General features: G+C 65.0%; 112 protein-coding genes and 1 riboswitch (2 of these 113 cut by a window edge). Of the genes, 59 read left to right on the forward strand and 53 right to left on the reverse strand.

Annotation, left to right across the window (positions count from 1 at the left end):
* Positions 1-869: the 3' portion of an AarF/ABC1/UbiB kinase family protein gene (locus MTX34_RS09935; RefSeq protein ID WP_243609305.1), read on the forward strand. The gene continues 472 nt to the left of window position 1, outside the view; the window shows 869 of its 1,341 coding nt (coding positions 473-1,341); its start codon lies beyond the left edge, outside the window; its stop codon occupies positions 867-869.
* Between the two features lie 20 nt (positions 870-889).
* Here MTX34_RS09935 and MTX34_RS09940 read toward each other — a convergent pair whose 3' ends face one another.
* Positions 890-1,867, reverse strand: a complete 978-nt coding sequence (locus MTX34_RS09940) for an NADPH:quinone oxidoreductase family protein (protein ID WP_243609306.1) — start codon at positions 1,865-1,867, stop codon at positions 890-892.
* Positions 1,868-2,006: 139 nt separating this feature from the next.
* Between MTX34_RS09940 and MTX34_RS09945 the strand changes: the two genes are divergently transcribed.
* Both MTX34_RS09945 and MTX34_RS09950 read left to right on the forward strand, forming a co-directional pair.
* A complete protein-coding gene (locus MTX34_RS09945; protein WP_243609307.1) occupies positions 2,007-2,693 on the forward strand; it encodes a dienelactone hydrolase family protein in 687 nt (228 codons plus the stop codon).
* Positions 2,680-3,588 (forward strand): amidohydrolase family protein, encoded by a 909-nt coding sequence (locus MTX34_RS09950; RefSeq protein WP_243609308.1) that lies wholly within the window; start codon positions 2,680-2,682, stop codon positions 3,586-3,588. Before MTX34_RS09945 ends, MTX34_RS09950 begins: the two co-directional genes overlap by 14 nt.
* 9 nt (positions 3,589-3,597) lie before the next feature.
* Here MTX34_RS09950 and MTX34_RS09955 read toward each other — a convergent pair whose 3' ends face one another.
* Together MTX34_RS09955 and MTX34_RS09960 are read right to left on the reverse strand one after the other, a co-directional pair.
* A complete protein-coding gene (locus MTX34_RS09955; RefSeq protein WP_243609309.1) occupies positions 3,598-4,443 on the reverse strand; it encodes a patatin-like phospholipase family protein in 846 nt (281 codons plus the stop codon).
* Between the two features lie 28 nt (positions 4,444-4,471).
* The gene (locus MTX34_RS09960) at positions 4,472-5,338 is read right to left on the reverse strand and encodes an alpha/beta hydrolase (RefSeq protein ID WP_243609310.1); all 867 of its coding nucleotides are present in this window, start codon (positions 5,336-5,338) and stop codon (positions 4,472-4,474) included.
* Positions 5,339-5,505: 167 nt separating this feature from the next.
* Between MTX34_RS09960 and MTX34_RS09965 the strand changes: the two genes are divergently transcribed.
* Entirely contained in the window at positions 5,506-6,687 is a 1,182-nt protein-coding gene (locus MTX34_RS09965) for an alkane 1-monooxygenase (RefSeq protein ID WP_243609495.1), read from the forward strand.
* A 10-nt stretch (positions 6,688-6,697) separates the two neighbouring features.
* Here the strand turns inward: MTX34_RS09965 and MTX34_RS09970 are convergent, their stop codons facing one another.
* Positions 6,698-7,900: an ATP-binding protein gene (locus MTX34_RS09970; protein ID WP_243609311.1), complete on the reverse strand. Its 1,203-nt coding sequence runs from the start codon at positions 7,898-7,900 to the stop codon at positions 6,698-6,700.
* A gap of 228 nt (positions 7,901-8,128) precedes the next feature.
* Here MTX34_RS09970 and MTX34_RS09975 point away from each other — a divergent pair, with 228 nt between their 5' ends.
* On the forward strand, positions 8,129-8,596 hold the full coding sequence (locus MTX34_RS09975) for a 2-isopropylmalate synthase (RefSeq protein WP_243609312.1): 468 nt from the start codon (positions 8,129-8,131) through the stop codon (positions 8,594-8,596).
* A 135-nt stretch (positions 8,597-8,731) separates the two neighbouring features.
* Here the strand turns inward: MTX34_RS09975 and MTX34_RS09980 are convergent, their stop codons facing one another.
* Entirely contained in the window at positions 8,732-9,247 is a 516-nt protein-coding gene (locus MTX34_RS09980) for a hypothetical protein (protein ID WP_243609313.1), read from the reverse strand.
* Positions 9,248-9,395: 148 nt separating this feature from the next.
* On the opposite strand from MTX34_RS09980, the gene MTX34_RS09985 reads away from it, so the two are divergent.
* The 3 genes from MTX34_RS09985 to MTX34_RS09995 all read left to right on the forward strand — a co-directional run bounded on the left by MTX34_RS09985 (position 9,396) and on the right by MTX34_RS09995 (position 12,301).
* Positions 9,396-10,295, forward strand: coding sequence for a metal-dependent hydrolase (locus MTX34_RS09985; RefSeq protein ID WP_243609314.1), 900 nt, complete (start codon positions 9,396-9,398; stop codon positions 10,293-10,295).
* Positions 10,296-10,378: 83 nt separating this feature from the next.
* The gene (locus tag MTX34_RS09990; protein WP_243609496.1) at positions 10,379-11,398 is read left to right on the forward strand and encodes a PDR/VanB family oxidoreductase; all 1,020 of its coding nucleotides are present in this window, start codon (positions 10,379-10,381) and stop codon (positions 11,396-11,398) included.
* A 12-nt stretch (positions 11,399-11,410) separates the two neighbouring features.
* Positions 11,411-12,301, forward strand: coding sequence for an alpha/beta fold hydrolase (locus MTX34_RS09995; protein WP_243609315.1), 891 nt, complete (start codon positions 11,411-11,413; stop codon positions 12,299-12,301).
* A gap of 9 nt (positions 12,302-12,310) precedes the next feature.
* Here MTX34_RS09995 and MTX34_RS10000 read toward each other — a convergent pair whose 3' ends face one another.
* The 5 genes from MTX34_RS10000 to MTX34_RS10020 all read right to left on the reverse strand — a co-directional run bounded on the left by MTX34_RS10000 (position 12,311) and on the right by MTX34_RS10020 (position 17,754).
* Positions 12,311-13,579 carry an LLM class flavin-dependent oxidoreductase gene (locus tag MTX34_RS10000; protein WP_243609316.1) on the reverse strand — a complete coding sequence of 423 codons (1,269 nt, stop codon included), beginning with the start codon at positions 13,577-13,579 and terminating at the stop codon, positions 12,311-12,313.
* A gap of 1 nt (position 13,580) precedes the next feature.
* Positions 13,581-14,342 (reverse strand): 3-oxoacyl-ACP reductase, encoded by a 762-nt coding sequence (locus MTX34_RS10005; protein WP_243609317.1) that lies wholly within the window; start codon positions 14,340-14,342, stop codon positions 13,581-13,583.
* A gap of 49 nt (positions 14,343-14,391) precedes the next feature.
* Positions 14,392-14,484, reverse strand: a riboswitch (TPP riboswitch).
* Between the two features lie 73 nt (positions 14,485-14,557).
* On the reverse strand, positions 14,558-15,853 hold the full coding sequence (locus MTX34_RS10010; RefSeq protein ID WP_243609318.1) for an alpha-amylase family glycosyl hydrolase: 1,296 nt from the start codon (positions 15,851-15,853) through the stop codon (positions 14,558-14,560).
* Positions 15,853-17,031 (reverse strand): alpha-hydroxy-acid oxidizing protein, encoded by a 1,179-nt coding sequence (locus MTX34_RS10015; RefSeq protein ID WP_243609319.1) that lies wholly within the window; start codon positions 17,029-17,031, stop codon positions 15,853-15,855. Before MTX34_RS10015 ends, MTX34_RS10010 begins: the two co-directional genes overlap by 1 nt.
* 9 nt (positions 17,032-17,040) lie before the next feature.
* The gene (locus tag MTX34_RS10020; protein WP_243609320.1) at positions 17,041-17,754 is read right to left on the reverse strand and encodes a type 1 glutamine amidotransferase; all 714 of its coding nucleotides are present in this window, start codon (positions 17,752-17,754) and stop codon (positions 17,041-17,043) included.
* Positions 17,755-17,802: 48 nt separating this feature from the next.
* Between MTX34_RS10020 and MTX34_RS10025 the strand changes: the two genes are divergently transcribed.
* The 3 genes from MTX34_RS10025 to MTX34_RS10035 all read left to right on the forward strand — a co-directional run bounded on the left by MTX34_RS10025 (position 17,803) and on the right by MTX34_RS10035 (position 21,187).
* Positions 17,803-19,767: a DEAD/DEAH box helicase gene (locus MTX34_RS10025; RefSeq protein WP_243609321.1), complete on the forward strand. Its 1,965-nt coding sequence runs from the start codon at positions 17,803-17,805 to the stop codon at positions 19,765-19,767.
* 93 nt (positions 19,768-19,860) lie between these two features.
* On the forward strand, positions 19,861-20,016 hold the full coding sequence (locus MTX34_RS10030) for a DUF6131 family protein (protein ID WP_243596606.1): 156 nt from the start codon (positions 19,861-19,863) through the stop codon (positions 20,014-20,016).
* Positions 20,017-20,428: 412 nt separating this feature from the next.
* Positions 20,429-21,187, forward strand: coding sequence for a GTP pyrophosphokinase family protein (locus MTX34_RS10035; protein ID WP_374639272.1), 759 nt, complete (start codon positions 20,429-20,431; stop codon positions 21,185-21,187).
* 67 nt (positions 21,188-21,254) lie between these two features.
* Here the strand turns inward: MTX34_RS10035 and MTX34_RS10040 are convergent, their stop codons facing one another.
* Positions 21,255-22,874: an MFS transporter gene (locus MTX34_RS10040; protein WP_243609322.1), complete on the reverse strand. Its 1,620-nt coding sequence runs from the start codon at positions 22,872-22,874 to the stop codon at positions 21,255-21,257.
* Positions 22,875-22,957: 83 nt separating this feature from the next.
* On the opposite strand from MTX34_RS10040, the gene MTX34_RS10045 reads away from it, so the two are divergent.
* Positions 22,958-23,524, forward strand: a complete 567-nt coding sequence (locus tag MTX34_RS10045) for a TetR family transcriptional regulator (RefSeq protein WP_243609323.1) — start codon at positions 22,958-22,960, stop codon at positions 23,522-23,524.
* A gap of 164 nt (positions 23,525-23,688) precedes the next feature.
* On the opposite strand, the gene MTX34_RS10050 is transcribed toward MTX34_RS10045, so the two are convergent.
* From MTX34_RS10050 to MTX34_RS10070, 5 genes are all read right to left on the reverse strand, one after another.
* Complete coding sequence (locus tag MTX34_RS10050) at positions 23,689-24,660, reverse strand: NAD-dependent epimerase/dehydratase family protein (RefSeq protein WP_243609324.1); 972 nt, start codon at positions 24,658-24,660, stop codon at positions 23,689-23,691.
* Between the two features lie 81 nt (positions 24,661-24,741).
* A complete protein-coding gene (locus MTX34_RS10055; protein ID WP_243609325.1) occupies positions 24,742-26,061 on the reverse strand; it encodes an MFS transporter in 1,320 nt (439 codons plus the stop codon).
* Positions 26,058-26,606, reverse strand: a complete 549-nt coding sequence (locus MTX34_RS10060) for a 3-isopropylmalate dehydratase (protein ID WP_243609326.1) — start codon at positions 26,604-26,606, stop codon at positions 26,058-26,060. Before MTX34_RS10060 ends, MTX34_RS10055 begins: the two co-directional genes overlap by 4 nt.
* Positions 26,603-27,877 (reverse strand): aconitase family protein, encoded by a 1,275-nt coding sequence (locus MTX34_RS10065; RefSeq protein ID WP_374639276.1) that lies wholly within the window; start codon positions 27,875-27,877, stop codon positions 26,603-26,605. The genes MTX34_RS10060 and MTX34_RS10065 overlap by 4 nt, the downstream gene beginning before the upstream one ends.
* Entirely contained in the window at positions 27,874-28,749 is an 876-nt protein-coding gene (locus MTX34_RS10070; RefSeq protein WP_374639278.1) for an oxaloacetate decarboxylase, read from the reverse strand. The genes MTX34_RS10065 and MTX34_RS10070 overlap by 4 nt, the downstream gene beginning before the upstream one ends.
* Positions 28,750-28,858: 109 nt before the next feature.
* Here MTX34_RS10070 and MTX34_RS10075 point away from each other — a divergent pair, with 109 nt between their 5' ends.
* The gene (locus MTX34_RS10075) at positions 28,859-29,695 is read left to right on the forward strand and encodes an IclR family transcriptional regulator (RefSeq protein ID WP_243609328.1); all 837 of its coding nucleotides are present in this window, start codon (positions 28,859-28,861) and stop codon (positions 29,693-29,695) included.
* 41 nt (positions 29,696-29,736) lie between these two features.
* Here MTX34_RS10075 and MTX34_RS10080 read toward each other — a convergent pair whose 3' ends face one another.
* Entirely contained in the window at positions 29,737-30,570 is an 834-nt protein-coding gene (locus MTX34_RS10080) for a DUF72 domain-containing protein (protein ID WP_243609329.1), read from the reverse strand.
* A 94-nt stretch (positions 30,571-30,664) separates the two neighbouring features.
* Between MTX34_RS10080 and MTX34_RS10085 the strand changes: the two genes are divergently transcribed.
* Entirely contained in the window at positions 30,665-31,774 is a 1,110-nt protein-coding gene (locus MTX34_RS10085; protein ID WP_243609330.1) for a S1C family serine protease, read from the forward strand.
* Between the two features lie 6 nt (positions 31,775-31,780).
* Here MTX34_RS10085 and MTX34_RS10090 read toward each other — a convergent pair whose 3' ends face one another.
* Positions 31,781-32,161 (reverse strand): VOC family protein, encoded by a 381-nt coding sequence (locus MTX34_RS10090; protein WP_243609331.1) that lies wholly within the window; start codon positions 32,159-32,161, stop codon positions 31,781-31,783.
* A 59-nt stretch (positions 32,162-32,220) separates the two neighbouring features.
* Here MTX34_RS10090 and MTX34_RS10095 point away from each other — a divergent pair, with 59 nt between their 5' ends.
* The 6 genes from MTX34_RS10095 to MTX34_RS10120 all read left to right on the forward strand — a co-directional run bounded on the left by MTX34_RS10095 (position 32,221) and on the right by MTX34_RS10120 (position 36,222).
* Complete coding sequence (locus MTX34_RS10095) at positions 32,221-33,198, forward strand: LLM class F420-dependent oxidoreductase (protein WP_170945816.1); 978 nt, start codon at positions 32,221-32,223, stop codon at positions 33,196-33,198.
* Positions 33,199-33,265: 67 nt separating this feature from the next.
* On the forward strand, positions 33,266-33,874 hold the full coding sequence (locus tag MTX34_RS10100; RefSeq protein WP_243609499.1) for an AIM24 family protein: 609 nt from the start codon (positions 33,266-33,268) through the stop codon (positions 33,872-33,874).
* A 1-nt stretch (position 33,875) separates the two neighbouring features.
* Positions 33,876-34,553 (forward strand): AIM24 family protein, encoded by a 678-nt coding sequence (locus tag MTX34_RS10105; RefSeq protein ID WP_243609332.1) that lies wholly within the window; start codon positions 33,876-33,878, stop codon positions 34,551-34,553.
* Positions 34,554-34,565: 12 nt separating this feature from the next.
* A complete protein-coding gene (locus MTX34_RS10110; protein ID WP_243609333.1) occupies positions 34,566-35,309 on the forward strand; it encodes an AIM24 family protein in 744 nt (247 codons plus the stop codon).
* A 58-nt stretch (positions 35,310-35,367) separates the two neighbouring features.
* Complete coding sequence (locus MTX34_RS10115; protein WP_243609334.1) at positions 35,368-35,694, forward strand: hypothetical protein; 327 nt, start codon at positions 35,368-35,370, stop codon at positions 35,692-35,694.
* A 69-nt stretch (positions 35,695-35,763) separates the two neighbouring features.
* Complete coding sequence (locus MTX34_RS10120; RefSeq protein ID WP_243609335.1) at positions 35,764-36,222, forward strand: hypothetical protein; 459 nt, start codon at positions 35,764-35,766, stop codon at positions 36,220-36,222.
* A 1-nt stretch (position 36,223) separates the two neighbouring features.
* Here the strand turns inward: MTX34_RS10120 and MTX34_RS10125 are convergent, their stop codons facing one another.
* Together MTX34_RS10125 and MTX34_RS10130 are read right to left on the reverse strand one after the other, a co-directional pair.
* Entirely contained in the window at positions 36,224-37,372 is a 1,149-nt protein-coding gene (locus tag MTX34_RS10125) for a macrolide family glycosyltransferase (protein ID WP_243609336.1), read from the reverse strand.
* 34 nt (positions 37,373-37,406) lie between these two features.
* Positions 37,407-37,721 carry a helix-turn-helix transcriptional regulator gene (locus MTX34_RS10130; protein WP_243609337.1) on the reverse strand — a complete coding sequence of 105 codons (315 nt, stop codon included), beginning with the start codon at positions 37,719-37,721 and terminating at the stop codon, positions 37,407-37,409.
* A gap of 90 nt (positions 37,722-37,811) precedes the next feature.
* Between MTX34_RS10130 and MTX34_RS10135 the strand changes: the two genes are divergently transcribed.
* The 4 genes from MTX34_RS10135 (at position 37,812) to MTX34_RS10150 (ending at position 43,967) form a co-directional block, all read left to right on the forward strand.
* Positions 37,812-39,167 (forward strand): MFS transporter, encoded by a 1,356-nt coding sequence (locus MTX34_RS10135; protein WP_243609338.1) that lies wholly within the window; start codon positions 37,812-37,814, stop codon positions 39,165-39,167.
* Complete coding sequence (locus MTX34_RS10140; RefSeq protein WP_243609339.1) at positions 39,064-39,651, forward strand: GNAT family N-acetyltransferase; 588 nt, start codon at positions 39,064-39,066, stop codon at positions 39,649-39,651. The genes MTX34_RS10135 and MTX34_RS10140 overlap by 104 nt, the downstream gene beginning before the upstream one ends.
* Positions 39,652-39,660: 9 nt before the next feature.
* Positions 39,661-42,030 carry a lysylphosphatidylglycerol synthase transmembrane domain-containing protein gene (locus MTX34_RS10145; protein ID WP_243609340.1) on the forward strand — a complete coding sequence of 790 codons (2,370 nt, stop codon included), beginning with the start codon at positions 39,661-39,663 and terminating at the stop codon, positions 42,028-42,030.
* A gap of 92 nt (positions 42,031-42,122) precedes the next feature.
* Positions 42,123-43,967, forward strand: a complete 1,845-nt coding sequence (locus tag MTX34_RS10150; RefSeq protein ID WP_243609341.1) for a bifunctional diguanylate cyclase/phosphodiesterase — start codon at positions 42,123-42,125, stop codon at positions 43,965-43,967.
* A gap of 27 nt (positions 43,968-43,994) precedes the next feature.
* Here MTX34_RS10150 and MTX34_RS10155 read toward each other — a convergent pair whose 3' ends face one another.
* Together MTX34_RS10155 and MTX34_RS10160 are read right to left on the reverse strand one after the other, a co-directional pair.
* Positions 43,995-44,291, reverse strand: a complete 297-nt coding sequence (locus MTX34_RS10155) for a putative quinol monooxygenase (protein ID WP_243609342.1) — start codon at positions 44,289-44,291, stop codon at positions 43,995-43,997.
* 14 nt (positions 44,292-44,305) lie between these two features.
* Positions 44,306-45,811: a PucR family transcriptional regulator gene (locus tag MTX34_RS10160; protein WP_243609343.1), complete on the reverse strand. Its 1,506-nt coding sequence runs from the start codon at positions 45,809-45,811 to the stop codon at positions 44,306-44,308.
* Positions 45,812-45,960: 149 nt separating this feature from the next.
* Between MTX34_RS10160 and MTX34_RS10165 the strand changes: the two genes are divergently transcribed.
* From MTX34_RS10165 to MTX34_RS10200, 8 genes are all read left to right on the forward strand, one after another.
* Positions 45,961-46,827: a xanthine dehydrogenase family protein subunit M gene (locus tag MTX34_RS10165; RefSeq protein WP_243609344.1), complete on the forward strand. Its 867-nt coding sequence runs from the start codon at positions 45,961-45,963 to the stop codon at positions 46,825-46,827.
* Positions 46,828-46,829: 2 nt separating this feature from the next.
* Entirely contained in the window at positions 46,830-47,303 is a 474-nt protein-coding gene (locus MTX34_RS10170; protein WP_243609345.1) for a (2Fe-2S)-binding protein, read from the forward strand.
* A complete protein-coding gene (locus MTX34_RS10175) occupies positions 47,300-48,652 on the forward strand; it encodes an 8-oxoguanine deaminase (protein ID WP_243609346.1) in 1,353 nt (450 codons plus the stop codon). Before MTX34_RS10170 ends, MTX34_RS10175 begins: the two co-directional genes overlap by 4 nt.
* A complete protein-coding gene (locus tag MTX34_RS10180; RefSeq protein ID WP_243609347.1) occupies positions 48,649-50,973 on the forward strand; it encodes a molybdopterin cofactor-binding domain-containing protein in 2,325 nt (774 codons plus the stop codon). The genes MTX34_RS10175 and MTX34_RS10180 overlap by 4 nt, the downstream gene beginning before the upstream one ends.
* A 109-nt stretch (positions 50,974-51,082) precedes the next feature.
* Positions 51,083-52,525, forward strand: a complete 1,443-nt coding sequence (locus MTX34_RS10185) for an NCS2 family permease (protein ID WP_243609348.1) — start codon at positions 51,083-51,085, stop codon at positions 52,523-52,525.
* Between the two features lies 1 nt (position 52,526).
* Positions 52,527-53,609, forward strand: coding sequence for an XdhC family protein (locus MTX34_RS10190; RefSeq protein ID WP_243609349.1), 1,083 nt, complete (start codon positions 52,527-52,529; stop codon positions 53,607-53,609).
* Between the two features lie 86 nt (positions 53,610-53,695).
* Positions 53,696-54,025 (forward strand): hypothetical protein, encoded by a 330-nt coding sequence (locus MTX34_RS10195; RefSeq protein ID WP_243609350.1) that lies wholly within the window; start codon positions 53,696-53,698, stop codon positions 54,023-54,025.
* A 149-nt stretch (positions 54,026-54,174) separates the two neighbouring features.
* Positions 54,175-56,493 (forward strand): HNH endonuclease signature motif containing protein, encoded by a 2,319-nt coding sequence (locus MTX34_RS10200; protein WP_243609351.1) that lies wholly within the window; start codon positions 54,175-54,177, stop codon positions 56,491-56,493.
* On the opposite strand, the gene allB is transcribed toward MTX34_RS10200, so the two are convergent.
* From allB to MTX34_RS10235, 7 genes are read right to left on the reverse strand one after another with little or no spacing between them, the layout of a single operon-like run.
* A complete protein-coding gene (gene allB, locus MTX34_RS10205; RefSeq protein ID WP_243609352.1) occupies positions 56,490-57,851 on the reverse strand; it encodes an allantoinase AllB in 1,362 nt (453 codons plus the stop codon). The genes MTX34_RS10200 and allB overlap by 4 nt on opposite strands.
* Positions 57,802-58,845: an allantoicase gene (alc, locus tag MTX34_RS10210; RefSeq protein WP_243609353.1), complete on the reverse strand. Its 1,044-nt coding sequence runs from the start codon at positions 58,843-58,845 to the stop codon at positions 57,802-57,804. Before alc ends, allB begins: the two co-directional genes overlap by 50 nt.
* Complete coding sequence (locus tag MTX34_RS10215) at positions 58,842-59,975, reverse strand: glycerate kinase (RefSeq protein WP_243609354.1); 1,134 nt, start codon at positions 59,973-59,975, stop codon at positions 58,842-58,844. The genes alc and MTX34_RS10215 overlap by 4 nt, the downstream gene beginning before the upstream one ends.
* A 2-nt stretch (positions 59,976-59,977) precedes the next feature.
* Positions 59,978-61,777, reverse strand: a complete 1,800-nt coding sequence (gcl, locus tag MTX34_RS10220; protein ID WP_243609355.1) for a glyoxylate carboligase — start codon at positions 61,775-61,777, stop codon at positions 59,978-59,980.
* 1 nt (position 61,778) lies between these two features.
* Complete coding sequence (locus tag MTX34_RS10225; protein ID WP_243609356.1) at positions 61,779-62,675, reverse strand: 2-hydroxy-3-oxopropionate reductase; 897 nt, start codon at positions 62,673-62,675, stop codon at positions 61,779-61,781.
* Positions 62,676-62,683: 8 nt separating this feature from the next.
* Positions 62,684-63,508, reverse strand: a complete 825-nt coding sequence (locus MTX34_RS10230; protein ID WP_243609357.1) for a hydroxypyruvate isomerase family protein — start codon at positions 63,506-63,508, stop codon at positions 62,684-62,686.
* 12 nt (positions 63,509-63,520) lie between these two features.
* Complete coding sequence (locus MTX34_RS10235) at positions 63,521-63,916, reverse strand: gamma-glutamylcyclotransferase (RefSeq protein WP_243609358.1); 396 nt, start codon at positions 63,914-63,916, stop codon at positions 63,521-63,523.
* A gap of 243 nt (positions 63,917-64,159) precedes the next feature.
* Between MTX34_RS10235 and uraD the strand changes: the two genes are divergently transcribed.
* Genes uraD through MTX34_RS10260 form a run of 5 tightly spaced genes read left to right on the forward strand, consistent with a single transcriptional unit; the run spans position 64,160 to position 68,147 of the window.
* Entirely contained in the window at positions 64,160-64,699 is a 540-nt protein-coding gene (gene uraD / locus MTX34_RS10240; protein ID WP_243609359.1) for a 2-oxo-4-hydroxy-4-carboxy-5-ureidoimidazoline decarboxylase, read from the forward strand.
* On the forward strand, positions 64,692-65,030 hold the full coding sequence (gene uraH, locus MTX34_RS10245; RefSeq protein WP_243609360.1) for a hydroxyisourate hydrolase: 339 nt from the start codon (positions 64,692-64,694) through the stop codon (positions 65,028-65,030). Before uraD ends, uraH begins: the two co-directional genes overlap by 8 nt.
* A 5-nt stretch (positions 65,031-65,035) precedes the next feature.
* Positions 65,036-65,926, forward strand: coding sequence for a factor-independent urate hydroxylase (gene pucL, locus MTX34_RS10250; protein WP_243609361.1), 891 nt, complete (start codon positions 65,036-65,038; stop codon positions 65,924-65,926).
* Between the two features lie 12 nt (positions 65,927-65,938).
* Positions 65,939-67,339, forward strand: a complete 1,401-nt coding sequence (locus tag MTX34_RS10255) for a nucleobase:cation symporter-2 family protein (RefSeq protein WP_243596648.1) — start codon at positions 65,939-65,941, stop codon at positions 67,337-67,339.
* 31 nt (positions 67,340-67,370) lie between these two features.
* Positions 67,371-68,147, forward strand: a complete 777-nt coding sequence (locus MTX34_RS10260) for an IclR family transcriptional regulator (protein ID WP_374639294.1) — start codon at positions 67,371-67,373, stop codon at positions 68,145-68,147.
* Here MTX34_RS10260 and MTX34_RS10265 read toward each other — a convergent pair.
* From MTX34_RS10265 to MTX34_RS10280, 4 genes are read right to left on the reverse strand one after another with little or no spacing between them, the layout of a single operon-like run.
* A complete protein-coding gene (locus MTX34_RS10265) occupies positions 68,144-68,968 on the reverse strand; it encodes a spermidine synthase (protein WP_243609362.1) in 825 nt (274 codons plus the stop codon). The two genes, MTX34_RS10260 and MTX34_RS10265, sit on opposite strands and share 4 nt — an antisense overlap.
* Positions 68,961-69,404, reverse strand: coding sequence for a cupin domain-containing protein (locus MTX34_RS10270; RefSeq protein ID WP_243609363.1), 444 nt, complete (start codon positions 69,402-69,404; stop codon positions 68,961-68,963). Before MTX34_RS10270 ends, MTX34_RS10265 begins: the two co-directional genes overlap by 8 nt.
* Before the next feature lie 31 nt (positions 69,405-69,435).
* The gene (locus tag MTX34_RS10275; protein WP_243609364.1) at positions 69,436-70,101 is read right to left on the reverse strand and encodes an SDR family NAD(P)-dependent oxidoreductase; all 666 of its coding nucleotides are present in this window, start codon (positions 70,099-70,101) and stop codon (positions 69,436-69,438) included.
* The gene (locus MTX34_RS10280; RefSeq protein ID WP_243609365.1) at positions 70,098-70,799 is read right to left on the reverse strand and encodes a TetR/AcrR family transcriptional regulator; all 702 of its coding nucleotides are present in this window, start codon (positions 70,797-70,799) and stop codon (positions 70,098-70,100) included. The genes MTX34_RS10275 and MTX34_RS10280 overlap by 4 nt, the downstream gene beginning before the upstream one ends.
* Positions 70,800-70,986: 187 nt before the next feature.
* Between MTX34_RS10280 and MTX34_RS10285 the strand changes: the two genes are divergently transcribed.
* From MTX34_RS10285 to atzF, 5 genes are read left to right on the forward strand one after another with little or no spacing between them, the layout of a single operon-like run.
* Positions 70,987-72,567, forward strand: a complete 1,581-nt coding sequence (locus MTX34_RS10285; protein ID WP_243609366.1) for an amino acid permease — start codon at positions 70,987-70,989, stop codon at positions 72,565-72,567.
* A gap of 6 nt (positions 72,568-72,573) precedes the next feature.
* Positions 72,574-73,356, forward strand: coding sequence for an urea amidolyase associated protein UAAP1 (locus MTX34_RS10290; RefSeq protein WP_243609367.1), 783 nt, complete (start codon positions 72,574-72,576; stop codon positions 73,354-73,356).
* Entirely contained in the window at positions 73,338-74,006 is a 669-nt protein-coding gene (locus MTX34_RS10295; RefSeq protein WP_243609368.1) for an urea amidolyase associated protein UAAP2, read from the forward strand. Before MTX34_RS10290 ends, MTX34_RS10295 begins: the two co-directional genes overlap by 19 nt.
* The gene (locus tag MTX34_RS10300) at positions 74,003-76,027 is read left to right on the forward strand and encodes a 5-oxoprolinase/urea amidolyase family protein (protein ID WP_243609369.1); all 2,025 of its coding nucleotides are present in this window, start codon (positions 74,003-74,005) and stop codon (positions 76,025-76,027) included. Before MTX34_RS10295 ends, MTX34_RS10300 begins: the two co-directional genes overlap by 4 nt.
* Complete coding sequence (atzF, locus tag MTX34_RS10305; protein ID WP_243609370.1) at positions 76,017-77,750, forward strand: allophanate hydrolase; 1,734 nt, start codon at positions 76,017-76,019, stop codon at positions 77,748-77,750. Before MTX34_RS10300 ends, atzF begins: the two co-directional genes overlap by 11 nt.
* On the opposite strand, the gene MTX34_RS10310 is transcribed toward atzF, so the two are convergent.
* Together MTX34_RS10310 and MTX34_RS10315 are read right to left on the reverse strand one after the other, a co-directional pair.
* A complete protein-coding gene (locus tag MTX34_RS10310; protein WP_243609371.1) occupies positions 77,700-78,341 on the reverse strand; it encodes a LysE family translocator in 642 nt (213 codons plus the stop codon). The genes atzF and MTX34_RS10310 overlap by 51 nt on opposite strands.
* A 62-nt stretch (positions 78,342-78,403) precedes the next feature.
* Entirely contained in the window at positions 78,404-79,294 is an 891-nt protein-coding gene (locus tag MTX34_RS10315; protein WP_243609372.1) for an SGNH/GDSL hydrolase family protein, read from the reverse strand.
* A 252-nt stretch (positions 79,295-79,546) separates the two neighbouring features.
* On the opposite strand from MTX34_RS10315, the gene MTX34_RS10320 reads away from it, so the two are divergent.
* Entirely contained in the window at positions 79,547-79,714 is a 168-nt protein-coding gene (locus tag MTX34_RS10320; RefSeq protein ID WP_243609373.1) for a hypothetical protein, read from the forward strand.
* Here MTX34_RS10320 and MTX34_RS10325 read toward each other — a convergent pair.
* Positions 79,711-79,953, reverse strand: coding sequence for a hypothetical protein (locus MTX34_RS10325; RefSeq protein ID WP_243596661.1), 243 nt, complete (start codon positions 79,951-79,953; stop codon positions 79,711-79,713). The genes MTX34_RS10320 and MTX34_RS10325 overlap by 4 nt on opposite strands.
* A gap of 239 nt (positions 79,954-80,192) precedes the next feature.
* On the opposite strand from MTX34_RS10325, the gene MTX34_RS10330 reads away from it, so the two are divergent.
* Positions 80,193-81,167, forward strand: a complete 975-nt coding sequence (locus MTX34_RS10330) for an NAD(P)/FAD-dependent oxidoreductase (protein ID WP_243609374.1) — start codon at positions 80,193-80,195, stop codon at positions 81,165-81,167.
* Here the strand turns inward: MTX34_RS10330 and MTX34_RS10335 are convergent.
* Entirely contained in the window at positions 81,164-81,871 is a 708-nt protein-coding gene (locus MTX34_RS10335; protein ID WP_243609375.1) for a Clp protease N-terminal domain-containing protein, read from the reverse strand. The genes MTX34_RS10330 and MTX34_RS10335 overlap by 4 nt on opposite strands.
* 197 nt (positions 81,872-82,068) lie before the next feature.
* Between MTX34_RS10335 and MTX34_RS10340 the strand changes: the two genes are divergently transcribed.
* Together MTX34_RS10340 and ggt are read left to right on the forward strand one after the other, a co-directional pair.
* A complete protein-coding gene (locus tag MTX34_RS10340; protein WP_243609376.1) occupies positions 82,069-84,291 on the forward strand; it encodes a bifunctional diguanylate cyclase/phosphodiesterase in 2,223 nt (740 codons plus the stop codon).
* Positions 84,292-84,312: 21 nt separating this feature from the next.
* The gene (gene ggt, locus MTX34_RS10345; protein ID WP_243609377.1) at positions 84,313-86,244 is read left to right on the forward strand and encodes a gamma-glutamyltransferase; all 1,932 of its coding nucleotides are present in this window, start codon (positions 84,313-84,315) and stop codon (positions 86,242-86,244) included.
* 3 nt (positions 86,245-86,247) lie between these two features.
* Here the strand turns inward: ggt and MTX34_RS10350 are convergent, their stop codons facing one another.
* Positions 86,248-87,696: an amidase gene (locus MTX34_RS10350; protein WP_243609378.1), complete on the reverse strand. Its 1,449-nt coding sequence runs from the start codon at positions 87,694-87,696 to the stop codon at positions 86,248-86,250.
* A 252-nt stretch (positions 87,697-87,948) separates the two neighbouring features.
* Between MTX34_RS10350 and MTX34_RS10355 the strand changes: the two genes are divergently transcribed.
* The gene (locus MTX34_RS10355; RefSeq protein WP_243609379.1) at positions 87,949-89,523 is read left to right on the forward strand and encodes an AbgT family transporter; all 1,575 of its coding nucleotides are present in this window, start codon (positions 87,949-87,951) and stop codon (positions 89,521-89,523) included.
* Here the strand turns inward: MTX34_RS10355 and MTX34_RS10360 are convergent, their stop codons facing one another.
* Positions 89,524-90,513 (reverse strand): Lrp/AsnC family transcriptional regulator, encoded by a 990-nt coding sequence (locus tag MTX34_RS10360; RefSeq protein WP_243609380.1) that lies wholly within the window; start codon positions 90,511-90,513, stop codon positions 89,524-89,526.
* Between the two features lie 51 nt (positions 90,514-90,564).
* Positions 90,565-91,569 (reverse strand): 1-aminocyclopropane-1-carboxylate deaminase, encoded by a 1,005-nt coding sequence (locus MTX34_RS10365; protein WP_243595557.1) that lies wholly within the window; start codon positions 91,567-91,569, stop codon positions 90,565-90,567.
* 91 nt (positions 91,570-91,660) lie between these two features.
* Here MTX34_RS10365 and MTX34_RS10370 point away from each other — a divergent pair, with 91 nt between their 5' ends.
* Positions 91,661-92,341: a GntR family transcriptional regulator gene (locus MTX34_RS10370; protein WP_243609381.1), complete on the forward strand. Its 681-nt coding sequence runs from the start codon at positions 91,661-91,663 to the stop codon at positions 92,339-92,341.
* On the opposite strand, the gene MTX34_RS10375 is transcribed toward MTX34_RS10370, so the two are convergent.
* The 8 genes from MTX34_RS10375 to MTX34_RS10405 form a co-directional block, all read right to left on the reverse strand.
* Positions 92,338-93,015: a response regulator gene (locus MTX34_RS10375; protein ID WP_243609382.1), complete on the reverse strand. Its 678-nt coding sequence runs from the start codon at positions 93,013-93,015 to the stop codon at positions 92,338-92,340. The genes MTX34_RS10370 and MTX34_RS10375 overlap by 4 nt on opposite strands.
* Positions 93,012-95,465 (reverse strand): sensor histidine kinase KdpD, encoded by a 2,454-nt coding sequence (locus MTX34_RS10380; protein WP_243609383.1) that lies wholly within the window; start codon positions 95,463-95,465, stop codon positions 93,012-93,014. Before MTX34_RS10380 ends, MTX34_RS10375 begins: the two co-directional genes overlap by 4 nt.
* Before the next feature lie 15 nt (positions 95,466-95,480).
* A complete protein-coding gene (locus MTX34_RS10385; protein WP_243609384.1) occupies positions 95,481-96,110 on the reverse strand; it encodes a potassium-transporting ATPase subunit C in 630 nt (209 codons plus the stop codon).
* A 2-nt stretch (positions 96,111-96,112) separates the two neighbouring features.
* Positions 96,113-98,125, reverse strand: coding sequence for a potassium-transporting ATPase subunit KdpB (kdpB, locus tag MTX34_RS10390; RefSeq protein WP_243609385.1), 2,013 nt, complete (start codon positions 98,123-98,125; stop codon positions 96,113-96,115).
* Complete coding sequence (gene kdpA / locus MTX34_RS10395) at positions 98,122-99,786, reverse strand: potassium-transporting ATPase subunit KdpA (RefSeq protein WP_243609386.1); 1,665 nt, start codon at positions 99,784-99,786, stop codon at positions 98,122-98,124. The genes kdpB and kdpA overlap by 4 nt, the downstream gene beginning before the upstream one ends.
* A 7-nt stretch (positions 99,787-99,793) precedes the next feature.
* Positions 99,794-99,877, reverse strand: coding sequence for a potassium-transporting ATPase subunit F (locus MTX34_RS26130; protein WP_121871520.1), 84 nt, complete (start codon positions 99,875-99,877; stop codon positions 99,794-99,796).
* An 89-nt stretch (positions 99,878-99,966) separates the two neighbouring features.
* Positions 99,967-100,425, reverse strand: a complete 459-nt coding sequence (locus MTX34_RS10400) for a hypothetical protein (RefSeq protein ID WP_243609387.1) — start codon at positions 100,423-100,425, stop codon at positions 99,967-99,969.
* Positions 100,410-100,967, reverse strand: coding sequence for an RNA polymerase sigma factor (locus tag MTX34_RS10405; protein WP_243595565.1), 558 nt, complete (start codon positions 100,965-100,967; stop codon positions 100,410-100,412). The genes MTX34_RS10400 and MTX34_RS10405 overlap by 16 nt, the downstream gene beginning before the upstream one ends.
* Positions 100,968-101,139: 172 nt before the next feature.
* Between MTX34_RS10405 and MTX34_RS10410 the strand changes: the two genes are divergently transcribed.
* The 7 genes from MTX34_RS10410 to MTX34_RS10440 are packed head-to-tail and all read left to right on the forward strand — an operon-like array spanning position 101,140 to position 103,874.
* Positions 101,140-101,631, forward strand: coding sequence for an Asp23/Gls24 family envelope stress response protein (locus MTX34_RS10410; RefSeq protein ID WP_243595566.1), 492 nt, complete (start codon positions 101,140-101,142; stop codon positions 101,629-101,631).
* An 11-nt stretch (positions 101,632-101,642) separates the two neighbouring features.
* Positions 101,643-101,918, forward strand: coding sequence for an Asp23/Gls24 family envelope stress response protein (locus MTX34_RS10415; protein ID WP_243609501.1), 276 nt, complete (start codon positions 101,643-101,645; stop codon positions 101,916-101,918).
* A gap of 4 nt (positions 101,919-101,922) precedes the next feature.
* On the forward strand, positions 101,923-102,207 hold the full coding sequence (locus MTX34_RS10420) for a hypothetical protein (RefSeq protein WP_243609388.1): 285 nt from the start codon (positions 101,923-101,925) through the stop codon (positions 102,205-102,207).
* 15 nt (positions 102,208-102,222) lie between these two features.
* On the forward strand, positions 102,223-102,402 hold the full coding sequence (locus tag MTX34_RS10425) for a hypothetical protein (RefSeq protein ID WP_027495126.1): 180 nt from the start codon (positions 102,223-102,225) through the stop codon (positions 102,400-102,402).
* On the forward strand, positions 102,395-102,760 hold the full coding sequence (locus tag MTX34_RS10430) for an Asp23/Gls24 family envelope stress response protein (RefSeq protein WP_243595568.1): 366 nt from the start codon (positions 102,395-102,397) through the stop codon (positions 102,758-102,760). The genes MTX34_RS10425 and MTX34_RS10430 overlap by 8 nt, the downstream gene beginning before the upstream one ends.
* On the forward strand, positions 102,757-103,299 hold the full coding sequence (locus tag MTX34_RS25985) for a DUF6286 domain-containing protein (RefSeq protein ID WP_243595569.1): 543 nt from the start codon (positions 102,757-102,759) through the stop codon (positions 103,297-103,299). Before MTX34_RS10430 ends, MTX34_RS25985 begins: the two co-directional genes overlap by 4 nt.
* Complete coding sequence (locus MTX34_RS10440; RefSeq protein ID WP_243609389.1) at positions 103,296-103,874, forward strand: hypothetical protein; 579 nt, start codon at positions 103,296-103,298, stop codon at positions 103,872-103,874. Before MTX34_RS25985 ends, MTX34_RS10440 begins: the two co-directional genes overlap by 4 nt.
* A 3-nt stretch (positions 103,875-103,877) precedes the next feature.
* Here the strand turns inward: MTX34_RS10440 and MTX34_RS10445 are convergent, their stop codons facing one another.
* From MTX34_RS10445 to MTX34_RS10455, 3 genes are read right to left on the reverse strand one after another with little or no spacing between them, the layout of a single operon-like run.
* Positions 103,878-104,849: an endonuclease/exonuclease/phosphatase family protein gene (locus MTX34_RS10445; RefSeq protein ID WP_243609390.1), complete on the reverse strand. Its 972-nt coding sequence runs from the start codon at positions 104,847-104,849 to the stop codon at positions 103,878-103,880.
* A gap of 14 nt (positions 104,850-104,863) precedes the next feature.
* Positions 104,864-106,162 carry a lipase family protein gene (locus MTX34_RS10450; protein ID WP_243609391.1) on the reverse strand — a complete coding sequence of 433 codons (1,299 nt, stop codon included), beginning with the start codon at positions 106,160-106,162 and terminating at the stop codon, positions 104,864-104,866.
* A gap of 60 nt (positions 106,163-106,222) precedes the next feature.
* Positions 106,223-107,506, reverse strand: a complete 1,284-nt coding sequence (locus MTX34_RS10455) for an HNH endonuclease signature motif containing protein (RefSeq protein ID WP_243609392.1) — start codon at positions 107,504-107,506, stop codon at positions 106,223-106,225.
* Positions 107,507-107,755: 249 nt separating this feature from the next.
* Between MTX34_RS10455 and MTX34_RS10460 the strand changes: the two genes are divergently transcribed.
* Positions 107,756-108,991, forward strand: a complete 1,236-nt coding sequence (locus tag MTX34_RS10460) for a molybdopterin-dependent oxidoreductase (protein ID WP_243609502.1) — start codon at positions 107,756-107,758, stop codon at positions 108,989-108,991.
* 108 nt (positions 108,992-109,099) lie between these two features.
* Positions 109,100-110,353: an Nramp family divalent metal transporter gene (locus MTX34_RS10465; protein WP_243609393.1), complete on the forward strand. Its 1,254-nt coding sequence runs from the start codon at positions 109,100-109,102 to the stop codon at positions 110,351-110,353.
* On the opposite strand, the gene MTX34_RS10470 is transcribed toward MTX34_RS10465, so the two are convergent.
* Both MTX34_RS10470 and MTX34_RS10475 read right to left on the reverse strand, forming a co-directional pair.
* Entirely contained in the window at positions 110,350-110,793 is a 444-nt protein-coding gene (locus MTX34_RS10470; RefSeq protein WP_243595575.1) for an SRPBCC family protein, read from the reverse strand. The two genes, MTX34_RS10465 and MTX34_RS10470, sit on opposite strands and share 4 nt — an antisense overlap.
* Positions 110,794-110,822: 29 nt before the next feature.
* A complete protein-coding gene (locus MTX34_RS10475) occupies positions 110,823-111,797 on the reverse strand; it encodes a D-2-hydroxyacid dehydrogenase (RefSeq protein WP_243609394.1) in 975 nt (324 codons plus the stop codon).
* A gap of 32 nt (positions 111,798-111,829) precedes the next feature.
* On the opposite strand from MTX34_RS10475, the gene MTX34_RS10480 reads away from it, so the two are divergent.
* Positions 111,830-112,336 carry a GNAT family N-acetyltransferase gene (locus MTX34_RS10480; protein ID WP_243609395.1) on the forward strand — a complete coding sequence of 169 codons (507 nt, stop codon included), beginning with the start codon at positions 111,830-111,832 and terminating at the stop codon, positions 112,334-112,336.
* Between the two features lie 10 nt (positions 112,337-112,346).
* Positions 112,347-112,562 carry the 5' portion of a sugar O-acetyltransferase gene (locus tag MTX34_RS10485; protein ID WP_243609396.1) on the forward strand. 345 nt of this gene lie beyond the right edge of the window, so the window shows 216 of its 561 coding nt (coding positions 1-216); its start codon is at positions 112,347-112,349; the stop codon falls past the right edge of the window.

The following is a 112,562-nucleotide window of genomic DNA, read 5'->3' on the forward strand; positions in this document are numbered from 1 at the left end:
GCATGAAGATCGACCTGCGAATTGCTTACCTCATCGCGCGCGGCCTCGAGAAGTTCATTCCGTTCTTCGCCACGGCCAACGCGTCGGCCATCATCGTCGACCTGCATGCGGCCACGTTCGCCGAGCTGGACAGCGCCGTGGAAGCCAAGCGGCAGGACAGCTTTCGTGCGGCCATCGGTGCGTTCGACGACAACGCCCACGTCACGGCGCCCGAAGTGTTTCTCGACTACTGCGGCGGACGGGTCATCTGCATGGAACGCATGCACGGCTCCCCACTAGACCGCTACGAACCAGGAGAGCAGTCCGAGCTCATCGTCCGCCGTGCAGCCAAGGTGTGGATGGAAGCGCTTGTGCTGCACGGCCTCTTCCACGGTGATGTGCATGCGGGCAACGTGTGGGTCCTCGACGACGGCCGGGTGGCGTTCCTCGACTTCGGCGTCATGGGCGAAGTGGACGAGCAGTGGCGCGCTCTGCTGCTCGACCTGTTCCACGCCACCGTGATCGACGGCGACTTCACTCGACTCGCCGGCACCGTCAAGCGGCTGGGAATCGTTGCTCCGCAGATGGGTTCGGATGCCGAGGTCGGCGCGATCCTGCAGTCGGTGTTCGCTCCGATGCTCTCGGCGACCCTCGCGCACTTCAGTCTGGCGGACTTCATTCGGGCGCTGGTGAGTATGGGCAAGCAGTACAAGACGTCGAGTCCCGAGGAATTGATCCTGGTGGCAAAACAACTCGGCTACTTCGAGAGATACGCCATCGAGCTCGCGCCCGACTGGGCGCTCGGCACCGACCCGTTCGTGTTCAAGAACGTCTTCCCCGCCGAGATCGCGGCCCTGGCCGAGGCGCGAGGCGTCGAGCTACCGGAGTGAGGCGGTAGCTCGACGCACTATCAGCGAGTGAAGTCGAGCACCACTTTGCCTGCGGCAGTGCGGTTCTCCAGTGAGGCGATGGCCGTGGCGGCCTCGGCGGCCGGGAACACCGACGGCTCGGGAGCCACGAGCGATCCGTCGGCGAGCAGCGGTTCGATCTCGGCCCACTGGGTAGCGAGGTAGCCCGGACGCGTCATCCACCATGCGCCCCAGCCGACACCGATGACGTCGACGTTGTTGAGCAGCAATCGGTTGACCTTGACGGTCGGGATCTCGCCACCGGTGAAGCCCAGCACCAGGATTCGGCCCGAGGGCGCGAGTGAGCGGATGCTGTCGGTGAACCGGTCACCGCCCACCGGATCGACGACGACGTCGACGCCACGGCCGCCGGTCAGTTCCTTCACCGCGTCCTTCCATCCGTCGACGAGCACCACATCGGTGGCTCCTGCAGAGCGAGCGATATCGGCCTTGGCCTCCGAGCTCACCACTGCGATCACGCGAGATGCCCCGAGCACCGGAGCCATTCGCAGCGCAGAGGTTCCGATGCCTCCGGCTGCTCCGTGCACCAGAACCGTCTCGCCCGGCGCCAACCGGCCACGTTCCCGGAGCGCGAAGTGCACCGTCAGATCGTTGAACAGCAATCCCGCCCCCGCGGACAGGGATACCGACTCGGGCAGCGCGAAGACCGTGTCGGGTGAGACGACGGCGACCTCGGCCATACCGTCGCTCAGTCCCGTCAGCGCGGCGACTCGATCCCCGGCCGAGAAACCGGACTCCGGCGGTGCCGACCGAACGATGCCGGCGATCTCGCTACCGGGGACGAACGGCAGTTCGGGCTTGTACTGGTACAGACCGCGGGTGAGCAGAGCGTCGGGAAACGCGACGCCGGCGGCATGGACCTCGATGACCACCGAACCGTCACGCGGGGCAGGCTCGTCGATGTCCACCACGCTCACCGAGTCGGGTCCGTCGAGGCTGGAGATCTGTACCGCGCGCATGAGTTGTCCTCTCGGTCGGGATCGTTCCCTGCACGCCACCGTACAAAACTGCGGAACTTCCCGTCGCTACCGGCACGCACACCTGCACTACCGGGTCGTTCCGCGGGCTCCACTCCTGGCGGTGTGCTCCAATCGACGGATGAACACCACTCCCCTCACCGTCGTTCGGCCCGACGGCACCGCCCGCGGCGGCGTCATCGTCATCCAGGAGGCCTTCGGCGTCACGGACCACATCGTCGACGTCTGCAATCGAGTCGCCGCTGCCGGTTGGGTCGCCGTCGCTCCACATCTGTTCCATCGGCAGGACGGCGTCGCTGTCCTCGACTACTCGGACATGGATTCGGCGATGGCAGCGATCGGGGCGCTGAAGGCGGACGAAGTCGACTCCGACGTGGACGCGGCGGCGAGTGCTCTCGCCGAACTCGGGTTCGAGCCCTCGTCGATCGCCATCGTCGGCTTCTGCATGGGCGGCACCGTGGCCTTCCATACCGCTGTTCGACGCCCCCTCGGTGCGGCAGCGACATTCTACGGCGGCGGAATCACGAAGGGCCGCTTCGGCTATCCCGCAATGGCCTCGGTGGGCGATGCCCTCCAGACCCCATGGCACGGATTTTTCGGCGACCTGGACGAGGGCATCCCGTTCCAGGACGTCGAGACGCTGCGCGAGGTCACCGCAACGGCCCCGGTAGCCACCGAGATCACCCGTTACGCCCACGGCAAGCACGGTTTCCACTGCGACGACCGCCCCGCTGTGTTCGACGCCGACGCCGCGGCCGATGCCTGGGACAAGACTCTCGAGTGGTTCGACGCCCATGTCGCACGCTGAACAACCGCGCTCCGACGCCGAACTCGCCGAGGAGACCGACCGAATCGTCGCGTTCTGGACCGAGCTGTCGTTGCCCGGTCTGTTCGACGTCCACACGCACTTCATGCCGAAGAACGTGATGGACAAGGTGTGGAGCTATTTCGACAGCGCCGGTCCGCTGACCGGCAGCGTGTGGCCGATCTCCTATCGGTACGCCGAAGACCGACGGCTGCAGGTCATTCGAGGATTCGGGGTACGGAAGTTCACCTCGATGATCTACCCGCACAAGCCGTCGATGGCCGCGTGGCTCAACTCGTGGGGTGCCGACTTCGCGGCCCGAACCCCCGACTGCCTGCAGACCGCCACGTTCTACCCCGAGGACGGGGCCACCGAGTACGTCGAGCAGGCGTTGACGAACGGCGCTCGAATCTTCAAGTCGCACATTCAGGTCGGTAACTACGCACCGAACGATCCCCTGCTCGACGGCGTTTGGGGCGCGCTCTCGGACGCCGAGGTACCCGTGGTGATCCACTGTGGTTCCGGCCCGGCACCCGGCACCCACACCGGACCGGGGCCCATTGCCGAGCTGCTGCAACGGTTCCCGAGGCTGCCGTTGATCATCGCGCACATGGGTATGCCCGAGTACGTCGAGTTCCTCGACCTGGCCGATCGCTACGAGAACGTACGCCTGGACACCACGATGGCGTTCACCGACTTCTCGGAGGCGGGGGCACCGTTTCCGAGACACGAACTCCCACGGCTGGTCGATCTGCAGAATCGGATTCTGTTCGGCAGCGACTTTCCCAACATCCCGTATCCGTACCTGGACGCTCTGCACGCAGTGCGCCGCCTGGACCTCGGCGACGACTGGGTTCGAGCCGTGTGCTGGGGCAACGGCGCTGCACTGTTCGGCTAGAGACGTTCTCTAGACCCAGAACTCGACGATGCGCTCGGCGATGGCATTGCCCTGCGCTCGTCCGGCTACGGCCGCAGCCGCTCGGACGGCGATGTCGGTGGCATCGGGTCCGATTGCTGCCGTCGACTCGGCGTCGGGGGCAATCACTTCCACCTTCGAGCCACCCTTGATCAACCGTTCTCGTTCGATTTCGAAGGGATCGTTCTCGAGGTCGAGCGCGCCGACCTTGAGAACCAGCACCTTCTCGAAACCGACTGCCAGATCGGCATTTTCGCTGGCTCGGATACCGCCGTCGACGTAGCGGTGATCACCGATCGTCACCGGCGGCCACATGCCGGGGATGGCGCAGCTCGCAGCCACCGCGTCGACCAGTTCGACCCCCGAGCCACGGTCGAGAACCCGATGCCGACCGGTCAGCGCGTCGACGGTGACGATCCTCAGATCGCGGTTGGGCCACGAGTGCGTCGGCAACCGTCGTCCGACGATGGCGCGGCGCTCGCGTTCGGTGATCGTCGATGCCGCCAGCGCCTCGGTACCGATGCGCCTGCGGGTGTCGAGAGCACTGCCGTCGGAGTTCTGTGCCGCCCGAGCCAACATGGTGACCAGTTCGTCGATGGTCGTCTCGGCATGCGGTTCGTCGTCCTGCTTCGCCTCGTCCGCTTGGCGCTCGAAGAACTCCGCAAGCGGGAGACCGCTCGAGATCTGCGCGGCCACCGAGGAGCCGGCCGACGTGCCCAGCAGCATCTCGGCGTCGGTGACGTCGGCTCCCGATTCGGCCAATCCCAGCAGGACGCCCGTCTGCCACGCAATACCTGCGACTCCGCCGCCGCCCAACACGAGTGCTCGCCTGGTCATGGTCGTACCCCTTCTTCGAAAAGATCCGTCAGGAACTTACAGCGCCGGTGTGTAGACGGGGACGCAACCAGTCGATGAGGTCGTCGAGTACACGCTCCTGCTCCGGTTCGTTGAACACCTCGTGGAACAGCCCGTCGTACTTCTTCAGGGTGAGGTCGTCGGATCCGGCCAGGTCGGCGATCAGTTCGCTGCCGGAAACGTCGGCCAATCGGTCGGCAGTTCCGTGCTGGAGCAGCACCGGGATCCTCAACGACGGCAGACGGGCCGGAAAGGACTCGCCGGCGCCGAGCATCGCCGCGGCCAGGCCCGCCGAGACACTGCCGTGGTAGCCCAAGGGATCGGCAACGTACGCGTCGACGACGTTCTTGTCCCGCGAGACGAGGTTGGGGTCGAGCTTCAGGACGGGAGCGCCCGGTACGAAGCGTCCGAGAATCTTGCCCACCGCCACGAGGGCTTTCGGTTGCCCGACGCTGGGGACCACTGCCGGGCCGGACAGCATCAGACCGTCGAGGTCGCCCTGATGGTCCAGGGCGTAGGACAGTGCGATGGCACCGCCCATGCTGTGTCCCAGAAGGAAGGTGCGGCTGCCGGGGTGCTCCTCCGCAGCGATGCCGAAGAGCGTGTGCAGGTCGTCGGTGAAGTCGGACCACTTCGCCAGCGTGACCCGCTTGCCGCCGGATCGTCCGTGCCCGCGGTGATCGGGCGCGTAGACGACGAGACCGAGAGAGCCGAGCCGCTCGATCACGTGTCCGTACCGTCCGGCGTGCTCGGCCAGCCCGTGGGCCAGCACCAGGACGCCGGTCGGTGGTTTCTCGGCGGCGACGTCCGGGGTCCAGACGTCGTAGACGATACGAGTTCCGTGTACTCCGACGAACGCCGACTCGACATGCTGCATTCGGTCACCGTACAAGGACCGCGACACCTGCGACGGCCCATCGCTCGAACCCCATAGATTCGTCTAGGTAACTATCCTCAGAGGCGTGGCGATGTACTTGTGACAGACCACCACCGCACCCCCTCGTACCGCGTGGGCAGTCTCGAAGATCAGGAGTGAGTTCACGCATGCTCGACAAGGACGCCCTACGGGCCTCCCCGACGTGGCGCGATCCCAAGCGTTATCTGTGGCCGCTGGGGTTGATCATTCCGTTGAGCCCGTTCCTGGCGTGGGGCTTGGTGACACTCCTCGGCCCCGGCGCATTCTGGACACTCGGTCTGATGATCATGGGCATCGCACTGCCACTGGTCGACAAGTTCGCCGGCGTCGATCGCAGCAACCCGCCCGAGGACGCTCTCGCAGCGCTCGACAAAGACAAGTACTACCGGTGGTGTGTCTATCTCTTCCTGCCGCTGCAGTACGCCGGTCTGGTGGCCGCGTGTTACCTGTGGGCACACGGCCCACTCGGCACACCGGAGAGGATCGGCCTGGCCGTCACCGTGGGCGTCGTCGGCGGCGTCGGTATCAACGCCGCGCACGAGCTGGGCCACAAGCGCGAGAACGTCGAGCGGTGGCTCTCCAAAGTCACCCTGGCGCAGACGCTGTACGGCCACTTCTACGTCGAACACAACCACGGCCACCATTTGCGCGTCGCCACCCCCGAGGATCCGGCATCGGCCAAATTCGGTGAATCGTTCTGGAAATTCCTGCCGCGCACGATGTTCCACGGCCTGCACTCGGCCTGGGATCTCGAATCCCGTCGACTCGCACGGTCGGGCTCGTCGCCGTGGACGCTGCGCAACAACCTCTTCAACGCGGCCGCGATGAGCATCGTTCTGTTCGGAGTACTGATCGCGCTGTTCGGGTGGATCGTGCTGCCGTACCTACTGATTCAGGCCGCCATCGCCATCGTTCTGTACGAGGCGGCGAACTACCTCGAGCACTACGGCCTGATGCGCACCACACGTCCGGACGGTCGCTACGCCAAGCCCTCGCACCGGGACAGCTGGAACAGCGATCACCTGTGGAGCAACCTGTTCCTGTACCACCTGCAACGCCACAGCGACCATCACGCGAATCCGGTGCGCCGCTACCAAGCACTTCGGACCGTCGACGAGTCCCCGCAACTCCCGGCCGGATACGCCGTGATGATCTTCTGCGCGATGGTGCCGCCGTTGTGGCGGAAGGTGATGGATCAGCGCCTCATGGACTTCTACGACGGTGACCCTGATCTCGTCAACGTCGACCGCACCGATCGCGCCGCGGTGCGTCGCCTCGAGAAGCTGAGCGGGGCGCGGGCGCAGACATAGGGGCGACGCCTCAGACCGCGGCGGGCTCGTCGGTTTGCGCTCTCAGGTAGCGCCCGAAATGCGGCACCGTGAAGGCAATCGTGCCGCGCTCGGCCGAGTAGATCAGGCCCTTCTTGATCAGTCCGTCCCGGGCAGGTGACAGCGATGCCGGCTTGCGTTTGAGCTCGGTCGCCACGGCCGACGTGGGCACCGAGCCGTCGTCCACCGACAACTCGGCCATCGCGCGCATGTATTCGCGTTCGGCGGGCGTCGCGCGTTCGTAGCGCGATCCGAAGAATCCGACGGCCAGCTCTTCCTCTGCCGTCGGGGCAGCGACACGCACGTCCTCGGCTGAGATCGGGCTGTCGGCAGCGAGATCCCAGGTCGCCTTCCCGTACGCCTGAACGAAGTACGGGTAGCCGTCGGCGGCCGCGTACAGCGCGTCGAGGGCGTCGGGTGTGAATTCGACATCCTCGCGATCGGCCGGGGCGATCAGGGCCAGGTCGGCCGCGGCTCGTTCGAGTCGGCCGATCCGGTGGTAGCTGAAGAGGCGCTCGGAGTAGCTCTTGGACGCCGACAGCACCGCGGGCAGGTGCGGCAGCCCCGCCCCGACGATGATCAGCGGCGCGGTGTCCTGACTGAGTTCGTGGCAGGCCGCACACAGCGCGGAGATGTCGGCTGGGCCCAGGTCCTGCATCTCGTCGATGAAGATGGCGATGCCCACGCCCACGTCACCGGCCAGCGCGGAGGCGTCGAGCAGCAGTTCGACGAGGTCGATCTCGATGTCGCCGGAGTCGGCGCGGCCGGTTTTCGCCGGGACGTCGATGCCCGGTTGCCACCGCTCCCGCATTCCCTTGTCGGCGGTGGAGCGCAGGGCGAAGGCCTTGAGCACGCCGAGGAACTCGTCGACCCGTTCGGGATCGCGATGCGAGGCCGCGATGCCGCGGACCGCCATGTGCAGCGCGGACGACAGCGGTCGACGCAGTTCCTGGTCCGGCCGAGCCTCGATCTTGCCGGTGCCCCATCCGCGGGCGATGGCCGCGGATCGGAGTTGGTTGAGCAATACCGTCTTCCCGACGCCGCGCAGCCCGGTGAGAACGACGCTGCGTTCCGGTCGGCCGCGGGTGATGCGTTCGAGCACGACGTCGAAGGCGTCGAGCTGCTTCTTTCGACCTGCGAGCTCGGGTGGGCGCTGGCCGGCGCCGGGAGCGTAGGGGTTACGCACGGGGTCCATGGGGCCAAAGTTACAACGAATCGTGCGATATATGCGGACATCTAGTTCGTGTCCTAGAGATCTGTATTCGTTCGATACTTGCGGGACGGCCGAGGCCGGGGCTACTGTCGGCTCCGTGAAGCGCATTCTCGTAGTACGCCGCCGTAGCGGGGTCTGATTCGGACCGACCCCTCGCTGCGGGTCGTCGTGCTCTCTCGGTCCTCCCTTCACATTCGGAAGACCACCTTCATGAATTCACTTGCTTCCACTTTCGCCACGGATCCGTTCCATGCCCGTTTCGGCAGCGCCCTGCCGCGCACGATGCGCGACGAGATCACCGGGCAACACATGTCGTGGACGGCCTTCGTCGACCGCTTCTCGCCCACCACCGGACCTCTCCGGCTGGGCTCCTGGTCCGGAACTCGGGCCACCGGAGGCAAGACGTCGTTCGACGCCACCTTCGGTATCGGTGACACCATCTTCGCTTGTGCCGCAACAACATACGGACCGCTCGAGGCGTTGACGTCCATGCTCCACGACGCCGGGTTCCGCATCGAGATTCTCTCGTTCCACCAGCAGATCATCGGCGACGAGACCGCCACCTTCGTGCTGGCCGAGCACGACGGTCGCCGCGAATGGTCGATGGCCATCGAGCCCGACGCAACCCTGTCGTCCATCAGGGCCATCCTCGCTGGGGCCAACCTTCTGCATCGGTAGCCCCAACCGACGCCGCGAACTCGAAGTTGGGGACGAAAATCCGTCGAAAAGTGTCCATAACTTCGAGTTCGTCGTCGGCGTCGGTAGCACTTTCTACGACCATCTAGCGTATGGACAAGACGGGCGAAGATCGTGCTAGGGCATTTCGATCGTCTCGGCTCGGTGGACTTCGGCCAGTGCGCGGCGCAGGTAGGTCTCGGCGCGGCCGCGGCGCACCGCGAGTAGGTCCGCGACCACCAGCAATGCATGGGCCGGCCTCGGTTTCCTGCGCGATTGCTCTTCTACATCGGCGACGCCAAGGGCTCCGGTGAGCACCTCGACGAACCCGGCGATGTCCAGATTCGGCAGCCAGTCCGCGCCTCGCACGGTTCTACCGAGCACCTCCTGGACGTTCTCACCGGTCAGTCCATCGCTATGTACCTCTTCGAGCAACGTGCGTACCATTTCGGCATGCACGTGACCGGCCTGCGCCGAGTCCGAGCGGCCCAGTAGCTCGACGGCGTCGTCGAACGCGATCGGATCCCGCGCCGCCACCGCGGCGAGGGCATCGTTCGTGGCATCGGCGATCCGTCGCACCTCGGCGGGCCATTCGGCAGGCCAGGCGATGGGGACAGTGCTCGGGGGAACAGCCGCTGGGGAGGGGTCGGTCATCACAGCAGTCTCTCACTGCTCGACTGTCGTTCCGCAGGCTCCACTCCTGGCGCCTCCGACACGGTTCCTTTTACCTGTAACCGGTGTTTATACTAAAGCGCGCACTGTGGCATCGGCCACACATGTGGATGTGGAGGAGGTGGACTCGATGAACGAACGGAACACCGTCGCGTCGGATCCCGGCGAAGTGATGCTGCAGGCCAGGAACGTGAAGTTCGACTGGACCGATCTGCCGATGCACTGGGTGCCGGGAGATCCGTACACCACGCACGTACTAAACGTGCTGCATCTACTTCTCCCTGCCGGCGAGCACTGGTTCGTCGACACGTTCAAAGAGGCCCTCCCGTACATCGACGACGAGAAGCTGCGCGACGACGTCATCGGCTTCATCGGGCAGGAGGCGGTGCATGCCGAGGCGCATACCGGTGTCCTGATGCACCTGCAGAACAACGGACTCGACCCCACTCCGTTCACCGATCAGATGGAATGGGCCTTCGGCAAGGTGCTCGGATCGGATTCGGTGACGAGTCTGCGATCGAAGAACAACCTCGTCGAGCGGCTGGCCCTCATCGCCGCCATCGAACACGTGACGGCATTCCTCGGTGACTGGGTGCTCAACGCCGACGGTCTGGACCGAGCCGGCATCCATCCGACGATGCTCGATCTGCTGCGGTGGCACGGTGCCGAAGAAGTGGAACACCGCTCGGTCGCGTACGACACCCTTCGGTACTTCGACAAGCGCGAGGTACGTCGCCTGCGCACGTTCGTGGTGGTCGTGCCGTTGATGGGGTACATCTGGATGCGCGGCATCATCTTCCTGATGAAGAACGACCCCGAGCTGCAGAGTGCACCGAAGTCGGTGCGCAAGCCCCGTTCTGCCCTGTGGCGCAAGTCGGTTCGCCGTGGCACCCTGCCGGCGCTGACGCACGTCGGCCGCAGCATGTCTCGCTACCTGAAGAAGTCGTATCACCCCAGCCAGGAAGGCTCGACGGCTCAGGCCGTCCGCTACTTGGCGTCGTCACCGGCCGCGCAGGCTGCGGCGCGGTGAAGCTCTCGACACGACGCGTTCCACGACTGTTGCCCAAGGATGCGCCGCCCGATCTGCGTGGACGCCCTCGCGCCGATCGCTCGATGCAGATGCTCGGAACGTTCCTCAACGGCTACATGCACGCGACTGCCGGCAGGGAGTACGACGACGCTGTCGCCGGCCACAATCCCGATTCCGCGTTGCGGTTGGTGGTCGTGGACCGCGAGATCGTCGCCGAGGACGAGAACGTCGCCGCTCTGACCCTCGCCTCGCCGACGGGGGAGCAACTGCCGACCTGGCATCCCGGCTGCCACCTCGATCTGCACCTGCCGTCGGGTCGCCGTCGGCAGTACTCGCTGTGCGGCGATCCGTCCGACCGTAGCTGCTACCGCATCGCCGTGCGCCGAATCCCCACCGGCGCAGGTGGATCCATCGAGATGCATGCACTCGAGCCCGGCACCGAGGTCACCGTTCGCGGCCCACGGAACGGCTTTCCCTTCGTCGCCGAGGGCAGCGCGCTGTTCGTGGCGGGCGGGATCGGCATCACGCCCATCATCGCGATGGTCCGGGCCGCACGAATTCTCGGGATGGACTGGCAGTTCGTCTACTGCGGTCGCTCGCGGGACACGATGCCCTTTCTCGACGAGATCGAGAGCTGGGAATCGGACCGTGTGTTCGTCCGGACCGATGACGTGCACGGGTACCCCACCGAGGGTGAATTGCTCGAGCGCGCACCCGCAGGCGGTGCCGTCTACTGCTGCGGCCCTACCCCCATGCTCGACGCCGTCCGCCGCGACTTCAGCCAGTGCCCTGCCACCGCACTGCATTTCGAACGCTTCGGCCCGCCGCCGATCCTCGATGGCACACCGTTCGAGGTGCAGCTGATCAGCACCGGAGCTGTGCTCGACGTCGCCGCCGACGCCTCTGTATTGACCGCGGTCAAGGAACAGAAACCCAATATCGCGTACTCGTGCCAGCAGGGCTTCTGCGGTACCTGCAAGGTGCGGGTGCTCTCCGGTGAGCCCGAGCACCTCGAAACGCGATTGACCCCCGAAGAGCAGCGCGATCACATGCTCATCTGCGTCTCCCGCGCACGCAGCGGGCGTCTCGTACTCGATCTATAGAACGGAAAACTGTTGAGCAGCAACGCGGTTCGTACGACGGTCGTCAACGAGGGAATCCGATTGGCGGTGTTCGAGAGCGGTAACCCCGACGGGGACCCGATCGTCCTCGTTCATGGGTGGCCCGATACCCATGAGCTGTGGAGCCACATCGTGCCGCAACTCGAAGACCGTTTTCGGGTGATCAGCTACGACTCGCGTGGAGCCGGCGAGAGCACGGTCCCCACTGAGCAATCCGCGTACAAGCTGGCGCGGCTGGCCTCGGATTTCTACGCCGTTGCCGACGCCGTCAGCCCCGACGCCCCGGTGCACGTGCTCGCCCACGACTGGGGTGCCGTGGAGGTATGGGAGGCCGCAGCCCAGCCCCCGGCGAAGGATCGAATCCGCTCGTACACATCGATTTCCGGTCCGAACCTCGATCACCTCGGCAAATGGTCGCAGTCGCGGCTGCGCAAACCCACCCTCACCGGTATCAAGCAGGTTCTCGCCCAGACGCGAGCGTCCTGGTACACCGTCACCTTCCACATCCCCGGGCTCTCCACGCTGCGGATCAAGCGCCAGTTCGCCAAGGGCTGGCCGGCATTCCTCGAAGAGTTCTCGGGAGTCGATCCGAAGCTCGTCACCCAGAACCCCACGCTGTGGTCGGACGCCACCAACGGCACCAAGCTGTACCGCGCCAACATCATTCCGCTGCTGACCAATCCGCGGGATCGATACATCGACATCCCGGTGCATCTCATCGTCAACACCGATGACGTCGCGGTGCGGCCGTACCACTACGACGACACCGGCAAGTGGGTGAAGAACCTGACGCGCAACGACATTCCGGCCGGACACTGGTCGCCGATCTCCCATGCAGACGACATTGCCCGATTGACGACGGAATTCATCGACTCGCTGGACTGAACCTTCAGGTCAACCGGTCAAATGCCCGCGCAGCGTCGACGACGTGTATTCGGATCGAAAGAGGCCGCGTTGCTGCAGGATCGGAACCACATGGTCCACAAAATCCTCCAGTGAGTCCGGGTACCTTGGGCACATCAAGTTGAATCCGTCGGCACCGCGGCCGATCCACGACTGCATCTCGTCGGCGATGGACTCCGGCGTGCCGATCATGGTGGCGTGCCCACCGCCGGCTGCGAGAGTGCCGAGCAGTTCCCGCACGGTGGGGGCATCCTTCTCCACGATGCGCAGGATCGTCTCGTAGCGACCCTGCGGTCCGGTGAACTCTGCTGCGGGTGGCAGGGACGGTACCGGAGCATCGAGTTCCCAAGCAGCGCAGTTCTGTCCGGTGAAGGTGGACAGCATCGCCAGCGACTGTTCGGTGGGCAGCAGCTCGTCCAGTTCGGCCTTCTTGCGGCGGGCCTCGTACATCGTCGAGCCGATGTACGTCACCAGTCCCGGCATGATGCCCACTGTCGCACTGTCGCGACCAGCCCTGTCGATGCGAGACGTCACATCCTCGTAATAGCTCTGCGCGGCAACGAGATCGTAGGCGACGGCGTAGATCGCCTCGGCGTACTTCGCCGCGAGATCACGCCCCGGTCCCGACGCACCGGCCTGGAACAGAACCGGCCTGCCCTGCGGCGAACGCGGTACCGTCAGCGGGCCGTCGACTCGAAAGTGCTTGCCGTCGTGATCGATCGAGTGCACCTTGGCCGGATCGGCGTACATCCCCGTTCGATCGAGCGTCAACGCGTCGGCATCCCACGAATCCCACAGCGCCAGTGCAGTATCGACGAACTCCTCGGCGCGCGCATAGCGCTCCTCGCGACCGGGAATGACGTCCATTCCGTGATTACGCGCCTCGGCGTCGAACATGGAGGTGACGACGTTCCAGCCGGCACGGCCGCCGCTGATGTGATCGAGCGACGCCAACATGCGTGCAGCGTGGAACGGGGTGTAGAACGTCGACGACACCGTGGTGACGAGACCGATGTGCGTGGTCGCTCTGGCCATGGCCGACAGCGCGGTGATCGGCTCGAGAAACCAGGTTCCGGCTCCGGCCGGATCCCGCACCGAATGTCCGTCGGCGAAGAACACCGCGTCGAACTTTCCGCGTTCGGCGAGTTGCGCGAGTTCCTCGTAGTACGAGATATCGCCCAGGTCCTCCACTCGCGAATCGGGATGACGCCACGCCGCACTGTGGTGGCCGCAGCCGTACAGAAACGCGTTGAGGTGCATGTCAGTCCTTGACCAGGCCGCCGTCGACGACGAGATTCTGGCCGGTCACCGAGCGCGCCCACGGCGAGGCGAAGAACAACAAGGCATCGGCGAATTCCTCGGGGGTGGTGACGCGTTGCAACGGGGTCGAGGCGGCAATGAAGTCGAACACCTCGGCCGGGGTGGCGGCACTGGCGTCGGTGGTGCGGAGCAGTCCACCCGAGACCATGTTGACGGTGATGTTGTCCGCTCCCAGATCGGCGGCGAGGGTGCGGGTCAGTGAGAGCAGGGCCGCCTTGGAGGCGGTGTAGTCGTGGTACGGCACCACTGGATTCTGGAACAAGTTGGTGCCCACGTTGATGATTCGCCCGAAGCCCGCCTCACGCATACCCGGCAGTGCGGCCTGAGTGGTGAGCAACGCTGCGCGGACGCTGCCACGCAACTGCGCGTCGAAACGCTCCCAGGTGATGGTGTCGGCCTTGGGTCGGGCATCTCCGTCGAAGGAGAAGTCGGCCAGTGCGTTGTTGACGACCGTGGTGATCGGGGTGCCGAAGTGCGCACGGGCCGAGTCGAACACCGTGGCCACGGCGCTTTCGTCGGTCACGTCGCCCTGAACCGCAAAAGCCTGTCCACCAAGTCGGTCCGCCAGCGCTTCGGCAGCATCTTTGCTGTTCCGGTAATCGATCACCACGCGGGCACCCTGACCGGCGAACGCCGCGGCGATCGATGCTCCCAGCCCGCGTCCACCGCCGGTGACCAACACTGTCTGCTCGTCGAGTCTCATGCGCTCCGCCTCTCGTTCGAGGTCAGGGCCGTCGCGAGGGACAGGGAATACCGAAACGTCACGACATTCCCTTCGCTGGTCCTAACCAGATCAGGTTCGACGGGTGTGATCTCAGCCCTGACGGGCACCCCGTGTCGCGGTCGACTGTACCTGTAGGTCTCTCTACTGCTTTCTTGCGCTCGACGTAGACAGCCGAACACAACCGTATGCAGCGATCAGCCGATGACAGCCCAGCCGTGCGGAGGAACGCTTACTCGTCCGTCGTGCAGGTGCGCCTCACCGGCCAGTACTTCGCTGCCCTGGACCGGGTAGTCGATGGCCTCGTCGCCGAGGTTGAGCGCCACCGTCATCGAACTGCCGTCCGCCTGGACGCGGTAGAGCAGCGCAGTGTTGGTGAGCTCGAGCGTCTCGGTGCGCGCGGAGTACAACCACGGGTTCCGACGCCGCAGACCGATGAGCTCCTGGTGCACTCGAAACACGGGCCAGCCGTACGGGGCGAGATCCTCGGACGTGTCGGGGTATTCGGGACGGACCTCGTCGTCGCCGCCGACCCGATCTTCCTTGATGCCGCGGAAGGCCTGCTCGTCGCCGTAGTAGATCATCGGCATACCGCCCACGGTGAACAGAACCACCAACGCGTGCAGCAGATGTCGCTCGTCCTCGATGACGCTGGCGATGCGATTGACGTCATGGTTGCCGACGAACGTGGCGGGTACGAAGGCGTCGAGCCACCCGTTGTGACGCTCCAGCGCGTGCGAGAGTTCGAAGAAGTTCTTCTCGCTCAGCCCACTCCAGATCGCCTTCCACAGTTCGTACTGGGTGACCGAGTCCAGCGTGGAGGCCGAGACGATTCGGTCGTAGTCGCCGTGAATGACTTCGCCGAGAAAGTATGCGTCCGGGTGCTTTTCGCGAACCTTCGGCAGTACCGCCGACCAGAAACGTGGTGGCACCGCGTAGGCCGCGTCGAGCCGCCACGCGTCGACGCCACGGTCCAGCCAGTGCGAGAGCACGTCCACGACATACTGCTGCACGTGGGGACTTTCGTGGTTGAGTGCCACCAGTTCGTCGTGGCCCTCGAAGTTGCGATGCGTCGGCTCGTCGCCGGACCAGTCGAGGTGGAACCACCCCGCGGTCTCGGAGTCCGGACCCTCGGCCAGAGCCTCACTGAACTTCAGAAAGCTCTGCGCCACATGGTTGAAGACGCCGTCGAACATGACCTTCAGGCCGCGCGAATGCGCAGCGGCGATCAGGGAGTCGATGTCCTCGTCCGTACCCAGCCTGCCGTCGACGTGGTAGTAGTCGACGGTGTCGTAGCCGTGCTTCTCGGATTCGAAGATCGGACCGAGGGCGATGCCCGACGCGCCGAGTTCGAGGGCGTAGTCGAGCCACTTCTCGATTCTGTTCAGCCGATGCAGATCCGCTTGCGACTCACCGTCCCACCCGTGCACCGGAGCGCCGGTGAAGCCGAGCGGGTACAGGTGCCACCAGATGGCGTGCTTCGTCCACTCCATCAGGACGCCTCGATCGAGTCGCGGCCGAGCTCGCCCGCACCGGTATGGCCGGAGAGGCTGGTCACCAAGTCGAATTCGGCCAGCAGGCAACGTAATACGTGTGCAACGCCCTCCTGACCGCCGAGCGCGAGGCCGTAGAGGAACGGTCGGCCGAGGAGAACCGCATCGGCCCCGAGCGCAAGCGCCTTGGCCATGTCGGCACCGGTACGCACACCGGAGTCGAACAGGATGGTCAGTTCGTCGCCCACAGCCTCGACGATGGACGGCAATGCGTCGAGTGATGCTCTGGCCCCGTCGATCTGACGACCGCCGTGGTTCGAGACCACGATGCCGTCGACCCCGTGCGCGGCAGCCTCTCGGGCGTCGCCGACGGTGCAGATGCCCTTGAGCACGATCGGGCCGTCCCAGTGCTCGCGCAGGAACGCCAGATTTTTCCACGACAGCCCCGGATTGGGGAACATCTGCGCCCAATGCATCGCGGCGGCAACGGGATTCTCCTCGACCGGCTGAGCGAGTCCTGCTTGGAACGCCGGATCGGTCAGGTAGTTCTCGATGCCGAGGTTGGCCAGGAACGGAAGGTAACCACGGTCGAGATCGGCCGGCCGCCAGCCCAGCAACGTCGTGTCGAGCGTCAGCACCAGCGCGGTGAATCCGGAATCCTTCGCGCGCTGCAGGAAGCTCAGCAACACCGACTCGTCCGTCGGCCAGTACAGCTGGTACCAGCGGGGAGCGTCGCCACCTGCCTCGGCGATCTGCTCGAACGAATGCGATGCCTGCGTCGAATGTATGTACGGCACACCGAGTTCCGCAGCCGCACGAACCGTCGCGAGCTCGCCCTCGGGATGGGCGAGTGTCTGGATCCCGACGGGCGCGATCAGCAGCGGAGCAGGCATCTCGGTGCCGAGCACGGTGCACGCGTGAGTGCGGGCCGCCGAACTGCGGAGCATCCGCGGCGTGATGGCCCACCTGTCGAAGGCGGCCCGGTTGGCCCGCGCCGTCGAGCCGCTGCCCGCACTGGCGACGATGTAGCCCAGTGCCTCGGGCGAAAGCTTCTCGGCGGCTTGATCCTCCAGCCGCGCCAGGTTTGTGGTGATCGGCGGTGTCTGCTGGGCGAACATCCCGGCGGCGTAGATGCCGAGTTGGTGATCGCTGAAGTTGCTGGGCCTGGCCTCGGTCATCGTTCGACCCTACCGGGGCACCGCCGCGGATCGGGCGAGAAATGCGTCGAGCAGGGCCGAGCAACGCGCCCGAGCTGCAGGTTCGGCGTCTGCGATGGCTCGGCGTATCTCGTGCACGTCCACCGCATGTTCGACGCCGTCGCGGTCCCACGCGGCGGCCCACGCATCGTAGGTATCGAGGTCGATCTCGGGGTGGAACTGCAACCCGAGGTGCGGTCCGAGGACGAAGGCCTGTTGCGCCGCCGCGTTGCGGGCGACCACCGTGGCCTCCGGCGGAGCGGTGAACGTGTCGACGTGGAATTCCATCCACGGGCCCGCCGCGACGAGCTCGGGATCGGAGGTCTCGACGTCGACAAATCCGTACTCGGGGTGCTCGGACTTGCGTACCGATCCGCCGAGTACCCGCGCGAGCAATTGGCCGCCGAAGCACACGCCCAGAACCGGGACCTGCGCATCGATCGCATGCTGCACGTACGCGATCTCCGGCGCGAGCCACGTCAGCGTGTCGTCGTACGCGGCGTCGGGTGAGCCCATGACCACTACCAACTGCGCGTCGGACAGTCGCGGCGGTGCGACATCGGGGCTGTGATCGAAGGAATGCACGTCCAACTGAAAACCCCTGGTGCGCAATTCGGCGTCGAGGGTTCCGATGTCGCGTCGCGCGAGAGCCGGGTCCTGATCGTGGACGAGTACTACGGCGCGCGGGTCGTTCGTGTCTGTCACAGGGCTCCTTTACGGTGTTCGTGCACACCGTACGACAGACTGGATCCGATGCCACCTCGTAAACGCACTGCCCGATCCACCACTGCCCGCACCGTCAAGGCCGGGCAGAGCAGCGCTGCACGAAAGTTCGCGGCGATGAAGAACGGTGAGCCTGCGGCGAAGAAAGCTGCCCCGAAGGCCGCTGCTCCAAAAAAGTCCGCACCTCGTAAGAGAGCGGCTCCGCGCAAGACCTCATCCCGCAAGTCCGCTGCTCCGGATCTTCGGGTGCCCGATCCCGGTGAGCGCGTCTGGGTCTTGGACGTGCCGTTCGAGGACCGGTCGGCGGCGGGCGCTGCCGGGGCGCGCTGGTATCCGGGTCCTCGGGTGTTCGCCTACTACGGCACGGAGCTGCCCGAATACCTGCAGCCGTACGAGTCGATGCCCTACAGCCTGCAGCGCTGGCTGGAGGACGATGCCAACGAGAACTGGCGTGATGAGGTGGTGCGGGAGCGGGCAATGCAACCGCGCGACACCCAACTCGAGTCCGTTGGACGCCATCTGGCCGCGCTCGAGGCCGGGTTCCCTTATTTCGCGCAGATGGATTCGACGGGTCTGGGCAAGACGTTGGCGGTGTGCGAGGCAGTCCGGCAGATGTCGGCGGCCGAGATCGGCACGGTGCTGGTGGTTGCGCCCAAGGGTGCGTTGCCGGGGTGGCGTCGCACCATTGCCGACAGCGAGGCAGACATCGAGCCGTCCGACCGCAAGCGGTGGTTGCTGATCACCTACCAATCCACGAAGAAGCTGCTCTCTGTTCCGCCCGAGACCGATCTGGGCAAACGTAAACGGACGCAGAACAAGCGGACCATCTCGCTGGGCGAGCTTCGGTTCGACATCGACGTGGTGATCGCCGACGAGTCGCATGCGTTGATGAACATCGAATCCCAGCAGTCGCAGATCCTCTGGCGGTATCAGGAGGCGGCTCGCTCGGTGGTGTGGATGTCTGCCACCCCCGGGTACCAGCCGCTGCACTTCGCGTACATGGCTCGCGCGGTCGAGCGCAGCCGTGGGGTCGAGATCCTGGGCGACGAGGAGTATCTCGGCTACGCGGTGACGATGAAGTGGGCGGAGTTCCTCATCGAATCCGGATTCGCCGTCAAGGCAGGGAAGGCGACGACGGGGTTGACCACGTGGCGGTGGGAGCCCGAGGACGCGACGAAGCGCGCCCGCGACATCGCGTCGGTGCACGGCTGGTTGTCGGGAGGCGCTGTGCCGTGGTCTATTTCGCGGCCGTCCCCGCCGACTCCGCGGGAGCCCCTCGGTCAGGAACTCACGGCCGCGCAGAAGCGCCTCTACAACTCGGCGTGGGTGGACTACCGCAAGGAAGTCGGCCTGCCGATCTGGAAGGCCGTCGGCGGAAAGCGAGTGCTGCAGAAGAACCCGAGCACCCGCGCCGCGACTCTGCGCTTCCGCCAGAAGTGTTCCTACTTACGCATTCCGGCGACTGCGGACCAGGTACGGACGTGGGTCAAGGCAGGCAATCAGGTGTTCGTCTCGATGTTCTACCGCGAGTCCGTCGCCGCACTTGCGCAGACGCTGCGGGACGAGGGCCTCGACGTCGCCGTGGTCGACGGGAGCATGAGCAGCCCAGATCAGGAGGCGTCGATCAGACGCTTTCAGACCGGCGACGCGTCGGTCATCGTCTCGACCACCACGAGCGCGATCAACCTGCACACCAACGAGTTACTGCTCCCGGAAGGGACGGTCTCCACCCTTGCGCCACGCGTGACGCTGATTCACGACCCGAGGTGGACCCCCATCGACATCAGGCAGATAGAGGGCCGCGCGAACCGAATCGACAAGGATCACAACCACACAACCTCGACGTGCTATTACGGCTACGCCGAGGGCACCGTCGAGGAGGAGATGGTGCTCACCGGCATCGAGCGCATCGCGGATCTGGGATCGATCGTGGGGCAGGCGGATCTCATCGATCCGGAGGCTTTCCTCGCGGCGAAAGTGGATGCCGGAAAATAGCGACAATTGTGAGCAATCGTCAACGCGCCCGGGTAGGTTCGGTCCCATCGGCAATTCGTCGGTAGCGGACTCACTTTGGCACCAGGAGTAGTCATGATCGTTCTCGGAATCATCCTCGCCCTCATCGGCTATTTCGCCGGTATTTCAATTTTGACGACTCTCGGCATCATCCTGGTGGTCGTCGGCGCGGTCCTGACGGTGCTCGGTTCGATGGGGCGCGCAGTCGGTGGCCGCAAGACGTGGTTTTGACAGACCCGTTAGAACATACGTTCGATTTCTGTTAGTCTGAGCGGGCCCCCGAAGTTGGCGATGCGGCCAGCGGAGCCACTTCGGGCGGTCCACATCGGATGGCATGGATCTCGAAGGCGGTCGCGCGCGATGGCACTCGAACCAGAGCCCGCAGCCGGTTCGCTGTACCGCGTGGGGGATCGATGGGCCGAGAGAGCGCCGACTCGATGCGGGAACGGTCATCGGCTCGTCGCCAATTCTGTTCTCGTCGGTTCGCGGGCGTGTTCGTGTGAGCTCGGGCATCACCGGACGCACCAGTGCCAGTCCTGCGGGGTCGTGAGATTCACACCGGAACTAGGCCCGTCGTGCAGCGATGCGAGCTTCGATTCTCGCGCCGCGCGCGCCCGGCCCGCCGTCGTGGACAATCGTGTCCATGAACGAGGTCATGAAGAACGGTGATACCGAAGTCGACCTGGGTCGGCTGAGACACGATTTCACGCGATTCATGATGAGTTACAAGTTCGGGATCGACGAGCTGATCACGAAGATCAACATCCTCAAGCAGGAATTCACCCACATTCACCGGTACAGCCCCATCGAGCATGTCTCGTCGAGGTTGAAGACGCCCGAAAGCATCATCGACAAGGCCCGACGCAAGAAGTGTGCTCTGACGCTCGATGCGATCCGCGAGAGCATCTTCGACGTCGCCGGGGTCCGCATCACGTGCAGCTTCATTTCCGACACCTACCGCATCGCGGACATGCTCAGCAGCCAGACCGACATTCGGGTCGTCGAGGTCAAGGATTACATCGCGAACCCGAAACCCAACGGCTACAAGAGTTTGCACCTGATCGTCGAGATTCCGGTGTTCATGTCCGACCGCGTCCAGCCGGTGCTCGTCGAACTACAGATCCGCACCATCGCGATGGACTTCTGGGCGAGCTTGGAACACAAGATCTTCTACAAGTACCGCGGAGAGATTCCACCGACTCTGCTGGCCGAACTGACCGAGGCCGCCGAGAGCGCGAACAAGCTCGACGAGAAGATGGAGAGCCTGCACGACGAGGTGGTGGAACTGAACGGCGACACCGAGAACTCGATCGACCTCGGTGCGATGCCGCCCATGGCCCTGCCGCCGGAATTGCTGCACATGTTGCTCACGGCGCAGGCCGACGCGATCGACCCGGACTGACGACACTTTCGAAACGAAGAACCCCGCTGCTCGACGGGTGAGCAGCGGGGTTCTTGTCACTGTGGAGCTATCCGATGTGGACCGGGGTGTCTCCGACGGGCAGGTCGTCCTTCTTTGCGCGGACGAGCCCGAGCACAACCGGGCACACCAGCGCGACCAGGATCGCGGCGGTTCCGAAGGCCCAGGCGTAGCCCGATACCTCGGCCGCGAACGCGTGATCGATGGTGGCCAGCACGAAGTCGCGGATCGGCTCCGGCAATGCGGCCAGCATCTCGTCGCTGGGGACTTCCTGGCTTGCGAGGGCCTCGGCGGGTACTCCTGCGGGCGGCGTCGGCGCTGGGTTCTCGGCGAGGTACGTGGTCTTCGACGAGGTGTACACCGTGGTGAACACTGCGGCGCCGAGTGCGCCGCCGACCTGAAGGGTGGCGTTGATCAGAGCGGATGCGGCACCCGCGTCGTGATCGGGGACGCCGATGAGCGCCACGTTCTGCATCGGCACCATCAGCAGACCGAGGCCGAGACCGAGGAGCACGACGCCGGGGAGCACATGAGTCCAGTAGGAGGTGTCGACGCCGATCTGCGTCAGCAGGAGCAGACCGATCGCCGAGACGACGGGACCGACGGCCATCAGCGGCTTGGGTCCGATCTTCGGAACGAGAGCGGACGCGATCGCAGCGGTGATCAGGATGCCGCCGGTCATGGGCAGTGACGCGACGCCGGCGATCACCGGACTCATCTCGAGCACGATCTGGAAGTAGAAGGTGAGGTACAACGTGCCGCCGAGCAGTGCGGCACCGATCACCGCGGATCCGATGTATGCGGCACCGCGGTCACGGTCGAGCAGCACGCTCATCGGAAGCAACGGGTTGTCGGACTTGGTCTCGACGACGACGAACGCGGCGAGCAGAGCGAGGCCGAGCGCGATGAAGGAGATGGTGGGTACCGTCGCCCAGCCGTCTTCGGCTTCGGTGAAGCCGTAGACCAGCGATGCCAGTCCGAGTGCGACGAGGATCGCGCCGGGCAGGTCGTAGCGAGTGTCTCCGTGCGCCTTGCTTTCCTTGACCAGCGGGACAGCGGCTGCGATGGCGAAGATCGCAACGGGAATGTTGACGAGCAGGCACCAGCGCCAGTTCGCGTATTCCGTGAGTACTCCGCCGAGAAGCAGACCGACGGCTGCGCCGCCACCGGCGATCGCTCCGAACACTCCGAATGCCTTGGCGCGTTCCTTGGTGTCGGTGAACGTGACCGTCAGGATGGCCAGTGCTGCGGGTGCGAGCAATGCGGCGAAGACACCTTGGCCTGCGCGTGCGATGAACAGCTGCCAGCCCTCTTGGGCGAGTCCGCCGATGGCGGAGGCAACGGCGAAGCCTGCCATGCCGACGATGAACGAGCGCTTGCGTCCCCAGTAGTCGGCGATGCGTCCGCCGAGCAGCAGGAGTGCGCCGAACGACAGCGCGTAGGCGGTGATGACCCAGGCGCGGCTGCTGTCGCTGATGCCCAGGTCCAGCTGTGCCTGCGGCAGCGCAATGTTGACGATCGTGCCGTCGAGCACGATCGTGAGCTGTGTGATGGCGACGATGCAGAGCACCAACCACCGGCGCTCGTAATTCGGATTCGGATCCGACGCTTCGTGCTCGGAGACCTGCGACATGTTTCTACCCCACTCGTACTCGTTGATTCTGGGCACGAAAAATGTCCCGATCGAAAAGGTAGGCGATGCGGCACCGGGTGTCAAACGAACTAGTTGGTTGGCGGGGTAGGGTGGCCGCTATGAAGCCTGACGCCAGCGCAACCCGCGCCCGCATCGTCATCGCTGCCCGTGACGAGTTCTCCGAACACGGACTGGCCGGTGCCCGGGTGGATCGCATCGCGGTTGCAGCCAAGGCCAGCAAGGAACGCCTGTACGCATACTTCGGAGACAAGGAAACCCTGTTTCGGGCGGTCGTCGAGGACGGGTTCGCACGGTTCATCGACGAGGTCCCCTTCGCGGTCGACGACCTCGGCGGATACGCGGCGCGCGAATACCTGCATCTCGCCGCGCATCCCGAGGAGCACCGACTGCTGCTGTGGACTCAACTTCAGGGCGGTATGGCGACCTCGGGCAACGACGACATTCGCTCGGTCATCGCACAGCGACGCAGCGCCATGGCAGTCGCACAGCAGGAAGGTCTGATCTCCGACGCCTTCACCGTCGACGACCTGTTCACCATGATGTTCGGCATCACCTCGGCGTGGATGACCGCACCGGGCAGTGACTGCGGGCCCATCGACGACACCGAACACCGGCGTCGAGCGTCGAAAATCGAGGGTGCCGTACGACGACTCTGCACTCCGTAGCGTTGTCTATCCATCTCTAGCTTTGCTTCAAGAGTGTCGAATAGTGGGGTAGTGGGGCCGGTTTTCCCGCAAACGCGCGCGCGTTCGTCATACGCGCGCGAATTCGACACCGATCCGTTGACAATTCCGAACGCGTCTGGCGATTCCGCGCGCGTCTGTCGAGTTCACCGACCCGCCAGAATTGCCGCCTCACGCTCGGCCGGGAGTCCGACGGGCGGCCGATCACCCCTCATCGGCGTCCGTCCGTTCACCGATTGCAGCCATTCCCACGTGTCTGCGACGGTCTCCTCGATCGGCCGCGTCCGAAGCCCCTCGGCGAATGCCTTCGAGACATCGGACGCGTGCAACGAATCGTGATCCGCGCCCGGCGGAATCCAGATCGGGAGCTCCGTCCACGGCTGCACACCTGCAGCGCTGAGTATGTCCGGTTCCACCCAGCACAGGCGTGCGTCGGATCGGGTGGCGGAAATGCAGGCCCTCAGAACACCACCCATGGTGGCATGCCCGGCTCGACTCACCACGTCGTACGGTCCACCCAACCCTCGTGCGGCAGCACCCAAACTCCAGGCGACCACATCGCGGGCATCGACATACTGCAGCGTGAGGTCGGCGGGACCGGGCGCAAGCACATCCCCGGCGTGCTCGATTCTGTTCAGCCACCACGGAAGTCGGCCGATGTTCTCGTACGGCCCGAGGATCAGCCCGGCGCGGACCAGCAGCGCTCGATCGCCGAAAGCCGCGGCAGCCGCCTGCTCACCGCCGAGCTTGCACCGCGCATAGTCCTCGCCCGGTCCCTGCACCGTCGGCCACGTCTCGGTCGCTCCCGCTCGCGGCGCGTCGTACACCGACCGACTCGAGACGTAGACGTAGCTACCGACTCGATCGGCAAGCATCGTCGCCGACTGCGCCACCACGTCCGGTTCCCACGACCACGTGTCGAAGACTATGTCCCAGTAGACTTCTCGGGTCTCATCCAATCCGTCGGACGAGCGCCTGTCTCCCCGAAGTCGCGTGACACGGGGATCCGACGCGGTTGTGCCGCGGTTCAGGACCGTGACATCCCACTCCAGCTCGAGAGCACGTTCGACGGCAGTTCGTCCCACGAAGTCGCTGCCACCGAGGACCAATAGCTTCATGAATCCAGTGTGCCGGTGAGCGGTCCGTCTGCTCTGCCGAACGCCCGGATCGGAGCTCTGCTGACAGCAGAGCTCCGCGAGCTACACAGGAAGCTTGCTGTGGCCCGTCTCCTTGATGGTCAGTACCGTCGCAACGCCGATGACGCACACGCCCATCACCCAGTACGCCGGTGACATGGCGTTGCCGGTCGATTCGACCAACTGTGCGGCCACGTACGGCGCAGTTCCGCCTGCCGCGATCGTTCCGATGTTGAAGCCCAACGACACTCCGGTATACCGAACTGCTCGAGGAAAGAGTTCGGTGAACAGTGGGAAAGCCGGGACCTGCACCACACCGTTGAGCACCATGTAGACGAAGTAGACGACGCCGACGATCAGAATGCTCGATGTGGCACCGAGAATCATGAACACCGGCAGCGCGATGATCACGTACGCCACATAGCCGAACAGCAGTACCGGTTTGCGGCCGAACCTGTCGGTGAGCATGCCGCTCAGCGGGAAAGTGGCGCAGGCCAAAGCAATTGCGATCGCCGACGTCCAGTACACCGAGTCCTTCGAGAACCCGAGGTCGTTGATCAGATACACGCTGAAGTAGGTCAGTCCGATGTAGCCGGATCCGTTCATCGCGATCGCGATGCCGACGACGCGGAGCACCGACCACGGTTGCCTCTTCACGACGTCACTCAACGGGCTCTTGGCGACCTCGTTCTTGGCTGCCATCTCCTCGAACTCCGGGCTGTCCTCTAGCTTGAGCCGCACCCGGAGACACACGAACGCCAGAGGCAAAGCGAGCAGGAACGGGATGCGCCATCCCCATGACGACATCTGTTCGTCGGTCGTGATCAGAGCCACGAGCCCGACGACGGCCGCGGCGACGGCAAAGCCGAGTGTCGATCCCACCGGCGTGAAGGACCCGAAGAATCCCCGACGGTTCGGCGGTGCCGATTCGGCGATGTACGTTGCGGCACCGCCGATCTCACCGCCCGCCGAGAATCCCTGGGCGAGCCGGATGATGACCAGCAGAATGGGTGCCAACACACCGACACTCGAGTGCGTCGGCAGCAGTCCGAGAATTCCGCAGGCGACACCCATGCACACCACGGTGATGACGAGGGCGTGCCGCCGACCCTTGCGGTCACCGAGTCGGCCGAAGAAGATTCCGCCCAGCGGACGGGCGACATAGGCGACACCGAACACAGCCAAGGTCGCGAGAATCGACACGCCGGGGCTGGTGGAGGGGAAGAACAGCGGCGCGATGATGACGGCGAGGAAGCCGTAGACCGCGAAGTCGTAGTACTCGATGAGAGTGCCGACACCTCCGGCCAGCGCAGCTCGGCGCGCGGTCGTGGTGTCCGCCTTGGGCGGTACGACTCCTGCGCGGGAGTGTTCGGTGTTCGTCATCGCGCTGATCCTTCTGTGAGTGGTTGCGTGCTTCGATGTTCGGAGAGAAGAAGTTCGTACGAACCGCCTGCTTCGATGACGGCGATGGTTCGGGCATTCGGTGGATGACCGGTGATCGTTCTACCATCCCTCCTCGACACCTCGGCTCGACGCCAGTCGAGTCTGACATCATCGCCGACGGATACTGCGTCGGAGATCCCGGGGACGGTGATCAACGGCATCCCGTTGAAGGTCTCGCCGCGCCAGAATCCGGGTGAGAACGATTCTGCGACAACGGCACTGATTCCGAGGTTTCTCAGTGCCACCATCGGCGGATAGTGCGGGTGGCCGTAGCCGAAATTGCGTCCGCCGACGATGATGTCTCCCGGCCGAACTCGGTCCACGAAGTCCGGGTCGTACGCCGTCATGCAGACCGACCGTAAGTGGTCTGGGTCGTAGGACTTGATGTTGGCGACACCCACGACGAGGTCGATGTCGAAGTCGTCACCGAAGATCCACGCCACACGGCCTTCGATGACCTCCGGTGGCGGCGGGTACGCGCTCATGGGCCCACCTGCGTGATCGAGCCGGCGAGCGCACTGGCCGCGACGGTGTAGGGCGAGCCCATGTAGATGTTGGCCTCGGAGCTGCCCATCCGGCCGGAGATGTTGAGAACTCCGGTGGAGATGCAGTTCTCACCTGCCGCCAACGGCTTCTGGTAGCCGAAGCAGAAGTCGCAGCTGGACACCGCGATGTGAGCCCCGGCCGAGCGCAGAATCTCCAGTAGCCCTTCGCTTTCGGCCTGATCGTGCACCTTCTGCGATGTCGGAACGACGTTGAGTTCGACGCCGGACGCGACGGTTCGGCCGTCGAGCACCAGAGCCGCAGCACGCAGGTCCTCGATACGGCCGCTGGCGCAGGAGCCGATGAACGCCTTCGTGATCGGGATTCCGGCGAGGTCGGCAGCGGTGTGCGTGTTGGCTGCCCGAGCCGATCCGGGCTGCACCACCTGCGGAACGACGGTCGACAGGTCGATGGTGTGGCGGGCTGCGTAGTCGGCACCCTCGTCGGGGCGGACGGGGGTGAACGCGTGTCGGGCGACGTCATGGGCGTAGGCGAGCGAGAGTTCGTCGGGCTCGAATATCGCCGATACCGCGCCGGTGAACATAGCCATCCCGCACAGCCCCTGTCGGTGGTCGATCTTCATCGATCGCGCTCCGGGACCACCGAACTCCATGACCTGGTGCGCGCATCCGTCGGCTCCGACCAGGTCGATGATCGTGTGCACGAGATCGCGACTGTCGACGCCGGGACCGAACTCACCCACGAGGTCGAACCGGGTGGTGGCCGGAATGTCCACGTACAGCTGACCCGTCACCCAGGCCTCGATGAGGTCGCGCCTGATGCCCCATCCGAGAGCGCCGAAGGCACCGATTCCGCTGATGTGTCCGTCGAAGTGGACGAGGAAGTCGCCTGGGGTCGCCAGACCGAGCTCGGCGGTCAATTGATGTCCGATGCCACGACCCTCGTGCAGCTCGATGCCGTAGAACTCGCACCAATCTCGCGTGACCTGGTGCACCTCTTGTTCTTTGGCATTCTTCTTGGTGAGCATGTGGTCGATGAAGACGACGTACCGGGATGGGTCGACGAGTTCGGTGATGCCGAAGTCGTCGCGCATCTGCCGAAACATCACGTCGGTGTAGCCGGGGAAGTCGTAGGCGATCATGCGAGCGGGCCGGACAGCGTGATTCTCCCCGGCATGCACCACATCGGAATCACAGGTTCGGCCGAGGATTTTCTCGACCATCGTCAATGCATCGGAGCTCATCTCGGTCATACGTTCGTCTCGGAGGGCAGGTACTTGCGTTGCGCTGCTTCGACTTCCGGGAAGCCGATGAGGTCGACGAACTCGCTGTGCTGCAGTGCGTCTGCACTGACATCGGCGGGTGCTTCACCTCCGGCGAGGCGACGCAGAGCGTCACGAGCAGCCCCGGTGGCGGCCATCAGCACCTGGGTGGGCAGGAGAGCGAGTCGAACACCGATCTGCTGCAACACCTCCGGGGTGAACTCGCGCTCGGTCCAGGTCGACGCGGTCAACGTCGCCATCAGCGGGACGCCGACCTCGTCGTGGCAGCGAGCCCACTCCTCGGCGGTCTCGAAGGTCTTCGTGACCGGCATGATCATGTCGGCACCGGCGTCGACGTACGCGGTGGCGCGTCGGATCGCGTCGTCGCCCCGCGCATCGGTGCGGGCGATCATCAGGACGTGATCCGGAAGCGAATCCCGGACGGCCCGTACTTTGCCCGACGCTTCCTCGACGCTGATCAGGTCCACCGGCTCGCCCACGCAGATGGGGCACTTCTTGGGCGAGAGCTGGTCTTCCATGAAGACGCCCTGAACACCCGCGGCGGCGAATCGGCCTGCGGTCCGCGCTGCGTTCACCGCGTTGCCGTAGCCGGTGTCGATGTCTGCGACCAGCGGCAACGAGGATGCTTCGCCGATGGTGCGCACGGCCTGGAGGTTCTCGGTCATCGTGTAGAGCTCGGCGTCGGGCAGTCCGAGGGCGGCCGACACGGCGAAGCCGGAGGCGCACAGGGCCGAGAACCCGGCCTGCTCGGCGAGCTTGGCGGTCAGCCCGTCCCACACGCCGGGGGCGTACACGAGGCCCTGTTCGGTCAGTTCCCTGAGTGTCGCAGTCATACACACCATCCATTTCGTATTGCGGAACGCATTCCGAAACTAGAGTGGTGGCGATCACAAGTCAAGAGGGGTTCGTAGGATGGCGGCAGCACTTCCCAGTCCGATCGAAGGAGCACACGTGGCATCGCCCACCGAGTCCGACGCCGACTCCGGCCGTCATACCGCCGGTCTTGACGCTGCCGGCCGCGACATCGTCGGCGCGGTGGTCAAGGCGTGCAGGCTGCTCGAGCACTTCGACACTTCACATCCGGTGTGGACGCTGAACGACCTGACGACAGCAAGTCGAATGAACAAGACCACCGTGCACCGGTTGATGACCACGATGATCCACGCGGGCTGGGTGGACCGAACGTCCGAGGGCTCGTACCGAATCGCCATGCCCGTGTTCGAGATCGGATCATCGGCACTGACCCAGCTCGACATTCGCGGAGCCGCGCAGCCGTACCTGTCGGAGATTGCCGAAAAATTCGGCGACACTGCATATCTCATGGTCCCTGCAGACGAGGGAGCCGTCTGCATCGATCGCCACGAAGGGAGCAATCCCCTTGTCGTCGCGGGCATTTCGATCGGTTCGGTACTGCCGTATCACGCGACCGCAGGCCCTATGGCCATGTTGGCGTTCTCCGCTCGGATTCGCGACCGCTGGCTCACCGACGACCTACCTGCGTTCACGGATCGGACACCGACCGCACCGGACGAGCTACTGACACGTCTCGAACAGATCCGATCGCAGGGGTACGCATTGAGCAACTCGGACTACCTCTCCGGCGTCGCGGCCGTCGGAGCACCGATCCTCGGGCGGAACGGGGTGGTCGTTGCATCGATCAGCGTGGGCGGCCGAGCGGAGACATTCGAGGGCGACGCGCTGCGAGAGAAGGTGGCTACGGTCCTGGCGTCCGCCGCGAGCTTGTCCCGAGTGGCGGAAGCGCTACCTGCGTCCGGGCCTACACAGTGATCTATTCGCAAATCTAGAACATAACGTAGAGAACCGAATACTCACCTACCGATGCGCTCGATCAGTTTCATCGCATCGAACGGTGCATATCCCTTGATGTCGTTGTCGAAGTACACGTGGACGTCGCGGCCCGTGGCCGTCCAGTCCGAGATCTTCGCGGCCCATCGATCGAGCGCCGCATCCGTGTAGCCGCTGGCATACAGCTCCTCGTCGCCGTGCAGGCGGGCGTACATGAAGTCGGCTGTCGGAGTGTCGACGTACGGATACTTACCGGCGGTGTCGGCGACAACGAACGCAATATCGTTCTCTCGCAACAGTTGTACGGCCTCGTCGGTGGCGAAGCTCTGATGCCGAGCCTCCACACAGTGCCGCAGGATCCGAGACGACGGAGGCGGCAACAACACTCGATCCTCGGCCAACTTGTCGTCGCGAGCCTCGGCCAGAGTGACTGCAGCAGAGACTGTTCGGGGCAACATTGCGAAGAAATCCGACACCTTCTGCGCGTCGAACTCGAGGTTCGGCGGCAACTGCCACAGGAACGGTCCGAGCTTGTCGCCCAGCGTCAATACCCCGGTGGCAAAGAAATTCGCGAGTGCCGCCTCGACGCCGACGAGCCGCTTGATGTGGGTGACGTAGCGACCGCCTTTGATGGAGAACACGAAGTCGTCCGGCGTCTCGTCGTGCCACTTGCTGAAGCTCGACGGCTTCTGCATCGCATAGAACGTGCCGTTGATCTCGATCGACGATAGTTGTTCCGACGCGTACCCGAGCTCCTTGCGATGCGCCAAACCCGTCGGATAGAAATCTCCTCGCCAGGGTGCGTACGTCCAACCGGAGATGCCGATGAGGACTCGAGGTCGATGCGACGCGGGCATGAGCAGACTGTAGACCGGCGCACCGAGAGGTACCGCTGACCATGATCGTCGACTGACTGGCACCGCGGTCGCCACCGGACCATAATCGGTTCCTATGCAGTCGGGTGGCCGAGCGTTCGTACTGACGCTGGTCGCTGCCGGTGCATGGCTGTTCGCCACACCGCTCGGTCCAGGGGTGCTGGGTATCGACAGCCCGATCCAGGAACCTGCGCCGGCACCTGCACCCGTCGTCGAACCCCCACCACTGACCCTCGACGAACTTTCGGCTCGCGTCGATCCCACCGTCGTCACCCTCGCGGCGTCGGCCGGTTTTTCCGGCGTCGCGGGCACCGGCTTCGTCGTCGCCCCCGACGGGATCGTGCTCACCAACTTCCACGTCGTCGAGAACGCCACCGAGATCAGTGCAGTGCACATGGGCAACGGACTGATCTACGACGCCACCGTGTTGGGTTACGACAAATCCCGCGACGTGGCGGTCGTGCAGTTGATCACCGCGGTCGACCTGCCAGTGGTCGAGCTTGCACCGGACCCACTTCCCGACGTGGGTGACGCGGTGGTCGCCGTCGGGAATGCCTCGGGCGCAGGGGTATTGGTTCCTGCACCGGGCGCGGTCACGGCTCTCGATCAGCAGGTGCGTACGCGCAGTTCGGTGGACGGTTCGGGGAACACTCTCGACAAGATGATTCGCGTCGATGCCGATGTGCGAGCTGGGGATTCGGGCGGGCCACTGTTCGACGCCTGGGGCCGAGTGGTGGGCGTGAACACCGCCGGGCTCTCGGACGAGGCGCGCAACGGCACCGAGTTCTCACCGCCGCAGGCACCCGAGGCCTATGCCGTCCCCATCTCCGAGGCGGTCGCTGTGCTCGATCAGGTGATCGCCGGGCAGTCGGGCGGCACAGTGCATGTGGGCCCCACACCGTATTTCGGAGTCTCGGTACGCGATGTGTCGGTCTTCGAGAACAAGCCGGCAATGGGGGCGGCCGTGGTCTCGGTGACCTCCGATTCCCCGGCGGAGGCGCTGGGACTGTCTGCGGGAGACGTGATCGTGAGGTTCGACGGCGCGGAGATCGGATCGTCACCGGATCTGTCGGAGGCGCTGCTCGGCCGTCGCCCAGATGATTCCGCCGTCGTCGAATGGGTCGACGACACGGGTGCAACCAGCTCCGGCACAGTCACACTCGCCGCCGGAACCCCGACTGCGTAGGGGTCGTCAATCCTGCAGCACCGACATCACATTGCCCGCCGGGTCCGTGAACCAGGCGATCAACGGTCCGCCGTGGCGAAAGATTCCCTTGTCGTCGGTGCCCATGTCCGGATACTGCTCGAACACAACCCCTTTGGCGATCAGGGAGTCGACAGCGCTCTCGATATCGGTCACCGGGAAGTTCAGGATGGTGTATTGCGCGGGCACGTGCCCGGGGCGCGGATAGATCAGCACGATCGCCCCGGTCCCGAGGTGCAGCTCGAGCATCCCCATCTCGTTCTCGGTGACCGTCAGACCGAGAGTCTCGGCGTAGAAGGCCCGAGCTGCGGGTAGGTCGTCGACTGCGAATCCGGAGAACGGCTGCCTGGTCAGCTCCAAGGATGTCATCGTCGAATTATCGCGCTCTCGCGCATGCCACGGGCCGATATCCGAGTAGCGTGGCTCTCGTGACTATTCGCCTCGGTTACCAGATGCCCAACTTCAGCTACGACGGTTCGGTCGCAGAACTCTTTCCCCAGGTCATCGCGCAGGCGCGCGAGGCCGAAGCGGCCGGTTTCGACACCGCATTCGTGATGGATCACTTCTACCAACTCCCCGGAATCGGTAAGCCCGACGAGCCGATGCTCGAGGCCTACTCCGCGCTGTCCGCGCTCGCGACGGCCACCGACACCATCCAGCTCTCCGCGCTGGTCACCGGCAACACTTACCGCAATCCGGCGATCCTGGCCAAGACCGTCACCACGCTGGACGTCGTGAGCGGCGGTCGCGCGATCCTCGGGATCGGAGCCGGCTGGTACGAACTCGAACACCAGAGCTTCGGACTCGAGTTCGGTACCTTCACCGACCGTTTCGAGCGACTCGACGAGGCTCTGCAGATCATCGAGCCGATGCTCCGCGGCCAGCGCCCGACGTTCGACGGCCTCTGGTACCAGGTCGAGAACGCGATGAACGAGCCGCGTATCCGCGATGATCTGCCGATCATGCTCGGTGGTGGCGGCGAGAAGAAGACGTTCGGCCTGGCCGCTCAATTCGCGGATCATCTCAACATCATCTGCGACGCCAACGAACTGCCGCGCAAGATGGCTGCCGTGCAGGCCCGATGCGAGGAGGTCGACCGCGACCCCAAGGACCTCGAAACGAGCTTCCTCGCCTTCGTCATCGTCGACGAGGACGGCGACAAGGCCAAGGAGTTACAGCGCGAGTTCGTACTGAAGCAGGGCCTCGATCTGACGAACCTGTCGGAAGAGGACGCGGCGAAGGCCACCGATCGCCACTTCTGCGGAACCCCCGACGACGTCGCCGAGCAGGTGCAGAAGCGCGTCCTCGATCAGGGCGTCGACGGCATCATCATCAACCTGATCACCAACGGACACCAGCCGGGAGCCGTCGAACTGGCTGGTAAGGCCCTGAAGCCGCTCGTCTAGATATTTTCTCCAGCGGTAGCCGCGGGGGCGCGTGCAGTGGCATAGTTCCCCCGTGGCTCAGCTGAGGATGAACGGGCACCGCGTCTTGGTCGCCGACCTGACCGGCGACTCCCTGCGCGCAATGTCGGGCTCGATGGTGGCGTACGAGGGCGACGTCACCTTCAAGAGCGCAGGCATGGGTGGCGGCGGAGGATTCCGCGCCGCACTCAAACAGAAGGTGACCGGCGAGTCGCTGTCGCTGATGGACGTGTCCGGCAAGGGCACCGTCTACTTCGCCGTCGACGCTCAGGACATCACCCTCGTCGATGTCCGGGGCGACAACCTCCACGTCGAATCGTCCCAATTGCTTGCTCTCACAGGGCAATTGAAGACGGACATCAAATTCTCCGGCTTGCGCGGCGCGAGTTCCGGCCAGGGACTGTTCACCACCGTCGTCAACGGAACCGGCACCGTGGCATTGCTGTCCAAGGGTGGGCCCATCATCGCCCTCGCCGTCGATCCGCAGTACCCACTCGTGGTCGATCCCGACGCCTTCGTCGCCCATCGCGGTCAGCTGAATCAGAGCTTCGTCACCGACGTCACGTGGCGGTCCGCCATCGGCGGCGGCAGCGGCGAGGCGTTCTCTCTCCGCTTCGACGGCCAGGGCGTCGTCTACATCCAACCCGAGGAGCGCTGACGTGCCGCTCGAACTCGTCAACAGCAAAGTCGTGAAATCCGTTCTGGCACCGAATCAGAACGTGCTCGCGCGTCGTGGAGCGATGCTCTACTACACCGGCGACGTCCGGTTCGTTCCGCACTCGATGGGCGGCTCGGCCGGTGCCATGCCTGGCATGAGCGGCGTCGCCGGCATGGCCGGGCGAATGATGGCGGGCGAGCACGTGGCGATGATGGCCGCCGAGGGGCAGGGCGAGGTCTTCTACGGTCACGCCGGGTTGTACATCGAGGTGATCCACCTCGACGGTTCCTCGATGCTCACCGTCGAAGCCGATCGACTCCTGGTGCACGACGGCTACCTGCAGAGCTCCATCGTGGCCCTGACCTCCCAGGGCGGCGTCCGCGGAGCGGTGCGCGGCGCGATGACCGGGCAGGGTCTGTTCACGACACAACTGACCGGCCAGGGCAGCGTCGCGGTTCTCTCGCACGGCGGCGCGACACCGTTGCAGGTCGGGCCCGATCACCCTCAGGTCGTGGTGGATCCGCAGGCGTACGTCTGCCACATCGGCAACATCAACGTCGAGATCTCCGCGAACGTCGGGTGGCGCGACGCCGTCGGCAAAGGTAGCGGCGAGGCGATCCAGTTGAAGATGACCGGCATGGGCACCGTGTGGGTGCAGGCGTCCGAGCAGAAGTTCTAGGAGGGACACCCCATGGGTCTGGACATTCACACCCCGCACACTCTGCCGATCAACGACAACGTCCCCGGCAACGACTACGCGTTCTGCGTCGAGCTCGCCGGCCAGCCGTGGTTCACGTCGAAGGGCGCGATGATCGCGTACTACGGCAACGTTCGCTTCGAACCGCTCGGGCAGACGTCCATGCCCGCCATCGTCGCCGCACGGTTCTCGTCTCCGCTGTACTCGAACGACTGGGTGCTCGCGCAGGGGCAGGGCAAGCTGATCCTCGGCGACCGTGGGTTCAACATCAACAGCTACGACCTCGACGACGGCAACCTCACCATCCGGGCCGCGAATCTCCTTGCGTTCGAGCCGACTCTGGATCTCAAGCAGTCCATCGTTCCGGGATTCCTGACTCTGCTCGGCACCGGCAAGTTCCTGGCGTCGTCCAACGGCCCGGTCATGTTCGCCGAGCCGCCGCTGCGCATCGACCCGGAAGCCCTTGTCGGATGGGCAGATTGCCCGTCGCCGTCGCATCACTTCGACGCCGACTGGATGCAGAACTTCCTCGGTGCAGCCCGCGGATTCCTCGGTGCCAACAGCGGCGAGGAGCGTCAGTGCGACTTCACCGGTGCCGGCACAGTGCTGATCCAGTCGAGCGAGAAGGTCCTCGACGACACGCACTTGTTGCGCTACGTCGAATCGCAGACGGTCTCGCTCGGCCAGAACTCACTGCGAGCGCTGCACAACACCATCGGTGCCCGGCTACAGCAATAGCTTCTCGCCCGTTCGGAGAAAACGCGCATACTGGAGGAACACCTGAGGAGGTACAGCCATGGCCAACCAAGGACCCTTCGGATTCGGATCCGACGACTTCGACAAGTTCGCCCGTGAGGCGACCGAAGGACTGCGCGAGGTGGTCGGCTCACTGTTCGCCTCCGGCGCCGGGGCACCCAAAGCGCCGCCGGAGCCCGAAACCACAGGTCAGAAGGGCGACGGAGTCTGGGCGATCTACAGCGTCGACGACTCGGGATCACCGCAGATCGATCAGCTCTACGCCACCGAACTCGATGCCCTCCGGGCACACAAGGACAACACCGACCCGCGTCGACGGGTTCGTTTCCTGCCCTACGGCGTGAGCGTCAGCGTTCTGGAGGACTGAATCGGGTGCACTGGACCGCGCTAGGCGCGGCTGGCTGCACCGGATTCTGCGACGATGGAGTCGATTCTCATGACCTCAACCACAGAGCCCATCTCGATCCCGCTGGGACAGCCAGTGTTCGTTCAGGCACTTCGCTACACGGCGTTGTTCGATCAGAAGCCGTTCGCCGAGGCCCTCCTGATCTACACCGACAACGGCGCGTACAAGATCATGTCGCCGGGCGAGGATCATTACGGCAGCTACGTCTCGTACACCGACGTCGCGGCGAACCCGCAGCACGTGATCTTCCTGTCGTGGCCATCGGAGGACTGGGGCCGCAACGTCGCTTCTCACACGTTGACGTTCAATCCCGATTCCGCGGCATTCACTCAGGTGCTCGTCTTGCCCGGCAACCCGGTGCCTCGCTCCCAGTACGGATACGCGCTGCCCACTCCCGATCCGCAGAGCGTCGACATGACGGCATCCTGGGACCGGGTTCGCGAGACCTACGCCGAGACCTTCGAGGAGCTACGCGCACTCGCAACGTGACCTACCGGCGAAACGCTTCCACCGCATCAGCCGCTTGGTCGACGCCACCGTGTGCCCGCACCTCGGCACTCACCTCCGTTGCGCGCGATGCCGACCCCCGAGCCTTGGCAACCGCGTCGGCCAGGCTCGCGGCCGTGACCTTCTCGAATTCCAGGTGCACGCCCACCCCGAGTTCGGCGAGCATTGCCGCGTTGCCGAATTGATCCACTGCCTGGGGGATGGCAACGGTCGGGACACCGAACCACAGCGCCTCGGTGCAGCCACCCATTCCGGCGTGGGTGATGAAGACCGTGGCCGAATCGAGCACGGCGAGCTGCGGAACATGTTCGTGTACTTCGATATTCGCAGGCAGCGCGCCGAGCGCGGCGGGGTCGACGCGTCGGCCGATGGAGATCACCACGTGCCAGTCCGTGTTCCCGAACGCCTCGATGCACAGTCGGTAGAACTCGGGTCGCTCGTTGTATCCGGTGCCGAACGAGATGTACAGGAGCGGCCCGTCGGGTGCGGTCCAGCTGCGATCGTTCAGGCGTACCGGGTCGAGGCACGGTCCGACGAACTGCACCGTCTCTGCCACCCGATCCGCGTTGGGCTGCATCACTTTCGGGATCAGCGACAAGCAGTGCGCCGGATACGTGATCCACTCCCAGGGATCGGCGTCGATGTCGTTCTCTCGCAACCAGTGTGCATAGGTGTCGCGATACACGACACCGGTCGGCGACTCTCGAATGGAGGTCATCCCATCCCCGAGATCCTCTGCATATCCGTCCCACGCCACGTACGTCGGCGAGAGTTGCACGGCAGGTACCCCGTAGCGCACACCGAGGACGGGTGCAGTCATGCCGCCGATGTCGTACAGGAACAGATCCGGCTGATCGTCGTCGTAGAACGCAGTGAGTATCGGGAAGGACTCGATCGCCTCGTCGAGGAACACCTGCATCGCCGCCGCCGGATCGTCCGGCCACGACGACTCTCCGTCGGGAAGTATCGAGGTGAACGAGACCACCTCGACACCTGCGGGTTCGACCAGGTGTCGCAGCGACTCACCGACGGCGTAGGTGACGCGATGCCCGCGCCGGACCAACTCGGCAATCACGGCCAGCGATGGGTAGATATGGCTGGGAGCGGTCGTGCCGATCATGGCGATGTGCATGACCTCCACCGTAGAGCGGACACGGCGCTGCGAGCTAGTGGATTTCGTTCGCGATCAGATCCAGCAGGCCCGGGAATCGTTCGTTCAGCTCCTGGCGGCGCAGCGTCACTTTGCGACTGTTGCCACGGTCGACCTGGAATACCAGCCCCGCCTCGCGTAGCACTCGAAAGTGATGCGTAACAGTCGATTTGGTAACGCCCAGCTCGAACGACATGCAGGTTCGCTCGGCTCCGTCCTCGTCGCCGACGAGTTCGGTGACCACCTTGCGACGCAGTGGATCCGCCAGCGCAGACATCACCGCGCCGAGGTGCATTTCCTCGGGCTCCGGATGCCCGTTCTCGTCTGCCATGAACACCCTCCAACAGCGAGGTACGACTTGCGCCGTACCTTCAATCCTGATCTAGTACGAAAATCATCGTACCTAAGCCCAGGGGGATTCATGAGAGCAGTTCTGCCGGTCGTACTCGCAGCACAGTTCGTCGTTCCGATGTCCATCTCGGGCACCGCCATCGCGCTGCCGGTGATCGCCGCAGATCTCGGCTCCGATCCGACGCCACTGCAGTGGGTCGTCAACGGCTTCAACGTCGCGTTCGCACTGTTCACCGTCGTCTGGGGCGCGGTCTCGGATCGCATCGGGCATCGCACGTCGTTTCGTATCGGCGTCGTACTCACGGCCGTCGCCAGCCTGGTCAGCGCCTGGGCGTCCTCACTGCTCCTGCTCGACGCCGCGCGGGTGGTCGCCGGCATCGGTGCCGCGGCGGTCCTGGTGGGCTCGACGTCCATTCTCTCGTTGCGTTTCCAGGGGACCGAACGAGCGACGGCGTTCGCCCTGTTCGGCACCGTGAACGGACTGGGATTGGCACTCGGGCCGACCATTTCCGGGCTGCTGATCGCCGTGCTCGATTGGCGCGGAGTGTTCGCCGCTCAGGCGCTCGTTCTGCTCGTCGCGGCCGTCGGAACACTGGCCCTTCCTGCTCTGCGAAGCGCATCCACACCATCGAAACTCCTGGATTTCGGCCTGCTGCGCAACCGCCGCTTCCTCGCCCTGTGCCTGGTCCCGGTCGCCGGAGCCATCGGCTTCGTCACCTTGCTCACCTATCTGCCCGCTGCGCTCAGCGCCGTTGCGTCCCTCACTCCCGGCCGGGCCGGACTGTTCATGCTGGCAATGACGATGCCGGTGCTGATCGCTCCGTTGGCGGTCGCCAGGTCGCTCACCGCCTTCGAGGCCGTCACCCCGGACCGGGTGATCCTGACGAGCCTCGGATTCCTGGTTCTCGGCAATCTCGGCATGCTGGCCCTGCAACCCGGCGTCCCGCTTGCCGCCGTCGTGGTCCCGATGATCCTGTTGGGGCTGGGCTTCGGACTTCCGGTCGGCCTGGTCGACGGCGAAGCACTCGCCGCAGTGCCACCGCACAGCAGCGGCACCGCAGCAGGAGTACTCAATCTCTTCCGCATCGGTAGCGAGGCCGTGGTGGTCGCCGGCTACGCCTGGCTGCTGACGATCCTCGTCCGCGGACGCGTACCCGACCGAGCCGACGCGGATGCCGCCGCTGCCGGACAACCCGGATTCGCCGACGCCTATGCCCCTGCGTTCAGCGAGGTGATCGCCCTCGTCGTGGTGGCTGTGGCCGTCACCTCGGCGGCGATCATTGCGCTTTCCCGTAGCGGGAGATCCGACGTATCGTCGGCGAATGCCCTTTCTGCAACCGGTGACCCTCGTCGACGATCTCGTGACCCTCGAACCGCTGAGCCACGATCACCTCGAAGGTCTGTGCGACGCGGCCCGCGACGGTGAGTTGTGGAAGCTCTGGTACACCAGCGTGCCGAAGCCCGAGGAGATGGCGGCCGAGATCGACCGGCGACTCGGATTGCTCGACGCAGGCACCATGCTTCCGTTCACACTGCGCCGCAACGACACCGGGCAGATCATCGGGGCGACAACCTTCTGCAATGCAGACGCGAACAACCGTCGCGTCGAGATCGGATACACCTGGAATGCCCGCTCCGCGCACGGAACCGGCACCAATCCCGCGAGCAAACTGCTGCTGCTGACGCACGCGTTCGAGGAATTGGGATGCATCGCCGTCGAATTTCGTACCCACTGGATGAACCTGCAGTCACGGACGGCGATCGCGAAACTGGGTGCCAAGCAGGACGGAATTCTGCGCAATCATCAACGCATGTCCGACGGTTCACTGCGCGATACCGTCGTGTTCTCGATCATAGAATCCGAATGGCCCACCGTCCGCAACGAACTCCGTAGGCGAACCGCACGGTAGGTTGACCCCATGCGCGTGGATGGGCGGGACGTTCCCGTAGCGGGAAACCTGCTTCAGCCGTTGGTGCGAAGAACCAGCGACATCATTCGGGTCGTATCGGCCGCGGTACTGCTCGGCGTGGTGATCGCGGGTTCCTTGATCACCCGAAATCAGTGGGATGCGCTGGAAGAATCGGTATCGAACATCGTGGGCGTGCTCAGCCCCGACCAATCCAATGCCGTCTACATCGTCTACGGCGTCGCCATTCTCGCGCTCCCGTTCGGCGTATTGATCGGGCTGATCGCCGGCCTCAAATGGAAACTGCTCGCCGGGTATGCGGCCGCCGCCCTGCTGGCCGCACTGGCACTGTCGATCACCGGAACCGGGATCTCCACGCCCACCTGGGACCTCGACGTCCCCGAGCGACTCGATACGTTCCTCGCGCAATTCCTCGACGACTCCCGCTGGATCGCCATGTTGGCTGCGGCCCTGACGGTCTCCGGACCGGGCCTGCCCGCGCGATGGCGTCGGGCATGGTGGACGCTGTTGCTCGCGTTCGTGCCGATCCATCTGGTCGTCTCCACTGTCGTCCCGGCACGCTCGATGCTCGGTCTGGCCGTCGGCTGGCTGGTCGGAGCCGTCATCGTGCTGCTGGTCGGTACGCCGGCACTCGAGGTTCCACTCGACGCGGCGGTTCGTCTGTTCCACAGCCGCGGCGTCACCGTTCGCAGCTTCACCGTCGTCCGTCCTGCCGGTCCCGGTCCACTGGTTCTGAACGCGCACACGCCCGACGCGGATGTGGTGGTCGAGCTGTACGGGCAGAATCAGCGCAGCGGTGGTGCCCTGCGCCAGTTCTGGCGGTGGATCACGCTGCGTGGCAGCGAGACTGCGCCACTGCATGCGTCCATGCGGCGAGCCGTCGAGCATCGCGCGTTGATGGGTCTGGCCATCAAGGGCCTCGGAGCTGCGGGCAGTCACCCATTGGCCGTGTCGGCACTCGATCGAGGATGGACCCTGTACGCGCACAGCCAGCCAGTCGGAGATCCGATCGAGGCAGAGCACGACGATGCCACCCTCAACGCTCTGTGGTCGGCTCTGAACACGTTGCACGAGAACCAGATCTCCCACGGCGATCTGCACCGAGGCGAACTCCGGATCCACGACGGCAAAGCCCTGTTCTGCGGCTTCGGTCACGCCGAATTGGGTGCGTCGGATTCACAGATGCAATCGGACGTGGCGCAGCTGTTGCTCACCACCGCAGATCTTTTCGGCCCGCAGCGTGCCGTCGCCACTGCTCTGGATGTACTCGGCTTCGACACCGTGGTCGCGGCCTCGGGCCGTCTCACCAAATCCGCCATCCCGCCTCGCGTTCGGCAATCGGTGTCCGACGACGCGCAGACGATGAAGGCGATCCGGCTCGAAGTTCTCGAGCAGACCGGTGCCGCCAAGATCGAGGCCGAACAGGTAACCCGGTTCAGCCGCAACCAGATCATCTCGCTCGTGCTGTTGATCGGGTTGGTCTACGTCGCTTATCCGTTCATCAGCGCGGTCCCCGCATTCGTCGTCGAGCTCGGTTCGGTGAACTGGTGGTGGGCACTGCTGGGCTTGGCCGTGTCCGCCCTGACCTACATCGGCGCCGGAGCTGCGTTGTGGGCGTGCGCGTTCGGCAAGGTCAGCTTCTGGAATCTGACGGTGATGCAGGTCGCGAACACGTTCGCGGCCACCACGACTCCCGCTGGTGTCGGCGGGCTTGCTCTGAGCGTGCGATTCCTGCAGAAGGGTGGCCTCGGCACGGTCCGCGCGACGGCCGCTGTGGCGCTTCAACAATCCGTCCAGGTGATCACGCACGTGAGCCTGTTGATCTTCTTCAGCGTCGTCGCCGGTACCTCGTCCGGTCTGTCCAACATGGTCCCCGGAAACACCGTGCTGTATCTGATCGCCGGTGCCGCATTCGGCGTCGTCGGGACGTTCATGTTCGTACCCAAGCTACGACGCTGGCTCCGGGTCGCCATCCGGCCACAGATCAAGGAAGTCCTCACCGAACTGGGCGAGCTCGCCCGCGACCCCAAACGCTTCTCGATCATCATCCTCGGCTGCGCAGCAACGACCCTGGGTGCGGCGCTCGCGTTGTGGGCGAGCATCGAGGCCTTCGGCGGCGGCACCACGTTCGTGACGGTGACGGTGGTGACCATGATCGGCGGAACCCTCGCCTCCGCCGCACCGACTCCTGGCGGTGTGGGGGCCGTGGAGGCCGCGCTCATCGGGGGTCTGGCCGCGTTCGGTCTACCCGCCTCCATCGCCGTGCCGTCGGTGTTGCTCTACCGCGTTCTGACCTGCTGGTTGCCGGTGTTTCTCGGGTGGCCCACCTTGCGGTGGCTCACCAAGCGAGACATGGTCTGACGCACTGGTAGCCAGCGAGTACGCCCGATTCCGGCCCAGCTCCAGGTGGCGCTGGTAGCGTTCAGTCGGCCGGGGATCTGCCCATGAGAGGTATGCCCATTTCCAGACCGGGGATTGCGGTGACGGCCGAGGGCCGAACACGGTACAGACCTGGCCTCGAAGCCACACACTCGAGTGTCGACGACGACTACAAGTATTTCGCGAACACAGCGCGCGAGCGTTGGGTGCGGTATTTCATCGGAACCCTGACACTGTTGTTCGGCCTGTCCGGGATCCTGATGGTTCCCACCGGCATCCACTACGACGGCTTGGCGGTATTCGTCCTCATCGGGGCGTTGACGACGATTCCGGTCGCGATCGTGTGGTTCGTCAGACCATGGCCGTCGACACGTCTGGCCAATGCCTTCGTGTTCTACGCGGACGTCGGCATCGTTGGCATCCTGTTCAGCAGCACCGACCATTACGTACCGCTGGCCGGGTGCATGATGTTCACGATCGTGGCCGTCTTCACCGTCATTGCCAGCTCTTTCCGAGTCATGTGGGCTCACCTGGCAGTCTCGGTGGCGACGGTACTTGCGCTCGGCGTACTCGCGGTCGGTCAGGGAAAGAACCCGTGGCTGGTGGCAGCAACCGCAGTCACAGTCGCCACGTTGTACCTCACCCCCCTGATGATGCGGGCGTACATCCGGCATCTACGTTCTCGGGCATCGGGCGCCGTCGTCGATTCGCTGACGGGCCTGTACAACCGGCGCGGATTGCTCGAGGCGATCGACGACGTCGGTACCGCGTCCACCGACTGCACCTCGGATCGAACCCTCGGGGTCACCGTTCTCGACATCGATCGGTTCAAGGACATCAACGACAGATTCGGGCACCCCACCGGCGACGCAGTGCTGATCGAGGTCGCCTCGCGACTCACCGCCGCGGTTCCGAAGACATCGGTGGTCTCGCGTCTGAGCGGCGACGAGTTCGTCATCGTGCACGTCGGTTCGCCCGGCGAGATCGAATCGACCGATCACAGGATCCGGGCCGGTCTCGACGAGAGCTTCTCCGGGCCGCCCTTCACCGCCAGTGTCGGTTCGGCCTCGGAGCTACTAGGGAGCGAACCCGTCACCCCTACCGTCGTGCGCACACTGATCGCACTGGCCGATATCGAGATGTATCGCAACAAGTCTCGACTGTACGAGGACGACGGCACTGCACGGGGCAGCAGCACCGGAACGCGAGCGGCCGTCCGCACGCGCATCGAGACTCTGATCTCGCGAGGCGGGCCGGACGTGGTGTTCCAACCTATCTGCGACGCGGCCACCACGAAGGTCGTCGGGTACGAGGCGCTCTCTCGCTTTCCTTTCGGCTACGGCCCGCCGTCGATGTGGTTCCGCGACGCCACCGATGCGGGAATCGGACCGCTTCTCGAAGTCGCGGCCATCGACCGCGCGCTGGCCGCATCCGAATCACTTCCCTGCGGGATCTTCATCTCACTCAACGCATCTGCCGACACCATTCGCTCCACCGATCTGGCTGCCGTACTGCGGCCGTTCCAGAAGAACCGACAGTTCCACATCGAAATCACCGAACACGAGCGAGTCCACGACTACCGCGCGGTCGCCCGAACCATCGAATCTTTGCGCGGAGCTGGCATCTCCATCTCCGTCGACGATGTGGGTGCCGGCTTCGCCGGACTTCGCCAGGTGGTCGAGTTGCGACCCGACACCCTGAAGGTCGACTACGCACTGGTGCACGGAATCGACACCGACCCGATTCGACGGGCCGCCGCTGCATCGGTGATCGGATTCGCACACGAGATCGGCTCGACGGTCATCATGGAAGGCGTCGAAACCGAAGCGGAACTGCGGGTGGCCGTCGAACTCGGAGCAGACATGGTGCAGGGCTTTCTCACCGGACGACCTTTACCGCTGTCGGGCATCAGCAGGTAGCGCTGCACCGCCACTCTCGCAGAGAACTCAGATCGACGAATCGACGGTGAACTTGGTCAGTGACGGCGCGGCAGCCAGCAACGGCGGCAAATCGACGATCTTGCCGGGACCGGCCCGGAACTCGCGGTACTTCGCATCGGCCTCGACCGACTCCCACGTCTCGTAGGCGACGACATGCGCCTCGTTCTCCTCGTCCACCCACACCTCGACACCGAGGCAACCCTCGAATGCGCGGGTATCGGCTAGCACCGTGCGCAGCAACTCACGCGCCTCGGCAAGAGATTCGGGCTTGAAGGTCAGATCCAACAGAGCAATGAGAGCCATGGGCTTCACCTTAGTCATCTCAGCCGAAGTGCCAAGTAGAACTCGATTCTGTCCTCCAGCCGCGACAGATCGCGGCCGGTGAGTTCCTCGATCCGCTGGATGCGATATCGGACGGAATTGACGTGCATGTGCAGTTGTTCGGCACATCGCGTCCAGGCACCGTTGGTGTCGAGGTACACCGACAACGTCTCCACGAGATCACTGTTGTGCTGATCGTCGTACTCGACCAACGGAGCGAGCAGACGTGAGGTGAACATCCGTCGCACGTCGTCGGGAACGTTGGCGAGAAGAATTGTCAGCGTGGCTAATTCATCATGTCCGACGACGCTGCAGTCCGAGCCACGGCGCTCGGCGAGCCGGCGGGCATACCGCGCTTCCTCGATGGCGCTTCGGATCTCGGCGGGCGCGGTCGGAGCACTGACACCGATCGACGTGCCGCTCCCGACCAATCCCGGGGCCAACGCCTGGACAGCACGCCGGATGGAATCGGTTCGATCGGTCGGCGCCTCCACCAACGCGAACGCCTCGTCGTCGACGACTCCCACCGTGATCTCGAGCGGTGCCAGCACCTCTCGCAGAAGCGGGCGCAACTCACCGAGCCGCACCGTCTCACCCGACGTGGCCACAGCTATTGCTGCGTACCGTGTTTCGATGTCGAGTCCGATGACGTGCATCTGAGCGAGGATGTCTGTGGCCGTCGCCCCACCGACGATCGAGCGCACGAATTCCTGGGCCAGAATCCCTGAGCCAGACAAGCGATCGTCCGCACGGCTGCGCTCGACCGCGACGATGGACGCCAACTGCTCGGCCAGCGAGATCCGCGGTGCATCCCATGTCTGCCAATCGCTTTCGAATGCCACGAACCAGTCCACCACCCGCGGCGTGACCTCTCCGTCGACCGCAAAGATCGAGACCCTCTGCGCCTGTGAGTATCTCGGCATCCGGACGGACGTCATGAACTCGTGCGCCAGGTAGCCGGTGTCGGGTGGATCCTCGGATCCGGCGAGTACCCGCCCCGACGAGGTGACGACCCAGCACCTCATCCCCAGGTCTGAACTAACCATGTCCAGGAGCGGACCCAGCCCGCCGCCCGGTCCTGCGCTCGCCACGAGGCGTCGGTGCCGATCGAGCACGAGGCTCAGGTCCGATGCTCGTGCCGTCGACAGTTGCCGGACGACGCTCTCGGTGACCGTGGCGAACGCGATGTCGGCGGGTACGCGAAAGAGCGGCAGACCGTATTCGCGACAGGCGTCGACCAGATCGTCGGGTACCACGCCGCCGTCGGATGCCGCCAGCGCGGCGATGCCGGCCTTGGACACCGCCCGTACGAACGTCCTCGAGTCCTCGGGGCCGGTCCGCCACATCAATCCCGTCAACACCAGCTCGCCGCCGCTGAGGTAGCGGCTCGGATCGAGCATGTCGGTGGTCACGACCCATCTGATCGTCGGGTCGAAATGCTCGGGAGTCACGATCGGCTGCAGCTCGAGGTCGGGGAGATCGACCAGATCACGCAGTCTCACGGTGATTCGACCTCCCTCTTCGTAGGAACCTCCAAAACCTACACTGTGATCGGCGTCATACTTCGTTGTTCCTGTCTCTCGTTCGCATCGTGCCCGGCGGCTGTACTGGGTGAACACGACCGAAAGACACGTGAGCGGAGAGCAGCACGATGGAATTTCTACGACCGCAGACCTGGAGCGACGCGTTGGCCGCGAAGGCCGACGACGTCGACGTGGTGCCCATCCAGGGCGGCACCGACGTCATGGTCGAGATGAACTTCGACCTGCACCGGCCGGGCGGACTGCTGGATCTGAACCCGATCACCGAACTCACCGAATGGGAACGGCTCCCCGACGGAACGCTCCGGGTGGGTGCAGGCGTGCCGTACGTCCGCATCATCGCCGAGCTCGGAGACGCGCTTCCTGGCATTTCCCAGGCGTCGCGCACCGTCGGCTCACCGCAGATCCGCAATCGCGGCACGGTCGGAGGCAACCTCGGGGGCGCGTCCCCCGCAGGCGATCTGCATGCACCACTGCTCGCTGCGGGCGCGACCGTCGAGGTCGAATCTGCCGAGCGCGGCGTGCGCATGATCCCCGCGACCGAGTTCTACCTCGGCGTCAAACGTAATTCCTGTCAGCCGGACGAACTCATCCGAGCGTTTCACGTAGCGCCGGCAGCGGGACCGCAGTACTTCTCGAAGATCGGCACCCGTAATGCGATGGTCATCGCCGTCTGTTCGTTCTCGATCGCACTGTTTCCGCAGGAGGGTCGCATCGGTACCGGTCTCGGCTCCGCTGCGCCGACGCCGCGCCGGGCTTACGATGCCGAGAACTACCTCGCGGCCGAACTCGAGTGGGACGGCGCCCTCGATCCTCGGGTGTCGGAGGAATTCGGCCGATTGGTCAGTGCGGCAGCAAGTCCCATCGACGACGTACGAGGCACTGCCGATTACCGCAAGCACGCCCTGTCCGTGATGGCCCGGCGAACACTGGGTTGGGCATGGCGAGACCTCACAGCCGCACGGAAGGTGGCCTGAACATGCGAGTCAACTGCACCATCAACGGAAAAGACATGGAAGCCGACGACGTCTGGGAGGGCGAAAGTCTGCTCTACCTGCTGCGTGAACGCATGGGGCTCCCCGGCTCCAAGAACGCGTGCGAACAGGGCGAATGCGGTTCGTGCACCGTCTACCTCGACGGCATCCCCGCCTGCGCCTGCCTGGTGGCCGCCGGACAGGTCGAGGGCCGCGAGATTCGTACCGTCGAAGGCCTCGCCGACGGCGACAAGCTGGATCCGATGCAAGAAGCGTTCGTCGAGTGCGGAGCCGTGCAGTGCGGCTTCTGCACACCGGGTCTCGTGGTTCAAGCTCACGACCTGATCGAACGTGTACCCAATCCGTCGGACGTGGAGATTCGTGAGTCTCTCGCCGGAAACCTCTGCCGCTGTACCGGATACGAGAAGATTCTCGACGCCGTTCGCCTCGCAGCAACTCGGAAGGCCGAAGCCATATGACCACGGTGATCTCGGGTGCGTACATCGCTCCGATCGTCGGTGACGAAATCCCGAACGGCTACCTCGTTGTCGAGGGCACGATGATCACCGCTGTCGGTTCGGGCCCGGCACCGATCATCGCCGGGGCCGAGACGATCGACGCCTCTGGCTGCCTCGTCACCCCCGGCCTCGTCAACACCCACCACCACCTGTACCAGTGGGCGTCCCAGGGCCTGGCCAAGGACAACACCCTCTTCGAATGGCTTGTCGCACTGTACAAGCCGTGGTCCAAGATGGACGCCGAGGTCGTCGGCGGAGCCGCCGCCGCCGGCCTCGGTTGGCTGGCAAAATCGGGCTGCACCACCAGCACCGATCACCATTACATCTTCCCCAAGGGCCGAGGCGACCTGTTCGCCGCCGAGATCGACGCGGCACAGCGCATCGGCGTCCGATTCCAGCCGTGCCGCGGCTCGATGGACCGGGGTGTGTCCGACGGCGGTCTGCCGCCGGACGAGGTTGTCGAATCACTCGACGACATCCTCACCGCCACCGCCGAGGCCATCGACACCTATCACGACGCCTCCTTCGGTTCCATGCTCCGGATCGCGGTCGCACCCTGTTCGCCTTTCTCCATCAGTAAAGAGCTGCTCGTGGAGTCCGCTGGGCTTGCTCGCGCCAAAGGTGTTCGGCTGCATACTCATCTGGCCGAGACCCTGGATGAAGAAGAGCACTGCCTCGCTCAGATGAACTGCACCCCGGTCGAGTACATGGAGCAGGTGGGCTGGCTGGGCGACGACGTGTGGTTCGCGCACGCGGTACACCTGCACGATTCCGATATCGCGAAGATGGCGGCCACCGGTACCGGTACTGCGCACTGCCCGAGCTCGAACGCTCGGCTCGGTGCAGGCATCGCCCGTATTTCCGATCTGCTCGCCGCCGGCGCGCCCGTCGGCCTCGGAGTCGACGGCTCGGCCTCGGCCGAAATGGTGCCACTGGCCGGCGAAGTCCGGCAGGCGATGTACATGCAGCGCGCCAAGTACGGACCGACTGCGCTGACGGCGCGTCAGGCACTCGAGATCGGAACGCTGGGCGGTGCAACGGTACTCGGTCGTCAGAGCGAGATCGGTTCGCTCGAGGTCGGAAAGCTGGCCGACATCGCGATCTGGCGAACAGACGGCTTCTACTCGGCGGTGGACGACCCCGTCGTTGCGTTCGCGTACGGGCAGACACCACCGCTCGCGCGGTTGATGGTCGGCGGTCGGACGATCGTCGAGAACGACGTCTTGACCAGCGCACCGCAGGACGAGGTAGGCCGCGCCGGTGCCGATGCGCACCGTCGCCTGATGACACTCGCGGAGGACGTGCTGTGAGCGCCCCGACCACTACACCCCGGCAAGCTCCCGCCGACATCCCCGCACCGGGACGCGGCCGCGTCGGCGACAGCCCGCTACGGCCCGACGGCACGCTGAAGGTCAAGGGCGAGTTCGCGTATTCGTCCGACCTGTTCATCGACGGCATGCTGTGGGGCGCAACGCTCCGCAGCCCGCACCCACGCGCGAAGATCGTCTCCGTCGACATCTCGAAGGCGCTGGCGACACCCGGCGTCGAGGCGGTACTCACCCACGACGACGTGCCGGGGCGCAAGTGCTTCGGGCTCGACCACACGTGGGATCAGCCGGTACTGGCCTTCGACGAGGTGCGGCACGAGGGTGAACCGATCGCACTCATCGCCGCCGATCATCCCGAAACTGCCCGGCGTGCAATGGAGAAGATCGTCGTGGTCTACGACGTGCTCGAGCCCCTGACCGACGCTCGACGCGCAGCACTGGATCCGGACTACCCCAAGGTGCAGGAACGCGGCGGGGTGGCGCGCCATCAGCCGGTGCGTGTCGGCAACGTCGCTGCCGCCCGCGCCACCGCGGACGTGATCGTCAGCAGCGACTTCGCCGTCGGAATCCAGGATCAGGCATTCCTGGGACCCGAATCGGGACTGGCTGTGCCGGCCGAGGACGGCGGAATCGATCTCTATGTCGCGACCCAGTGGATGCACAACGATCTGGCCCAGATCGGTCCGTGCCTCGGACTGCCCGAGGAGAAGATCCGGATGACGCTCGCCGGCGTCGGTGGTGCGTTCGGTGGCCGCGAGGACCTGTCGATGCAGATCCACGCGGCGATGCTCGCGATGCACACCGGCAAGCCGGTCAAGATCGTCTACAACCGCTACGAATCGTTCTTCGGCCACGTGCACCGCCACCCGGCGCAGATGCACTACGAGTACGGTGCAACCAGCGACGGCAAACTCGTGTTCGCGGACGTCGAGATCATCCTCGACGGCGGCGCATACACCTCGGCCACCTTGAACGTCGTCGGCAATGCCGCCTCGCTCGGGGTCGGACCGTACATCATTCCCAACATCGAGATCGACGCCTACGGGGTGTACACGAACAATCCACCCTGCGGTGCGATGCGTGGATTCGGCGCAGTACAAGCATGTTTCGCGTACGAATCCATGATGGACAAGCTCGGCGAGGCCTGCGGCATCGGTCCCGTGGCGATCCGGCAGATCAACGCCGTCAGCCAGGGATCGATCCTCGCGACCGGCCAGGTCATCGAAGCCCCTGCCCCACTGGCCGAGATGCTCTCCCGAGCCGAGGCGATGGAACTGCCTGCCCCAGTGGACGCGTCGGACATCCGTAATCTGCCGGGCGGGGCGTCGCAGACCACCCACGGCGAAGGCGTCGTACGCGGGATCGGATACGGCGTCGGCATCAAAAACATCTGCTTCTCCGAGAACTACGACGACTACTCCACCGCGCGCGTACGGCTGGAGGTGATCGGGGGCGAGGCAACAGCATTGGTGCACACCGCCGCTGCCGAGGTGGGTCAAGGTCTGGTGACGTTGGAGGCGCAGATCGCGCGCACCGAGCTCGGCGTCACCAACGTGGTCATCCATCCCGCCGACACCAAGGTCGGCAATGCCGGCTCCTCCTCCGCATCGCGGCAGTCGTACATGACCGGCGGCGCCGTCAAGACCGCGTGCGAGGCCGTCCGCGAGGCGGTGTTCGTCCTGGCCGGCCTGTACCTCGGGCGTGCGGTGGCCGACCTGAGCCTCGACGGCGGCAAGATCGTCTCGGCGACCGACGGTGTGCTGGCGACGATCGAGGATGTGCTCGGCGAGCGGGTCATCGAGCAGACACGTGAATTCCACCATCGCCCCACCAGCGGAATGGATCCCGTCACCGGACAGGGCGCAAGCCACACCCAGCTCGCTCTGTGCGTGCATCGTGCAGTGGTGGACGTCGACGTCGAGCTCGGCCTGGTGAAGGTGGTCGAGATGGCGGCCGTGCAGGACGTCGGCAAGATCCTCAACCGGCTGTCGCTCGAAGGCCAGATCCACGGCGGCACAGCGCAGGGCCTCGGTCTCGCGGTGATGGAGGAGATCGTCGTCGTCGACGGCCTCGTGAAGAACCCGTCGTTCACCGACTACCTCATTCCGACGATTCTCGACATGCCGCCCATGAAACTGGACATTCTCGAGAACCCGGATCCCCTGGCACCCTATGGCCTTCGCGGTGCGGGCGAGCCACCCACGCTGTCGTCCACGCCTGCCGTCGTCGCAGCCATCCGCAATGCCACCGGACTCGCATTGACCCGAGTGCCCGTTCGACCCGAACACATCATCAACCCCTGACTCATTCGATGAGACCTTCTCCAGCACAGCGGAACCCGACGCCAACTCCCCCGGCACGGTCACCGTCGCAAACCCGGACAAGGTTGATCACGCCCTGGGAGGGCCGATCATGACCGATGTACACACAACCAGCACTCGTCACAGCGGACGAGGTCGATCCCAGATCGACAAGTTCTTCGACATCACCGGTCGGGGCTCCACGGTCTCTCGCGAGATCCGCGGTGGCGTCACCACATTCGTGGCTATGGCGTACCTCATCGTCCTCATACCGCTGATCATCGGCGATGCTCGGGACGTCACCGGGGCCACGCTCGACCCGGCTCAGCTCTCGACCATGGTGGCATTGTCCGCCGGTCTGACGACCATCCTGATGGGGGTCGTCGGAAACGCGCCCCTCGCCATGGCGGCCGGACTCGGGGTGACTCCCATCGTGGTGTTCCAGGCGGCCCCGTACATGACCTGGCCGCAGGCGATGGGGCTGGTGGTTCTCGAGGGCGTCGTCATCGTCGTGTTCGCCCTCACCGGCATTCGGCAACTGATCATGGATGCGATACCGCTCGTTCTGAAGCAGGCGATCGGCGTCGGGATCGGTGCATTCATCGCGCTCATCGGCTTGGTCGATGCCGGGTTCGTCGGACACCACGAGTCCGCAGCAACCGCGGTCACCCTCGGCACGTTCGGCAAGCTCGCCGGGTGGCCGGTGTTCGTGTTCTGCGTCGGCCTGATCCTGATGATCATGCTGTTCGTTCGGAAAGTGCCGGGAGCGATGCTGATCGGCATCTTCGTGGCCACCAATCTGGCGATCATCCTGAACTCGGTGTTCGACATCGCGCCGGAGGCGTGGGGACCCGTCGTACCGAAAGTGCCCGATTCCATCGTCGCCACACCGCAATTCGACCTTTTGTTCAACGTCGACCTGTTCGGCGGATTTGCTCGGGCAGGTGTCGTGACGGCCTCGGTGGTGCTGTTCACGCTCGTGCTCTCGGGATTCTTCGACGCCATGGGCACCATCCTGGGCGTCGGCGAGGAAGCAGGCCTGGTCGACAAGCAGGGCAGGATGCCGGGGTTGAGCCGCATCCTCACTGTCGACGGCATCGGTGCCATCGTCGGTGGCGCGATCAACGGATCTGCCAACACCGCCGTCGTCGAGTCCGCGGCAGGCGTCACCGAAGGTGCCCGAACCGGTCTTGCCAGCGTCGTCACCGGAGGACTGCTGACGAGTCTGATTTTCTTCACCCCGTTGGCCGGGGTTGTCCCCGTAGGCGCAGCGGCACCGGCACTGGTTCTGGTGGGCGCACTGATGATGACGCATGTGCGCAAGATCAATTGGGAGAACACCGAAATCGCGATACCGGCCTTCCTGACGATCGTGCTGATGCCCTTCACCTACTCGATCACCGTGGGAGTCGCGGCGGGTGTCATCTCGTACACCCTCGTTCGTCTCGCCAAAGGCAAAGCACGCCAGACGCATTGGCTGCTGTATCTGATGTCGGGCATCTTCCTGATTTACTTCGCCCTGCACCCCATCGAAGAAGCGTTGGGAATCTCGTAACGTGAAGGAGATCGTCGATCGTCTGATGGCCTGGGACCACGCAGGTGCTCCCTATGCGGTGGCGACGGTCATCGCGGTATCCGGAAGTGCTCCACGGCTTCCGGGTGCCGCGATGGCGGTCTGCGCCGATGGAGAGGCCGTCGGAAGCGTCTCCGGTGGCTGCGTCGAAGGCGCGGTCTACGAATTGTGCCTGCAGGTACTCGAGACCGGCGAGTCCAGGCGAGAGTCGTTCGGCTACAGCGATATCGATGCTTTTGCGGTCGGTTTGACCTGCGGTGGAGTGATCGAAGTGTTCGTACGCCTCGGTCCTCCGCGGTCCGTGCTCGCGGCCATCGCGTCGGATGCTGCGGTGGCCACGGTGACGATGCTCGACGGCACCGGCCAGTCACTCGCGGTCTCGTCCTCGGCCACAATGGGTACGACCGGTCTTTCGGACGTCGACGCAGTGGTTGTCGGCGAGGCGCTGGCGATGCTGGACTCCGGCGGTACCGGCATCCGTTCGGTGCGGTGCCGGCCGGATCTAGACATGTTCGTGCAGTCGTACGCCACCGCACCGCGCCTGCTGATCTTCGGGGCCATCGACTACGCCGGGGCGCTCGCCCGCGTGGGCAAGTTCCTCGGCTACCACGTGACGGTCTGCGACGCGCGGCCCGTATTCGCCACAGCTGCACGGTTTCCCGACGCCGACGACGTGGTCGCAGAGTGGCCGCACAGCTACCTATCGCGGACGAGTGTCGATGCACGGACGGTGATCTGCGTACTCACCCACGACGCCAAATTCGATGTGCCGCTACTCGAAGTGGCGTTGCGACTGCCCGTCGCATTCGTGGGGGCTATGGGATCGCGCAGGACTCACGACGATCGCTCGGCACGGTTGCGCGACGTCGGATTGACCGAGCAGGAGCTCGCACGCTTGAAGTCGCCGATCGGCCTGGACTTGGGGGCGAGGACTCCGGAGGAAACTGCGCTGGCCATCGCGGCGGAGTTCGTGGCCGTGCGACGTGGGGGTAGTGCGTTGCCACTGACACGTACGGCCGGTCCGATTCACCACGACGGGGCGGCGGCGGATGCGAAGTACGCGTAACTACCCTGGATGCGGAATGTCCACCGCTCTGACGTGAAGGGATTCAGTTGATTCGCGACCTACCTCGGTATCGACGACTGAACCTGTTGAGCGTTGTCCTTCTCGGCACCATGGCTGTGATGGCCACGGTCCAGGTTTTCGACACATCCGATGTCGGCCGGGTACTCGCGCATGTGGCAATCCTTGCCTCCGTGGGCGCGGCCGTTGCGTTCGGAGTCCGCCACACTGGCCGCAAGCCCACCTGGCTGCTTCCTCGCATGGCGCTCGCCTTCTTCACACTCGGATCCATGGCGTCACTCGTCGGAGGGAGTTACCTCCCCGCAGCCAACGGAGCGATTCTGGCCGCCATTCTCCCGGTGTTCTTGATTGATGAACGGTGGGACAGGCTCTTCGGACACAGCCAAGATTCACATTGATTCTCGAGCCCACAGCAATCGATAGTCGCAGTTCAGAGGGAAAATCACCCTGCTTACGATTCCGTTCATAGTTCTTGTCGGTGGGTCGAGTTACGCTTCTTTCAGTTCGAACAGGCGTTCTTGTTTCGGCTCACCGGGGGGTGAAAAAGATGGGTGCAGTACCGACCGTGTCGTTGGAGGCGTTGACCGCCGCCGCACGCGCAGAAAACCGTCAAGCTTCTCGCAAGATCACCGCCTGCTATCGCGTGCACTGTGACTGGATCACCCGCGACACCAAACACAAGCACTACAGCCGATACGGACGCACCGAAATGGCAGTGGCGTTGGGTTGCTCGGCCACCGTCGCCGAGGGGTATGTGTCCGTCGGCGTTGCCCTGCACACCCGGCTCCCTCTGGTGAAGACCGCGTTCGAGTCCGGGGAGATCGACCTCCCCCGAGTACGGACGGTGTGCCGAATCCTCGACAACCTCCCCGACCAGATCCTCACGTTGGTCGAAGACGAGATCGTCGAAGCAGCCCGCCGGTCGTCACCGGGTCCCCTTGAGCAGGAGATCTGGGACATCCTGCTCCGTGTCGCACCCGAGGAAGCCGCAGCACTACGGGAGTTCGCGAAGAAATTCCGGACCATCACCTACAGCCCCGCCGGCGAACTCGCCCGCATTAGAGCGGAATTGACCGCACCCGAAGCCGCCGCCGCCTGGCAACTGCTCGAGGAGATGGCCGACACCCTGTGTCCGAAAGATCCCCGCGGTAAGCAAGATCGCTTGTGTGATGCATTCATGGCCCGGATGCACGGTGAACCCCGACTGGCATGCCTGTGCCAATGCGAGGACTGCCCAAAAAACGATGCGGTGTTGCCCGATCGGCGGGTGCCGCTCACGATGGTTACCGTCGATATCGGCACTCTCCTCGGGCTACTGGCGAACCCGGCGTACCTGTCCGGTCACGGATCGATAGACCCCGACCTCGCGCAGGAACTCGCCCGTAACAGTCAGTGGCAAATCCTGCTCACCGAAGCAGTCACCCTCGCAGAGAAACTGGGACTGGCGGTGCAGAACCCGGAAACCGGGGAATGGGAACGACGCACCGGCGACGAGAAGGCAGGTGCTGCAACAGGACCCGAAATGGCAACTAAGACGCAGGCCGACACAGACGCGACTGCCGGTGCTGATGCCGATGCCGATGCGGCTACAGATACCCCCGCGGCTGCTGATGCTGATGCTGATGCTGATGCTGATGAAGGAAGCGTGTCGGCTACGGATCCGGGTAGGGAGGCTGACTCCCCGACCGAATCAACCTCGTCCAGTTCACCTGCACCGGAGACACCGGCACCAGCGGCACCAGCGGCACCGGCAGATGAGGTCGACGAGACAGACGATGTCGGGGAAAACGGTGAGGCCGACGAGGCCGACGAGGCCGCGCCCATCTCTGCGACCGACCCGTCGGCAACTCCTGACGAGGGTGCCGCCGATCCTGTGCGGAAGCACGCACCAACACGTGCAGGGTCACCGGTGACCGACCCGTCAGCGGCGGCAAAGTCTCACACCGCCCCAGAGGCAACCGCATCGTCTGAATCCGCGACAGCATCGCAATCACCTGGGCCACGGACATCGCCGGCACCTGATATCGCACCGAGCTGTTCGGAATCACGCTCGTCCACAACACCATCCGGCTCCACGACATCGGGCTCTGCAGGATCCGGTCCGACGTCAGCCGAAACACCGACACCAGGAACTGCCGCCGCCGCCAGCGACAACCCACACTCGCGTCGGCTGGGATCACTGACCTCCGCCGCAGCTCTGTTCTGCACCCACACCCCCGTCGGCCGAGGCACACGGCACAGCTCTGCCCTCGACCTGCCCTCCGCAATCCGGCGCAACCAACCGACGATCCACACTGCAGGCCGCACACCTTCAGGTATCTATCTCGGCAATGCCTCCCTCGCCGCAGCACTCGAAGCCGCCATCGCCGCCGACCCCACCCTCGGAAAGTCCGTCGCACGCGACCCGCTGACCGACCGAGCCCTGATCTACCGGCCCGACACCCTGACGACCGCAGCAGTCCGACTCCGCGACCGACACTGCCGCTTCCCCGGCTGCCACCGTCCCGCCGCACGCTGCCAACTCGACCACATCACCGCCTTCGACCACACCAACCCACTCGGCGGCGGCTGGACCACCGTCAACAACCTTCAATGCCTCTGCGAATACCACCACACAGTCAAAACCGCCGGCTACTGGACAGCAGTCATGCTCCCCGGCGGAGCGATACTGTGGACCTCCATCTCGAAGACCACCCGAATCACTCTGCCCGCCAACGGCACAGCCGTCCCCAACCTCGGCAACGACCTGAGACCACACATCCCCACCAAACCCAGACGGTCCGGCATCATCGCCTACCCAGACCCACCGAACCCACCCGACAACGAACAACCCGAGACAGACGACACGGCAGCACCGCCGTTCTAGGCGCGCACCAGCAGACACCCGGTCGAGGATTCCGACCCCGCGATCCACGACCGTCGCACCACACCCGACAAGCCCAGTCGATCGTAGGCAGTCACCGGGTTTCGGTGGTACAGCCGGTCCACGTCCACGGTGAATTTCTCGTCGGGTGCGAACACCACAAGGTCTGCAGCACTGCCGATTTCGATGCGACCACGGTCGACCATACCTACCTGATCGGCGGTGTTCGTTGCCATCCACCGCACGATGTCGGTCAGCGCGAACCCACGGGCACGTGCCTCGGTCCACACCGCAGCCAGTGACACCTGCAGCGACGCGATCCCACCCCACGCGTCACCGAAGTCTCCGGTGTCGAACCTCTTCAGATCCGGAGTGCAAGGGGAGTGGTCGGTGACGATGGTGTCGATCGTGCCGTCGAGAAGACCCTGCCACAACAACTCTCGGTTACCGGCCTCGCGAATCGGCGGGCAACACTTGAACTGCGTCGCGCCCGCCGGGACGGCCTCGGCATCGAAACACAGGTAGTGCGGGCAGGTTTCGACGGTCAGCCGCACCCCGTCCCGCTTCGCCGCCGCGATCATCGGCAACGCATCGGCACTCGACAGATGCAGAATATGCACCCGACACCCCGTCAGACGAGACAACTCGATCACCTGCTCGATGGCACGGTTCTCGGCGGCACGCGGGCGCGATTCCAAGAAACCCGAGTACTCACGGCCTGTCGCCGCCGGTGCCTCGGCGATCACCTCGGCGTTCTCGGCGTGCACGATCATCAGCCCGTCGAACGACGCGATCTCGATCAGAGCCTTCTCCAACTCTGGCAGCGTCAGCGGCGGAAACTCGTCCACTCCCGACGCGAGCAGGAAGCACTTGAAACCGAAGACACCCGCATCGTGCAGTGGACGAAGCTGATGGAGATTCCCCGGCACGGCCCCGCCCCAGAATCCGACGTTCACCACCGACTGATCCGCCGCCACCCGACGCTTGATCTCCAACGCGGCGACGTCGACCGTCGGCGGGATGCTGTTGAGCGGCATGTCGACGATGGTCGTGATGCCGCCCGCCGCGGCCGCCCGGGTAGCGCTGGCAAACCCCTCCCACTCCGTGCGCCCCGGCTCGTTCACGTGAACGTGGGTATCGACCAGGCCGGGCAGTAACACCTCGTCCGGCCCGAGCTCGACCACCGTCGCAGCAGCCGCCGAAGCATCCAAATCGTAGGAATCGATAGCCACGATCCGACCGTCCCGGACAGAAATCGACGCCGCGACCTCCTGTCCACCGATCACCGCACGAGCAGCGCGAACGACCAGATCAGACTGCACTGGAGACACTCTGCAGCTCCGAGGACCTCCACGCGACATCCGCCGCATCGAGGGCTTCGGCGTCGAGTTCACCGAACAGGCGCAACCGGGACAGTCCACCATCGGGGTACACGTCCAGCCGCAGGTGCGTGTATGCGTCGGACTCGTTCAGCAGGAAGCGGTGACGGGTATCCGGTTGAACGGCGGTGCGGGGCAGAATCTCGCTCCACGCCGTCGGGTCCGTGATGTGTCGGCGACGAGAATCGATGGCAGTGAGTCGGATCCACCCCGGTGCGTTACCGACGTAGTAGCTCGTATCGACCTCCACGTGGCGCGGGGCACCGGGGGAGGCGAGCGCGAATACGGCAAAGTCGTTGCCGCCGTTGCGTCGACGCGAATTCTCCCAGCCTTCACCCATGTTGCGGGCCCGCCCGGGGAGGATGATGTTGGCGGGTGAGGAGTAGAACGCATCGGAGCAGTCGGTGAGCCGCGCGCCGTTCTCGGCCGCGAGCAGATCGACAGTGCCGGCGAGGAACCGTGGATCCTGTACAACCTGTCCGTGCACGCGGAATCGCGCAACTCCGCCGTCGGGGTAGATCGACAGGCGCACATGCGTCCACCGGTGTCGATCGGCTACCGCGTACGTGTTCGCGGTGTCACCGGCTGCGGGGGACTTGTCGACGATGGTGTGCCAATCTGCCTTCAGCACATCCTCGATGGACGGGTAACCCTCGATCGACGCGGCCTCGATGGACACGAACGGCGGGTAGTTGCCGGTGAAATGAGCGGTGTCGACCACGACGCCGTGCACGATGCCCGGCGAGCCCAGTCGCACGATCGCCCAGTCGTGACCACCTTCGTCGCGACGACGACGAGTTTCCCACCCGTCGTACACCTTTCCCTTGTGGCCGAAGTCCGCGGGATCGAACAGCGGGGCGTCGGGCCTGATCAGGTTCTCGCGCTGGGCGAACAACTCGTCGTTCGCCGCGGAGACGCTGCCGCCGAGCGCCCGAGAAGCAAGATCGGTCAGCGTGGTGAAATCGGTTCCGGTCATGAAGTTCCTTCCAAAATGTGTGTGGTGGCCATGGTTCGGCCGACCTCGTGCAACAACCTGGCGGCATCGCGTATCGAGATTCGTGGGTCCGGCTCCACGTCGGACAGTGCATAGGAGGCGGTGATTCCGTAGGGGCGCAACCGATCGAGACCGATGACGCTGCGACCCGCCACGGTGATCACCGGAACACCCGCTGCACGTGCGGCCTGCGCGACACCGATCGGGGCCTTCCCGTGCAGGCTCTGCTCGTCCAGCGAACCTTCACCGGTGATGACCAGATCGGCCGACGCCACAGCGCTACCGAAGTCGATCAGCTCGAGGACGGTCTCGATACCGGGCTTTGCCACCGCTCCGAGTACAGCGATGGCTCCGAACGCCGTGCCGCCGGCCGCCCCGGTGCCAGCAATGCCGCTGACGTCCCGCCCGATTGCGTTGCGCACCAGATGCGCCCACTGTCGCATCCCGTGTTCGAGGTACAGCAGCTCCTGCGGTCCGGCACCCTTCTGTGGGCCGTACACCGCTGCGGCTCCGGTGACACCGAGCAACGGATTGTCGACATCGCAGGCCAACTCGAACATCGCGTTCCGAGCCGACGGCAACAAGCCGCTCAGATCCAGCTGGACCGCGCCGCGCAGGGCACCGCCACCGAGCGGAACGTCGTTGCCGTCGGCATCGAGGATGCGCGCACCCAGTGCCGTGAGCATTCCCGCACCGCCGTCGGTGGAAGCGCTGCCCCCGAGCCCGATAACGATACGGCCGGCACCTGCCTCCAGTGCATGCGCGATCACCGTACCCAATCCGAACGTGCTGGCTCCCAATGCATCCGATCGCCCACCCGGCAGCAGCTCGAGCCCAACCGCCGACGCGAGTTCGACGACGGCCGTATCACCACGCCGAGCGTACGACGTCTCGACCGGTTCACCGGTCGGGCCCGTGCACGTCACCGCCGCTCGGTCCCACCCGGCGGCGACGGCAGCATCGACGGTGCCGTCACCCCCATCGGCGACGGGCAGGCACACCGTCTCGAGCGACGAATCGACCGAGAGAATCCCCGATGCCAGCGCCCGAGCAACGTCCGCCGCCGACAGCGAGCCCTTGAACTTGTCCGGGGAGAGCAGAATTCGCGTCATCTCTAGTCCAGCAGGAGCAGCGCGGTGGGCGCGTCCGCCGACGTGTTGGCCAGTTCCTCGAACTCACCGACGTTGTCGATCTCGGTGCCCATCGAGATGTTGGTGACCCGCTCGAGGATGATCTCCACGACGACAGGAACCTTGTGCTCGTTGGCCAGAGTTCGAGCCCGCACCAGCGTCTCGCCGATCAGGTCGGGCTCGGTGACCCGAAGCGCTTTGCAGCCCAGCCCTTCTGCCACACGCACATGGTCGACGCCGTAGCCCTTGGGGATGCCGGGCTCGGTGTCCACGGTGTCCTGGTGGTTGATGTTGTCGAATCCCAACTGCACGCAGAAGTCCATGTCGAAGGCACGCTGCGCCTGCCGGATCAACCCGAGGTACGAGTTGTTCACCACCACGTGCACGTACGGAAGATTGAACTGCGCGCCGACGGCCAGCTCTTCGATCATGAACTGGAAGTCGTAATCACCTGACAGGGCAACGACATTCGCCTTGGGATCGGCCGCGACCGCCCCGAGCGCGGCGGGAATGGTCCAGCCGAGCGGGCCGGCCTGCCCGCAGTTGATCCAGTTGCGAGGGGAGTAGACGTGCAGGAACTGACCACCCGCGATCTGCGAGAGCCCGATCGTGCTGATGTACCGAGTGTCCCGGTCGAAGACCTTGTTCATCTCCTCGTACACGCGCTGCGGCTTGATCGGCACGTTGTCGAAGTGAGTGCGGCGGTGCATGGTGCGCTTACGGGTCGCGCAGTCCTCGACCCAGCCCGAGAGATCACGCAGTGTGCCTGCCGCCCGCCGCTCCTCGGCGACGGCCACGAACTGCTCGAGGGCGGCCTTGGCGTCGGAGATGATGCCGTAGTCCGGCGCGAAGACGCGTCCGATCTGGGTCGGCTCGATGTCGACGTGGACGAACTTCCGGCCCTTGCGGTATGTCTCCAGTCCACCCGTATGCCGGTTGGCCCAACGGTTTCCGATGCCGAGCACGAAGTCCGAGGCCAACATGGTCGCGTTGCCGTACCGGTGCGCGGTCTGCAGACCGACCATGCCTGCCGCGAGACGGTGGTCGTCGGGGATGGTGCCCCAGCCCATCAGTGTCGGGATGACGGGCACGTCGAGGATCTCGGCGAGTTGCACGAGCAACTCCGACGCATCGGCGTTGATGATGCCGCCGCCGGCCACGATCAACGGGCGCTCGGCAGCCAGAAGCATGTCGATCGCCTTCTCTGCCTGAGCGCGTGAGGCGGCAGGCTTGTGCACGGGCAGCGACTGGTACGTCTCGGGATCGAAGTCGATCTCGGCCAGCTGCACGTCGATGGGCAGATCGATCAGCACCGGACCGGGGCGACCGGACCGCATCAGATGGAACGCCTGCGCGAAGGCACCGGGAACCTGGGCCGGTTCGAGCACCGTCATCGCCATCTTGGTCACCGGTGCCGCGATCGACGCGATGTCGACAGCCTGGAAGTCCTCCTTGTGCAACCGCGCGACCGGGGCCTGCCCGGTGATGGCGAGGATCGGAATCGAGTCCGCCATGGCCGAATACAGCCCGGTGATCATGTCGGTTCCGGCCGGGCCCGAGGTACCGATACAGATGCCGATGTTGCCCGGTGCGGCCCGGGTGAAGCCCTCCGCCATGTGCGAGGCACCTTCGACGTGGCGGGCCAGCACATGGCGGATGCCACCGTGATTGCGCATCGACGCGTAGAACGGGTTGATCGCTGCACCGGGCAAGCCGAATGCGGTTGTTGCACCTTCGAGTTCGAGAATCTTCACTGCGGCATCGGCCGCGCGCATCTTGGCCATATCAGTTGTCCTTGTTTGTGATCGGGGAACCCGAGAGCCGAGCGACACCGTGGTACAGCGCCGAATGATCCAGTCCACCATCGCCATTGGCGCGGGCGGAGGCCATCAGCTGTGCCAGCACCGCGCCCATGGGAATCACGACTCCCGCTTCACGCGCAGCCGAGGTGACGATGCCGAGATCCTTGTGGTGCAGGTCGATGCGGAACCCGGGCTCGAACGACCGGTCGAGCATCTTCTGGGCCTTCTGGTTCAGCACGGCCGAACCGGCGAGGCCGCCGCCGAGAACCTCGACCGACGCAGCCAGATCGACGCCGTAGGCCTCGAGGAACGCGATCGCCTCGGCGAGCACCTGAATGTTGCCTGCGACGATCAGCTGGTTGGCCGCCTTGACCGTCTGACCGGAACCGCTCGGACCCACGTGTACGACGGTCTTGCCGACGACGTCGAGAATCGGCTTGGCCGTGGCGAAGTCGTCCGCACTGCCGCCGACCATGATCGACAGCGTCGCGTTCTCGGCTCCGGCCTGGCCACCGGAGACCGGGGCGTCGAGGATACGGAAGCCGCGCGCAGTCGCGTCGGCGGCCAAGGTGGCGGTGACGTCGGGACGGATGCTGGAGAAGTCGATGATCAGCGCGTCGCGTCGAGCATTGTCGAACACACCGCCCTCACCGGCGAGAACGTCCTGCACATCGGGGGAGTCGGGGACCATGATCGCGACGATGTCGGCGTCGTGGACGGCCTTGGCGATCGAATCGGCAGCGGTACCGCCTGCCTCGACCAAGGGACCCGTGCGATCGGGGGTCAGGTTGTAGCCGACCACCTGGTGGCCTGCCTTCGCGAGGTGAACGGACATTGGGCTGCCCATGATCCCGAGGCCGATGAATGCAATGGTGCTCATATCAATCCCTACTTGGTAGTGGTGGCCAGTTCGAGCCACGCGAACGGATCCGGCTGGGTGGGCTTGTACTCGAGTCCGACGTAGCCGTCGTAACCCCGTTCGGCGAGGCCGGCGAGCTGTCCGCCGAGGTCGAGCGTGCCGGTGCCCGGTTCTCCGCGGCCGGGGGAATCGGCGATCTGTACATGCCCGATCAGGTCGTGGTGGGCCTCGAGTGCAGCAGCGACGGCGTCTCCGTTGACGGCGAGGTGGTACAGGTCGGCCAACAGGCGCAGGTTGTGTACGTCCTGCTCACGGGCCACGCGTCGGATGGTGGCGACGGCTCCGGCCGCAGACTTCAGCGGGTATGCGGGTGCACCGCTCACCGGCTCGACCAGTACGACCGCACCGATGGTCGCGGCTGCCTTCGCGGCGGCGGCCAGGTTCTCGATCGCCACCTCGTCCTGCTCGATCGGGTCGACGCCACCGATGCGGTTCCCGTACAGGGCGTTGAAGGCCCGGGTACCCAGCCGCTCGCCGACACCCACGGTGACGTCGATGTTGTCGCGAAACGCCTGCGCCTGCGCCGGATCGGAGAGAATTCCGCGGTCACCGGCGGGCATGTCTCCCGCGGCGAAGTTCAGGCCGGTGAGCTGTACGCCCGCATCCCGGACGGACGACACGAATGCATCGACGTCGGCATCGGACGGGACCGGGTTCGAGAACGGCCACCAGAATTCGACGGCGTCGAAGCCAGCATCTTTGGCGCGCTGCGGGCGATCGAGGAGGGGCACATCGGTGAAGAGAATGGAACAGTTGACGGTGTAACGGAGTCGAGAATCAGCAAAGATATTCATGCACAGTGCCTTTCAGTTCTGAGGTTGCGGTAGTCCGCGGTACCTGCGCCAGCTGCCTGCGTAGGTGATGTCGGTCAGCTCGTCCGGCTGCGCGTCGAGCACCCCGGGGCGGAGGCCGACGCCCAGGACCGAGCGCCCGTCCTCGAGCGCAACCACGGTGAGCTCGAGTTCCGGTGGTTCGTCCGGGAGGAACGCCGTACGTATGTCGTCCAGCGGAATGTCGTACAACTCGCCTTCGATGGCCGCGCCTGCGGTGTGATCGAGCAGCAGCGCCGGAAACTCGTCACGTACCGAGAAGAACCGGTAACTCGGGGTGGTGCGCACGGTCCCCACGAACGGGTGGGACGAGACGTTGTGATGCAGGCTGCCGCCGCGCATGGCACCACCGTTACAGAAAAGCTCCGTCATGAAGTCGTTCCTCTCGGGCTCGAACGGGCCGGACTAGTCGATACAGAAAGTCCGTATTGTGGAATCATGATTCCGTTTTATGATTCGAGTGTGGCGTGGACCACGTCGATCTGTCAAGACCCGACCGCACGGCCGGCCATGACGGAGCGCCCAATGCCGCAGTGCAGCAACACCTCAGAGGTCGATACGGATCGGTCGAGATCAGCCCTTGACACGTGATGTGATCGGTGTCACGCTCGTTTGGTGGAATCATCATTTCGTAATGCGGAATCAGACACATCCGGGGTCGTCGACGATCTGAACGCGGCCACCGAGACCGGCGCGGCACGCACACTCTCGCTCTGCCTCGACGTGCCTCGCTGGGTCGAGGGAGTTCTGAGCGCCCGACCGTTCACCGACGTTCAGGCCCTGCGCCACGCCGTTCATCACGCTGCCGCACCATTGACAGCCGAAGAGGTGCGTCGAGCGCTCGCCGTGCATCCGCGCATCGGCGAGAAGCCCGACAATCACGATGCGAGTGCGGACTACGCGAGCGCCGAACAATCCGGCGTCGACATCTCCGAAGCGAGTGTCGAACAGCGGCTACGAGCGGGAAATCTGGCCTACGAGAACCGTTTCGGGCAGGTGTTTCTGATCAGGGCGGCCGGCCGCGACGCCCATGCAGTTCTCGACGCTCTGCACAGCAGGCTCACCAACGACACCGAGACCGAGGCCGCCGTCGTCGAACACGAACTGCGGGAGATCGCAGAGATTCGCGCAACAGGAAGCCTCGGCGATGCCTGACCCGAGGAGCCATGTGACCGCCCACGTACTCGATGCGGCGAGAGGCGTTCCCGCGCAGGGACTCTCGATTTCCCTTACCGATTCCCATGGCACCGCGGTGGCCGAGGCGGTGACCGACGAACAGGGCCGAGTCTCGTCGCTCGGGCCGAGAGAACTGACGCCGGGAACCTACCGCCTCACCTTCGCCACCGGTGCGTACTTCGCAGCGCAGCACATCGAGTGCTTCCACCCCGAGGTGATCGTCACCTTCGAGATCACCGCACCCGATCAGCACTACCACGTCCCACTTCTGTTGAGTCCGTTCGCTTTCACCACCTATCGAGGGAGCTAGAACCCATGACCATCGTGCTCGGAGCAAACCAGTACGGAAAAGCCGAATGCAGACTCGTCCGCATCGACCGCGAGACTCCTCGCCACCGCATCACCGACGTCAGCGTCACCTCGCAGCTGCGCGGCGACCTCGAGGCTGTGCACACCGAGGGCGACAACGCCCACGTCGTTGCCACCGATACCCAGAAGAACACCGTGTACGCGTTCGCGCGGGACGGCATAGGGGCGATCGAGAACTTCGCCCTCCGTCTCGGCGCGCATTTCACCGACAGCTTCGACTGGATCACCGGCGGTCGCTGGGAAGTCGAGCAGTACTGCTGGTCGCGTATCGCGAACGGGGAAGACGGCTACGACCATTCCTTCGTCAAGGCGAGCGACGAGAAGCGGAACACCATCGTCACTGTCGACGGCGACGACATCTCCATCGTCTCCGGAATCAGCGACCTCGTGGTCCTCAATTCCACGGCGTCGGAGTTCTGGGGTTACCCGAAGGATCGCTACACCACGCTGAAGGAAACCACCGACCGAATCCTCGCCACCTCGGTCAGCGCCCGCTGGCGGTACCTCACCACCGAGCTGGACTTCGACAAGACCTTCGACGACGTCCGTTCCATCATGCTCGACGCCTTCGCGTCCACTCACTCTCTTGCGTTGCAGCAGAGCCTGTTCCAGATGGGCAAGCAGGTACTCGAAGCGCACCCGGAAATCGGCGAGATCAAGTTCTCGATGCCCAACATCCACCACTTCCTCGTCGACCTGGAGCCGTTCGGACTCGACAACCCCGGTGAGGTCTTCTACGTCGCGGATCGTCCCTACGGTCTGATCGAGGCCACGGTGGAACGCGACGACGCCCCGGACGCAGGCCGCGCCTGGGATACCGTTCCCGGATTCTGCTAGGAGCGCCCGGCCATGAAGCTGACGAAACGCACGGCGACCAAGACCCATGCGCCGCACGACCCCGCCCGTCCCGAGGACGAGCGGTTGTCGATCGGCAGGTCGTACGTCTACGGATTGCAGCACATCCTGACGATGTACGGCGGAGTCATCGCACCACCCCTGATCGTCGGTGGCGCAGCGGGACTGACCGGAACCGAGATCGCACTGCTGGTCTCGGCCGCACTGTTCGTCAGTGGAGCGGCCACCTTGCTGCAAACCCTCGGAGTGCCGTACTTCGGCGCAAAACTCCCTTTGGTGCAGGGTATTTCGTTCGCATCGGTGTCGACGATGGTGGCCATCGCGAGCGGTCCGGGCGGACTCAACTCGGTGTTCGGTGCCATCATCGCCGCCGGTGCCATCGGCATCCTCATCACCCCGTTCTTCAGCAAGATCGTGCGCTTCTTCCCACCGGTCGTAACCGGCACGATCATCACCGTCATCGGCATCTCGCTACTGCCCGTTGCGGTTCGGTGGGCGATGGGCGGTGATCAGCAGGCCACCGACTGGGGCTCGATGTCCAACATCGGGCTCGCAGCCTTCAGCCTCGTGGTGGTTCTGCTCGTCAGCCGATTGGTGCAGGGCACGCTCTCGCGACTGTCGATTCTGATCGGCATCGTCGTCGGCACCGTGTTCGCGGTCCTCGTCGGCAAAGCCGATTTCTCCGGTGTGGGTGACGGTGCCATCTTCAGCCTCCCCGAACCGTTCGCGTTCGGAGCACCGACCTTCCAGATCGCGGCGATCCTGTCGATGGTGGTCGTCATCCTGGTGATCATGACCGAGACCACGGCGGACATCCTGGCCGTCGGTGAGATCGTGGGCACCGACGTCGACGCCCGACGCGTCGGCGACGGCCTGCGCGCGGACATGGTCGCCACCACCATCGCGCCCGTGTTCGGCACCTTCCCGGCCAGTGCCTTCGCGCAGAATGTCGGCTTGGTGGCGGTCACCGGAATCAAGAGTCGCTACGTCGTCGCGGCCGGCGGCTCGGTACTGCTGTTCCTCGGCCTCTTTCCCATCCTCGGGTTGGTCGTCGCATCGGTTCCGCTACCGGTGCTCGGCGGCGCGGGCATCGTGCTGTTCGGCTCGGTGGCCGCCAGCGGAATCAGGACGCTCTCCAAGGTGGAGTTCGACGGCAACCTGAACCTCGTCATCGTGGCGGTCGCCATCGGCTTCGGTGTCATCCCCATCGCGGTACCGGGCTTCTACGCCGCGTTCCCCGACTGGGTGCACGTGGTGCTCGACTCGGGCATCAGCGCCGCGAGCATCGTGGCCGTCGTGCTGAACATCCTGTTCAACGTCATCACCAGAGGCCAGAAACCCTCTCCGTCGGTGGTGACCGCAGCACCACCGGTGGCGACGCGGCATCACCAGTAGTGTTCTATCGAGATCGGTAGAAGCTACGAGCATGCGAGGTGGGACTGTGGCGGCAGGTGGCGGGGTGCAGTCCGTGGAGCGCGCGTTCGAGCTGCTCGACATCATGGCCGCCTCGGGAGGATCCATCGGGATCAGCGAACTGGCCGAGGGCACCGATCTGCCGATGCCGACCGTGCACCGACTGGTCGGGACCCTGGTCTCCCTCGGCTATGTCCGACGGCTGCCGTCCCGGCGATATGCATTGGGCACCAAGCTCATTCGCCTGGGCGACAGCGCGTCCAAGCTCATCGGGGGATGGGCAAAACCCTACCTCGCCGAGCTGGTCCGGATCACCCACGAGACCTCGAACATGGCCTTTCTCGAGGACGACATGGCGGTCTACGTCGCGCAGGTGCCGTCCGAACACGCCATGCGGATGTTCAACGAGGTCGGTCAGCGAGTGCTGCCGCATTCCACCGGCGTCGGCAAGGCTCTGCTGTCGCAGTTGGACGATGACGCCGTCCGCGCGATCGTCGGCCGGCTCGGCATGGCCCCTCGCACCGTCAACACCATCACCACCCTCGATGCGTTGCTCGAGGATCTCGCACTGATCCGCGAACGCGGGTACGCCATCGACGACGGTGAGCAGGAGGTGGGAGTGCGCTGCTTCGCGGTGCCGGTGATCGGTGCACCGACGCTCACGGCGATGTCCATCGCTGGGCCCACCGCCCGGGTGACGCTGGAGTCGGCCGAGCAGTTCGTACCCCTGTTGATCTCGGCCGCCGAGCGACTGGCGAAGGATCTCGCGGGCAACAACCCAGCGCCTTAATCTTTCAACACTCTCGCGTCGCGAGCGAAGGTCTCGACCTGCTCGGTCAGCCACACGTGCGCCGGAACCGCGCCGCCGAGTAGTTCGCGGGCCAAGGACGGGGAATCCCCGATCGGGACGTCGCTGCCGGCGATGATGATGTTCCCGTAGCGCCTGCCCTTGAGCATCGCCGGATCGGCGACGATCGCCAGATGCGAGAAGACGCTACGAAGAGTCGCCGCCTCCTGCTTCGCGAGCGAGAGATCGCGTCGATCACCGCAATTGACGACGTACATGCCGCCGGGGGAGAGGACGCGTCGAACATGCTCGGTGAACTCGGCAGTCAGTAGCGGCTCCGGAGTGACCGCTCCCGCGAACACATCTCGCACGATCAGGTCGCGACTGTTCTCGCTCAGCGTCTCGGTGACCGCCCGTGCCTCACCGACGCGGATGCGGAGCAGCGGTGCTCGTGGCAGGTCGAACCACTCGCGCACCAGCTCCGAAAGCTTCCCGTCGAGCTCGACGACCACCTGACGTGCACCGGGAAACTCGGCGGTGAACGAGCGCGCCAACGTGCATGCCCCACCTCCGAGGTGCAGTGCCCGCAGCGGAAAGCTCGAATCCCACTGCGCTCGAACCAGTCCGGAGATCCACCGCATGTATTCGAATTCGAGCACGGTGGGATCGTTCATGTCGATGTGCGAACTCGGGACGTCGTTGACGTTGACGACCCACCCGTCGTCCGAGAACGTGTCACGGACCAATTCGCAGGTGCCCGAATCGATTTCGAATACCCCGGGCTGCAGAGAGCCAGCCGAAGCCGTCGCCCGCTTCCTACCCATCAGCGGGGTCCTCGAGTTCGAAGTCCTCGAAATCGAATCCGGGGGTGACGGTGCAGCTGACCAGACTCGGCTCGTCGCCCACCGGCCGAGCTCGCTGCCACACCGACGGCGGCACTATCTGCTGCGGTGACTCCGGTGCGACCAGCAACGAAGTCACGGCCCCTGGCTGGGAACCCGCACCGCCGAGGTCCAGCTGCACTGGACTGCCTCGGTGGTAGAGCCACAGCTCGGTGCCGCGAACGGTGTGCCAGGCCGACTGCTGACCGGGCATCAGCAGGAACAGGATTGCCGTACCTGCCGCGCGCGGGCCGGGATAACCGTCGGGCAGAGATGCCTGTGGAATCGTGACCTCACTGCGCCAGGTCTCCCGGAACCAACCACCCTCCGGGTGTGGTGCAAGGTCCAGGCTCAGAGCCCAGTCGGGCAGCGACGTCATGCACCCAACCCTAGTCAGTCTGTGGTGACAGTCAGTCCGTGGAGACCTGAACCCGGAACCTGTCGCGCTCGGTGTGCAGGCTCCACAGCTGCTCGGCGAGAGCCTCGGGGCTCTTCTTCGGATCGCTGCCGTCGATGGCACCACCGATGATCAACTGCGACACCTGAATTCCCTCTTCGGCCAACTCCTCGTTGAGCAGCTGCGCATAGGCTGCCTGCCCTGCGAACGCGATGGACGTACCGGTGACGGTACGGCCGGGCTTCACGGCAGAGCCGCCGTTGACGAAGAGGATCGTGCCCTTGTCCTTACCGAGAAATCGCATTCCCGGTAGCACCTGATGGACGGCAGCGATGGGACCGTAGATGGAGAACTCGACCGGGCCGACCATGTCTGCCGGGGTGGTCTCGAGTACGGGCCGCATGAAGTCCTTCTGCGGAAGCGGGCTGTACTGCAGCACCTCGATGGGACCGAGTGTTTCGGTGACCTGCTCCAATGCCGCGGCGATCGAGGCCGGGTCGCGCACGTCGGCGACGAATCCCTTCGCGGATACACCCTCGGCAGCGAGCTGATCGGCAAGGGCGTCGACACGGGACTGATTACGAGAGATGAGGCCCACCGAGTAACCCTGAGCGCCGAACTTACGCGCCACTGCTGCGCCGAGACCTGCACCTGCTCCGACAATTGCTATGGAAGTCATGCCCTGTGCAAGGTCCGACGATCCTCGACTATTCCGTCGACCGACTCGAGCAGGGCCTCCGCACTGTCGTGCAGCGCAGTGACATCCCCGGCCCAGCCGAGCACGCGCAGTGCGGCCGCGGCGATCCCGGCCGCATCGGCGGTGGGGTCACTGCGCCCGTTCTCGCGGTCGGCGCGCGCGTTCACCACGGTCTCCACCAGCCGAAACGGTAAGTCCTCCGTCCCCGTCCGACGCTGAGAGCCCAGTTGATCCAGCGTGTCCGACGCGATGGCCGCGTACAGGCTCATCAGCGTGTAGCGATGGTCGCGGAAAGTCTCGAAACGCTCACTGCGCAGCTCGGGAAGTAGGTACAGCGCGCCGAGATTCCAGGTGGACGCACCGAGCTGGCCGGCGTCGAAGTAGGTCAGTGCGTACATCTGGGTTGCGGCATCGGCCGACGAGTCACGGATGCGCTGCGCGACGGCCAACGGCGCATCGACGGTGCCGCTGAGGAGTGCGTCGAGGATGTCGTCCTTGGTGGCGAAGTGGTGATACAGCGAGGCCTGACGCAATCCGACGGCATCGGCGATGACGCGGGTGGACGTGTTGGTGAAGCCGCGAGTGGTGAAGAGCTCGGCTGCTGCGTCGAGGATTTCGTCGCGAGCGGTGTCTCCTACCCGCTTCTTCGTGCTCAGCCGTGGTCTGCCTGCGCCGGTCATGACTGCATCTTGTCAGGTCGACGTGACGGTGAGATTTCTGTCATCTGATCGAAATAGACGAAACGAGCTTGTTGCACGACGGTCACCGCCCGGGAACGGCGGTGCCGAAAACTATCAACTGACAGAAACCCGCCTCGGCGATGCAGCGGGCGGTCACTCACCACCCACCTCGCCTGTAGGAGAGAACATGAGCTCGACAACATTGCCGGCCCCGGGCGCGGGTTCGGAACCGTCGTCCACCACCGACCATTCGGATCTGGCGGCCCTCGGGTACGACCAGCAGCTGCACCGCAGTCTCGGCAAGTATGCGTCGTTCGCGGCCGGCTTCTCGTTCGTCTCGATCCTGACCACCATTTTCCAGCTCTTCGGCCTCGGCTTCAGCTTCGGTGGCCCGGCCTTCTTCCTCACCTGGCCGCTGGTGTTTCTCGGGCAGTTCATGGTGGCCCTGAACTTCGCCGAACTCGCTGCCCGCTACCCCATCTCGGGCGCGATCTACCACTGGTCGCGGCGCATGGGCGGTGAACTGGTCGGGTGGTTCGCCGGTTGGTTCATGATCATCGCGCAGATCGTCACCGCTTCCGCCGCGGCCATCGCCCTGCAGGTGGTATTGCCCAGCATCTGGGGTGGATTCCAGCTGATCGGCGAGGACACCGCGCTCACCTCACCGAGCGGTGCTGCGAATGCCGTTGTGCTGGGCTCGATTCTGCTGGTGCTCACCACCACCATCAACTGCATCGGCGTGAACTGGATGTCGCGCATCAACAGCATCGGCGTCACCTGCGAGATCGTCGGCGTCATCGCCCTCGTTCTGGTGTTCTTCACCCACGCCGAACGTGGACCGCAGGTCGTCTTCGACACCGGAAGTGCCGGAGCCGATCCCGGCTACATCGGTGCCTGGATCGTCTCGGGTCTGATGGCCGCCTACGTCATGGTCGGCTTCGGCTCGGCAGGCGAACTCGCCGAGGAGACCCGCAATCCCCGACGCGTCGCGCCGCGCACCATCCGCCTGGCCCTGTCCGCATCGGCACTGGGCGGCGGCCTGATGATCGTCGGCGCACTCATGGCGGCACCGAGCCTCACCGACGGTCAGCTTGCGACGCAGGGACTTCCGTACGTCATCGACTCGATCCTCACGTCCCCGTGGGGCAAGGTCCTGCTCGTCGACGTCGCCATCGCCGTGTTCATCTGCACCCTCGCCATCCAGACCGCGGCATCACGGCTGATGTTCTCCATGGCCCGCGACGGGCGACTGCCCGCCTCGACGGCTCTCGCGAAGGTCAACTCGCGCACCGGAACCCCCATCGCACCCTCGGTCCTCATCGGACTCGCCTGCATCGCGATCCTGGCGGTCAACGTCGGTAATTCCGCGATCTTCACCACGCTGTCCAGCGTCTGCATCGTGCTGATCTACCTCGCCTACATGATGGTGACCGTCCCGCTGCTGATCCAGCGTCTCAAGGGCTGGCCGCACGGCGGAGTGCAGCGCTCATCGGGTCGTTCCGCGGGCTCCACTCCTGCGGACGCCGACGGCGAGAAGCTCTTCACTCTCGGCCGACTCGGCCTGCCCGTCAACATCGCCGCAGTTCTCTACGGCGGACTGATGGTGATCAACCTGTCCTGGCCGCGGGCCGAGATCTTCGATCCCACCGGCGAATTCCCGCTGCTGCGGTGGGCGGCACCTTTGACCGTCCTCGCCGTGATCGTGGTGGGCATCGCCTGCCTTCCCCACGGCAAAGCCCACCCCAAGCCCGTCACGATCGGAGCCTGAACTCTTATGAGCACAGCAACCACCCATTCGGCCAAGGAACATGCGCGGTCCCAGGCGACCGTCGCACCGGCCCCCACCGCTCCGGAGGGCATCTCGGAGCTCACGTGGGCCGAATCGGTTCCCGGTGGCAGCTACACCACCAAGGTCCTCGCTCGCGGAACCCGGCTGCGACTCGTCGACGTCGACGGTGCCGCCTGCGCCAATGTGCTGCTCTACCGCGCCGACGCCCCATGGGAACGACTCAACACCGCCGACACCGTCAAGGTGCCGTGGCAGGCGTACCTGAGCGCAGGGCACCCCCTGCTCTCGGACCAGGGCCGCGTGCTGGCCACCATCGTCGCCGACACCTCCGGTCGCCACGACGCACTGTGCGGCACCACGTCCACCGCGACCAATGTCGCCAAATACGGAGTCAGCGGACCACATTCGTCGGCCCCGGCAGGGCGTGAACTGTTCACCCTCGCCGCAGCCAAGCACGGACTCGAACCACGCGACGTCGCGCCGTCCCTGTCGTTCTTCCACGGCGTCACCGTCGCCGCGGACGGCAGCCTCGTCAGCACCGGCTCGGCCGGACCGGGCCGCTCGGTGGACCTGCTCATCCACCTGCCGGTGATCGTGTTGCTGACCAACACCGCTCACCCACTGGACCCGAGGTCCGAGTTCCCCACGACGACCCTCGACGTCCTGGCCTGGAAGGCACCCGAAGAGCTGCTCACGCTCGACAACACCGAACCGGAATACCAGCGCGCAGTGCAGAACACCGAGAACGCATGGAAGGCAGCGCAGTGACCACCAGTGCAGTGACCACCAGAACCCTCGAGACCACGATCGTACGAGACGAGATCGCCCCTGCGTTCGGCCCCTGGTCCGCCGTCGTCGAGGCGGGTGACATCCTGACGATCGTCGACCTGTACGGCAATCAGGCCGTCGACACTCTGCTGTACGGAGCGCACGATCATGCGCTCCGGTACTCCGCCGCTGCGACGGTCACCGCGCAACAGAACTTGTTCCTCACCACCGGAACCGTTCTGCGCAGCGATGATTCGACGCCGCTGATGACGATCGTCGAGGACGAGGTCGGCAACCACGACACCGTCGGCGGCGCCTGCTCCAAAGAATCGAACACCCTGCGCTACGGCCACCACACGCAGCATCAGCACGCGTGCGTCGAGAACTTCCTCATCGAGGGTTCCAAGTGGGGTCTCGGCAAGCGAGACCTGGCCCCCAACATCAACTTCTTCATGAACGTCCCCGTCGACGCGGACGGCACCCTCGGCATCGTCGACGGTTTGTCGGCCCCCGGCAAGAAGCTCTCGCTGCGCGCCGAGATCGACACGCTGGTGCTGGTGTCCAACTGCCCGCAGATCAACAACCCCTGCAACGGGTTCGACCCCACCGCAGTGCAGATGATCGTGACGCGAGAGTCGGCAGGGGCATGAACGCTGTGAACAGTACGGCCGCCAAGATGACCGTGCAACGACCCGGGATGATCACCACGGTGCAGGACTGGCCCGGACGCATCGGCTACTGGAAGGTGGGCGTGCCGCCGTCGGGGCCGATGGACGATCTGTCGTTTCGGCTGGGCAACGTCGCACTCGGCAATCCCGAGGGTGCTCCGGGACTCGAATCCACCATGGCCGGGCCGGCATTGACGTTCGATGCCGACACCTACGTCTGCGTCACCGGTGCTGCGGTACCGGTACGCCTCGACGGCCGACCGGTCCCGCAGTGGAAACCGGTTCTGGTCCCGGCCGGTGCCACCCTCGATGTCGGCACCACCACCGGCCACGGGCTACGGGTGTACGTGCTGATCCAGGGCAGCCTCGATGTCGACGACTATCTTGGCAGCGCAGCAACTTTCACGCTCGGCAAGTTCGGCGGGCATCGCGGCGGCACACTCGGTGAGGGTGATGTCATCGGCCTGGCCGGCCGCTCGGACAACTCCGCTGTGCTCGGACCCATTCCGATGGAACACCTACCGGTACTGACGTCGAGCTGGGACATCGCCGTCACCGAGGGCCCACACGGCGCACCGGAGTTCTTCACCCGCGACGACATCGACACGCTCTACGCCACCCGCTACGAGGTGCACTTCAACTCCGATCGCACCGGAGTCCGCTTGATCGGACCGAAGCCGCAGTGGGCCAGGACCGACGGCGGCGAGGCCGGACTGCACCCGTCGAACATTCACGACAACGCCTACAGCGTCGGGGCTTTGGACTTCACCGGTGACACCCCGATCCTGCTCGGACCTGACGGCCCGAGCCTCGGCGGATTCGTCTGCCCCGTCACCGTTGTCGCCGCCGAGCGGTGGAAGCTCGGCCAGCTGCGACCGGGGGACACCATCCGCTTCGTTCCGGTGCGAGCCGCAGCCACCGCGCCGCTGGGATCACTCGGTCTCGCTCGTCGAGCGTCGCTGCCCGCAGTGTTCTCCGCAGGCGGAGACGGGGACGACGGCGTCATCGCTCGACGCGACGCCGATACGTGCGTCACCTACCGCCGATCGGGCGACGACAACGTGCTCATCGAGTACGGCGACATGAAGCTCGACCTCACACTGCGTGCCCGGGTACACGCCCTGCACCAGCGGATCGAGGGTATCGCGCCCCGGGGCCTGTTGGACCTGACACCTGGCATCCGCTCGTTGCAGGTGAAGGTGAATCCCGATGTGCTGTCGATGGATTCGTTGATGGGCCTGCTGTCCGAGGTCGAGGACGACCTTCCCGCGGCCTCGGAACTCGTGGTCCCCAGCCGCCAGGTTCGGCTCCCACTCTCGTGGGACGACCCCTCGACCCGGGAAGCAATTCAGCGGTACATGCACGGCGTGCGCGCCGACGCCCCGTGGTGCCCCTGGAACATCGAATTCATCCGGCGCATGAACGGACTCGACTCCGTGGCAGACGTGTTCGACACCGTCTTCGCTGCCGACTACATGGTGCTCGGGCTCGGTGACGTGTACCTGGGTGCTCCGGTCGCTACGCCACTGGATCCACGACACCGCCTGGTGACGACCAAGTACAACCCGGCGCGAACCTGGACGCCGGAGAACGCCGTCGGGATCGGCGGGGCGTACCTGTGCATCTACGGCATGGAAGGCCCAGGCGGGTATCAGTTCGTGGGTCGAACCACGCAGGTGTGGAACCACAGTGCCGCCTACAGCGGCGGCCCGTTCGAGGAGGGAACCCCGTGGCTGTTGCGGTTCTTCGACCGAATCTCCTGGTACTCGGTCGAACCCGAGGAGCTGATGGATCTGCGCGCCGATCTGGCCGCAGGCCGCGGCGGTGGAGTGGAGATCACCGACGGTGAGTTCTCACTCGCCGAGCACGAGACCTTCCTGGACACCAACGCGGACTCCATCGCCGAGTTCCGTGCAACGCAAGCCGTGGCCTTCGGTGCCGAGCGTGACGCGTGGTCTGCTGCGGGCGAATTCGACAAGAAAGGCAAGATCGATGCTGCCTGAGGTCCGAGAGCGAGTTCTGCAGGCATACAAGCGAATCGCCGAGGTGGATCGACCCGAGGTGTGGATCACCCTGCGCGACGAGGACGACGTGCTGGCCGAGGCCGTGTCGCTGGACGAGGCGCTCGCGGCCGGTGCGGATCTACCGCTCGCCGGTACGCTCGTCGCGGTCAAGGACAACATCGACGTGGCGGGTCTGCCCACCACCGCGGCGTGCCCCGAGTTCGCCTACATTCCTACGGAGTCCGCTGTCGCCGTCGAGCGACTGACGAGCCAGGGCGCATTGGTGCTGGGCAAGACCAACTTGGATCAGTTCGCCACCGGATTGGTCGGCACCCGTAGCCCGTACGGCGCGGTGCGCTGTGCCTGGGACCCGACGTTGGTCTCGGGCGGATCCAGTTCGGGTTCGGCCGTCGCCGTGGCACTGGGCATCGCGGACATCGGAATCGGAACCGACACAGCGGGATCCGGACGAGTGCCCGCAGCCTTCCACGGAATCGTGGGCATCAAGGCCTCGCTGGGTATCGTGCCGAACACCGGCGTCGTGCCCGCGTGCGTCGACTACGACTGCGTCACCGTTCTCGCGCGCGAGCTCGACAGTGCCACTGCAGCGATGAAGGTGATGACCGGGCCCACCATCACCGATCCACGCAGCCGGGCGTGGCCGGCCGACGTGCGACTGGCCGCGTCACCGGAGCCACGGGTCGCCGTCCCGCGAGGTGAGGATCTGGCGTCGTTGAGCCCGGCGTACCGTCGGGCATTCGAGGAGACGGTGGCCGGCCTGGCCGAGAAAGGCTTCTCTCACGTCGAGGTCGATATCTCGGAGCTACTCGATGCGGCCACACTGCTGTACGACGGAGCGATCGTGGCGCAACGCTATTCGGCCGTCGGGAAGTTCCTCGACACCGAGCCTGCCGGTGCCGACCCCACGGTCGCTGCGATAGTCCGCTCGGCCGCAGGGCCGTCCGCCCACCGATATGTGGACGATCTCGACACACTCGCGCGAGCGAAGACCACTGCCCGCGCACTTCTGAGCGACGTCGACGGCCTGCTGTTGCCCACCACCACCGAACATCCCACTATTGCTGCGGTGCAAGCGGATCCGAAGAATATCAATCGACGCCTCGGCACGTTCACCAACTTCTGCAACCTGCTCGACATGGCTGCGGTGGCCGTTCCCGGTGCCCCGACGCACGACGGCACCCCGTTCGGGGTCATGGTCGTGGTACCGGCGTTCGAGGATCAGGTCGCGATAGACCTCGCCGCACGACTGAGCGGCACACCGTCACCGACTCTGATCGAGGACGGCATCGAGGCACTGGTCGTCGGTGCGCATCTGCGCGGCTTTCCGGTGCATCACCAATTGACCGATCGCGGTGCGCGATTCAGTGGTGAGGTGACCACCACGGCGGACTACCGGCTGGTGGATCTGCACACCACCCCGCCCAAGCCAGGTCTGGTGCGGCGGGAAGGGGAGGGCGCTCCCATCTCCGGAGAGCTCTACCGCATGTCCGCTGCGGCGCTCGGAACCTTCCTCGCCGGGCTACCCGCACCGATGGGTCTGGGTCCGGTCGAATTGTCCGACGGTCGCTGGGTCACCGGATTCTGCTGCGCGCACGATGCGGCCGAGAAAGGAACCGACATCACCGAATTCGGCGGCTGGCGCGCCTACCGCTCACGCGGGCACGGGCCTGCCGCCATCGGTGGCGACACGCACCGCCAGTAGCCCGAGCACCGTGCCCATGAGGTAGCGCTGCAATTTCAGCCACGTGGGGCGGACGGCCAGGAACTGCGCGATCGATCCGGCCAGCACCACGATCGCCAGGTTGACCGCCACCGCCACCGCGATCTGCACACTGCCGAGCGTGAATCCCTGCAGCAGAAGGTGACCGGCCGCGGGATCGACGAACTGCGGGATGACCGAGATGTACATGATCGCGATCTTCGGGTTCAGCAGGTTGGTCACCAAACCCATGGTGAACAGTCGCCGAGTCGAATCCTGCTGCAGCTCGGTCGGTTCGAATGCCGAGACGCTCCCGCGCAGCGCCTGCACAGCCAGCCAGGCGAGGTAGGCCGCGCCGGCGAGCTTGACCGCCGTGTAGAGCGCGGGCACGGCGGTGAACACCGCCGCCAGGCCGAGATTGGTGGCCGTCAGATAGACCAGGAAGCCGAGTGCGACTCCGGCCAGCGACACCGCACCCGCCCGTCGGCCCTGCGAAATGCTGCGCGAGACAAGGTAGATCATGTTCGGCCCCGGCGTCAGAACCAACGCGAGAGCCACTGCGAACACACCGAGAACTGCGGAAGACGACACCATGCGGTCAAGACTTCACGTCGACCGGCTCGCCTGAGAAGAGCCAGTTACGGTTTCGTGGTTCCCTATCCGGCACGCACGGCAGCGGCGACCGCGTCACCGATCGCTGCCATCCCCGCCGCCGTGGGGTGCAGCGGCGCAGCAGGATTCTGCGGGACGACGCCCTCGAAGTACCGCTGGTCCGGAGCCACGCACACGTCGTGGCCGACGCTCAGCGCCTCGGTGTCGACGAATTCCGCACCGTGTTCCTCCGCCTGCGTTCGCAGGGCCTCGTTCATCGCGGTGATGTTGCCCTGGATGTAGTCGGCGTCCTCGGGCAGCATGGGTTGGGTGGGGAAGCAGCCGCCGTCCGGCAGATAGGTGCCGTAGCCGACCACCAGAATCCGTGCCTCGGGCGCACGTTCGGCCACCGCGTCGAGCATCGCTCCCCAGCTGGGTGCTCTGTCGGCGATGGCCGTCGCCACGGTATCGACGCCGCCTGCGGTGAAGCGGTCCTTGCAGATGTTGGTGGCCGAGGTGTCCGCGAACGTCAGGCATTGCACCGCCGTCGAGACGAGCCCGATGTCGTTGCCGCCGATCGTGACGGTCACCAGATCGGTGTCGGGGGTCAGCGCGTCGAGTTGCACGGGCACCTCACCGCTGGATGTGCTCTGTGGTGTGGCGACGATGTTCTCGGTGACGGCACCCGAGCAGGTCACATCGACGAACGAGCCGGTCGCCAATTCCTCGGCGAGCACGTGAGGATAGTTGGCGTCGGACTGCTGACATCCCGGAACACCGATCTGGTCGGGGATACGCGGGCCCGATGCGGCCGAGTCACCCAGCGCGACGTAGTTCATCGGAACGGACGCCTCCGACGACACAGCAGGCCCTTCCGGTACCGAAGAATCCGACGAACAGCCCGCAAGCAGACCGGCGCTCACAGCAAGACCGACGAGAATTCCCTGGCTCCTCACAGCGTCGACGCTACAGCTGCCGGTAATCTCGACCGGGTTGTCCAGGACACACGGTCCATCGCATCGAACAGAGGAATTACATGATCACCGCGTTCATCAACCAGATCCTCAGTGGCTTCGGCTCCATCTCCGCTGGCAGCAGCGGCTTCGAGCTGGCACCGGGAACGCTGCCCTTCGGGCTGTAGAGACCACCGAACGCTCACCCTCGCGGGGCCGACGATTGCATCGGCCCCGCGCGGGTACCCCCGAGTCATGACTACCCACGGCAACGACTCGAAGAACGACGACACTGCACCCGACGCCAGGGAGGACGTGACGTCCGATCCGGCCGCGGCAGCGGAGGACAACGACTGGTCGAGCGAAGGCGGAGCCGTAGAAACCGGCCCCGCGACCGACGACGAGCGAACCGCAGGCAACTAACCGATCAGACGGCGGGGAGCGGCCCGCACAGTGCGGACATCGCCGTCGGCGACGATGTGCTCCACCGTCTCACCACGGGTGCGCATCGACTCGTCGACGGCGAAATTCACGCGGGCATCCCCGAGCCAGTCGACGCCGACAACGATTCCCACGGTTCCCTTCGGGATTCCACTACGCCACCGAACGTGCCCCAGATTGCGGACCGTGATCACGGTCTCTCCGATCTCGAAGTGCCCCATACGCCCCCCCCCGGCTCGATTCTTACCGACCAGTACACCTCGAGCGAACTCCCTGTTCAAGCGGTACATGCGCGCTTACGACGACCACCGGAGACCACGACACCGGTCGGCGCGATCACAATTCGGCTATTCGCCCGTTTCACGCCTTCGATTACGACGTCGGGTACTTTTCGATTCCACCATTTGCCGATGCAGCAAGAATATTTGCCAGTATTCGATCTGAGTCGGACACTGTCGACATGACTACAGACACCGATCCACACCTTCCGGTCGACGCGATCATCGTCGGCGGCGGAGTCGCCGGACTCAGCGCCGCCGTCGCCCTCGGCCGTTCCCGACGATCCGTCGTGATCATCGATGCCGGTGACCCGCGCAACGCGCCGGCAGCGCACTCTCACAACTACCTCACCCGCGACGGCGCGTCACCTCTCGAACTGGTTCGACTCGGCCGAGACGAGGCGCGGCACTACGGCGCACGCATCGTCGACGGCGTCGCGACCTCGGCGAGGAGAACCGCATCCGGGTTCGAGGTGACCCTCGCCGACGGTTCGGTCGTCCGCGGCCGGAGGATCCTGGTCACCACGGGCCTCACCGACGTCCTGCCGGACATTCCGGGCCTCGCCGAGCGATGGGGTCGCGACGTTCTGCACTGCCCGTACTGCCACGGCTGGGAGGTGCGGGATCGCGTTGTCGGAATCATCGGCAGCGCCATGGTCGGGCACCAGGCACAGATGTGGCGCCAACTCACCGAGCACGTCACGGTATTCGCCCACACGGCAACGGAATTGGCTGCGGGTGATCTCGAGCGACTCGACGCACGCGGCATTGCCGTCGTCGACGAGGAAATCGCTCGAATCGACGTCGACAACGACGCCATCGTGGGGGTGACGCTCGCGAACGGCGAACGAATTGCGCTCGACGCGTTGGTCGTGGGACCCAACTTCACCTCCCGCGCGGACATCCTGGTGTCGCTGGGGATCGGCACCACCGAGATGGTCATGAACGAGAACGTCCTCGGCACGTACGTCGAGGCCGACCCCGTCGGTGCCACATCCGTTCCTGGCGTCTGGGTTGCAGGCAACGTGTCCGCGCCGATGGACACGGTGGTTGCGGCGTCGGCGGCCGGAACGAAAGCGGGCGCTGCCATCAACGGCGACCTGATCGAGGAGGAGGTGCGCTCCGCCGTGGAGCGGAAGAAGTCGGCGCAGCCCTAGCTCTCCAGAGCGGCCAGCCCCTCTTCGATCGCCCCCTTGCGGACTCCGAGCTCCGCAAGGGTGGCATCCTCGTTCTCCAACAATGCCAGCAGAATGTGCTCGGTGCCGATGTACTTGTGCCCCAAGCGAAGCGCTTCGCGGAACGTCAGTTCCAACACCTTCTTGGCACCGGCGTCGAACGGCACCAGGTCCGGGATCGGGTCGGTCGGTTCCGGCAATGTCGCCGTCACCGCAGAACGGATCCGTTCGGGCGTCTGCCCCTGAGCACCCAACAACATCGCTGCCGACCCCTCGGGTTCGCCGAGCAGGCCGAGGATCAAATGCCCGGTCGTGATTCGGTCGTTGGCCGTGGCCCGCGCCTCGTTCTGCGCTCCGACCACCACGTTGCGAGCCCGCGGGGTGAAACGCGAGAAGCCCTGACTGGCATCGAGATCGGCCGGATCGTCACCACCCTTGGCGACGAAACGCTTCTGCACCGCCTGTTTGCTGACCCCCATGGATGCACCGATGGCGGTCCAGGACGCCCCGGAGCGACGGGCGCGGTCGACGAAATGTCCGATCAGATGATCGGCGACCTCGCCGAGAGCGTCGGCGGCGATCACCGCGCCGGACAACTGATCGAGCGTATCCGTATGCACTTTTTCGATGGCCTCGATGAGGTCGTCGAGGCGGACGGGGTTCGTCATCTTCAGCGATTCGGTCATACGTCAACTCTAAGTTGACGATCACCTGACGTCAACCCGTGGTTGACGACGTCGCCCTCGCAACATCGGGTTGGATCGCTTTCGACGCAGAGGGCGAACTTCGGCGTCGTACGCACTGCGCTACGACGTATATTCACCGATGAAGGCGTCGCGAATGCCATGTGATCGCCGCGAGTGACAAGGAAGAGGGTCCTTCGATGAATACGAAGGTCGCTGCCCCCTTCGCCATGCATTCGAAACGAACCGCCGGCCTGATCACCGTGGCCGTCGTCGCGACCACCGTGTTCGTACTCGGGGACGCCGGGGTGCGCGCCGGGGTCCTGGCCACCGTTGCCGTCGGTTCGGTACTCGCCATCACCGCTGCCATCCGTCGCTATCGACCCGATGATTCCCGATGCTGGTGGGCCCTGCTCGGTGCCTCGGTGTTGTTCATGTTCGGGGTCTCCCTCCGCAGTGATCCCAGCGCACTGAATCACTCGTTCCCACTGCTGCCGGACCTGTTCACGCTCACCGGGTACGCACTCGTCGGGTACGCACTCTCGCGTTGGATTCGAGATCGTAAGTCGATCGACGACATCACTCCGCTCGTCGACGCCGGTCTGATCTTCCTCGGCACCCTGTTCCTGTCGTGGCTACTGTTCATCTCGCCTGCGCTGGAATCGCCGCGCTCGTCGGCATCGACGGTGCTGAACGGGGTGTATCCGGCGATCGACGCGGCGTTGATCACCCTGACCACCTACCTGCTGTTCTCCGCCAAGCCCCGCACGGCTGCGCTGCAGTGGGCCCTGATCGCCCTCGTTGCAACACTCGTCGGCGACGTCTCGTACGCCTTCGCTGCCACCACCCCCGACGCGCCTGCGTCGGGATTGCTCGACGGCATCTACCTGTTCGCGTACCTCTCCCTCGCGATGGCCGCGCTCGATCCGTCGATGCGCACCGTCTCCCAACGCCAGATTCCTGCGCCCGCGCACAGCAGCCGCCGCGTCGTGTTCGTGGTGCTCATGCTGTGCGTGTGCGCTACGGTGCCGCTGCTCGGCTCGGCGGTATCCACCGGAGATCTGATCGTGCGGTCGTTGTTGCTCGCCTCGATCCTGGTGGGTGCCTTCCTCCGTGGGGAACGCGCACTGACCAGAGTGCAGGCGAGCGAAGAGCACGCGAAATATCTGGCCGCTCACGATCTGTTGACCGGGCTACCGAACCGCACGATGCTCGACGAGGAATTCACCCTGCTCGAGCGCGCCCAGAGTCCAGGACGAACGTGCGTCCTGTTCGTCGACCTCGACAACTTCAAGATGGTCAACGACTCGTACGGCCACCGAGTAGGCGACGAACTGATCATGGCTGCGGCGAGCCGGATCCGCTCCGCAGTCGGCGCAGCCGACACCGTGGTTCGGTACGCGGGCGACGAGTTCGTCGTGCTGACCCGACGCGATCGCGGTGGTGCAGAAGCGTTGGCCCGCCGCATCATCGATCGAATGAACGAACCGTTCCCACTCAGCGCGGCAACGGCATACGTCACGGCATCGGTGGGCATCGCCGACGCGGACCGACTGCACGACGCCATCCGCGAGGCCGACACCGCGATGTATCACGCCAAGTCTCTCGGGCCGGCGCGCTTCGCGTTCTTCGACGAGTCCCTCCGCGCTCGTGCGACATCGGCCATCGAGACGGCCACCGCGCTGCGCGGCGCGATCCGGCGCGGTGAGCTCGAGGTGTACTACCAGCCGATCATCGCGACCGCCTCGCGCGCAACAGTCGTCTACGAGGCATTGGTCCGCTGGAACTGGCAAGGACGTGTACGCGCCCCCAACGAGTTCGTTCCGATCGCCGAATCGACCAATCTCATCAAGGAGATCGGCGAATGGGTGCTGCGCACCGCGCTCTCGGACCTGGTGACGTTACGCGCGAACGGCCAAGACGTCACCATGTCGGTGAACGTCTCCCCGATGCAATTGCGCGACGATTCACTGCCCGTCGTCGTCGGACGACTCCTCGACACGTACGGCCTCGACGGAGCGGATCTGGCGCTCGAGATCACCGAGAGCGTCCTGATCGACGACATGGGCGCGGCCAGAAGCGTTCTCGACCGACTCGCCGCGATGGGTGTGCTCATCGTGCTCGACGACTTCGGCATCGGCTACTCCTCGCTGAGCAGGTTGCGCGCGATGCCGATCGCGCTGCTCAAGATCGACAAGTCCTTCGTCCACCAGATCGGCAGTTCCGAATCCGATACCCAGCTGATTCGCGCCATCGTCGCCATGGCATCGGCGCTTCCGGTGGCCACCGTGGCCGAGGGCGTCGAGACCGAGGAGCAGGCCGCGATCATCGAAGCTCTCGAATGCCGTTACGCGCAGGGCTTTCTGTTCGGCCGGCCGGCACCCATCGCACACTGGCTTCTCGAATCTGCCGAACGACGGTGATGACGGTGTTAGCGTCGGTCGGTGTCTGCAATCGGAGTGCACCGCTCGACTGTCCTTGCCTGTGCCCTGCTGCTGGTGCCGCTCGCCGCGTGCAGTAGCGGCGAGAGCACCGATCCCGACTCTGCGGCCGAGAACAGTTGTGTCCTCGGTGCCAGTGGCGGCACCCCGATAGGAGCGACGCCGAGCGCGAGTTCGGGCGACATCTCCACCAATCCGGAAGTGGCGACCGGGTATCGAACGAACATGACCCCGGTGGAAACGGCCTCGTACTCGGTCTCGACCGCCAATCCGGTCTCCACCGAGGCCGCCTGCGCGGTCCTGCGCGACGGCGGCACCGCGGCCGACGCACTGATCGTTGCGCAGACGGTACTGGGCCTCGTCGAACCGCAGTCGTCCGGAATCGGCGGCGGCGCCTTCCTGATGTACTACGACGCGGCCACCGGGGAAGTTCAGAGCTACGATGGCCGCGAGACCGCCCCGATGAGCGCGACCGGCGATTACCTGCGGTACATCGACGACGTCAATCGCACTCTGCCGCAACCCGATGCCCGTTCGAGTGGGCGGTCGATCGGTGTTCCGGGAGTCCTGCGCATGCTCGAGCAGGCCCACGACGATCACGGCACCCAACCGTGGGGTGAGCTCTTCCAACCCGCAATCGGTCTCGCGGACAACGGAATCGAGATCAGCCCGCGCATGGCGTCGTCCATTGCCGACTCGGCACCGAAGCTCGCCCTCGACCCCGCGTCCAAGGAGTACTTTCTACAGCCGGACGGCACCGGCAAGCCGGCCGGGACGGTTCTGAACAACCCGGCGATGTCGAAGACGCTCTCCGCCATCGCAACCGACGGTGCCGACGCCTTCTACACCGGTGATATCGCGCAGGCCATCGTCGACGCCACCGCCGACACCACCGCAGGCCGTACCCCCGGACAGATCACGCTGGAGGATCTCGCCGCGTACGAGCCCAAGACTCGTACGGCCGTGTGCACCGAGTACCGCGACCACGACATCTGCGGTATGCCCGGTCCGTCCTCGGGCGGTATCGCGGTGGCATCGGCGATGGGAATTCTCTCCAACTTCGATCTCGCGCAATACGCGCCGACGGGGATGGACGCCAACGGCGGCACCCCGACGGCCGAGGGTGTGCACCTGATCGCCGAGGCCGAGCGCCTCGCGTATGCCGATCGTGACAAGTACGTGGCCGATCCGGACTTCGTGCCCCTGCCCGGTGGGTCGCCCGACGCGTTGCTCGATCCCGAATACCTCAGCGAGCGAGCAGGACTGATCGACGAGGGTCGGTCGATGGGTACCGCGCAGCCCGGCGACTTCGGCCCGGTCCAGTTCGCCTCGTCCACCGATCCCGAATACGGCACCAGCCACATCTCCGTCGTCGACAGCGAGGGCAACGCGGCCTCGATGACGACGACAGTCGAGTCGGCCTTCGGCTCGTTCCACATGGTCGACGGGTTCCTGCTCAACAATCAGCTCACCGACTTCTCGGCCTCGCCGGTGGCCGAGGACGGAACTCCGGTGGCCAACCGCGTCGAGCCGGGGAAGCGTCCGCGCAGCTCGATGGCCCCGACACTGGTCTTCGATCGTGGCGACGACGGCGCGCGCGGCGACCTTGCGCTCGTCACCGGCTCTCCCGGCGGATCGGTGATCATCCAGTTCGTCGTCAAAACGTTGGTGGGACTGCTCGATTGGGGCATGGACCCACAGCAGGCGGTGTCGATGGTCGATTTCGGTGCCGCCAACACACCGTCGACCAACTACGGCGGTGAACACCCGAACGTCTCGGGTGAGGACGATCCGGTGGTGGTGCAGCTCCGCGAGATGGGCCACCAGGTGTCGGTCGCAGACCAGTCCAGTGGACTGAGCGCACTCGAGCGCACCGACGGCGGGTGGATCGGAGGAGCCGACCCACGCCGTGAGGGTGAGGTACTCGGCGGATGACGCTCAGGGCACGACAGCCGCGGGGCCGGCAGCGGACGTCACCGCCAGCTCGGGCTTGCGTCGGTGGAAACCCGTCGACGCCTCGAATGCGTGCGCGACGCGGAGCAGCAGCCGGTCGGCCCCATCGGCTGTGACCATCTGCAGTCCGACGGGCAGACCGGACGAGCTGAAGCCACCCGGAACAGACAACGACGGCAGTCCTGTCGCCGAGATCAAACAGGCCGCGCGCATCCAGTCGAGATAGTTCCCCATGGGCGTGCCGTCGATCTCGGTCGGGTATTCCTCGTCGGCCGGAAACGGCAGTACCTGAACCGCAGGCGCGATCAGGACGTCGTACGTCGAGAAGAAACGTCTGACGGCCGCACCGAGGCGACTACGAGCCGCGTTCGCAGAGATCATGTCTCGGGTGGTGAGCGCCATGCCCTTGTCGACGTTCCACTGCACCGCGTCCTTCATCCGGTGCCGGTGCTCGGCCAGCAGGTGACCGTAGTTGGTCGCGAAGTCGAACGCACGCGTGGTCTGGAAGACCTCGTCTGCGTCGGACAGATCCGGGCAGCCGACCTCGACGACGGCACCGAGATCCTCGAAGACGTGGAGCTGGCGACTCAGGACCTCGACCACCTCGCGTTCCACCGGCACGCCGAGACCGAAATCGGTGGTCCACGCAACCCGCAGGCCACGCAGAGTGGCGGGCTCCGCCGATGCGTAGGCGTCGTCGATCGGGAGACTGTGCGGGCTCGACGCGTCCGGGCCGGCGATGGCGCGCATCAGAAAGCGCACGTCCTCCACGTCGTGAGCCAGTACGCCTTGCCGGGCGATCCACGCCCACGGGTTGCGCGCGGGAGTCAACGGGACCCGACCGAGCGACGGACGGTACCCGACCAGGTTGCAGAACGATCCCGGGGTACGCAGGGATCCGCCCATGTCGGAGCCGTCACCGGCCGGCTGCACCCCCGCGGCTATCGCGGCTGCGGCCCCGCCGCTGCTACCGCCTGCACTTCGGGTGGGGTCGTACGGATTGGTCGTCGTCCCGAACAGCGGGTTGAAGGTGTGCGACCCCGCGGCGAACTCCGGGACGTTGGACTTTCCCGTCGAATTGACTCCCGCGCGCTTGAGGCGCGCGATGATGCCGCTGTCTTCGGTGGGAACGTTGTCCGCCATCACCGGAGACCCGAACGTGGTGCGCATGCCTGCAGTGAGGTGGTTGTCCTTGTGGGTCATCGGCACGCCGTGCAGCGAGGGCAGTGCCGCACCCGATACCGAATACTCGTCCGCAGCGAGGGCGCGCTGTTCTGCGGTCTCGGCGTCGAGTGTGACGATCGCGTTGACGACGGGATTGATCTGCTCGATGCGCGTCAGATGGGATTCGAGAGCTTCTCGCGCCGAGATGTCACGACGGCGGATGCTTGCGGCCAGCTCGCGCAGGGACATGGACTCGGCAGCACTGCTCATGGATCTCCTCGCTTCGGTCCGGCATCGCCGGAAGTGTTGTCGGCAGCCTATTTACACTCTGCATGCGCCCGCAGCACAGACAGAACCATCCTTCGCAATTGAGTGTTTTCGCCCGTCGCGTGGCGGATTCGCGCATACGGCCGGAAAAAACACGCAAGCAACAAATCGGCAACGTGAAACGAGTTGAGTGAGCAGAACATTCGCCATCGTGCTCTGTGTCACAATCCGAAGGTCTGCGAAGGAGAAACACCGATGTCCAGTCGAATCGACGGCCCGCCAGCAACTCCCGCGATGGCGGAGGACCAATTACCCAGGGGATTGAGACCGCTCTTCGCGCTGGTCTCCGGCATCGAGCGGGTGGGCAACAAACTGCCTCACCCGTTCCTTCTCTTCTGGATTCTCGCGGCCATCCTGGCTGTCGTCAGCGCAGTGCTCGCGGCCCTCGGCACCAGCGTCGTACTCCCCGGTACCGGCGAGTCGACAGCGGTTCGGAGTCTGTTGAGCAGTGACGGCGTCGCCATGATCTTCGGGACCGCATTGGACAACTTCGCAGCCTTCGGTCCACTGCCGATCATCGTCACCGTCATCCTCGGCGTCTCGGTGGCAGAGCATTCGGGTGTGCTGACCACGTTGTTGCGCACCACCATCGTGAAACTGCCCACCAAATGGGTGACGTTCGCGGTCGCATTCGCCGGCACCATGTCGCACGTCATGTTCGATGCAGCATTCATCGTCGTCCTCCCCTTGGCGGCACTGGCCTTCAAGGCTGCGGGCCGCAGCCCGGTACTGGGCATGATGGTTGCATTCGTGGCCATCTCGGGTGGGTACAACGCATCACCGCTCATCACTCCGAGCGACGCGATTCTGTCCTCGTTGACGACCTCGGCGGCGCAGATCGTCGATGCGGAGTACGTGGTGACGCCCGTGGACAACTACTTCTTCAGTCTCGCTTCGTCATTGGTGATTTCCGTGTTCATCACCCTCGTCGTGGAACTGGTGATGGCCAAGCACATGAATCTCGACCCCGACGACGGCGTCGAGGACGGTGCCGAGAATCTGAAATTGGAACTCGAGCCCGCAGAGAAGAAGGGGCTGCGCCGCGCCGGCATCGCGTTCCTGATCTACGTCGCAGTAATCGTCGCAGCTCTGCTGCCTGCATCGTCACCACTACGAGGTGAGAACGGTGGCTTCGTCCAGTCCGTCGTCATGGAGAACGTCGCCTTCTTCATCGCCATCGCGTTCGTCCTGACCGGCTGGGTCTACGGCAGAACCACCGGCAGCTTCGGCCGTGCGCGGGAGATCCCCGAATCCATGGCAGTGGGGATCAGGACCCTCGCTCCGATTCTGGTTCTCTTCTTCGCGATCTCCCAGTTTCTCGCGTATTTCAAGTGGACCGGAATCGGCAACGTCGTCGCGGTCAACGGGGCGGAGCTGCTGAAGGCCGGTGGGTGGCATCCGCTGGTCGTCTTCCTGCTGATGCTGGTGGTCATCTCGATCATGAACCTGCTCGTCAGTAGCGGCTCGGCCATGTGGGCGATGCTCGCGCCGGTGCTGGTCCCGATGCTGATGTACATCGACGTCAACCCCGCAACCACTCAGGCCGTGTACCGGATAGCCGATTCCTGCACCAACGCAATGACTCCCATGTCCGCCTACTTCATCCTCACCCTCGGACTCATCCAGCGATACAAGAAGAATGCGGGTATCGGCACCCTGGCGTCGTTCACCATCCCCGTCGCACTGGGCATGCTGATCGTGTGGGCTGCACTGTTCGCCGTCTGGTACGCCTTCGGTATCCCGCTCGGCCCGGGTGCCCCCATTCGCTGATCAGTACAGGTAGGCCGCGGATTCCGAGGCGAACAGCCGATTGCCGCTGCGTTTGGTGGCTCGCAACACCGACACCACCGAGATCGAATCGGCCAGTGCCGACCATTTCGTATGAGTTGTCATCTCGTGCAACGTAACTCGATCCGAGCAGGCGAAATTGATCAGTAGACCCTCGGAGCCGGCGACCGCCACGGCGTACCGCACCTCGGAATGCTCGAGCAGCAGGTCGACCAGGTTGTCGTGGTGCCGCGGTGCAACCTTCACCCACACCATCGCTTCCGCGGCGTACCCGAGCAACGCCGGTTCGACCACTACGCGCAGGCGGGACTTGTTCGTCTGCTCGAGTGTCTCCATACGACGTCGAACCGTGTTCACCGTGGTGCCCACCACGCGCGCGATCTCCGACGTGGGTGTGCGCGCGTCCTCGGCCAGCACGCGCAGGATGCTGCGATGCAGCGACGAGATCTCCGGGCCGATTCGCCCGTCCGGCTGATAGCCCTCGTGGACGGGGGGAGTCAGGGCGGCCACCTGCCCGTGGTCGAGGATGCTCGGACGCCACTCCCGTACCGAACGATAGACACGGGTGATCGGATCGACTCGAATTCGCCGAATACCACTGACGCTCGGCAGATCGTCGAGCACGAGATCGGCCAGATGCGCGTCGTCGACCAGGATCTCCGCGATGCACTCCTCGTGTCCCGACGTGGCGTAGACGAACATCGTGTCGTCACGACGGGCCAGCCCGACGGCCACTGCGCGGGCCATACCCACGTGGCAGCGCGCTCGAAGAACGACGGCACCGGTGGCACCGATGACTCCGACCACGCGAACACTGCCCGACTCCAGCAGTTCCCGCCCCCGTCGAGTCACCGTTCTCTCTGGCTCGCCGAGCGCGTCGGCGATGCTCGCCCACGGCGCCCTCGGGTTGACCTGCAGTGCCGCGGTGATCCGACAACTCAACGGATCCAACGCTTCTCGACTCTGCCTCATCGACCGAACCTCCTGAAGTCGTCACTGGGCAGGGACGAGGCTGCGTCTACGTCAGAAGATCCCGCTGTACGCGTTGAGAGCGGGTTGACCGCCCAGGTGTGCGTAGAGCACATTCGATTCCTTGCCGATCTCACCCTGCTCGACCAGGTCGATGAGGCCGGCCATGGACTTACCCTCGTAGACGGGGTCGATGATGACACCTTCGAGGCGACCCGTCATCTTGATGGCCTCGATGGTGGACTCGACCGGAATGCCGTAGTAGTCACCGGCCCACCCTTCGAGGACGGTGATCTCGTCGTCGCGGAGTTCACGTCCCAGACCGATGAGCTCGGCGGTGTTCCGCGCTATCCGTTCCACCTGGTTGCGAGTTGCCTCGATCTTGGCCGACGCATCGATACCGAGGACACGGCGTGGCCGGTCCTGCCCCGCGAAGCCGGCGATCATGCCCGCGTGCGTCGAACCGGTCACACTGCACACCACGATCGTGTCGAAGAAGACCCCGAGCTGCTCCTCCTGCTTCTGTACCTCGTACGCCCAGTTGGCGAAGCCTAGACCGCCGAGCTTGTGATCGGATCCGCCTGCCGGGATCGCGTACGGTGTGCCACCCGACCGCTCGACGTCCTCGATGGCCTTCTGCCAGCTGTCCTTGAACTCGATGCCGAAGCCCGACGGGTCGAGCCGTACGTCCGCACCCATGATCCGCGACAGCAGTATGTTGCCCACCTTGTCGTTGACGGAATCGGGCCAGTCCACCCACTTCTCCTGCACCAGAACCGCTTTCAGTCCCAATTTCGCAGCCACGGCAGCGACCTGCCGAGTGTGGTTCGACTGCACGCCGCCGATGGAAACGAGAGTGTCCGCACCCTTGGCCAATGCGTCGGGAACGATGTACTCCAACTTGCGTGTCTTGTTGCCGCCGTAAGCCAGTCCGGCGTTGACGTCTTCTCGTTTCGCCCAGATCTTCGCGCCGCCGAGGTGAGCGCTCAACCGTTCCATCGGGTGAATCGGGCTGGGGCCGAAAGTGAGTGGATAGCGGTCGAAATCGTCGATAGGCACGGGAGTTCTCCTCGGGTCGGGGTCTGCGATATATTGCATCTTGCATGTCGCCATCTGTCAAGGCCGGACGGGGTGGGCTACGATATTTCGCATGCCGGTACCCGTCGAACTCGGAAAGCACAAGCGGTCACTGCTGCGCGAGAACGCCTACGTATCGATCCGAGACGCCATCGTCGACGGCACGTTCGCACCCGGCGAAAGACTGCGCGACTCGGAGTTGGAGCAGTGGCTCGGCGTGTCCCGCACCCCCATTCGCGATGCCATCGCTCGACTGGAGCTGGCCGGTCTGGTCCATACGCGGCCCGGCCGCTCGACTGTCGTCTCGACCATCGAACGCAAGGCGGTGTTGGACGTCCAGGCGGTGGCCGCAGCCATGCACGCGCTCGCGATGCGCACCGCCGTACCGCTCATGGGCACCCCCGAGATCACCCGGATGCGCGACGCGAACAGGGAGTTCGCCGCCGCCTTCACCCGCGGCGATGTCGACGTGGCCCTGGCGAGCGACGACGCGTTCCACAACGTCGCCGTCGAGGCCGGCCAGAACCACGTGGTGGCGTCGGTGCTCGAGCAGGTCACACCCAGCCTGCGGCGGCTGGAGCGGCTACGGTTCGCCTCGCTCGTCGGTCGCGATTCGATCGCACAACACGAGAGAATCATCGAATTGTGCAGTGCCGGCGACGCCGACGGAGCCGCCCTTGCCGTGCAACAGAACTGGGAATCTCTCGCGCTCTTCGTCGACCAGGACGAGTCGGGAGCACAACCCAACGCCTAGCTCACGAATCTGTAGCCCATACCCGTTTCGGTGATGAGGTGCACCGGCGCGGCCGGGTCTCGTTCGAGCTTCTGACGCAGCTGACCGAGATAGATGCGCAGGTAATGTGTTTCGCGCTCGTGCCCGGGACCCCAGACGGTCCGCAGTATCTCTTTCTGCGACACCAACTTGCCCTCGTTGCGAACCAGCAATTCGAGAACGCCCCATTCGGTGCGAGTCAGATGCACGGTCGCACCATCTCGCACAACAGTTTTCGCAGCAAGATCCACGGTGAAGTCCGCGGTCTGCACAACCGGCTCGGCAACCGAGTGCGGTCCACGTCGCAAGGCGGCGCGCAACCGCGCCAACAACTCGTCCATACCGAACGGCTTGGTCACGAAGTCGTCGGCACCGGCATCGAGCGCCTCGACGGTATCGGCCGAGTCGGTACGCGCCGAGAGCACCAGGATCGGCACGTCGGTCCATCCACGCAGCCCCGCGATGACGTCGATTCCGTCGATGTCGGGCAGGCCGAGATCGAGAATCACGATGTCGGGGTGGAAGTTCGCGGCCACCCGCAGCGCCTCCCCGCCACTAGCTGCGCTGACGACCTCGAACCCGCGGACGTTGAGATTGATTCGAAGCGCGCGCACGATCTGCGGCTCGTCGTCGACGACAAGCGCCCGCACCTTCACCTGATCGCCGCCTTCAACTCGACCGTCATCGTCAGCCCGCCGCCGACGGTGTTCGATGCCGTGACGGTACCGCCCATCGCCCGCACGAACCCGCGCACCACCGACAGCCCGAGCCCGACGCCCACGGAGTTGTCACGATCCCCGAGTCGTTGGAACGCGTCGAACATGGTCACCTCGGCACCTTCGGCGATACCGGGACCGTGGTCGGCGACGGAGATCGTCGCCCGGTCGCCGTGTGTCGCGGCACTGACGGTGATGTCGCCGACGGGGGCATAGCGGGCGCTGTTGTTCACCAGGTTGGCCAGCACACGCTCGAGCAGGCCCGGGTCGGCCACTACCTCGACGTCACCCACCTCGACTCGGACCCGATCCTCGGCTCCGACCAAGGCACCGACCAGAACGTCGTCGATGAAGACCGGGCGCAGACTCGGTTGCACCACACCGGCTTGCAATCGCGACGAGTCGAGCAAGTTGCTCACCAGAGCCGTCAGTTGATCGGCCGATTCGTCGATGGTGGCCAGCAATTCGTCGGTGTCCTCGGGCGAGAACTGGACGTCGGTGCTGCGCAGAGACGAGGACGCCGCCTTGACTGCAGAGAGCGGCGTCCGCAGATCGTGGCTGACGGCCGAGAGCAATGCTCGACGCAATGCATCGGCCTCGGCAAGCGCACTGGCGCGGCTGGCTTCCTCGGCGAGACGGCCCTGCCGAACCATGCCGGCGGCCTGGTTGGCCACGGCCGCGAGCACTCGTCGATCGTGCGCTCGAGTTCGGTCGCCGGCGAGAAGCAGCGTGAACTCACCGGTGCCGATCTCGGTGTCGGCACTGTCCTTGTCCGTGGGGGCACCGGCCCCCGTGGTGCCGACGATCGTCGCGGACTCGTTGTCCCACAGCGACACCCCGTCCTGACTGTAGGTTTCGCGGGCACGTTCGAGCAGCGCCGGCAGATCGGCTCCCCGAAGGACGGATCCGGCGAACAGAGTCAGCAACTCGGCCTCCTGTGAGGCGCGTCGAGCTTGTCGCGTTCTCCGCGCGGCGGCGTCCACCAAGGCAGCGACTGCGACGGCCATGAGCAGCAGGACAACGGCGACGACAAAATTCTCCGGCTCTGCGATCGTGAGGCTGTACAAAGGCGCGGTGAAGAAGTAGTTCAGCAGGAACCCGGCGATCAGCGCCGACAGTGCAGCAGGCGCAACGCCTCCCAACAGTGCGACACACAGAACGACCATGAAGAACAATGCGCTTTCCCCGCTCGGACCGAAGTTCGGCCCGACGAGGTTCAGCACCGCCGCTGCCACACACGGGACGACAACCGCGGCGATCCACGCGAGAATCCGGCGTCGGCCTGCGTCGACCTGCAGTCGCCAGCGCCGCGCCCGCTCGTCGTGAGTGACCATGTGTACGTCGATCTTTCCGGAATTCTGCACCACCGCGGCACCGATGCCCTCGTCCAGAATCCGCGCGACCCGAGACCGTCTCGACGTACCGATCACCAACTGAGTCGCATTCACCCCGCGAGCGAAGTCGAGCAACGTCGTCGGGACGTCGTCACCGACCACACTGTGCACACTGGCACCGAGCCCCGCGGCGAGCTTGCGCACCGAACCCATCTGCGGTGCCGAGACGCCCATCAGTCCGTCCCCGCGAACGATGTGCAGCACCATCAACTCTGCGCTGGACTTGGAGGCGATGCGGCTCGCGCGACGCAGCAGAGTGTCCGATTCCGGGCCACCGGTCACCGCGACGACCACCCGCTCACGCGCCTCCCAGGTGTCGGTGATCCGATTCTCGCTGCGGTACTTCACCAGTGCCGCATCGACCTGATCGGCGATCCACAGCAACGCCAACTCACGCAGCGCAGTGAGATTGCCTCGGCGGAAGTAGTTGCTCAGTGCTGCGTCCACCTTCTCGGGGGCGTAGACGTTCCCGTGCCGCAATCTACTGCGCAGCGCCTCAGGGGTGATGTCGACCAACTCGACCTGGTCGGCACCGCGAACCACGCTGTCCGGTACGGTCTCTCGCTGCGGCACCCCGGTGATCTGCTGCACCACGTCGTTCAACGATTCCAGATGTTGCACATTGAGCGTCGAAATCACACTGATGCCTGCGTTCAACAGGTCCTCGACGTCCTCCCACCGCTTACCGTGCACGCCTCCCGGTGTATTGGTGTGTGCCAGTTCGTCGACGAGGACAACCTGGGGCCGCCGCGCCAGCACGGCCTCCAGATCGAGCTCCTCCGACTGCGATCCGCGGTACTCGACGAGGCGGGGCGGTACCACCTCGATCCCGTCGAGCGCGGCGATCGTCCGTTCTCGGCCGTGCGTCTCGACCAGGGCAGCAACCACATCGCAGCCCCTGTCCTGACGCCGGTGCGCCTCACCGAGCATCGCAAAGGTCTTGCCGACTCCCGGCGCAGCGCCCAGATAGATGCGCAGTTCACCTCGATCCGGCACGACACTTCTCCTGTCTCAGCTGCAGGGGCTGGTCAAGCCCAGCGCCACATTGAGCTCCGGCACGTTGACCGCCTTCGCCCCGAGCACACCGTACTGCGGTCCAGCGGTGTACTCGGCGACCAGAGCCTCGACGTCGCCGACACTCATACCGTTGACCTCGGCCACCCTCGGTACCTGCACCGCGGCGTACTCCGGACTGATCGCGGGGTCGACGCCCGAACCGGAGCCGGTGACCGCGTCCGGGGGAACCGCGGCGGGGTCGACGCCTTCGCGCTCGGCGATCGCAGCGCGACGCTGCTCGACGAACGACGCGAGAATCTCACTCGACGGCCCCTGGTTGGTCGGCAGCGCCGCGGCGGGATCTCCGGGAGCGAAGGCATCGTTCTCGGACACCGATCCCGTCACGCGGGTGTGGAAGTACGGATCGGGCTCTCCCGGCGCGACCTGCGGGTCGACGCCGATCAACGAGCTTCCGACGACGCAGCCCTGCGAGTCACGCAGCGGCGAACCCTCGGCGGAGTCGGTTCCGATTCGACTGATGCCCCAGACCACGGCCGGGTAGCCGATGCCCAGAATCACCGTCAGCGCCAACAACACTGCGAACCCGGCCACCAGCTGGCGAAGAAAACCCTGTACGAAACGCATGATCAGCCTATCCCTGGAATGTGTCGAACGAGGAGGTCGATGAGCCAGATGCCGACGAACGGGCTGATGACACCACCGACGCCGTACACCAGCAGGTTGCGGCGCAGCAACGCAGCCGCCGATGCCGGGGTGTAGCGAACACCTTTGAGCGCCAGCGGGATCAGTGCCACGATAACCAGCGCATTGAAGATCACCGCCGACAGGATCGCCGATTCCGGTGTCGCCAAATGCATGATGTTGAGCCCACCCAGCTGCGGATAGACGGTGGAGAACATCGCCGGAAGAATCGCGAAGTACTTCGCCAGGTCGTTCGCCAGCGAGAACGTCGTCAATGCTCCGCGGGTGATGAGCAACTGCTTGCCGATCTCGACGATCTCGATCAGCTTGGTGGGATCGGAATCGAGGTCGACCATGTTGCCGGCTTCCTTGGCCGCCGAGGTGCCGGTGTTCATCGCGACACCGACGTCGGCCTGCGCGAGAGCCGGGGCGTCGTTGGTGCCGTCACCGGTCATCGCGACCAGCCTCCCGCCCTCCTGCTCTCGCCGGATGAGCGTGAGCTTGTCCTCGGGGGTTGCCTCGGCCAGATAGTCGTCCACTCCGGCCTCGGCGGCGATCGCCTTGGCGGTGAGCGGGTTGTCGCCGGTCACCATGACCGTCCGAATTCCCATGGCGCGCAGCTGCGCGAAGCGCTCGGCAATGCCCGGCTTGACCACATCGGAGAGCTCGACGACTCCGAGAGCGCGGGCAGCAGAACCGGTTTCGCGGACCGCAACCACCAGCGGCGTGCCGCCGTTCTGCGCGATGTCGTGCACGGTGGCGTCCAGATCGGCCGTGCCGCCGCCCTCACGAATCCAGCTGTACACCGAATCTGCTGCACCCTTGCGGATCTCCATGCCCGGCAGGTCCAGCCCGCTCATCCGAGTCTGCGCCGTGAACGCCACGAACTCGCCGCGCTCGGATTCGCCCTCGGTCGTTGCGGATTCGAAGTCACGCTCGACCAGTTCGACGATGCTGCGTCCCTCGGGGGTGCCGTCGGCGAGCGAGGACAGGCGGGCTGCCCGCGCCAGTTCGACCGCGTCGATGCCCGTCGCCGGGTGTAGCCCGGTGGCGCGGCGATTGCCGAAGGTGATGGTTCCGGTCTTGTCCATCAGCAACGTGTCGATGTCACCTGCCGCTTCCACCGCACGCCCGGACATCGCGAGAACGTTGCGCTGCACCAGCCGGTCCATGCCCGCGATACCGATGGCCGAGAGCAGTGCGCCGATGGTGGTGGGGATCAAGCAGACCAGCAGCGCGATCAACTGGATCGGATCCTGTTGCCGGCCCGCATAGTTCGACATCGGACCGATGGCGACCACCGCGAAGAGGAACACGATCGTCAGGGACGCGAGCAGGATGTTCAGGGCGATCTCGTTCGGTGTCTTCTGCCGAGCTGCACCCTCGACGAGCGCGATCATTCGGTCCACGAACGTCTCACCCTGCGCCGCAGTGATTTTCACGACGATCTCGTCGGAGAGCACGATGGTGCCTCCGGTGACCGCGGACCGGTCACCCCCCGACTCTCGGACCACCGGTGCAGATTCACCCGTGATGGCCGATTCGTCGACGCTGGCAATGCCCTCGATGACGTCACCGTCGCCGGGGATGACCTCACCGGCCGACACGACCACCTCGTCACCGACCTTCAACTCCGCACCGGCCACTTCGGTGACGACGAACTCCGCACCGGAGGCAGTGCGTCGTCGAGCAACGCTGTCCTGCTTCACTTTCCGCAGGCTCGCGGCCTGCGCCTTGCCGCGCCCCTCGGCGACGGACTCGGCCAGGTTGGCGAAGAGCACAGTGAACCAGAGCCAACCGGTCACGAACCACGCGAACACGGACGGAGCGGCGATCGACAGCACAGTGGTGACGATGGAGCCGAGAAAGACGACGAACATGACGGGGTTACGAGCCAGGTGGCGCGGATCGAGTTTTCGGAATGCGCCTGGAAGCGCGGTTGCGAGAGAGAGTTTCATTGCATGGCCTCTGCTATGGGTCCGAGAGCAAGTGCGGGGAAGAAGGTGAGGGCCGCGACCAGAACGGCAGTGCCGATGAGCAACGTGCCGAACAGCGGCCCGTCGGTCGGGAGGGTTCCGGCGCTGGGTGCGCTGCGTTTGGTCGTCGCCAGCGAGCCGGCCAGCGCCAGCACCAAGACGATCGGCAGAAAACGGCCGAGCAGCATCGCGACACCGAGCGATATCTGGAACCAGTCGCTGGTCACCGTCAGTCCGCCGAAGGCACTGCCGTTGTTGTTGGATGCCGAGGCGTAGGCGTAGAGCACCTCGGTGAAGCCGTGGATGCCGGGATTGCCCTGATAGCCGGTCGTCGATTCGAGCAGCACTGTGATGGACGTGCCGACGAGAACGAGGATCGGCATCACCAGTACCGACAGCGCGGCCATCGTGATGGCGCGTCGACCCAACTTCTTGCCGAGAAATTCCGGAGTTCGGCCGACGAGGAGTCCCCCGACGAAGACGGCGATCACGGCCAACACCAGCAATCCGTACAGGCCGGTTCCGACGCCGCCTGGTGCGATCTCCCCGAACAGCATGTTCAGCAGTACTGTCCCGCCACCGAGCGCAGGCATGCTGTCGTGCGCTGAATTGACTGCACCGGTGGACGTTCCGGTGGTCGACACGGCGAACAAAGCCGACGCCGGGATACCGAAGCGGACTTCCTTGCCTTCCATCATTGCGCCCGCCGCGGTTGCGGCAACGCCGCGGGTACCGGACTCGGCGAACAGCGTCACTGCCAACATCGTGGCCCACAGCGTGGCCATCACCGCCAGCACCGTCAGGCCCTGCTTGCGGTTGCCGACCATGGTGCCGAAGGTGCGGGTGAGGGCCACCGGAATCAGCAGCAGCGAGATGATCTCGACGATGTTCGACAGCGGCGTCGGGTTCTCGAACGGATGCGCGGAATTGGCTCCGAGAATGCCGCCGCCGTTGGTGCCGATCTCCTTGATCGCTTCCTGAGAGGCAACGGGCGCAAGCGCATTGGTCACCGCCTGCCCGTCCAGGCCGGTGGAAGCGAAGCCCGTCGAAAACGACATCACCACGCCCTGGGTGAGCAGAATTACCGCCACCAGCAGCGACAGCGGCAACAGAATTCGTAGCGTTCCGCGGATCAGATCCACCCAGAAGTTCCCCAGTTCACCGCCGGTGGAAAACCGGACGAACCCTCTGACGACGGCGATCGCCACTGCGATACCGACTGCAGCAGAAACGAAGTTCTGCACCGCCAAACCCAGCGGCTGCGTCAGGTTCGACATGGTGGTCTCGGGCGTGTACGACTGCCAGTTGGTGTTGGTGACGAACGACGCCGCGGTGTTGAACGCCATCGCCGGGCTGACACCGGACAGGCCACCGTTGAGCGGCAACACGCCTTGGATGCGCTGCAGCAGAAAGAGAAACACCACGCTGACGACCGAGAACCCGACGACGCTGGTGGAGTATCCGACCCAGGTCTGTTCGGATTCCGGATCGACTCTCGCGATGCGGTACAGAACTCGTTCGACACTCGAATCCCGAGTGCGCGTGTAGACACGGGCCATGTAGTCGCCGAGAGGCACATAGGCAGCCGCGAGCACGACTACCACCACGCCGATCTGGAGACCGGCAAGCAGAGCAGGATTCATGGCGGCGTCAGAACCTCTCCGGGTCGAGGAGAGCGACGAACAGGTACACCGCGACGAACGCGGCCACCGCGAGACAGAGCAATTCGGTCATTGCTCGATCCTGGATCCCGCTACCGACCGGAGCCGGTTTCCTTACGCTTTCTTACGCCGCCGACCAGCGGTTATGACGCAATATTTACGCTAGCGCTCCTCGATATCGTCGACGCGTATCTCGACCTCTTCGCGGCCGAGGGTGATGCCCAGCAGTTCCCACACGGTCTCGATCGCAATACTCGCAAGTCGGTCGCCCGCGGCCTGCAGATCGTCGCCGTAGACCCCGATCACCGCGATGAACAGGCCGATGCAGGCATGGTCGTCGAGGTGGAGATCGATCTCGGTCGGCTGTGCGCCGTGCACGCCTGCGAGGGCACGCCGAAGCGTCGTCTTGACGATGTGGTCGCTGATCCTCAGCGAGTCGCCGCTCCCGGCTCCCGAGCCGGGAGGGAAAGCGCTGTCGATGGGCCAGGTGCGCCGGGTGGTGTTGCGTACTTTCGCGATGATGGACGAACTGATGTCCACCCAGTTCGGTTCTTGCGGTGCATCCCGAAGTTCGGTGGCAGCACGCGCGAGAACCATATCCGGTTCTACTGGGTTCGCCATGTTGCCAACCTTTCGCTCAATGTTGCTCGTGCTCTGGTCAATTGCCCGCGCACTGCGCCCGCGGACAACGTCATGATCGCGCCGATCTCGGGGTGGGTCATGCCCTCGACCTCACGGAGAAGCCAGCAGGCCCGCTGGCGGTACGGCAGTTCGGCCAGCGCGACGCCGAGCTCGGCCATGAAACTGTCGGCCTCGACATCGGCCTCCGGATCGCTGCCTGCGCCGGTGCTCTTGCGCTCGAACACCCAATCCTCCGCAGGAGGCACGCTACGCCGTCGCCGATGATCGATGACCTTGTGCGAGACGAGCGAGAAGAGCCAGGTCCTCAACGCCGAGTCACCACGGAAGTTGTCGAGTCCCTTCCATGCCGCGACGAACGCGTCCTGCACCACCTCCTCGGCGGCACCTTGATCGGACAACATGTTGCGCGCATACCGGAACATCTCCGGGCCGTATCGCCGGACGATCTCCTCGAACGCATCGGTCTCGCCGAGCGCAGCCGCGCCGACGAGAACGCGGTCCGACGCGTCTACCCACTCCATCGGGCCCCCGTTCACTTCATCGTGGTCATCGATCACGCGAGTCTTTCGATACCGGTTTACCACCGGACGTAATCTATGACGTAGGTCACTTTACGACGACGTGCGTTTCGACCATCGAGCTACGACCAACTCCTGACACACACTGCACGACACTCAACGAAGAGAGGCATTCATGAGCTCCACGACGGACACCAAGGCAACCGTATCCGCAACAGGCGAAGGCAAGACCGACATCACCACCAAGTCGGATTCTGTGCTCGTCAGCTCGCAGGGCCGCACCACCATTGCCGACACCGTCGTCTCCAAGATCGCCGGTATCGCCACCCGTGAGGTTCAGGGAGTACACGCCGTCGGCGGCGGAGCAAGCCGCGCGATCGGTGCCCTCCGCGAGCGCATCCCCGGTGCCCGCGTCAACCAGTCGCAGGGCGTTTCGGTCGAGGTCGGCGAGCGTCAGGCAGCGGTCGACATCGACATCGTCGCCGATTACGGTGTCTCGATCGCAGATCTCGCGGCAGGCATCCGTCGCAACGTCATCAACGCCGTCGAGCGCATGACCGGGCTCGAGGTCACCGAGGTCAACATCGTCGTCCACGACATCTTCCTCGACGACGGCTCCGAAGACGACGACACCACCACCGAGCCCGCCACCACCCGAGTGCAGTGACCGATCCGCACATGACGGAGCGTGACAGGTCCGAGGACATCGCCGACGCCGTTCTGGCGATCGACGGTGTCGTCGGGCTGCACGGCGGCATGTTCGGCGAAGCCGCTACGTACCTACCCGGACGCCGTATCGCCGGCATCCGAATCGGGGAGGACGGAACCGAGGTTCACGTGACCCTCGAATTCGGGGTTGCGGTCCGTGAGACCGCCGATACCGTCCGTAGCACAGTGGCGGCGATGGTCGACGGGCCCGTGCACGTCACCGTCGAGGACATTGTGCGAGTCTGACCAGGTGAACGAGCATGCAGCGCACGACCGAGCCGCCGCCTACAAGGCGGCTCGGCGCGCTGTGGCACGCGAACACCACCCCGACATCGGTGGAGATCCGGCCCGATACATGGCCGAACTCGCCGCCGTCGACCGAAGATTCGCGGTGCTGCCCTCGACCCCTGTCAACGCAGCGAGCGCGCCGACGGTGTTCCGCGCGTCCTCGATTCCGTCCCCGTTACGCACTTTTCCCAAGCGGATCGCTCGCATCCGCAAACGCGTCACCAGACGCAATTACTTCGAACTCTGAGTGGAGATCAAGACCATGACCACTGCGACCATCGGTTTGTTCGTGGGACTTCTGCTGGCCATCGCCGCAGCGGCAGGCGGCTTCACCGGCTTCCTCATCGCCATCGTTCTCGGTGGCCTCGGCTTTTTCGTCGGCCGCTACATCGACGGCGAGCTGGACCTGAACTCGATCATGCGTGGTCGCGGTCGTGACTGACACAGTGACCGACCCCGGCGAACGCGGATCGCTGGAGATCAAGCACAAGGCCGTCGAGCGGCTCGCCGTCCTCGCTGCTCGCAGCACCGACGCGGTCGCCGGGCCTCAGCCGGGACTACGCGTCCTCGGCGGGCGTGACCTGCCCAAGGCCGACGTGACGGTCAACGGCTCCCGTGTTCGCGCACAGGTCGCGGTGGCGGTCACGTGGCCCTCGCCGCTGGCGAAGGTGGCAGCCGACGTCCGAGCCGCCGTGGCACGGGATCTGTCCGAGCTGGGCATCTACACCGTCGACCGAGTCGACGTCACCGTCCAATGCGTACCCGCCGAGGCCACCCATGAAGAAGGGAGAGTGCAGTGATCGAGAAGGCAAGCAAGAAGCCGGTGGCGAACCCCACCGCAGCCGTACCCGCAATCCTGTTCGCACTCGTCCTCATCGGTGCCGGAGTGGTCCTCGGCCGCGAGGCGCTGCTGAACTGGGGTGCCATCGACGGCCCCGAGTGGGTCGGCCCCGCCGCCACACATCTCGACGGTCTGACTGCTCAGCAGTGGATGCTGCCCGGAGGTATCGCGGCAGTCGTCGTCGGATTCATCTTGGTGCTGACTGCGATTCGTCCCCGCAGACGCACCCACCGCGCCCTCACCGAGCACGACGTCTGGCTTCGCAAGGGTGACCTCGCCGCTGTTGCGCGCGCCGTCGCCCTCGACAGTGCCGGAGTCGACTCCGCGACTGCCAAGGCCGGCAACAAGAAGGTCGCCGTGTCGGTGTCCACCGTGGCCGGCTCCGATACTTCGGAGTTGAAGTCTGCGGTCGTGGCCTCTGTGAACGACGCTCTCCGCCCACTCGCGTCGGCGCCGAAGGTCCGCGCTCGAGTGCGAACGACAGGACAAGCCTCATGAAGCGCGCAACTGCATCCGTCGACCGCACCAGCACAGCCGTTGTCGGCCTTGCCCTGATCGCCCTCGGCGCAGGAGCAGTCGCGTGGGAGCGCGGCGAGTTCCCCGGCCGCGAACGTCTCGACGCTGCGTTCGTCGACACCGCCATCGACGCAGGCTGGTGGCCCTGGGCTCTCGGAGCAGCCGCCATCGTCCTCGTTCTGCTCGGTCTGTGGTGGCTACTCGCGCACCTGCCGCGCCGCTCGGTCGGCACCGTCGCTTTCGCGTCCAGTGCGGATGCCGATGTCGACGGCCGGCTCAGTGTCGACCTGGGAACGGCTGCTCGAAGCGCCGCCAAGTCACTGGCCGCGCACGACGGTGTGGTTTCGGCGACCGGCCGTTCGGTGTCCGACCGCGGGCAGCGAGTGGTCGAGATCACCGCAACCCTCGATCCGACGGTGACGTCCCTGGACAAGGTTGCGGGTGCGGCAGCACAGACGCGCGACGATGTGGTGACCTCCCTCGACGGAACGCCGGCAGCCGTCCGAATCCTGCTGCAGTGCGGCAAGTCTCGAAAGCAAGCCGGCCGCGTCAGCTGAACCTCAGAGGAACTCGATCTCCCCGATCAACCCGTGATGGTCCGATCCGGGGAGATCGATACGCTCCAGCGAGCGAGCATGACCGGTGTTGCTGAGGATGTGATCGATTCCGACGACGGCGGGGGTTCCCTTGTCCGTGGGATACGTGGGGATCAGGCCCTTCCCCAATTGCGCTGCAGCGTCGGAATATCCGGCATCGAGCAGGTTGCGGAACTTCTTGTGCGAATACGTCGTGTTGAAGTCGCCGCTGACGATCACCGGCCCGCTCCCCGCCGCTACCTCCAAATCGTGTCGGAGAGTGTCCAATTCGGTGGTCCAGATATCGGCCGGGGTGATGTAGGCGGGACCGGGATGCACGGCCAGTAACGTGACCGGCTCGGAGCCGGGAACCTCGACCTCGGTGGCGAGATTCACCGGTCCGTAACCGTCGAGTTCGCGATTGCCGGAAATCGGGAAACGGCTGTAGATGCCGGCTCCGCCGCCGCCGGACACGTGCGGCTGAAGATAGCTGTAGGGGAAGAGTTCTTCCATGCCGGCGTCGCGGAGGCCGACCACCGACGCGTCGGTCAGTTCCTGGATCGTGACAACATCGACGGCGCCCTCGCGGGCCTGCCCGACCACGACCGTCGGATCGGCCAGCCCAACCATCAAATTCGCCTGCATCACCCGCAGCCGCGCTCCCTCGTCGTCCGACGCGTCCTCGGGTGCCGCGTCCGCCACATAGAGCGGTGCGTAGGCCAACGCACCGGCCACCAGCACCAGTGCGGATACTCCCGCCAGAATCCAGCGGCGACCGACCAACGCAACGAGGGTGCCGACCACAACGGCGACGAACATCAACGGGACGAACGATGCGAGCGCGATCAGAACGTTGATCCGGGTGTCGGTGTAGTAGACGACCATCGCCACAACTCCGATGACGATGCCCAGGATGGCGATCGAGCCGGTGAGTATCCGTATCCAGGTTCGCTGCATCGGTCCGAGGGTAGCTACGCCCGAACGCCGATGATCACGGCTCTGATGGTTGTCCAGGTCAGCGACAGCAACCCCCGCACCGCGGAGAGCGAGAACGCTGTGGACCACACCGTTCGCGTCGACGGTTCGTCGACCGGCCGTCCCGCGAATCGATCGGCGAGCCAGTCCAATGTCAGCGGCGCACTGAGCGGGTGCAGCGACAGGTGTTCACTCAGCCGATCCCGCAGATAGGTCACGTGGGCCCCGGCCTCGATGTACCGATCCACCTGCCCGTCCACGTCGTCGACGGCGATGATCTGATCGTGCACCGACTGAACAACCAGCAGCGGTGCCGTCGGAGCGGTCCGACCCGGCTGAATGTCCTGGAACACCTGCACGATCTCGGGCAGAGCCAGCAGATCGGCCAACGGCACTTCGATGTAGCGATCCAGGTCGTGCTGCGCGAGGCGGGTGACAGCGCGGACGGTGGTCATGTTCTCGACGGAATCGAGAATGCGCATCCCGTCCTCGTTGACGTACTGGCGGATGACCCGGTCCAGCTCTGGATAGGTGCGCCGCAGACCCGCCACCACCAGTGTCGGCAGCGCCGAATGGAACGTCGCGTTCAGTCTGGTGAACGCCGAGCCGGGATCTCCGACGGGCGAGCCGAGGGCGGCACCGACCAACTCGATCTCCGGCGCGTATTCCGGTGCCATTTCCGCCGCCCAGGACGTCGCGAGCCCGCCGCCCGAGTAGCCCCACAGCGCAACCGGCGTGCTCGAATGCAGGTCCAGCGGCTCGAACGACAGCGCCGCACGAACGGCGTCGAGCGTGCAGAATCCGGGTTCCTGCGGCGAACCCCAGTGACCGTCGGGGCCCTCGTGATCCGGGATGGAGATGGTCCACCCACGGCGTAGGGCATGCAGTACCAGCAGGAACTCGAACTGCGGAACTGCACCGAACGCCCGCGAGCCACGCCGAAGCGCGTAGGACGGGAAGCACGAGGACGCGACGCCGTCGATCGCACACTGATACGACAGCAGGACCGGCTCGGCGTTGTGTGGGCGCAGCACCGTGGTCACACTGGCCTGCGGAAGACCACCGAGATCAGCGGTGCGATACAGCAGCTGCCACGCGTCGACCCGCTGGCGGATGCGGCCGAACATGGCGACCTCGACCGGCCGTACCTTGAGAATCGTCCCGGGCAGAGCTGCTTCGTACCCCTCGGGCGCGGCGTAGAAGGGGTCGTCCTCGGGCCTGGTCGCATCGGTCCGGCTCGGTGCTCGTTCCACCGGCCAGGGCCGTTCGTCCTCCAACGATCTGTCGACGCTCATGTCCCACCGCTTCTTGTCCGAGTCTCGCCGTCACACTAACTTGCCCTCGAGGACCCCATTTCATGCAGCCTGCCGCCAATTCGTGATCAGGACATCGGTCGCGTAGCTGAGGTCGAGACCTTCCCCACCCCAGTTCGGCACGATGGCGTCGGGCGCGATGTCGCCGTACCGTCGCTTGATCTCGTCGGCGTCTCCGGACACCGCGGGAGCGTGGATGATCTCGGTTCCCGAGGGATGGCGGAACGAAAAGCGTTGATCACCACGGGCTTCGATGAAGAAGTACCCGTCGTGCAACGCTCGATGATGCTCGCCGCACAGCAGGACCAGGTTGTCGAGTGACGTCGCACCTCCCCGTGAGCGGTAGGTGACGTGGTGCGCATGCATGAAGCGGGTTCGGCCGCACCCCGGCACCGCGCAGCATCGGTCTCGAATGATCAACTGACGCATCTGCGTTCGGCTCGGTGCTTTCGCGGTCGAACTCCACCGCACCGTTTTTCCGAGTCGGCCGTGGCCGACAGTCCGCATGACCGCAGAACACAGCACCTGAGCCAAGGTCTCGTCGTCCAACCCCGGACCGTCGTCGAAATGGGCATGATCGCAGCCCGCTACGTCGCTGCCGCCGATGTGCACCAGCACCTCTGCAGCAGGGGAGACAACCGGGGAGTCGACGGCATCACACGCCATCTCGGCCATGGCAATCATTGCCGGCACCGGGTCGGCGGGAGCAGGAGCTGCACGGTCGGCCCCTACCTCTTCGTCTGTTCGAGTGCGCTCGTACTCCGCTCTGGTCAACGCAGCCAGGAATCGCTTGCCGTCCTCCGGGCGAAACCGCGCCGTGAGCAGCAAGGAGCCGTCCTCCTCGTCCCAGCGCCACCGCCCGACGCACGGATCGAGGTCGACGCCGTTGCCCCTGTTCGGACGCATCGCCTTCTTCAGGCCGCGACAGAGCCGTTCGATATGCGCGGCGGGTGCATCCAGCGCTTTCTGCAGCAGCGATGCCTCGTTCTCGGCCGTGGCCACCCGGGTCATGGCTCGTACCTTGGAGTACGAGATCGTGCCGCTGAGATACGCCGAGGTGATCAGCGGCAGTTCTCGCATCGCTTTGGCCACCCGCACCTGCTCACGGGCCGTGTGCAGATCGACTCCCGCACGCCAGGACAACCAATGCGCACAGGACCGCACTTCCCAGGCCGCCCATCCGCGTCGAGCATCGAACTCACCCACCAGAATCAGATACTGCGCCGACGCCGCAGCGATCTGCCCGGCCAGAGCGCAGATTTCGGTCTCGATTTCTTTCATCTCGATCCGTCCCGCCTCGGATCGCGCCTCGGTCATGTCGATCATGAACGCCCCCATTCATCGAATGCATGTTCGACGAACAGTAGAACGAGGCACCGACAAGATCCTCTCGACGAGGGTCCGATACGTCCCCGCGGGGACGTATCGGCTTGCTTTCTCGCTGTTCGGCCCGATACTGACACCGGATGCTGGTTCCGAGCGAGCGAAGGGCGGTAGGCGCACGTGAGCGACGACCCGCCGGTACCCGAGCAGGCCACGAGGCATCCGGCACTGCCTGGGCAGCGAATGCCCTACATGGCCGACGCACGCAACCCGCTCGCTCGCTTCCGCAGTCCGCTGCGCGGCACGTGGTTGACGTCATTGTTCGGTGCGGTACTCCTGGTGGCGCTGCCGATCATCATCGTGACGGGTCTGCTCTCGTACAGCGCGTACGGCCCGCAGTTCGGCCAGGCCAGGCCCGGTGCCGTGGGGTGGCTACGGTTGCCCTTCTTCGACTGGCCGACGAACCCTGCCTGGCTCTACCAACTCACGCAGGGCCTGCACGTCGGGCTCGGTCTCATCATCGTGCCGCTCGTCATCGCCAAACTCTGGTCGGTGATGCCCAAGCTCGTCGAACTACCACCGGTGCGGTCACCCGCGCATGCGCTCGAACGTCTGTCTCTGCTGGCTCTCGTGGGCGGCCTGCTGTTCGAGATCGTCACCGGTGTTCTCAACATCCAGTACGACTACGTGTTCGGCTTCGATTTCTACGCCGCTCACTACTTCGGCGCCTGGGTGTTCATCTCCGGATTTCTCGTTCACCTCGGCCTCAAGGTTCCGCTGATGTGGCGCACCCTGAGATCCGAATCCCTGATGGATGTGTTGCGCGCCAGGAACGAAGCTCCGGACAAGCAGAACGACGACAACCCCCCGGCTACCATGAATCGCCGCGGTGCCATCGGATTGGTGGCTGCCGGAATGGGTTTCGTTGCCGTGTTGACAGTAGGCCAGACGCTCGGCGGAGTGCTGCGCAAGGCTGCCATTCTGCTACCCCGCGGGCGCTCCAACGGCGACGGCCCCAACGACTTTCAGATCAACCGAACGGCCGAAGCGGCGGGAATCACCGAGGCCCAAACCGGTGCCGACTGGCAACTGATGATCAGCAGTGCAGCCGACGACGCCGTCCCGATCGTGCTGTCTCGAGGCAGGCTGCTGTCGATGCCGCAGCGCACCGCCGAACTTCCGATCGCGTGCGTCGAAGGATGGTCCACGACGCAGACCTGGACCGGCGTCCCGTTGGCCGAACTCGCCGCGCTGGCGGGCGTGCCCGCACCGCGGTCGGCAGAGGTGAGCTCGCTCGAACAGAACGGATCGTTCACCCGTGCGGTGCTGCAGGGAAATCAAGCGGCGCACCCGAACTCGTTGCTGGCGCTGAAAGTCAACGGCGTCGATCTCTCGCTCGATCACGGCTATCCCGCACGCGTGATCGTGCCTGCTCTCCCAGGCGTCCACAACACCAAATGGGTTGCTCGTATCGTGTTCCGCTCGTGACGAACAGGGGCCGAACCCGGCGGCGGGGGAGTCGGCTTGCCAGGGACCTCCACTTTCATAAAGAGTGAGGCAGGTCACTGAGCAGACGCCGGCCCGCGAGGAGAACCGATGACCGAAACCACTGCACCGCCCCCGAAATGGAAGGTGGTCGGCCCTGGACTGGTGGTCGCCGCAACCGGCATCGGCGCCGCCGACCTCGTCGCGACACTGGTCGCCGGGTCACGATACGGCTACGCACTGCTGTGGGTGATCATCGTCGGTGTCGTCATGAAAGTCGTTCTGGTGGAAGGTGCCGGCCGCTACACGTTGGCGTCGGGAAACACGATCTTCCAGGGCTGGCGTTCGCTGGGTAAGTGGACGACGGTGTATTTCGCGCCCTACATCGTGATCTGGGGATTCGTCTACGGCGCTGCGGCGATGTCGTCGAGCGCGCTGCCGATCGTCGCACTGTTCCCCGCACTGGATCTCAAGGTCGTCGCCATCGCATCCGGACTCCTCGGGTTCGCATTGATCTCGCTCGGTAGCTACGGGTTCTTCGAGAAGATCATCACCGTCTTCGTCGGCATCATGTTCGTCACGGTCATCGGCGCCGCGGTAGTGGCTGTTCCGAACGTTCCCGCGATCGTCAAGGGCATCGTTCCCACCATTCCCGACGGCTCGATCGTGTACGTCCTCGGCCTCGCCGGTGGCGTCGGTGGCACCATCACGCTCGCTGCATACGGCTACTGGCTACGCGAGAAGGGCTGGATCACACCGAAATTCATGCGCGTCATGCGCATCGACAATTCGATGGCCTACGTCATCTCGGGCATTTTCGTCCTCGCGATGCTCATCGTCGGTGCCGAACTGCTGTACTCGTCGCAGATCGCGATCTCCACCGGCGATCAGGGCTTGGTTCAGCTCTCCGACGTGCTGGCCGAGCGCTACGGCACGGTGTTCGGCTACGTGTTCCTCATCGGATTCTGGTCGGCGTCGTTCTCGTCGCTGATCGGGGTGTGGAACGGCGTGAGCCTGATGTTCGCGGACTTCGTCGGCAATCTGAAGGGGCTCGAACAGGGCCACTCGGACACGCGTGTGGGCGGCAAGTACTTCCGCTGGTACGTCGCGTGGTTGACGTTTCCGCCCATGGCGCTGCTGTGGCTCGACCAACCGATCGGGCTCGTACTGACGTACGGCGTGCTCGGGGCGGTGTTCATGCCGTTCCTGGCGGTCACGTTGTTGATTCTGCTCAACAGCGATCGGGTGCCGACGCAATGGCGCAACGGCTGGTTCACCAACCTCACGCTGGGTGTCTGTGCATTGCTGTTCGCGTGGCTCGCCGTCGACCAGGTATTGGATGCCCTCGACAAATACGTGTACTAGTCGGCGGCTTCCAGGCGGGCCCGCAGTGTCGACTCCGTGTGCTTGATCGCCTGACCCACAACCGGCTCCACTACCGCACCCAGCACCTTGCCTGCGATTCCGCCGGGCAGGCTGTAGCGGAACACCACATCCAGACGGGTACCGCCGTCTGCCGTATCGGAGAACGACCACGTGGACGAGTTGGACAGGCCCTCGACCGATTCGAGCGTCAGCTTCTCGTTGTGGACCCATTCGGTCACGTGCACAACGGAGGTGAGGGCCTTCGGACCGATCTGCATCGTCGCGTCGTACCTGGCACCGAGGCCTGAGGTGACCTCGCTCGTCGGCTCGAACCGGGTGATGCCGAACATCCACTGCGGGACGTTTCTGAAGTCGTCCATATAGGCGAACGCCGCGTCACGGCTGGTCGACGCAACGGCCGAACGATTGATTTCACGCACTCGTGCACCCTAGTACACGCTACGGAGTGTTACGTATACTTTGGCGCGTCGTTCTGTCTGCGCACGTACCCCAACCGCATGTCCACGACGTTGACCAGTGCCGAACCACGGACGTATCGCTGCAGGTTGTCCTCGAACAACGCCCACAGACGGTCGGCGAAGTCATCGGCGTCGCCCGCCAGATGCGCAGTCAGGATGACGTTGTCCATGCCCCACAGCGGGCTCGTATCCGGCAGCGGCTCGACCTCGAACACGTCCAACACGGCCCACCGGATCTCTCCGGAAGCCAGGGCGTCGCACAGGGCTCGTTCGTCGACGACGGGCCCGCGAGCGATGTTGACCAGGCCCGAATCGGGACGCATGGCCGCGAGCACCTCTCCGTCGACGAGACCGCGGGTGGCATCGGTCAACGGTGCCGCCAGCACGATCACGTCGTACTCGCCCGCATACGTGGGTAGTTGCCGAACATTGCGGATTCGCGTGAACTCCGTGTCACCGGACCGCTCGGACGTTGCCGCGGCATCCACGCGCATTCCGAGGGCACCGAGCACTCGGCCGATCTCGCGCCCGATGGAACCGGGTCCGACGACGAGAGCGGAGCGACCGCGAATCCCGTTGGTGATTCTGTGCTCCCAGACTCGCTCGCGTTGTCGAGCAAGCGCTTGTGGCAGTTTCTTGACCGACGCCAGAATGCCGGCGGCGACGTACTCGGCGATCGCGCGGTCGAGGATTCCACCGGAGTTCGTCAGCGTCCACGACCCCTCGCGCAGAGCCGGATCGAGCAGTCGATCGACGCCGGCACTCGACGAGTGGATCCACCGAAGATTCTCGGCCTTCGGCCATACGGCCCGCAGATCGGCGGTCTCGAACGTCCGGAACAGCAGCACCTCGGCCCACGGCACCGCGTCGGCGAGTTCGGCGATCGTGCAACTCCGAAACTCGGCACCGTCCAACGGGGGAAGGACCTTCCGGTCCGAATCGTTCTCGACCACAAGCACGTTCACCACAGGACTCGCCACCTCCGTACGATGGCACCGTGCTCACCGTAGAACTCGCATCTGCCGCCGACGCGGCAACGATACTCGGCCTCCGGCACGCTGCCGAGGACTGGCTGTTCGCTCGTGGAATCGATCAGTGGACGCCACGCGAGGTACCTCTCACCACGATCGCTGCGCAGATCGACGCGGGAGAGTTCCATGTCGCCCGATACGATCACAGGGGACCGATCGTCGCCGCACTACGGTTGATCGACTCCGATCCGGACATCTGGCCCGACCAGGACGTATCGGCCTGCTACGTCCACGGATTGGTGATCGACAGAAGAGAGGCCGGCACCGGCCTCGGCACGTTGCTGCTCGAGTGGGCGTCGGAGCAGACCCGTCGGGAGGGGCGATCCCTGCTGCGTCTGGACTGCGCCGAGACCAACGGTGAGTTGCGCAGTTACTACCTGAATCAGGGGTTCCGCTACGTCGGCCGCCGCGAGTTCGCCGAGGGCAGTTCGTGGTTCAGCGTGGCCCTGTTCGAGAAGCCGACCGATCGGTAGCCTGTCATCCATGAACGAGAACCGGGATCGAATGCTGCGCGGCGAGCTCTACCGAGAGAGTGATCCCGAGTTGGTGGCGTCCCGGGTGTCGTGCGGGAAGCTGCTCGACCGGTTCAACGCGACCACGGCAGACCGGAACGCAGAAAGGCGTGAACTGCTCAGCGAGCTGCTCGGATCCATCGGAGACGATTCGTCGATCATGCCCAGATTCCAATGCGACTACGGC

This window comes from Rhodococcus sp. ARC_M5 (assembly GCF_022810405.1).
GTDB classification, from domain to species: domain Bacteria; phylum Actinomycetota; class Actinomycetes; order Mycobacteriales; family Mycobacteriaceae; genus Rhodococcoides; species Rhodococcoides navarretei.

What these genes read in the sequence shown, in the direction of transcription:
- MTX34_RS10035 (WP_374639272.1), top strand. Translation starts at nt 20,429, where the DNA reads ATGAACGAGGTCATGAAGAACGGTGATACCGAAGTCGACCTGGGTCGG.
- MTX34_RS10275 (WP_243609364.1), bottom strand. Translation starts at nt 70,101, where the DNA reads ATGACTTCCATAGCAATTGTCGGAGCAGGTGCAGGTCTCGGCGCAGCA.
- MTX34_RS09970 (WP_243609311.1), bottom strand. Translation starts at nt 7,900, where the DNA reads ATGGACCCCGTGCGTAACCCCTACGCTCCCGGCGCCGGCCAGCGCCCA.
- MTX34_RS10085 (WP_243609330.1), top strand. Translation starts at nt 30,665, where the DNA reads ATGCAGTCGGGTGGCCGAGCGTTCGTACTGACGCTGGTCGCTGCCGGT.
- MTX34_RS10005 (WP_243609317.1), bottom strand. Translation starts at nt 14,342, where the DNA reads ATGAGACTCGACGAGCAGACAGTGTTGGTCACCGGCGGTGGACGCGGG.
- MTX34_RS10100 (WP_243609499.1), top strand. Translation starts at nt 33,266, where the DNA reads ATGAACGGGCACCGCGTCTTGGTCGCCGACCTGACCGGCGACTCCCTG.
- MTX34_RS09945 (WP_243609307.1), top strand. Translation starts at nt 2,007, where the DNA reads ATGAACACCACTCCCCTCACCGTCGTTCGGCCCGACGGCACCGCCCGC.
- MTX34_RS10165 (WP_243609344.1), top strand. Translation starts at nt 45,961, where the DNA reads ATGGAATTTCTACGACCGCAGACCTGGAGCGACGCGTTGGCCGCGAAG.
- MTX34_RS10185 (WP_243609348.1), top strand. Translation starts at nt 51,083, where the DNA reads ATGACCGATGTACACACAACCAGCACTCGTCACAGCGGACGAGGTCGA.
- MTX34_RS10450 (WP_243609391.1), bottom strand. Translation starts at nt 106,162, where the DNA reads ATGAGCGTCGACAGATCGTTGGAGGACGAACGGCCCTGGCCGGTGGAA.
- MTX34_RS10090 (WP_243609331.1), bottom strand. Translation starts at nt 32,161, where the DNA reads ATGACATCCTTGGAGCTGACCAGGCAGCCGTTCTCCGGATTCGCAGTC.
- MTX34_RS10230 (WP_243609357.1), bottom strand. Translation starts at nt 63,508, where the DNA reads ATGAATATCTTTGCTGATTCTCGACTCCGTTACACCGTCAACTGTTCC.
- MTX34_RS09950 (WP_243609308.1), top strand. Translation starts at nt 2,680, where the DNA reads ATGTCGCACGCTGAACAACCGCGCTCCGACGCCGAACTCGCCGAGGAG.
- MTX34_RS10000 (WP_243609316.1), bottom strand. Translation starts at nt 13,579, where the DNA reads ATGCACCTCAACGCGTTTCTGTACGGCTGCGGCCACCACAGTGCGGCG.
- MTX34_RS10385 (WP_243609384.1), bottom strand. Translation starts at nt 96,110, where the DNA reads ATGCGTTTCGTACAGGGTTTTCTTCGCCAGCTGGTGGCCGGGTTCGCA.
- MTX34_RS09980 (WP_243609313.1), bottom strand. Translation starts at nt 9,247, where the DNA reads ATGACCGACCCCTCCCCAGCGGCTGTTCCCCCGAGCACTGTCCCCATC.
- MTX34_RS10455 (WP_243609392.1), bottom strand. Translation starts at nt 107,506, where the DNA reads ATGATCGACATGACCGAGGCGCGATCCGAGGCGGGACGGATCGAGATG.
- MTX34_RS10285 (WP_243609366.1), top strand. Translation starts at nt 70,987, where the DNA reads ATGAGCTCGACAACATTGCCGGCCCCGGGCGCGGGTTCGGAACCGTCG.
- MTX34_RS10445 (WP_243609390.1), bottom strand. Translation starts at nt 104,849, where the DNA reads ATGCAGCGAACCTGGATACGGATACTCACCGGCTCGATCGCCATCCTG.
- MTX34_RS10400 (WP_243609387.1), bottom strand. Translation starts at nt 100,425, where the DNA reads ATGGCGAACCCAGTAGAACCGGATATGGTTCTCGCGCGTGCTGCCACC.
- MTX34_RS09965 (WP_243609495.1), top strand. Translation starts at nt 5,506, where the DNA reads ATGCTCGACAAGGACGCCCTACGGGCCTCCCCGACGTGGCGCGATCCC.
- MTX34_RS10360 (WP_243609380.1), bottom strand. Translation starts at nt 90,513, where the DNA reads ATGAGGCAGAGTCGAGAAGCGTTGGATCCGTTGAGTTGTCGGATCACC.
- pucL (WP_243609361.1), top strand. Translation starts at nt 65,036, where the DNA reads ATGACCATCGTGCTCGGAGCAAACCAGTACGGAAAAGCCGAATGCAGA.
- MTX34_RS10120 (WP_243609335.1), top strand. Translation starts at nt 35,764, where the DNA reads ATGACCTCAACCACAGAGCCCATCTCGATCCCGCTGGGACAGCCAGTG.
- MTX34_RS10145 (WP_243609340.1), top strand. Translation starts at nt 39,661, where the DNA reads ATGCGCGTGGATGGGCGGGACGTTCCCGTAGCGGGAAACCTGCTTCAG.
- MTX34_RS10405 (WP_243595565.1), bottom strand. Translation starts at nt 100,967, where the DNA reads ATGGAGTGGGTAGACGCGTCGGACCGCGTTCTCGTCGGCGCGGCTGCG.
- MTX34_RS10335 (WP_243609375.1), bottom strand. Translation starts at nt 81,871, where the DNA reads ATGACCGAATCGCTGAAGATGACGAACCCCGTCCGCCTCGACGACCTC.
- MTX34_RS10125 (WP_243609336.1), bottom strand. Translation starts at nt 37,372, where the DNA reads ATGCACATCGCCATGATCGGCACGACCGCTCCCAGCCATATCTACCCA.
- MTX34_RS10410 (WP_243595566.1), top strand. Translation starts at nt 101,140, where the DNA reads ATGAGCTCCACGACGGACACCAAGGCAACCGTATCCGCAACAGGCGAA.
- MTX34_RS10050 (WP_243609324.1), bottom strand. Translation starts at nt 24,660, where the DNA reads ATGAAGCTATTGGTCCTCGGTGGCAGCGACTTCGTGGGACGAACTGCC.
- MTX34_RS09990 (WP_243609496.1), top strand. Translation starts at nt 10,379, where the DNA reads ATGCAGATGCTCGGAACGTTCCTCAACGGCTACATGCACGCGACTGCC.
- MTX34_RS10140 (WP_243609339.1), top strand. Translation starts at nt 39,064, where the DNA reads ATGCCCTTTCTGCAACCGGTGACCCTCGTCGACGATCTCGTGACCCTC.
- MTX34_RS10015 (WP_243609319.1), bottom strand. Translation starts at nt 17,031, where the DNA reads ATGACCGAGGCCAGGCCCAGCAACTTCAGCGATCACCAACTCGGCATC.
- MTX34_RS10425 (WP_027495126.1), top strand. Translation starts at nt 102,223, where the DNA reads ATGACCACTGCGACCATCGGTTTGTTCGTGGGACTTCTGCTGGCCATC.
- MTX34_RS10170 (WP_243609345.1), top strand. Translation starts at nt 46,830, where the DNA reads ATGCGAGTCAACTGCACCATCAACGGAAAAGACATGGAAGCCGACGAC.
- MTX34_RS10175 (WP_243609346.1), top strand. Translation starts at nt 47,300, where the DNA reads ATGACCACGGTGATCTCGGGTGCGTACATCGCTCCGATCGTCGGTGAC.
- MTX34_RS10465 (WP_243609393.1), top strand. Translation starts at nt 109,100, where the DNA reads ATGACCGAAACCACTGCACCGCCCCCGAAATGGAAGGTGGTCGGCCCT.
- MTX34_RS10280 (WP_243609365.1), bottom strand. Translation starts at nt 70,799, where the DNA reads ATGACCGGCGCAGGCAGACCACGGCTGAGCACGAAGAAGCGGGTAGGA.
- MTX34_RS09975 (WP_243609312.1), top strand. Translation starts at nt 8,129, where the DNA reads ATGAATTCACTTGCTTCCACTTTCGCCACGGATCCGTTCCATGCCCGT.
- MTX34_RS09955 (WP_243609309.1), bottom strand. Translation starts at nt 4,443, where the DNA reads ATGACCAGGCGAGCACTCGTGTTGGGCGGCGGCGGAGTCGCAGGTATT.
- MTX34_RS26130 (WP_121871520.1), bottom strand. Translation starts at nt 99,877, where the DNA reads ATGACCGAATTGCTCTGTCTCGCGGTGGCCGCGTTCGTCGCGGTGTAC.
- MTX34_RS10370 (WP_243609381.1), top strand. Translation starts at nt 91,661, where the DNA reads ATGCCGGTACCCGTCGAACTCGGAAAGCACAAGCGGTCACTGCTGCGC.
- MTX34_RS10130 (WP_243609337.1), bottom strand. Translation starts at nt 37,721, where the DNA reads ATGGCAGACGAGAACGGGCATCCGGAGCCCGAGGAAATGCACCTCGGC.
- MTX34_RS10260 (WP_374639294.1), top strand. Translation starts at nt 67,371, where the DNA reads ATGCGAGGTGGGACTGTGGCGGCAGGTGGCGGGGTGCAGTCCGTGGAG.
- MTX34_RS10060 (WP_243609326.1), bottom strand. Translation starts at nt 26,606, where the DNA reads ATGAGCGCGTACCCGCCGCCACCGGAGGTCATCGAAGGCCGTGTGGCG.
- MTX34_RS10065 (WP_374639276.1), bottom strand. Translation starts at nt 27,877, where the DNA reads ATGACCGAGATGAGCTCCGATGCATTGACGATGGTCGAGAAAATCCTC.
- MTX34_RS10225 (WP_243609356.1), bottom strand. Translation starts at nt 62,675, where the DNA reads ATGAGCACCATTGCATTCATCGGCCTCGGGATCATGGGCAGCCCAATG.
- MTX34_RS10415 (WP_243609501.1), top strand. Translation starts at nt 101,643, where the DNA reads ATGACGGAGCGTGACAGGTCCGAGGACATCGCCGACGCCGTTCTGGCG.
- MTX34_RS10215 (WP_243609354.1), bottom strand. Translation starts at nt 59,975, where the DNA reads ATGACGCGAATTCTGCTCTCCCCGGACAAGTTCAAGGGCTCGCTGTCG.
- MTX34_RS10150 (WP_243609341.1), top strand. Translation starts at nt 42,123, where the DNA reads ATGCCCATTTCCAGACCGGGGATTGCGGTGACGGCCGAGGGCCGAACA.
- MTX34_RS10115 (WP_243609334.1), top strand. Translation starts at nt 35,368, where the DNA reads ATGGCCAACCAAGGACCCTTCGGATTCGGATCCGACGACTTCGACAAG.
- MTX34_RS10340 (WP_243609376.1), top strand. Translation starts at nt 82,069, where the DNA reads ATGAATACGAAGGTCGCTGCCCCCTTCGCCATGCATTCGAAACGAACC.
- alc (WP_243609353.1), bottom strand. Translation starts at nt 58,845, where the DNA reads ATGACCGGAACCGATTTCACCACGCTGACCGATCTTGCTTCTCGGGCG.
- MTX34_RS10070 (WP_374639278.1), bottom strand. Translation starts at nt 28,749, where the DNA reads ATGGTGTGTATGACTGCGACACTCAGGGAACTGACCGAACAGGGCCTC.
- MTX34_RS10350 (WP_243609378.1), bottom strand. Translation starts at nt 87,696, where the DNA reads ATGAGCAGTGCTGCCGAGTCCATGTCCCTGCGCGAGCTGGCCGCAAGC.
- MTX34_RS10295 (WP_243609368.1), top strand. Translation starts at nt 73,338, where the DNA reads ATGGAAGGCAGCGCAGTGACCACCAGTGCAGTGACCACCAGAACCCTC.
- kdpA (WP_243609386.1), bottom strand. Translation starts at nt 99,786, where the DNA reads ATGAATCCTGCTCTGCTTGCCGGTCTCCAGATCGGCGTGGTGGTAGTC.
- MTX34_RS10355 (WP_243609379.1), top strand. Translation starts at nt 87,949, where the DNA reads ATGTCCAGTCGAATCGACGGCCCGCCAGCAACTCCCGCGATGGCGGAG.
- MTX34_RS10055 (WP_243609325.1), bottom strand. Translation starts at nt 26,061, where the DNA reads ATGACGAACACCGAACACTCCCGCGCAGGAGTCGTACCGCCCAAGGCG.
- atzF (WP_243609370.1), top strand. Translation starts at nt 76,017, where the DNA reads ATGCTGCCTGAGGTCCGAGAGCGAGTTCTGCAGGCATACAAGCGAATC.
- MTX34_RS10310 (WP_243609371.1), bottom strand. Translation starts at nt 78,341, where the DNA reads ATGGTGTCGTCTTCCGCAGTTCTCGGTGTGTTCGCAGTGGCTCTCGCG.
- MTX34_RS10325 (WP_243596661.1), bottom strand. Translation starts at nt 79,953, where the DNA reads ATGGGGCACTTCGAGATCGGAGAGACCGTGATCACGGTCCGCAATCTG.
- MTX34_RS10330 (WP_243609374.1), top strand. Translation starts at nt 80,193, where the DNA reads ATGACTACAGACACCGATCCACACCTTCCGGTCGACGCGATCATCGTC.
- MTX34_RS10135 (WP_243609338.1), top strand. Translation starts at nt 37,812, where the DNA reads ATGAGAGCAGTTCTGCCGGTCGTACTCGCAGCACAGTTCGTCGTTCCG.
- MTX34_RS10045 (WP_243609323.1), top strand. Translation starts at nt 22,958, where the DNA reads ATGAAGCCTGACGCCAGCGCAACCCGCGCCCGCATCGTCATCGCTGCC.
- MTX34_RS09985 (WP_243609314.1), top strand. Translation starts at nt 9,396, where the DNA reads ATGAACGAACGGAACACCGTCGCGTCGGATCCCGGCGAAGTGATGCTG.
- MTX34_RS09960 (WP_243609310.1), bottom strand. Translation starts at nt 5,338, where the DNA reads ATGCAGCATGTCGAGTCGGCGTTCGTCGGAGTACACGGAACTCGTATC.
- kdpB (WP_243609385.1), bottom strand. Translation starts at nt 98,125, where the DNA reads ATGAAACTCTCTCTCGCAACCGCGCTTCCAGGCGCATTCCGAAAACTC.
- MTX34_RS10320 (WP_243609373.1), top strand. Translation starts at nt 79,547, where the DNA reads ATGACTACCCACGGCAACGACTCGAAGAACGACGACACTGCACCCGAC.
- uraH (WP_243609360.1), top strand. Translation starts at nt 64,692, where the DNA reads ATGCCTGACCCGAGGAGCCATGTGACCGCCCACGTACTCGATGCGGCG.
- gcl (WP_243609355.1), bottom strand. Translation starts at nt 61,777, where the DNA reads ATGGCCAAGATGCGCGCGGCCGATGCCGCAGTGAAGATTCTCGAACTC.
- allB (WP_243609352.1), bottom strand. Translation starts at nt 57,851, where the DNA reads ATGTCGCGTGGAGGTCCTCGGAGCTGCAGAGTGTCTCCAGTGCAGTCT.
- MTX34_RS10200 (WP_243609351.1), top strand. Translation starts at nt 54,175, where the DNA reads ATGGGTGCAGTACCGACCGTGTCGTTGGAGGCGTTGACCGCCGCCGCA.
- MTX34_RS10265 (WP_243609362.1), bottom strand. Translation starts at nt 68,968, where the DNA reads ATGGGTAGGAAGCGGGCGACGGCTTCGGCTGGCTCTCTGCAGCCCGGG.
- MTX34_RS10235 (WP_243609358.1), bottom strand. Translation starts at nt 63,916, where the DNA reads ATGACGGAGCTTTTCTGTAACGGTGGTGCCATGCGCGGCGGCAGCCTG.
- MTX34_RS10255 (WP_243596648.1), top strand. Translation starts at nt 65,939, where the DNA reads ATGAAGCTGACGAAACGCACGGCGACCAAGACCCATGCGCCGCACGAC.
- MTX34_RS10155 (WP_243609342.1), bottom strand. Translation starts at nt 44,291, where the DNA reads ATGGCTCTCATTGCTCTGTTGGATCTGACCTTCAAGCCCGAATCTCTT.
- MTX34_RS10300 (WP_243609369.1), top strand. Translation starts at nt 74,003, where the DNA reads ATGAACGCTGTGAACAGTACGGCCGCCAAGATGACCGTGCAACGACCC.
- MTX34_RS10025 (WP_243609321.1), top strand. Translation starts at nt 17,803, where the DNA reads ATGCCACCTCGTAAACGCACTGCCCGATCCACCACTGCCCGCACCGTC.
- MTX34_RS09940 (WP_243609306.1), bottom strand. Translation starts at nt 1,867, where the DNA reads ATGCGCGCGGTACAGATCTCCAGCCTCGACGGACCCGACTCGGTGAGC.
- MTX34_RS10010 (WP_243609318.1), bottom strand. Translation starts at nt 15,853, where the DNA reads ATGGAGTGGACGAAGCACGCCATCTGGTGGCACCTGTACCCGCTCGGC.
- MTX34_RS10270 (WP_243609363.1), bottom strand. Translation starts at nt 69,404, where the DNA reads ATGACGTCGCTGCCCGACTGGGCTCTGAGCCTGGACCTTGCACCACAC.
- MTX34_RS10460 (WP_243609502.1), top strand. Translation starts at nt 107,756, where the DNA reads ATGGCCGACGCACGCAACCCGCTCGCTCGCTTCCGCAGTCCGCTGCGC.
- MTX34_RS10440 (WP_243609389.1), top strand. Translation starts at nt 103,296, where the DNA reads ATGAAGCGCGCAACTGCATCCGTCGACCGCACCAGCACAGCCGTTGTC.
- MTX34_RS10030 (WP_243596606.1), top strand. Translation starts at nt 19,861, where the DNA reads ATGATCGTTCTCGGAATCATCCTCGCCCTCATCGGCTATTTCGCCGGT.
- MTX34_RS10110 (WP_243609333.1), top strand. Translation starts at nt 34,566, where the DNA reads ATGGGTCTGGACATTCACACCCCGCACACTCTGCCGATCAACGACAAC.
- MTX34_RS10080 (WP_243609329.1), bottom strand. Translation starts at nt 30,570, where the DNA reads ATGCCCGCGTCGCATCGACCTCGAGTCCTCATCGGCATCTCCGGTTGG.
- MTX34_RS10290 (WP_243609367.1), top strand. Translation starts at nt 72,574, where the DNA reads ATGAGCACAGCAACCACCCATTCGGCCAAGGAACATGCGCGGTCCCAG.